The organism is Blastococcus sp. SYSU DS0828, assembly GCF_054050975.1.
In genome coordinates, this window is sequence record NZ_JBJHAK010000016.1 from 1 (window position 1) to 93,742 (window position 93,742).

Here is a 93,742-nt window from a genome sequence, read left to right on the forward strand (position 1 = left end):
CCCGCCGCCCCCCCCGCCCCCCCCCCCCCCCCCCCCCCCCCCCCCCCGCCCGCCCCCCCCCCCCCCCCCCCCCCCCCCCCCCGCCCCCCCCCCCCCCCCCCCCCCCCCCCCCCCCCCCCCCCCCGACGATCAGGTCACCTGATCACCGATGAGGGCGAGGGTGGCGGCGGGTCCGGTGCAGCCCCGGCCCGGTCGACCGTCATGATCGGACCCCGTGACACGTGACGGGGGACCCCCACCCGGGGACGCCCGGCGCGGGCCCCGGCGCGGGGGAGTGGCACGGGCAGCGACGCTCCTGATCTCCCTCACCGCCGTCAGCCAGCTCCTCGGGTTCGTCCGGGACGCCGTCATCGCCGCCGTCTTCGGTGCCGGCGCGGCGCTCGACGCCTACCTCGTCGCCCAGGGCGTCATGAACCTGGTGCTCGCGCTGGTCGCCGGCGCGCTGGCGCGGGCAGTGGTGCCCCCCGTCGCCCGTGCGGTGGCCGCGGACGACGGCCCGCGGGCCGATCGCACGGTGCGCACGGTGCTGACCCTCGGCACGCTGGTGCTCGTCGCCGGTTCGGTGCTGATGTTCCTGGCCGCCGAGCAGGTGGTCGCGGTGCTGGCCCCCGGCTTCGACGAGGCGACAGCAGCGCTGACCGTCGAGCTCACCCGCATCGTGCTCATCGCCGCCGTCTTCATCGCCGCCACGGACATCCTCGCGGCCGCCTGCCAGGCCCACGGCCGCTTCTTCGCCTCCGGGCTGCAGGGCGTCCCCTTCAACCTCGTCATGATCGGCGCGGCGCTCTGGGCTGGCGCGCGTTTCGGGATCGAGGCGCTCGCGGTCGGCTTCGTCGTCGGCTCCGCCGTCCGCATGCTCGTCCAGCTCCCTGCCGTCCGCGCCGCCGGCATGCGGCTGCGGCCCCGGCTGGCCCTGCGCGATCCGGACGTCCGCGAGGTGCTCCGGCTGACCCCGCCCCTGCTGGTCGGCAGCGCGGTCCTCAACGTCAACACGCTCGTGGACCGGGCCGTCGGCTCGGCGCAGGGGGAGGGCGTCATCACCGCGCTGAGCCTCGGCTTCCGCGTGATCCACCTCGTCGACGCGCTGCTCGTCGCGACGGTCGTGGCCGCGCTGTACCCGACGTTCAGCGCCGTGGGCGCACCCGACCGCCGGGCCGACCTGCGCGCCCTCGTGGACCGCACGTCACGGCTGCTCGTCGCCCTGCTGGTCCCCGTGGTCGCCGCGCTGGTCGTGCTGGCCCGGCCGGTCGTCCAGTTCCTGTACGGCCGGGGCGACTTCGACCAGGCCGCGGTGACGGCGACGGCCACCGCCGTCGCCTTCTCGGCCGCGGCGGTCCTCGGCATCGCGCTCCGGTCCACCACCGCTCGGGCCAGCCTGGCGGTCGGGGACAGCCGGACCCCCACGGTCGTCGCCGTGGCCGCCATGGTCGTCAACGTCGTCGGCGACCTCACCCTGGGGGTCGCCTTCGGCATCGCGGGCCTGGCGGCGTCGACGAGCCTGTCCCTGCTGCTGGCGGCGGCGCTCGCCGTGGCCCTCCTCGCGCGCCGGCACGCCGCTGTCACCCCGCGGGCACTGGTGGGGACGGTCGCGCGCACCTCCGCGGCGGCAGCCGCCGGGGGGCTCGCCGCCACGGCCGTGCTCGCGGGGTGGGCGGGCGAGCCGGCGGACACGCTGACCGCGGCCGGTCAGATCGTCTCGGGAGGCCTCGTCGGGGCCGCCGTCTACGCCGCCGCCCTGGCCGCGCTGCGCGGGCCGGAGCTGGGCGAGCTGCGCGACCTCGCACGCCGCCGTCTGCGGCGCCCGGTCTCCTGAGCCGCCCACCGACCTCCCCCCGTGCGGGCGAGCGGGACGGTGCGCCCACCCGCAGCCCGACCCGACCTCATAGGGTTGCGCGATGCCTTCTGCCGGTCGCGCGCTCGTGCTCACGTCGAGCCGGGACCGCGGGGCACTGGCGGCCGTCCGCGCGCTCGACCGGGCCGGCTGGCACGTCGGCGTCGGGTCGCCCGACGCGGGTGGCATGGTCGCCGCCTCCCGCTCCAGCCGGCGGACCCACCACGTACCCCGCCCGCGTGGGCACATGGACGACTTCGTGGCGGCGGTCCGGCGCGCCGTCGCCGGGGGCGGGTACGACGTCGTCTTCGGCAGCGGCGATGACTGGATGGCGGCCCTGGCGGTCAGCGCGGGATCGGTACCCGCAGTGGTCGTCCACCCGCCGGCCGAGGTCGCCCTGGCCGCGCTCGACAAGGCCGAGCTGGCGCAGCGCGCCACCGACGCGGGGCTGCCCTCCCCCCGCACGGAGCTGGCGACCCCGGCCGCGCTCGCCGGCTGGACCGGACCGGTCGTGGTGAAGTGCCGCGCCCACTGGCAGCCGGGTCTGCGGCAGCGGCTGCGCATCGAGGCGCGCCGCTACCCCGATGTCGAGCAGGCACGGCCCCGGGTCCGGCTCCTGCAGGACGCGGGCTTCGAGGCGGTGCTGCAGGAACCCGTCGACGGGGAGCTGGAGGCGCTGGTCGGGCTGCTGCACGAGGGCCGGCTCCACGGGCGCGTCCAGCAACGCGCGCTGCGGCTGTGGCCGACGCCGAGCGGGGTCACCAGCCGCGCCGTCACCGTGCCGGTCGACGAGGAGCTCGCCGCCGGTGCGACCCGGCTGCTGACCGGGCTGGGCTGGTCGGGGCTCGTGCAGCTGCAGTTCCTGCGCGACGATGACGGTGGCCTGCGGCTGATCGACCTCAACGGCCGGTTCTTCGGGTCGATGGCCCTGTCGACCGCGGCCGGGCCCAACCTCCCGGACGCCTGGGCACGGCAGGCGCTCGGGCTGCCGCTGCCGCCGCTGCCCGACGGGACCGCCGGGGTGCGCTACCTCTGGACGGCGGGCGACTTGCGGCGGGCCGCGGCCGAGCGCCGGGGTGGACTGCTCGCCGACGGCGCCTCGGTCCTGCGCTGGTTCCCGGGCGCCGTCTCCAGCGTCTGGGACGTCCGCGACCCGGGGCCGACCCTGGCCCTCGCCGCCGAGCGTGTGCGGCGGCGCCGGGTCTGATCCCGGCCCGGGCGTCAGCCGCGGCGGCGGGTCTCCGGGAAGAGCAGGTCGACGAAGCGCTCCGCGGTCGGCTGGGGCTCGTGGTTGGCCAGCCCCGGCCGTTCGTTGGCCTCGATGAACACGTAGTCGGGCCCGCCGACGTCGGGCACGAGGAAGTCGATCCCCGTCACCGGGATGTCCAGCGCCGTGGCGGCGCGCACCGCGGCATCGGCGATCTCCGGGTGCAGCCGGTCGGTGACGTCCTCGATCGTGCCCCCGGTGTGCAGGTTCGCCGTCCGCCGCACCTGGATCCGCTCGCCGTTGCGCGGGACGTCGTCCATGTCGTAGCCGGCCGCGGCGATGACCTCGACGGTGGTGTCGTCCAGCGGGATCCGTGACTCGCCACCGGTCGCCCGCTCCCGGCGGCGGCTGGTGGAGCGGACCAGGTCGGCGACGGTGCTCCGGCCGTCGCCGATGATCTCCGCGGGCCGCCGGACCGCGGCCGCGACCACCTCCCGGTCGATGACGACCACCCGCAGGTCCTGGCCGGGCACCAGCTCCTCCACGAGGACGTCGGGGCAGAACTGGGCCGCGTGGTGGACGGCGCGCTGCAGGGCGGCGTCCCCCTTGACCCCGACGGTGATGCCCTTGCCCTGCTCTCCCCGCGCGGGCTTGACGACGACGGCGTCCACCTCGCGCAGCAGGGCGGAGGCGGCCGCCAGGTCCTCCGCGGTGGCGCGGGCGCCCCGGGCCACCCGGACCCCCGCCCGCTCCATGATGCGGCGGGTGACGCGCTTGTCGTCGCAGCGGCTCATCGCGACCGCGGTGGTGAACTCCGAGAGCGACTCGCGGGTGAGCACGGTCCGGCCACCGACCGACAGCCGCATCTCGCCCCACTCGGCGTCGGTGACCTCCACCCGGATGCCCCGGCGCAGCGCCTCCTCGGCGATGATCAGCGCGTAGGGGTTCAGGTTCTCCAGGCCGGGGGGCCGGGCGGCGAACAGCGGCGTGTTGATCGGGTTCTTCCGCTTGACGCAGACCGCCGACACCCGGGTGAACCCGAGCTTGCGGTAGAGCGCGATGGCGCCGCTGTTGTCGTGCATGACGGAGAGGTCGAGGTAGGAACGGCCACGGCCGACGTAGCGCTCGGCGAGCACCCGCACCAGCGCCTCACCCGTCCCGGGCGGGGCGTCCTGGTTGTGCACGGCCAGGCACCACAGGCTGGTGCCGCCCTCGGGGTCGTCGAAGGCCAGGACGTGGTCGACCCCGGTGACCGTGCCGACGATGGCGCCCGTCCGCCGGTCCTCGGCCACCAGGTACGTGAAGCAGCGCGTGCGGTGGTTGCGCCACATGACGTCGGCGTCGCCCACGACCATGCCGTTGAGCGCGTAGATCTCGTTGATCCGGTCCATGTCCGCGCGCGAGGTCGCGGTGCGGACGAACACCCCCCGGATCAGCTCGTGCCGCGCCCGGTAGCGGTGCAGGTCCAGCCGGTAGGTGTAGCTCGGGTCGATGAACAGCTCGTCGGGTGCGAGCCCCACCAGCACGTGCGGGTCCCGGGGGTAGATGCAGATGTCGCGCTCGCCGGTCTCCTCGGCGCGCAGCGCGTCGACGATGCCCTCCAGGTCGGAGAAGGTCTGGCCGTAGACCAGCCGCCCCCACCCCATGTCGAGCACGACGTCGGACTGCATGCCCTGCAGCTGGTGCTCCGACGGCTCCCGCCACGAGTGGTCGGTCAGCGCGGGCGTGCTGGCCACCGCAGTCCGGCGTCGGTGGCCGGCGAGCCGGGGTGCCATGGTCATCTCCCTCAGACCGAGTGCGTCTGCAGCCACAGCTCCAGCAGGCCCAGCTGCCAGAGCTTATTCCCGCGCAACGGGGTCAGCTCGCCGTTCGGGTCGGCGAGCAGCTCCCGCACGTACTCGGGACGGAACAGCCCGCGGTCCCGGGCCGCATCGCTGGAGAGGGCGTCCCGCACCAGGTCCAGCACCTTGCCCTGCAGGTGGGTGATCGCGGGCACGGGGAAGTAGCCCTTGGGCCGGTCGATGACCTCCGGCGGGATGATGCGCCGTCCGATGGCCTTGAGGATGCCCTTGCCGCCGTCGGCCAGCTTCAGCTCCGGCGGGCAGAGGGCCGCGAGCTCCACGAGGTCGTGGTCGAGGAACGGCACCCGGGCCTCCAGGCCCCAGGCCATGGACATGTTGTCCACCCGCTTCACCGGGTCGTCGACGAGCATGACCTCGCTGTCCAGCCGCAGCGCGGCGTCGACGGCCGTCTCGGCCCCGGGCGCGGACATGTGCTCGCGCACGAAGGCCAGGCTCGGGTCCTGGTCGAGCGCGTACCGGCCGGAGACCACGTGCCGCATCTGCGCATGGTCGCGGTCGAAGAAGGCCTTCGCGTAGGTGCGCACCGCCTCGTCGCGGTCCACGCCGGCCAGCGGCGGGTACCAGTGGTAACCGGCGAAGACCTCGTCGGCACCCTGGCCCGACTGCACCACCCGGATCGACTGGCTGACCCGTTCCGAGAGGAGGTCGAAGGCGACGACGTCGTGGCTGACCATCGGCTCGGCCATGGCACCGATGGCGTGCCCGAGCGAGCCGGCCAGTTCGTCGGAGCCGACGCGGATGCGGTGGTGGTCGGTGGCGAAGCGCTCGGCGATGACGTCGGAGTACTGGAACTCGTCGCCCTCGCGGCCACCGACGGACTCGAAGCCGATGGAGTAGGTGGCCAGCCCGGTCTGGCCCTCCTGGGCCAGCAGGCCGACGATCAGGCTCGAGTCCAGCCCGCCGGAGAGCAGCACGCCGACCGGGATGTCCGCGACCAGGCGGCGCCGGACGGCGACCCGCAGCGCCTCCTCGATCGCGTCCTCCCAGTCGCGAGCGGACCAGTTCGCGTGCTCGGGACGGCGCTCGTAGGTGGCCTCCCAGTAGCGGTGCTCGCGGCTGGTGCCGTCGGGCTCGATGACCCGGACGGTGGCCGGCGGCAGCTTGCGCACGCCGTTGAGGATCGTCCGGGGCGCGGGGACCACGGCGTGCCAGGTCAGGTAGTGGTGCAGGGCGACCGGGTCGACGGAGGTGTCGACCTCACCGGCGCGCAGCAGGGCCGGGAGGGTCGAGGCGAACCGCAGCCGCTTGCCCGGCGTCTCGGAGAGGTACAGGGGCTTGATGCCCAGCCGGTCGCGCGCCATGACCACCCGGCCGGTGTCCCGCTCGGCGATGACGAAGGCGAACATGCCGTGCAGGTGCGAGACGACGTCGGTGCCCCAGTGGTGGTAGCCCTTGAGGATCACCTCGGTGTCGCTGTGCGAGAAGAACCGGTAGCCGTGGCCCTCGAGCTCGGCCCGCAGCTCCTGGTAGTCGTAGATGCAGCCGTTGAAGACCGCGGTCAGGCCCAGCTCGTTGTCGACCATCGGCTGGGACCCGCAGGTGGTGAGGTCGATGACCGAGAGCCGGCGGTGCCCGAAGGTGATCCGCCCGTTGCTCCAGAAGCCCTGGCCGTCCGGACCGCGGGGGACCAGGGACTCGACCATGCGGGTGACCGCTGTCGTGTCGGCCATCGAACCGTCGAACGTGATCTCGCCACTGAGGCCGCACATGCAAGATGATCTAACCCCTCTCGGCGGAAATCCGCTCGTCGAGACTCCCCCGGGCGGGGCGGTCGTGGCGCACCTCACGCGCGGTTCCACGTGGAACGACGAAGCAGGAGCCGCCGTCCCGACCGCCGCATCCTGGCTCACCTGACGGGGTCCTGGCTCACCGTCCACCGTGAGCCAGGACCCCGGACGATCAGGTCACCTGATCAACAGCGGGGCGGCGATCCCGGCGACGGTGGGCTCAACTCCACGGGACCGCGACCCGCCGCCCACCGAGGTCGTGGACGTCCACCTCGACGTCGAACACCTTCCGCAGCAGCTCCGGGGTCATCAGCTCGGCGGTGGGCCCGGCGGCGACGAGGTGGCCGTCGCGCATCGCGACGATGCGATCGGAGTAGGCCGAGGCGACGTTCACGTCGTGCACCACGAGGACGACGGTGCGGCCCAGCTCGTCGGCCATGCCCCGGAGCATCCGCATCATCTGGACGGCGTGCCGCATGTCCAGGTTGTTCAGCGGCTCGTCGAGCAGCACGTAGTCGGTGCCCTGGCACATCACCATCGCGACGTACGCGCGCTGGCGCTGCCCACCGGAGAGCTGGTCCAGGTGCCGATCGGCCAACGGGCCGAGCTCGAACCAGTCCAGCGCCTCGTCGATGCGCGCGCGGTCCTCGGCGGTCAGCCGCCCACCCGAGTGCGGGAAGCGGCCGAAGGCGACGAGCTCGCGGACGGTCAGCCGCACGGTCATCGAGTTCTCCTGGCGCAGCACCGCCAGCCGGCGGGCCAGCACCGGGCCCGGCGTCCGGGCGACGTCCATGCCGTCGACGAGCACCCGGCCGCTGTCGGGGGGCAGCAGCCGCGCCGCGACCGACAGCAGCGTCGACTTGCCCGCGCCGTTGGCGCCGATCAGCGAGGTGATGCCGCCGGCGGGGACGGTCAGCGAGACGTCGTCGACCACACGGGTGCCGCCGTAGGACTTGCAGACGCTCTCGATCTCGATCACTGGCCGTGCTCCCTCACTGACGGGGCTCCCGGACGAGGAGGGCGATGAAGACGATCCCGCCCACGAAGTTGATGACGATGCTCAGCGCCGAGTTGAAACCGAACACCCGCTCGAGCACCAGCTGGCCGCCCACCAGGGCGAGCACCGCGAGCAGCGCCGCCCCGGGCAGCACCCAGGCGTGCCGGTGGGTGCCCAGCAGCTGGCGGGCGAGGTTCGCCACGAGCAGCCCCAGGAACGTCACCGGGCCGACGAGCGCCGTGGCGACGCCCACGAGCACCGCCACCGCCAGCAGCGCCCGGTTGACCACCCGCCGGTGCTCGACGCCCAGGCCGATCGCGGTGTCACGGCCGAGCGCGACGACGTCCAGCCGGGGGAGCAGCCGCCACACCGCGACCGTGACCAGCCCGACGACCACGGCCGACAGCGTCAGCAGCCGCACGTCGACGGAGTTGAAGCTGGCGAACATCAGGTCCTGCAGCGTGAGGAACTCGTTGGGGTCGATGAGCCGGGAGACCAGCAGCGTGAGGCTGAGGAAGAGGCCGCCGAGCACCACGCCGAGCAGCACCAGGACGTACACGTCGCGCGCGGTGCGCCCGAACAGGAGGCGGTAGAGGCCCGCGCCGAAGGCGACCAGCACGACGACCTCGACCAGGAACCGCAGCCGCGGGTCGGTCGAGGTGACCGTCGAGGCGCCGAGCAGGAAGACGCCGAGGGTCTGGATCAGCACGAAGAGCCGGTCGAACCCCATGATCTCGGGGGTGAGGATCCGGTTGTTCGCGACCGTCTGGAACAGCACGGTCGACACCGCGATCGCCACCCCGACCACGACCATCGCCGCGACCCGCCGGCCGCGCATCTGCAGCGCGAAGCTCCAGGACCCGCTCACCCCGACGGTCAGGAAGGCGGCGACGGCGACGACGGCGAGCACCGCCAGCACGACCAGCGTGCGACGCCGGCGGGTCGCCTGCTGCGCCGCGGTCGGTGACCCGGTGCGGTCCAGGACGCTCACGAGACCCCCCGGCTGCGCGCCCGCAGCAGCAGCGCGATGAACAGCACCCCGCCGATGACCCCGCCGACCATGCCGACGGGGACCTCGTAGGGGTAGCGGATGATCCGGCCGAGGACGTCGCAGACCAGCACGAAGGCCGCTCCCGTCAGGGCCGTCACCGGCAGCACGCGGCGCAGGTTGTCCCCCATCGCCAGCGTGACGATGTTGGGGACGACGAGGCCCAGGAACGGGATGTTGCCCACGGTCACCACCACGATGGCGGTCACCACCGAGGCGATGGCCAGCCCGGTCGTGACCACCTTCGTGTACGAGACGCCCAGGTTGATCGCGAAGCTCTCGCCCATGCCGGCCGCGGAGAACCGGTCGGCGAAGAGGTAGGCCACCACGGTCGCGGCCAGCACCAGGTACAGCAGCTCGTAGCGGCCCGACAGCACGCCGGAGAAGTCGCCGTTCATCCAGGCGTCGATGGACTGCAGCAGGTCGAACCGGTACGCGAGGAAGGCCGCGGCGGCGCTGACCACGCCACCGAGCAGGATGCCGACGAGCGGCACCACGAGGATGTCGGTGAGCACCATGCGGCGCAGCAGCCAGACGAAGAAGAAGGTGCCGGCCAGCGAGAACACCGTCGCGATCGTCATCTTGCCGAGCAGCGAGGCGCCGCCGAACCACAGCGTGGCGACGACCAGCCCCAGCCCCACCCACTCGGTGGTGCCGGCGGTCTGCGGCGAGACGAACCGGTTGCGGGTCAGCGACATCATCACCAGGCCCGCCACCGCCGTCGCCGAGCCGGCCAGCAGGATCGCCAGCAGCCGGGGCACCCGGCTGGTGAGGAACACCCGCGCCTGCGCCTCGTCGGGGTCGAGGAGGTCCAGCGGCGTGAGGTCACTGACCCCGATGAACAGCGAGCCGAACGAGGCGGCGGCCAGCAGCAGGAGCGCCACCGCGATGTGCCACCGTTGCACGCCGCGCGGAGAGAGCGTGCCGGTCATGCTCGTCGTGTCACTCGACGCTGGTCGCGATCTCCTCGACCATCGCCTCCACCGACGGCAGCCCGTTCGGCGTGAGGTACCAGTCGGTCGAGTCGAGGTAGTAGACGGCGTCGTCCTGCCACGCCGTCGTGCTGCGGACCAGGTCGTTGTCCAGCACCTGCTCGGCCGCCTCGCCGGCCTCGCCGATGGCGGCGTCCCGGTCGATGACGTAGAGGATGTCCGGGTTGGTCTCGGCGATGAACTCGAAGGAGATCGCGTCACCGTGGGTGGCGTCGCTGACGTTCTCGTCGGCCGGGGCCACGCCCAGGACGTCGTGGATCAGCCCCCCGAACCGCGAGCCGGGGCCGTAGGCGCTGACCTCGCCGGCGGTGGTGAGGACGATCAGGCCCGTGCCCGCGCCCTCGGCCGCCTCGGCGACCTCGGCCGTCCGCGCGTCGAGCGCCTCGAGGCGCTCGGCCACCGCGTCCTCCTCGCCGAAGACCTCGGCGAGGGCGGTGGTGCGCTCGGTGAAGGACTCCAGGAAGTTCGTGTTGTCCACGCTGAGATCGATGGTCGGCGCGATCTGCTCGAGCTCGGGGTACACCGCGGCCGACCGGCCACCGACGATGATCAGGTCGGGCCCGAGGGCGTTGACGGCCTCGTAGTCGGGCTCGAACAGCGAGCCGACCTTCGCGTACTCGTCGCCCCCGTACTGGCTCAGGGACTCGGGGTAGGCGGCCTCCGGCACGCCGTCGACCTCGACGCCGAGGCTGTCCAGCGTGGCCAGGCTGCCCAGGTCGAACACCACGACCGTCTCGGGGTCGACCGGCACGGTGGTCTCGCCCTGCGCGTGGGTGACCGTGACCTCGGCGGAGCCCCCGGTCGACGCGGTCTCGGCCTCGGTGTCGTCGCCGCCGCAGGCCGACAGCGCCAGGACGGCGGAGAGGGGCAGGGCGAGGGCGGCGAGCGGCCGGGCGCTGGTACGCATGGGTCTCCGATCACGACAAAGGTCAGGCACGCCTTAGTTAGGCGGGCCTAAGGTGTCATACCGGTCCCGGATGGTCACCAGCGGGGGGGCACACGGGCCCCCGATCCCGGGGGACGGACGGCCCGGCGGGAGGATGAACCCCGTGCCGGCACCCGATCTCTCCCGCGGAGGGCTGCGGTGACGCCCGTCCTCGTCGTCGCCGCCACCGTCGTCGCCGTGGTCGTGGTCGTGCTGGGACTCGCTTCCAGCGCCGCCGGCCGGCGGATCGGCGTCCTGCACCTGGCCGGGGCGGGCCTGTTGGAGGCGCTGCTCGTGGTGCAGGCCGTGCTCGCGTTCGCACGGATGGAGAACGGCACGCCCGCCGACACCCCGACGTTCCTGGGCTACCTGTTCGGCGTGCTGCTCATCCCCGTCGCCGGCGTGCTGTGGGCACAGGCGGAGCGCACCCGCTGGGCGGGCACCGTCCTGGCGGTCGCGGCGGCCGCCGTCGCCGTCATGCTCTGGCGCCTGCTGCAGCTGTGGGAGGCCACCGGTGCGTGAGCGCGGGCTCGGCCGCCCCGCGGAGCCGGCCGCGACGGGGACCACCGCCGGACCGGCGCGCGTGCTGGTGCTGGTCTACGGGATCTTCGCCCTCGCGGCCGGGGCCCGCGCGGGGGTGCAGCTGGCCACCCGGTTCGACGAGGCTCCCCTGGCATACCTGCTGTCGGCGTTCGCGGCGGCGGTCTACGCGGTGGCCACCGTGGGCCTCGCCCGCGGGGGGCGCGGCGGCCGACGAACCGCGCTGGCCGCCATCGTCGTCGAGCTGGTCGGCGTCCTTGTCGTGGGCACCCTGTCGGTGGCCGACCCAGCGGCCTTCCCCGACGAGACGGTGTGGTCCGGCTACGGCCGGGGCTACGGCTACGTGCCGCTCGTGCTGCCCGTCCTCGGGCTGGCGCTGCTGGCGCGGCGCCGACGGCCGGCCCGGTGACCGGCGGGCCGGCTCGGAGGTCACCGCCGAGCCGGCCCGGGGAACCGCGGTCAGTCCCCGCCGCTGCGCAGCAGGCCGTAGGCGCCACGGTGGAAGAGCAGCGGACGGCGGTCGGGCGCCGCACCCAGGTCGAGCACCCGAGCGACGGCGATCGTGTGGTCGCCGCCGTCGTACTCGGCCCACAGCTCCCCGTCGATCCAGGCCACGACGTCGTCGAGCACCGGCGAGCCCTGCGGGCTGGGCGTCCACGGGACCCCGGCGAACTTGTCGGCGCTGGACCGGGCGAAGTTCTGCGAGACGGCGTCCTGCCCCTCGGCCAGCACGTTCACGCAGAACCGGCCGATCTCCCGCAGCCGGGCCCAGGTGCGCGAGGTGCGGGCCGGGGCGAGGGCAACGAGCGGCGGGTCCAGTGACAGCGAGCTGAACGACTGGCAGGTGAAGCCGATCGGCCCGTCGGGGGTGTCCGCGGTGACCACGGTGACCCCGGAGGCGAAGTGCCCGAGCACGTCCCGCATCACCCGGGGATCGACGATCCGCGGCGGCTCGGAGACCGCGTCGGCCGGCATCAGCGGGCTCCGCCGGAGCGCGGGACCGACCGGCCGCCGGCGCGGTACAGCGAGCTCGGCAGCTCGTGGCCCACGGCCTGCTCGGTGACCCGGGCAGCGTCCAGCAGCGCGTCGAGGTCCAGGCCGGTGCGCACCCCGGACTCCTCCAGCATGTAGACCAGCTCCTCGGTCGCGATGTTGCCGCTGGCGCCCGGGGCGAACGGGCAGCCGCCCAGCCCGCCGACCGACGCGTCCAGCTGGGTGACCCCGGCCTGCACGGCGGCCAGCGCGTTGGCCTGGCCGGTACCCCGGGTGTCGTGGAAGTGCACGCCGACGGGGACGCCCGGGCAGGCCCGGCGGACCGCGTCGAGGAGGGTGACCACCCGCAGCGGCGTCGTCGTCCCGATGGTGTCACCGAGGCAGAGCTGGTCGGCGCCGGCGGTGACGGCGGCGCGGGCGACGTCGACGGTGCGGGCCACCGGGGTGCGGCCGTCGAACGGGCAGTCCCAGGCGGTGGCGATGATGACCTCGAGCGAGCCACCGGCGCCATGGGCCAGCGCGGCGATCTCGCCCACCGCGGCGACGGCCTCGGCGGTGCCGCGCCCGGCGTTGGCGCGGCTGTGGCCGTCGGAGGCCGAGACGACGTACTCGAGGTCGGCGACGCCGGCGTCCACCGCCCGGACGGCACCGCGCGGGTTGGCGACCAGGGCCGACCAGTGCACCCCCGGCCACCTCGCCAGCTCGGCGGCGACCTGATCGGCGTCGGCGAGCGCGGGCACGGCCTTCGGGGACACGAACGACGTCGCCTCGATCCGGCGGACGCCGGTGGCGACCAGCGCCTCCAGCATCGCCAGCTTGCCGGCCAGCGGCACGGGTGCCTCCAGCTGCAGCCCGTCGCGCATACCCACCTCGCGGACGTCGACCGAGCTGGGCAGCACCAGGTCGAACTCGTTCATCTGCGTCTCCTCGGCACCGGCAACGTTGCTCCCCCCGCATCCTCCCCCTCCGCCCTGTCGTTCCCCCGATCAGGCGTCTCGGAACGGCGACAGGCGGCCCGGCCAGCGAACCGTCGTCCCCGTCGCGCAAGATGGAGGTGGCACTGGAGGTGTGCAGTGGGCGAGGTGGCGGACGCGCTGCCCCCGGCGGATCGGCGGAGTGTCTTCGCCAACGCGCCGATGGGGATCGCCTTGACGACCCCTGGCGGCCTCCTCGTCGACGTCAACCCCGCACTCGCGGAGATGGTCGGCCGCTCCGCCGAGGAGCTGCACGGGCGCTCGGTGATGGACCTGGTCCACCCCGACGCCGTCGCGGCTGCCCAGGAGGCGCACGGCGTCCTCACCGCCGAGCCCGGCCGACCGATGCGGCACGAGACCCGGCTCACCCGGGCCGACGGCTCGCACATCCCGGTGCAGATCACCGCGTCCTGGGTGCCCGAGACGCCCGACGGGCAGGCGGCGCACCTGGTGCTGATCGTGGAAGACATCACCGAGCGCAAGGCGCTCGAGGCACAGCTGGTGCACCGCTCTCTGCACGACCCCCTCACCGGCCTGCCCAACCGGCTGCTCTTCCAGGACCGGCTGCGGCACGCGCTCGACCGGGGCCGTCGCGAGAAGACCCCCACCTGCGTGCTGATCATCGACCTCGACGGCTTCAAGGCGATCAACGACGAGCTCGGCCACCCGATGGGTGACCTGGTCCTCGTCTCCTTCGCCGACCGGCTCCGCTCGGTCCTGCGGGCCAGCGACACCGCGGCCCGCCTGGGCGGGGACGAGTTCAGCATCGTCTGCGAGAACACCGAGCGCCGCGACGCCGAGGCCCTGGCCGACCGGCTGCGCACCACGGTCACCGAGCCGCTCGACCTCGACGGCACCCGGGTGCCCGTGGGGATCAGCATCGGCATCGGCACGGCCAGGGGCGGCGAGGAGCCGGAAGAGGTCTACGAGCGGGTCGTGCGGGCCGCCGACGACGACATGTACGCCGACAAGGCGCGCCGCCGCCGGGCCGGCCGCCGCCGCTGACCTGCGTCCGGCCGCCGGACGTGCAGGACGGCGGGGCCCTTGCCGGGCCCCGCCGTCCGCGTCGGGGGGTGCTGGATCAGTCGGAGGTGCAGGCGGCGCCGTTGAGGGTGAACAGCCAGGGCTCGCTGACCGGCGAACCGTTCAGGTGCCCGATGAACCCGAGGCTGATCTGCTTCCCAGGCCTGATCAGCCGGTTCCAGCGCAGATCCGCGACCTCGACGGCGGCACCCTGCTGGGTGGCCGTGCCGCCCAGCACGTTCCGGATCGTCTCCCGCTCGTGGAAGGCCCACTCCAGCTCCCAGCCCTCGATGGGCACCGAGCCGGTGTTCCTGATCCGGATGCGGGTGTTGAAGTCGTCGTGCCGCGTGCCGTGGGCGGTGTAGGAGACGTGGCACGTCGGGGCGGCGACCGGCGGATCGGCCAGTGCGATGAGCTCACGGGCCTGCTCCGGGAACCACTGCCCGGCAGCGGGGTCGGCGACCTGGTCGGCCGGGTGGGGAACCGCCGAGCCGCGGTAGCAGGCGCCGTCGGACTCACCGGGCACCTTGATCCACAGGTAGGCGTCGATCAGCGGGTTCCCGGTGTCGGTGGTCGGGGTCAGGCCCAGACCGCGGCCCGGCGGGTTGCACCAGTCCAGCGGACTGGGGAAGTCGGCCGGCGGGGTCCAGCTGCCCTGCCCGTTGCGGCTGGTGTCGATGACGAAGTGCGCCTGCTCGGCCGGGTTCCGGGTCATGCCCGTGTCGGCGTACGCCTGGTCGTAGGCGGCGTCGCTGAGGCCCCAGGTGGAGAGGTCGGCCGGGTCCGCCGGGTAGTACTGGCTGGCGCACCAGGCCGGCTCCCACCAGCTGCCCAGGGAGAGGTTGATGCAGTCGGAGACCCAGGTGCCGTACTTCTGGAGCCGCTCGGTGGCGACGTAGTTGGAGGCGTTCAGGAAGAAGCCGTCGGCGTCGGCCACCCCGGCCTTGATCAGCCGGTCGGTGATCTCGCCGACGCCCAGCCAGCCGCTGTGCGTGCCGTCGAGGTAGACCGCCGTCGCCGGCAGCGCGCCGAGCGCGTCGACGGCGTAGTTGAGCATCTCGAACCGCTCCGCCGCGGCCGTCTCGGCATCGACCTCCTCGGGCTGGCACCACTCCTGCGTGCCCTCCAGCGTGGTGTAGTGCGGGATGATGCCGAGGCCGTCGGGCTCGAGGATCACCGTGGCCTCCGCAGCCCCGATCCCGGCGGCGAAGCCGTCGATCCAGGACTTGTACTCCGCGACGCCCCTGGCGCCGCCGGCCGAGTACTGGGCGCAGTCCCGGAAGGGGACGTTGTAGGCCACGAGCACGGGCACCGCATCCGCGCTCTGCGCCGCGCCGACCACCTCGGCGACGGCCGCCGACACCTCCGCGGGGGTGCCCTTGGTGAACCAGTCGGCCGACGGGAAGCTGCCCAGCAACTGGGCGTCGGCCCGGGCCTGGCCGACGAGCCCCTGGGCGGCCTCCAGCGTCGTGCTCTCCGGATTGACGAAGATCTCGGTGCCGGGCTCCAGTACGTCCTCGGCGGCCGCTGTGCCCATGCCGGCGCCGACCAGCGAGAGAGTGGCGGCCGCCACCGTCGCCGCGGCGCGCCTCGTCCTCGAGGCAGCAGTCATCTCGTGTCCCCTCCGTGCGGTGGCCGGAACGTCCGATCCGGGCTCCCGGGACGCCGGCTGTGACGTGCACCACCGTGGGAGCGCTCTCACCGTGGGCCTCCGGAGCCCCGGTGTCAAGACTCCGGATCGGCGGCCGCGGGCACGCCGCGCGGGACACGCCGGAGGCCAGCGCGTGGCGAGTCGCCGAGCGGCCGGCCTCCCGGCGGGGAGGTCGGCTCACCCGGCCGTCCGCCGCGGGGCGGACCAGCCGCTGGGGATCAGCTGCGGGGAGGCTCAGCCCAGGGCGCGGCCCACCGCGACGGCGCGGGTGTCGGGCGCCGCCACCCGGGCGGCGTCGGCCTCCTGGTCGCCCAGCTCGGTCTGCGAACGGCGCTCCGCCTCCACCCGCGCGGTGTAGCTGGCCACCTCGTTGGCGATCCGCTGCTCGTCCCAGCCCAGCACGTCGGCGACCGCACGGGCGACCGGTTCGGCGCACACCACACCGCGGTGGGCGGTCTCGATGGAGATGCGCGTCCGGCGGGCCAGCAGGTCGTCCAGGTGCAGCGCCGCCTCGTGCCCGGCGGCCCACACCATCTCGACCATGAGGTACTCCTCGGCTCCGGGCACCGGGTCCAGCAGCTCGGGTCGGCCGTCGGCCAGCGCGAGCACGTCCGGGGTCAGCGACCCGAACCGCTTCAGCAGGTGTTCGGCGCGGAACCGGGGGATGTCCCACCGCCGGGAGAGGCCGTCGAGGGAGTTGAGCATCGCGGCGTAGCCCTCGGCACCCACCAGCGGGATGTTCTCCGTGACGCTCGGGGGCACCGTCCGGCTCACGTCCACCGCCACGGCGTCCACCGCGTCCGCGGCCATCGGGCGGTACGTCGTGTACTTGCCGCCGGCCACCGCGATCACGCCGGGCATGGGGCGGGCGACGGCGTGCTCGCGGGAGAGCTGGCTGGTCGACTCGCTCTCGCCCGAGAGCAACGGGCGCAGGCCGGCGTAGACGCCGGTGATGTCGTCGTGGGTGATCGGCACCGACAGAACCTCGTTGACCCGCTCGAGGATGTAGTCGATGTCGGCCTTGCTGGCCGCCGGGTGCGCCTTGTCCAGCGCCCAGTCGGTGTCGGTCGTCCCGATGATCCAGTGGCTGCCCCAGGGGATCACGAACAGCACCGACTTCTCCGTGCGCAGGATCAGCCCGGTCTCCCCGTTGATCCGGTCGCGGGGGACGACCACGTGCACGCCCTTGCTGGCCCGCACGTGGAACCGCCCGCGCCCGCCGACCAGCGTCTGGATGTCGTCGGTCCACACACCGGTGGCGTTGACCACCACCTCGCTCCTGACGTCGACCTCCCGGCCGGTCTCCACGTCCCGCACCCGGGCCCCCACGACCCGGCCGCCGGCGTGGGCGAAGGAGACCACCTCGGCGGAGTTCAGCACGGTGGCCCCGTACGCCGCCGCGGTGCGGGCCACGGTGAGCGTGTGCCGGGCGTCGTCGGCCTGGGCGTCGAAGTAGCGGATGGCGCCGACGAGGTAGTCCGGCTTGAGCGCCGGGAACAGCCGCCGGGCGCCGGTGCGGGTGAGGTGCTTCTGCGCCGGCATCGGGTCGGCGAGCGCGCCGAGCCGGGCCAGCCCGTCGTAGAGGGTCAGCCCCGCCGCGACGTAGGGCCGCTCCCAGTGGTGGGTCAGCGGGTACAGGAAGGGCACCGGCCGGACCAGGTGCGGGGCGAGCCGGTTGACCGACAGGTCACGCTCGTGCAGCGCCTCCCGGACCAGGCCGAAGTCGAGCTGTTCCAGGTAGCGCAGACCCCCGTGGAACAGCTTCGAGGAGCGGGAGGAGGTGCCGCTGGCGAAGTCGCGGGCCTCGACCAGGGCCGTGCGCAGACCGCGGGTGGCGGCGTCCAGCGCCACCCCGGCCCCGGTCACCCCGCCGCCGACGACGAGGACCTCGAAGCCCTCCTCCGCGAGCTCGGCCCAGGCCTGGGCGCGCTGCTCCGGCCCGAGCGGGCGTACTGCCGTCATCTGCACTCCCCGGGGGATGCCCGCCCACCGGACGGGAACGCGCTGGGAGGTGCCCGGGCACCGGTGCACCTCCGTGTCACTGCTCTCCGCCGCGGGCAGGCGTCCTCCGCCACCCCCGGCTACCGGCCACGGTAGGTCGACCCCGGACGCCCGTCGACGTGCGGCGTCCTACATCGTCGCACCGGAAGAGGGAACGACAGCGTCCCGGATGCCCTACCGTCGGGCGCCATGCCGGGCACCGTGCAGTCCATCGAGCGGGCCGCGGCGATCCTGCAGGTGATCGCCGGGGCGCGGAACGCACTCGGGGTCACCGAGATCGCCGAGACCGTCGGGCTGGCCAAGACCACCACCCACGGCCTGCTGCGCACGTTGCTGCACGTGGGGTTCGTGGCGCAGGACCGGGCGACCGGCCGGTACAGCATCGGCCCGGGCCTGCTGCGGCTGGGGAGTTCCCTGGACGTCAACGAGCTCCGCGCGCGCGCATCGAACTGGGCCGACGCACTCGCCGCCCGCAGCGGGCACACGGTGCGGCTGGCCACGCTCGCCGGCGAGGACGAGGTGGTCGTCGTCCACCACGTCTTCCGGCCCGACGACTCGGCCCAGGTGCTCGAGGTGGGGGTCGCGCTGCCCGCGCGGACGACGGGACTGGGCAAGGTCCTCCTGGCGCACGCGCTCGAGCCCCGGCCGGCGCGGACCGCCACCGGGAACCGCGCCGCCGGGCTGGCCGAGGTGCGGACCCGCGGCTGGGCGGCCGACCGGGGGGAGCACGAGCCCGGCCGCGGGTGCATCGCCGCCCCCGTCCGGGGGCCCGGCGGGCCGGTCGTGGCCGCGCTGGGCGTGAACGGCCCCGTGACCTCGTTGTTCGACGGCCGTGGCGCGCCCCGGAGCCTGCTCCTCGGCATGGTCACCGATGCGGCCACCGCCGTCTCCCGGGAGCTGGGGTACGGCGGTGCCTGACCGGTACGTCCTCGCCGTGGACCAGGGGACGACGTCGACCCGCTCCCTGGTCTTCGACCGCGGTGGGCGCATGGTCGCCGTCCGGCAGCGGGAGCACCGGCAGTACTTCCCCCGCCCGGGATGGGTCGAGCACGACCCGATGGAGATCTGGGCGAACACCCGGTGGACCGCTGACCAGGTGCTGGCCGACGTCGGTGGTGCGGGCACCGTGGTCGCCCTCGGCATCGCCAACCAGCGGGAGACCACCGTCGTCTGGGACCGGGCCACCGGCCGGCCCGTGCTGCGGGCCCTGGTCTGGCAGGACACCCGGACGGCGGACCTGGTCGCCGAGCTCGGCGCGCGCCCGGAGGCACCGCTGGTGCCCGAGCGCAGCGGCATGGCGATCGCCGGCTACTTCTCCGGGCCGCGGCTGCGCTGGATCCTCGAGCACGTGCCCCGCGCCCGGGAACGGGCGGAGCGCGGGGAGCTGCTGTTCGGGACGATGGAGACCTGGCTCATCTGGAACCTCACCGGCGGGCCGGACGGTGGCCTGCACGTCACCGACGTGACCAATGCCAGCCGCACCCTGCTGATGGACGTCCGCGCCTGCCGCTGGGACCCGGACCTGCTGGACTTCTTCGGCATCCCCGCCCCGATGCTCCCGGAGATCCGGCCCTCGGTCGGCGTGCTCGGCCCGGCGACCGCGCTCGCGCAGCCGTTGCCCATCGCCGGGGCGCTCGGCGACCAGCAGGCGGCGCTGTTCGGGCAGGCGTGCTTCGCGCCGGGGGAGGCCAAGTGCACCTACGGCACCGGGAGCTTCCTGCTGCAGAACACCGGCACGGAACTGGTGCGCACGCGCTCGGGCTCGATCAGCACGGTGGCGTACCAGCTGGCCGGGGAGCCGCCCCGGTACGCGCTGGAGGGATCGGTGGCCGTCGCCGGCGCGCTGGTGCAGTGGCTGCGCGACGGGCTCGGGCTGATCGGCACCGCGCCGGAGGTCGAGACGCTGGCCCGCACGGTGGAGGACAACGGCGGCTGCTACGTCGTCCCCGCGTTCTCCGGCCTGCTGGCCCCGCACTGGCGGGGCGAGGCCCGCGGGCTGGTGGCCGGGCTGACCTCCTACGTCACCAAGGGGCACCTGGCCCGGGCGGTGCTGGAGGCCACCGGCTGGCAGACCCGGGACGTGATCCAGGCGATGGCGGCCGACTCGGGGCTGTCGCTGCCGGCGCTGCGGGTGGACGGCGGGATGACCACCAACAACCTGCTGATGCAGTTCATCGCCGACGTGCTGGACACCCCGGTGGTGCGCCCGATGGTCGGGGAGACCGTGTCGCTCGGTGCCGCGTACGCCGCGGGTCTGGCGGTCGGGGTCTGGTCCGACGTCGCCGCGCTGCGCCGCAACTGGCACCGCGCGGCGCAGTGGACGCCGTCGCCCGGGCGGGCGCAGGCGCTGACCGCGGAGTACCCGCGCTGGGAGCGCGCGGTGCAGCTCAGCATCGCGTGGGGCGCGCCGTGATCGTCACCGTCCGATGATGTCGAACCGCGACTGTTGTCCAGGTCACAGGAGCCCTCCTACGGTCCGCAGAACGGGCTCGGCGGTGGTGACCACCGCCGCGTCCCCGACATCCACGGTCCGCTGTACGGCGGGCCCGCCTCGAGGAGCGCCTACACGTGGACACCCTCGGTCTCTGGACCGTCTTCGGGAGTGAAGTACTCGGCACCGGCATCCTGTTGCTGCTCGGCGTCGGGGTGGTCGCCAACGTCGCCCTGCCCAAGACGTTCGGCAACGGCGGCGGCTGGATCGTCATCATCTTCGGCTGGGGGCTCGCCGTCTTCGCCGGCGTCTTCGCCGGAGCGAGCTCCGGTGCCCACATCAACCCGGCCGTCACCGTCGGCCTGCTGGTCAGCGGGACCGACACGTACGCCATCGGCGTCCCCGTCACCGTCGCCACCACGTTCACCTACTTCGCCGGGCAGCTGGTCGGGGCCTTCCTCGGCGCGGTCGTGGCCTACCTGGCGTACTACGGGCACTACAACGACCCCGAGGCCGCCGGCACCCAGCTGGGCACCTTCGCGACCGGGCCGGCCACCGGCACGGTCAAGGACAACGTGATCAGCGAGATGGTGGGCACGTTCGTGCTGGTCTACATCATCCTGCGGTTCGGGGACACGCCCACCCAGCTCGGCCCGCTGGCCGTCGCCCTGCTGGTCGTCGGCATCGGCGCCTCCCTCGGCGGCCCCACCGGCTACGCCATCAACCCCGCCCGCGACCTCGGGCCCCGCATCGCCCACGCCGTCCTGCCGATCCGGGGCAAGGGGGACAGCAACTGGGGGTACGCCTGGGTCCCGATCGTCGGCCCGCTCCTCGGTGCCGTCCTCGCCGGCGGCCTGTCGCACGTCCCGCTCTGACCACTTCCGATCGAGAGGAACTCCCCATGCCGCAGTACGTCGTAGCCATCGACCAGGGCACCACCAGCACCCGCTGCATGATCTTCGACCACGACGGCGCGGTGGTGTCGGTCGGGCAGAAGGAGCACCAGCAGATCTTCCCGCGGGCCGGGTGGGTCGAGCACGACGCGCTGGAGATCTGGCGGAACACCCGCGAGGTGGTCGGGCAGGCGATAGCGCGCAGCGACGCGGGCGCCTCCGACATCGTCGCCATCGGGATCACCAACCAGCGCGAGACCGCCGTCGTCTGGGACCGGGCGACCGGGCAGCCGGTCTACAACGCCATCGTCTGGCAGGACACCCGCACGACGAAGATCATCGACGAGCTCGGCGCGCTCGGCGGCGGCGCCGACCGGTACAAGGACAAGGTCGGGCTGCCGCTGGCCACCTACTTCGCCGGCCCGAAGGTGCGCTGGATCCTCGACAACGTCGACGGCGCCCGGGAGCGGGCCGAGCGCGGCGAGCTGCTGATGGGCACCATCGACTCCTGGCTGATCTGGAACATGACCGGCGGGGCCGACGGCGGCCAGCACCTCACGGACGTCTCCAACGCCTCGCGCACGATGCTCATGGACTACCGGACGCTCGCCTGGGACGAGTCCATCGCCGAGGAGATGGGCATCCCGACGTCCATGCTCCCGGAGATCCGCTCCAACTCCGAGGAGTACGGCAGGGGCCGCAAGGCCGGCTTCCTGGGCGGCGTGCCGATCGCCGGCTCGCTCGGCGACCAGCAGGCGGCGACCTTCGGCCAGGTCTGCTTCGAGCGCGGGATGGCCAAGAACACCTACGGCACCGGCAACTTCATGCTGCTCAACACCGGGGAGGAGGCCGTCCCCTCGGAGAACGGCCTGCTCACCACGCTGTGCTACCAGCTCGGCGACGCCAAGCCGGTGTACGCCCTGGAGGGGTCGATCGCCGTGACCGGCTCGCTGGTGCAGTGGGTCCGGGACAACCTGGGCATGATCAAGAGCGCCCCGGAGATCGAGGACCTGGCCCGCTCGGTCGACGACAACGGCGGGGCGTACTTCGTCCCGGCGTTCTCCGGGCTGTTCGCGCCGCACTGGCGCGCCGACGCCCGCGGCGCCGTCGTCGGGCTCACCCGGTACGTCAACAAGGGGCACCTGGCCCGGGCCGTGCTGGAGGCGACCGCCTACCAGACCCGCGAGGTGCTGGACGCGATGAACGCCGACTCCGGCGTCGACCTGACCGAGCTGCGGGTCGACGGCGGCATGGTCGGCAACGAGCTGCTCATGCAGTTCCAGGCCGACCTGCTCGACGTCCCGGTGATCCGGCCGAAGATCGCCGAGACCACCGCGCTGGGCGCCGCCTACGCCGCCGGCCTGGCCGTCGGCTTCTGGTCCGACCTCGACGAGCTGACCGCCAAGTGGGCCGAGGACAAGCGCTGGGAGCCGCAGATGCCTGCCGAGGAGCGGGAGCGCAACTACCGCAACTGGCAGAAGGCGGTGACCAAGTCGCTGGACTGGGTCGACGAGGACGTCAGCTGAAGAAGGACCCCGTCCTCCTCACCCCTCGCAGGCTCGGGGCGAGCCTCCGGACGGGGCCGAGGGGGACGGGCCTCTCAGTAGGTTGTGCGCCTGACTAGTCGGCCGTACTGTCTAGCACGTGACGGAGGACCGCTGGCCCGGGGAGTGGATGCGCGGCGTGCTCTCGCTGTGCGTGCTCCGCGTGGTGGCCGACGGCCCGACGTACGGCTACGCGATCGCCGCCCGGCTGGCCGAGGCCGGCCTCGGTTCGGTGAAGGGCGGCACGCTGTACCCGATCCTGACCCGGCTGGAGACCGAGGGGCTGGTCTCCTCGTCCTGGGAGGCCGGCGACGGCGGGCCGGGCCGCAAGTTCTTCACCCTGACCACCGCCGGCGAGCAGGCGCTGCGCGAGCGCGCCGACCAGTGGCGCACGTTCACCGAGCGGGCCGCCGGCCTGCTCTCGTCCCCGTCCGTCCCCGCCTGAGGAGCTCACCATGGGGAAGGTCCTGAACAGCAGCGAGCAGGCCTGGCACGACGCCCTCCTGCTGCGCCTGCGGATGCGCGACGTCCCCGGTGCCCGGATCGGCGAGGTGCTCGCGGAGGTGCAGAGCCACGTCGCCGAGACCGGGGAGCACCCGCGGGAGGCGTTCGGCCCGGCCACGGAGTACGCCGACCGGGTCGCCGACGTGCTCGGGGCCGCCCCCAGCCGCGGCTGGCGGGACACGCTGCGGGGGCTGACCTGGCGGGACCTGGGAACGGCGGCGTCCATCGGGCTGGCCTGCTTCCTCCTCGCCGACTCCCTGTGGGCCCTCGGTGCCGGGGAGACCTCCGTGCTCGACCTGCCCGCGTGGGCCGTGTGCGTGGTCGCCGCGCTCGTGCTCGCCGCCTGCGTCGCCCGGATCGTCCGCACCGTCCGGCACGACGCCTCCGGGGACAAGGTCGTCGACCCGCGGACCGGTGCCGAGATGGTGCCGCTCCCGCGGTGGGCGGGCGTCGTCCTGTTCGGCCTCCCGTTCCTGATGCTCGCCGCCATGGCCGTGGGCGGGTTGCTCGCCCGCTGACCGCGGCGGAGGCGTCAGCTGCCGAGCGCGGTGGCCACGACGGCGCGCGCCTCCTCCTGCACCTGCGCGAGGTGCTCCGGCCCGCGGAAGGACTCGGCGTAGATCTTGTAGACGTCCTCGGTCCCCGAGGGGCGGGCGGCGAACCAAGCGTTCTCCGTGGTCACCTTCAGCCCGCCGATCGGGGCGTCGTTGCCGGGGGCGCGGGTGAGCTTCGCGGTGATCGGCTCCCCGGCCAGCTCGGTGGCGGCGACGTCCTCGGGGGAGAGCTTGCCCAGCGCCGCCTTCTCCGCGCGGGTCGCCGGCGCGTCGATCCGGGCGTAGGCGGACTCGCCGAAGTGGTCGGTGAGCTGCTTGTGCAGCTTCGAGGGGGACCGGCCCGTCACGGCCTGGATCTCGGCGGCCAGCAGCGCGAGCAGGATGCCGTCCTTGTCCGTCGTCCAGACACCGCCGTCCCGGCGCAGGAACGAGGCGCCGGCGGACTCCTCGCCACCGAAGCCGACCGACCCGTCCAGCAGCCCCGGCACGAACCACTTGAAGCCGACCGGGACCTCGACCAGCTTTCGGTCCAGGTCGGCGACGACCCGGTCGATCAGCGAGCTGGACACCAGCGTCTTGCCGACGGCGACGTCCTTGGCCCACCCGGGCCGGTGGCTGAGCAGGTAGGCGATCGCGACGGCGAGGAAGTGGTTGGGGTTCATCAGCCCGGCGTCGGGGGTGACGATGCCGTGCCGGTCGGCGTCGGCGTCGTTGCCGGTGGCGATCTGGAACTCGTTCCGGCGGTCGACCAGCGAGGCCATCGCCGCGGGGGAGGAGCAGTCCATCCGGATCTTGCCGTCCCAGTCCAGCGTCATGAACCGCCACGTCGGGTCGACCAGCGGGTTGACCACGGTGAGGTCGAGCCGGTGGCGCTCGGCGATGGCCGCCCAGTAGTCGACGCTGGCACCACCGAGGGGGTCGGCGCCGATGCGCACGCCCGCGTCGCGGATCGCGTCGAGGTCGATGACCTGCGGCAGGTCGTCGACGTAGGTGCCCAGGAAGTCGTAGGCCTGCGCCGTCCCGCGCGCCTGCTCCACCGGTACCCGGCGGACGCCGGAGAGCCCGGCCCGCAGCAGGTCGTTGGCCCGCCCGGCGATCCACCCCGTGGCGTCGGTGTCGGCGGGCCCGCCGGAGGGCGGGTTGTACTTGAAGCCGCCGTCGCGCGGCGGGTTGTGCGACGGGGTGACGACGATGCCGTCCGCGAGCCCCGTCCGCTTCCCCTGGTTGGCCCGCAGGATCGCGTGGCTGATCGACGGGGTGGGGGTGTAGCGCTCGCCGGCGTCGACCAGGACGGTGACGTCGTTGGCCACCAGGACCTCCAGCGCCGTCGCCCAGGCCGGCTCGGAGAGCGCGTGGGTGTCCCGGCCGAGGAAGAGCGGCCCGTCGTACCGCTGTTCGGCGCGGTACTCGCAGATGGCCTGCGTCGTGGCGAGGATGTGCGCCTCGTTGAACGCCGCGTCGAACGCCGAGCCGCGGTGGCCCGAGGTGCCGAACGCGACCTGCTGCGTCGGCTCGGCCGGGTCCGGCTCGACGGTGTAGTACGCGCTGACCAGCGAGGCGACGTCGATCAGGTCGGCGGGCTGGGCGGGCTGTCCGGCGCGGGCGTCGCTCATGTGGCTGATCTTGGCCTGCGCGACGGGTCCGCGCGAGATGTGCGCGCCGGCCCGGGCCGGTGCTCCGACCCGGGCCGGTGCGCGGTTCCTGCCCCGGTCAGCTCGACCGGCGCGGCTCGCCGCGGTAGGTGCCGAACTGCCAGACGTTGCCCTCGGGGTCGCGGATGGTGACGTCCCGGGAGCCGTAGTCAGTGGTGTAGGGGGCCCGCACGATCTCCGCCCCGGCGGCGACGGCCCGCGCGTGCACGGCGTCCGGGTCGTCCGTGACGACGTAGCAGCCGGTCGCCTCCACCGGCCACTGGCCACCGTCGTCCCGGACGGAGCCGAGCATGACCCCGCCGCCCTCGGGCCAGTCGAGCTGGGCGTGGTCGACCCGGTCGGCCTCGCCGTACACCACGGTCTCCTCGAAGCCGAGGACGTCCACGAGGAAGCGGATGAGCCCGCGGGCGTCCCGGGCCCGGAACGCCGGCCACACCACGGGGGCCGGCGCCGTCTGCTGCTGGTCGGTCTGCTGCGTCGTCGTCATGGCGACGACAGTGCCGTGGCGAGCGCGGCGGTGTCTTGAACGTATCCGAACTCCGCCGCCAGCCAGCGGGTGGGCGGCAGCCCGGAGAAGGCCCGCCACTCCCGGGTCAGGTGCGCCTGGTCGCTGAAGCCGGCGGCGACGGCGAGCCCGGCAAGATCGGGCGGCAGGCCGCGGGAGACCCGCCCCGCGAGCGCACGGCGGGCCCGGTCGAAGCGCACGACCCGGGCTGCCTCCTTGGGTCCCAGCCCCGTCTCGGCGCGGAACCGCTGCTCGAGGTGCCGGGTGGACCAGCCGACCCGGGCGGCCAGCTGGGACACCCGCAGCCGCCCCCCGGCCGCCGTCGTCAGCCGCCAGGCCTCCGCGACCTCCGCCGGGACGCCGTCGACGTCCCGGAGTCGGCGCAGCAGCGCCGCGTCCAGCGCGGCGAACCGTGCGGGCCACCCCGCGGCGGTCCGCAGCCCGTCCACCAGCTCGGTGCCGGCCGGGCCCAGCAGGTCGGTCAGCGGCACGTCCAGCGACGCCAGCTCGCCGGCGGGCAGGCCCAGCAGGGCGCGCGCCCCCAGCGGCGTGAGCGAGAGCTGGATGCCGGCCTGCCGACCGGGGTGCACGATCCGCGCCGGACGGGTGTGCAGGCCGCCGACGAGCGCGTCGAACCGACCGGGGGACTGGGCGGGGTCGGGGTGGGCGGCCATCTCCAGCGGGTCGTCCAGGGTGAGGACGACGGTCAGCCAGGGGGAGGGCAGGCCCAGGTGCTCGCCGGGCGGGAACCCCTCGTGCCGGTAGCCCAGGGCCGCCGCGACGTACCGGCGCAGCGCCGGGTGCGGGCGGTGCACCACCGACTCCTGCCGCACCCGACCAGCATCGCAGCGACGAGGGCGTGGCTCCAGGGCGTTGCGGACACCGGCAGGCCGAACCCGCGCAGGGCGGCGGTCCGGGGCGCCGAGGCGGCCTCAGTAGCCGGCGGTGGAGGCGATCCCGAAGAGGACGAACAGGGCGAAGAACCCGACCCCGATCCAGCCGAGCACGATGCCGGCCGTCGCCATGCCGCCACCGGCCTCGCCGCGCTCCTGGATCTGCCGCTTGGCCGTGTAGCCGAAGACCAGTGCCAGGATGCTGCCGATCCAGTACAGCCAGAGGATCCCCAGCACCATCGAGGCGATGGCCATGCCGTTGGTGCGCTGGGGCAGCGCGTAGGGATAGCCGTACGGCGGACTGTAGGGCGGGTAGCCGGGGCCGTGCGGTGGCGGCGGGCCCTGGTAAACGCCGGCCTGGGGGTAGCCGCCGTAGGGGGCCTGCGCCTGTCCCCAGGTGGCGGGGCCGGGGGCGCCGTACGGGTCGCCGGCGCCCGGCTGGTGCGGACCTGGGTACGTCATCGACTCACTCCTGGTGGCTGCGCGCCGGCCGGGGGCTCCGGTCCCGAGGCGTCGGCGTCATCCTGACGCGCCGCGGCGGTGGTGCCGACGCGGCGCGCGGTCCAGGCCACCCCGATGAGGCAGGGACGGGCGAGGCGTGCCACCGCCATGTCGTCGCCGGGCGAGCGCCGCGCCCGTGCACATCAAGGACGCGATACGGCGGCTGAACTGGCCTTTTCTGTCGTACCCGCGGCCTAGCCTGGGTGCAACGACGAGGTCGCGGACCGGGAGGAGGGCACGGTGTCCGAGCTGCTGTCCGCCCTCGACGAGCTGGCCGCCACCGATCTCGCCGAGTTCTCCGACGACGGTCTGCTCGACCTCGTCGGCAGCCTGGTGGCCGCGACGAACCGCATGGCGGCCGCGCTGACCACGGCGGTCCGTGCGGCCGACCGCCGGGAGGCCTACCGCCGTGACGGCGCCGTCTCCATGAAGGCCTGGCTGCGGGGCAGCTGCCGCATGGCGCCCGAGCAGGCCACCGCGACGGTCTCCACCGGCCGGCGGCTCGAGCAGCTCCCGGAAACAGCGGCGGCCTTCGCCGCCGGGGCGATCAGTGCCGCGCACGCTCGGGTCATCACGAAGGCCATGACGCCCGGCCGGATCGCCAAGGCCGCCGAGATCGGTATCGACCTCGGCGAGACCGACGGCATCCTGGCCGACCTGGCCCGGGCCACAGCCCCGCACGAGACCGCGCGGGGCGTGAAGGAGTGGGTCGCCGGAGTGGACCCCGACGGGACCTTGGACGACGCCGCCGACGTGCGCCGCCGGTTCACCATGGCGTCCGGGCTCGACGGCCGGGTGCACCTGCGCGGTGACCTCGATGCCGTCGGCGGCGAGTACCTGCACACCGCGCTCGCCGCTCTCATGAACGGCGACCGCCCTGCCGGTGACCTCCGGTCCCACGCCGAGCGGCAGGCCGACGCGCTGGTCGCGCTGGCTCGCGGGGCTCTCGACGGCGGCTCGCTCCCCGACGTCCGCGGGGAGCGGCCACACGTGCGCGTGACGATCGACTGGTTCGCCCTGTGCGCCGCGCGCGGCGCTCCCGGTGTCGCTGGTGGTTCCTTGGGCTGGTCCGGTCCCATCAACCCCGAGACGGCACGCCGGCTGGCCTGCGACGCCAGTATCGCCCGCGTCATCACCGGCCCGGACGGGCTGCCCCTGGACGTCGGCCGAGCGCAGCGGACTTCATCCGCGGCGATCCGCCGGGCCATCGAGGTTCGCGACGCGCACTGCGTCTTCGCCGGCTGCGATGCACCGCCGGAGTGGTGCGACGTCCACCACGTCGTGCACTGGGCACACGGCGGGCCGACGAGCTGCGACAACGGCGCCCTGCTCTGCGAGCGGCACCACACGTCCTGCCACGAGGGCGGGTTCACGATTCGACGAGATCCCGGCACCGGCCGCTGGCGCACCTACCGGCCCGACGGCACGGAGATCCTGAGCCGCGCCGGCCCGTGACCGCTGCGGCGACGCCGCTCGGCTCACACCCCGCGCGGGGCGTACATGATCACCGCGACGCCGACGAGGCAGATCAGTGCGCCGGCGACGTCGTACCGGTCCGGCCGGAAGCCGTCGACGACCATGCCCCAGGCCAGCGAGCCGGCCACGAAGACCCCGCCGTAGGCGGCGAGGATCCGGCCGAAGTTCGCGTCCGGCTGGAGCGTGGCGGCGAACCCGTACAGCCCGAGCGCGATGACACCGGCACCGATCCAGGCCCAGCCGCGGTGTTCCCGGACCCCCTGCCACACCAACCAGGCACCGCCGATCTCGGCGACGGCCGCGAGGGCGAAGAGGACCAGGGACCGGGCGACGGTCACTCGACGGCCGCCAGGAACCGGCGGAGGGTCTCGAGGAACACCTCGGGCTGCTCCGAGTGCACCCAGTGGCCGGCGTTCTTGATCCGCACGAGCCGGGTGGACGGGAAGAGCGCGTCCATGTGCGGCCGGTCCTCGGGGAGCACGTAGTGGGAGTTCGCCCCCGCGATCCACAGCACCGGCCCGTCGAACACGGCACCGGGCGGGGGATCGGGGAAGCCGCGCAGCTCGCCGAGGTCTCGCTCGAGCAACTCCAGGTTCAGCCGCCACTGCCAGCCGTCCCCCGACTCCTCCCGGCCGAGGCTCTGCAGCAGGAAGCTGCGCACCATCCGGCTGGGCACGGCGGTGCGGAGGGCGGCGTCGGCGTCCGAACGGGACTCCAGCGCACCCAGGTCGATCGCCCGCATCGCGGCGATGAAGGCCGCGAACGGCGAGGCCTCCTCGTCGGGGTCCTCGGTCCGCCCGCCCTGCAGCGGGTACTCGACCGGGGCGATGTCGACGACCACGAGTGCGCGCAGCAGCTCCGGCCGGCGCAGCGCCAGCTGCATCGCGACCTTGCCGCCCATGGAGTGACCGACGAGGGTGGCCGGCTCGCCGAAGGACTCCAGCTCGGCGGCGACCATCTCGGCCATGTCCACGTAGTCGACACGCTCGGTCCACGGCGAGTGACCGTGGTTGGGCAGGTCGAGCAGGGTCACCCGGTGGTCGTCGGCCAGCCCCCTGGCGATCGTCGTCCAGTTCTTCCCCTGGCCGAAGAGCCCGTGCACGAAGACGACGCGCGGTCCGGCCTCGCCCAGCGTCCGGGCGGCGAGGGCCTCCTCGGGGTTCAACGTCACCCGGCGATTCCACCAGACGCCCGGCGCCGCGCCCCGCTCAGTCCAGCACCACCTCCGTCTCGCCGGTGTCGCCGTCCAGCGCGAGGCACCCGCCGTCGACGTGGCGGGGTCGCCATCCGGGGACGACACGTCCACGACGATCCGACGGCGGCGCGCTCGGCTCCTGCGGGGCGGCGTCGCTTCCCGCCTCTACCGTGCCGGGAGGTCCACGAGGGGGAGCAGATGCCAGGACGACGCCGGAGCGCGACCGGCACTCGACGGTCGACGGGGACCACGAGGAAGGCCGCGCCACGGAAGCCGGCAGCGCGGAAGCCCACGCCGAAGAAGGCCGCGCCCGAGCTGCCCAGCGCGGGCCCGGGGGAGAGGGTGTGGGTGCTGGCCGTGCCGTTCCGCGCGCCCGCGCCGGGAGCGGTCTGGCACCCGGGCCTGCAGGCGCACGTGTGGGTGGGCCGGTCACTGCCGCCCGAGCTCGCGCCCTACGACCCGCCGCCCTACAGCCTCGAGCGCTTCCTCGAGGACGAGCTCAACGAGGCGCCCCGCCCCCTTCCCGAGGCCCGGCCGCTCACGCCACGGGACCAGCAGTGCGACGGCGCCGACGTGGTGGCGGCCCATGCGGCCGCCGGGGGCAGGGTCTTCCTCCTCGGTGACGATCCCGGCGTCGGCAAGACCGGAACCGCGATCCTGGCGGTCAAGGCGATCGCCGAGCAGCGCGACGTCCGCACCGTGCTGGTCATCGCCGACCGGCCGGCCGCCATCACCATCCCGCACTGGGCGCGCTCGATCGCCGGCTTCGGCGACGGTGGCCTGCGCTGGTGCGTGACCACCTGGGACCGGCTGGGCAAGGTGGCGAAGCTGCGCTTCGACGTCGTCGTCGCCGACGAGGCGCACATGGTGCGGCACACGACGACGCAGCGGTGGAAGCACTGGAAGGCCGTCTCCGGCGCCGCGCGGGTCAAGGACACCCCGTACGTCCTGGCCGCGACCGCGACGCCGGCGCACACCCCCCTGGAGCTGCCCTACCTGGCCCCGGAGTTCGCCGCCCGGAACGAGGAGTCGATCAAGGACTGGGCCGACCTGCCGAAGGCGCTCGAGCGGCACACGTTCCACGTGGAACGTGGCCGCTACGGCTGGCAGTGGACCGAGGACGCCGACGAGCGCCGGGCCGACCTCGCCCGGTTGCAGTCCTGGCTCGCCGACGCCGATCCACCGGCGACGCTGCATCGCCCGGCCCCGTGGGGACCGGTGTCGGTGACGGGGACGCCGGTGCTGCTCAGCCCGGCCGAGCGGGCGCAGTACGAGGCCGAGTGGTCGGAGTTCCGCGCGGAGATGCAACTGGCCCGGCGCGGCCGGCAGTCCGCCCGCGGTCGCGCGGCCCTGCTGCGGTTCCGGCAGAAGGCCGGGCTGATCCGCGTGCAGGCGACGGTCGACTGGATCAAGGCGCAGGTGGAGGCGGAGCGGCAGGTCGCGGTCTCGGTCGAGTTCGTGGAGACGGCGGCCGATCCGATCCGCGAGGCGCTGCTGGACGCCGGCATCCCGGTGGCCGGCATCTACGGGCGCGACCGCTTCGACGTCGAGGCCGAGCGGCTGCGGTTCCAGCGCGGCGACGCGGCGGTGTGCGTCTTCACGGTGACCGCGTCGATCAGCCTGCACGCCGGTGAGCTGCTGCCCGACGGGTCGACGGCGTCGGAGGCGCCCCGCGTGGGGCTGTTCCACCAGCCGCGGTTCTCCGGCATCCAGGCCCGGCAGGTGACCGGCCGGACGCACCGGGACGGGAAGACCTCGCCGTGGCGGGTGGCGTTCGCCGCGGACACGGTGGAGGAGCAGGTGGCCCGGGTGATGGTGGAGCGGCTGGCGGTCAGCGGCTCCACCGCCGGGGCGGACACCTCGGCCCTGCGGGAGATCGCCGAGCTGCTCGACGCCGACTGGCTGCCCAGCACCGCCCTCACCGAGGCCTGAGCTCCACCGGGCTCAGGCTCCCGGCGTGGCCTGCAGGTCGTCGCGAGGCGTCACCAGGTCGGCCCGGACGGGATGGTCGCCGACGCCCGTCTCGGTCCAGGAGACCTCCACGACCTGCCCCGCGCGAAGGGAGCCACGGGCGCTGGGATGCAGCGCTCCCACCTCGACCCAGCAGTGGCCGGGGAGGTCCGGCGACTCGACGAGGCCGCCCCCCTCGTCGCCGTCCCACCGGACGACCGTGCCCACGCTCGTTCCGCTCTGCACCATCCGCCCAGCGTGGCGGGCGACCGACGAGCGGGCAAGGGACCACCACCAACCCGATCCGGCAGACCCCGACGCACCGCGCGGGCGGGCTCCGTGGCGGCTGCGCTCATCGCGACGCGGCCGGCTCGAGCTCCAGGTGCGGACCCGCGCCGACGACCGCCACGCGGTCGCCGTCGACGGCCAGCGCGGTGCCGTCCGCCAGCCCGAACACGCGGTGCCCCAGGTCGCGCGCCGCTTCCCGGAGGGCCTCCTCCGACGCGTTCGGGAAGTACGGCGAGCCCAGGTGCGGCACGACCAGGACGTCGACCAGGCCGAGGCCCACGGTGTCCTCCGGTCGCGGCTGCTCCGACTGGCTCAGCGCGAGGTGCGGCCCGAGCACCATGCTGCCGGCGCTGATCCCGATCAGCAGCCGCTCACCGAGCAGATCGGGCAGCCGGTCGGCCAGGCCCGAGCGGCGCAGCCACCGCAGCAGGTGCGTGGTGTCCCCACCGGTGAGCACCAGGACGTCGGCCGCCTCCAGTCGCGGCTCCCACACCTCGGCCTCCAGCGCCGAGACGTCGACGATGTCGACCTCGGCGAACCCGGCGCGCTGCAGGTTCACGAAGTCGGCGATCAGCCAGCCCTTGTCGCCCGCGATGACGTTGGCCGCCGTGGGGACGACGGCGGCCCGCAGCCCGCTCAGCGGGCGTCCGGCCAGCTCCTCCGTCGCCGCGACCAGCGTCGGGTCGCAGAGGCCGGCGGAGGTGAGCAGCAGCCTCATGCCGGGCAGAGCCAGTCGTCCGACGACGGCGCCACGGCTCCCTCCAGCGGCGGGAAGTGCGTGCGGAAGGTGAACGCCTCGGGGGTCGGGCCGTGCGCTCGCAGGTGCCGGATGCGCGCCTCCGCGTCGTCGGTGGTCGGCAGGGTGCCCGCCGGGATCCACCACAGCGCGGTCGTCGCCTCGGCGGCGCGGTAGAACCACTCCCGGCGCCGCCGCATGATCTGCACGTGCCGCCCGCCGAAGACGTAGGCGGCCAGCGACTCGACGTCCCGCCAGACGGTGAGGTTCACGATCACGCCGTGGCTGCCGGCGGCGTCCCAGCCGAACGCCTGCACCGAGGTGGCGTTGCCGTCCTCGGTCTGCAGCCGCCAGACGAAGCCGGGCGCCCGGTCGGCCTCGGCGTTGACCTCGTCCAGGGCGGCCATGAAATCGGCCAGCACGGGGCTGTCGAGCGGGGCGAGCAGGCGGGAGACGTTGACCTGGGCGAGGTGGTGGTCCACGGGCCGACCGTAGGGCACCCGCCCGTCCGTCGACGAGGTCGGCGGTGACGGCCCCCGGCCCGCTGCGCTAGGTTCGAGCCCGTACGTGGCACGGGGTGTCCCGCCCGGGACTGAGAACACACCCGTCGAACCTGCTCCAGTTCACACTGGCGAAGGGATGTCACCGGCATGTCCGATGCTGTGGAAGTCGTCGACCTGCGCGCCGCCCGCGCGGCGCTGCGCGAGAACGCACCGCTCGTCCACTGCCTGACCAACACGGTGGTGCAGACGCTCACCGCCAATGCCCTGCTGGCCGTCGGCGCGGCGCCGGCGATGGTCGACGCCCCGGAGGAGGCCGAGGACTTCGCCGCCGTCGCCTCCGCCGTCCTGGTCAACGTGGGCACCGTGCACCAGCGCACCGCCGCGGCGATGCGGCTGGCCGCCCGCTCGGCCGGCGCGGCGGGCACCCCCTGGGTGCTCGACCCGGTGGCCGTGGGTCCGCTGGCCTACCGCACGGCGCTCGCCGGCGAGCTGGTCGAGCTCTCGCCGGCCGTGGTGCGCGGCAACGCCTCGGAGGTCATGGCGCTGGCCGGCGCCGGCGCCGGCGGCCGCGGGGTCGACAGCACCGCCGGCGCCGATGACGCGGCGACCGCCGCCGCACAGCTCGCGGCACGCACCGGGGGTGTGGTGGCCGTCAGCGGCGCGGTGGACCTGATCACCGACGGCGCGCGGACCATCCGGGTGGGCGGCGGCTCACCGCTGCTGACCCGCACCACGGGTGCCGGGTGCGCGCTCGGCGCCCTGGTGGCGGCCTACGTCGCCGCCACCGGCGACGCCCTGACCGGTGCGGTGGCAGGGCACGCGCACGTCGCGCTCGCCGCGGAGCGGGCCGCCGAGACCGCCACGGGGCCCGGCACGTTCGCGCCCGCCTGGCTCGACGCCCTGGACGCCGTCGGCCCCGACGACCTCGCGGGCGCGGACGTGCGGAGCGACTGATGCGACCGCCGTTCGACCCGACGCTCTACCTGGTCACCGACACGGAGCTGTGCCGGCCACGGTCGGTGGCCGACGTGGTCCGCGCGGCGGTGGCCGGTGGGGTCACCGCCGTCCAGGTGCGCGACAAGCACGCCTCCCGCCGGGACCTGCTGGCGCTGACCCGCTCGGTGCAGGCCGCGCTCGCCGACCGGCCGGACGTGGCCGTGCTGGTGAACGACGCCCTCGACGTCGCCCTGCTGGCCGGCGCCTCCGGCGTGCACATCGGGCAGGAGGACCTGCCGGCGGCCGAGGTGCGGGCGGCGCTCGGACCCGACCGGTTGCTCGGCCTCTCCGTGGAGAGCACCGCCGACCTGACCGCCGCCCTGCGGCTGCCGCCGGGCACCGTCGACCACGTGGGCCTGAGCCCGGTGTGGGCGACGCCGACGAAGCCGGAGGCGGGCCCCGGGCTGGGCCTCGACGCGGTGCGGGAGCTGACGGGCGCGGCGCACGCGGGCGGGTTGCCGGCCGTGGCGATCGGCGGCATCGACGCCGCCCGGGCCGCCGCCGTGGCCGCCACCGGGGTGGACGGCGTCTGCGTGGTCTCCGCGGTCTGCGCCGCCCCCGACCCACGCGCTGCGGCCGCGGCGCTCCGTGCCGAGCTCGCCCCGGTGGGTGCGCGATGACGCCCACGGCGCTCACCGTGGCTGGCAGCGACCCCAGCGGCGGAGCGGGCATCCAGGCCGACCTGAAGACCTTCAGCGCGCTCGGCGCGTACGGCACGGCGGTGCTCACCGCGCTCACGGCGCAGAACACCCGGGGAGTCACCGGGGTCCACCCGGTGCCAGCCGACTTCGTGGCCCAGCAGCTGCACACCCTGCTCGACGACGTCGACGTGCACGCCACCAAGCTCGGCATGCTGGGCAGCGCCGACGTGGTGCGGGCGGTGGCGGGCGTGCTGGCCGAGCGGCGCCCCGGCCCGGTCGTCTGCGACCCGGTGATGGTGGCGACCAGCGGGCACCGGCTCATCGACGACGACGCGGTGGCCGCCGTCCGCACCGAGCTGCTGCCGCTCGCGGACCTGATCACCCCGAACGTGCCCGAAGCCGCCGCGCTGCTCGACGGCGAGCCGGCCACCGACGTGGACGGGCTGCACGAGCAGGCGCGGGCACTGCTCGACCTCGGGCCCGGCGCGGTGCTGCTGAAGGGCGGCCACCTCGGCGGCCCCGACAGCGTCGACGTGCTGGCCACGTCCGCCGGGACGACGGAGACCCGCCGCCCCCGGGTGAGCACGACGGCGACGCACGGGACCGGCTGCACCCTCTCGTCGGCGTTGACCGCGCTGGCGGCCCGCGCCGGTGCGCCCCCGGACTGGGCAGCCCTGGTGGAGCCCGCCCGCGACTACCTGCAGCGGGCCCTGGCCGGGGGCGGCGCGCTGGGGATCGGGTCCGGCCACGGCCCGGTGCACCACTTCGCCGGGATCTGGCCCGCGTGAGGGGGTTCGGCGACCGGGCCTGGGCGGCGACCGCCGACCTCCGCCGGGCGATCGACGAGCTGCCCTTCCTCGCCGAGCTGGCCGCCGGCACCCTGGCACCCGAGGCGTTCCGCCACTACCTGGAGCAGGACACCCTGTACCTGGGCGGCTACGCCCGCGCGCTGGCGCTGCTGGCGGCCCGCGCCCCGGACCCGGAGGCGGCCGCGTTCTGGGCCGGCTCGGCGCAGAACTGCGCGGTCGTGGAGACGCAGCTGCACGCCGACCTGCTCGGCTCGGAGCTGCTGGGGCAGGCCGGCGCCCCGCCGGAGCCGTCGCCGACCTGCCTGGCGTACACCTCCTACCTCGTGGCGACGGCGGCGACCGCGCCGTACCCGGTCGCCGCCGCGGCCGTCCTGCCCTGCTACTGGGTGTACGCCGACGTCGGCGCCCGGCTGGCCCCCGCCGCGCGGGCCGCCGCCGACCACCCGTACCGCCGGTGGGTGGCCACCTACGACGTCGCCCCGTTCCAGGTGGCCGCGGCCGCCGCCCGACGGCTGACCGACGCCGCGGCGCGCACCGCGCCCGACCAGGAGGCCGCCATGCTCACCGCGTTCGCCATCGCCACCCGGTACGAGCTGGAGTTCTGGCGCGCGGCCCACGCCGGCGAGGCGTGGGCCGTCGCGATCTGACCGGCGTCAGCCCCGGGAGGCGCCGTCCCCGTCCGACGAGATCGGCACGGTGGTCACGCCCTGCGCCGCCGAGCCGCTGAGCCGGCGCAGCAGCGCTGCCACGTCGATGCCGGTGAGGTCACCGGACAGCTGCAGCCCCTGGGCGACGTTCGCCGCGACCGACTTCCCCAGCGAGCCCGCCCCGTCGGAGGAGATGACGGTCATCTTGTCCACGCTGGACAGCGGGGCGGCCGCCGCACCCACGACCTCGGGCAGCACCTTGACCAGCATCTCCAGGATCGCCGCCTCGCCGTACTTGGCGAAGGCGTCGGAGCGCGCATCGAGCGCCTCGGCCTCGGCCTGACCGCGGGCGAGGATCGCGGCCGCCTCGGCGGCGCCCTCGCGCTCGACCGCGTCGGCGATCGCCTGGCGGCGCTGCTTCTCGGCCTCACCGCGCTTGGCGCCCTCGATCGCTTCCGCCTCGGCGAGCGCCGAGCGCCGCGCCCGCTCGCCCTCCCCGGAGAGCCGGGCCTGCTCGGCGGCGGCCTGGGCGGCGGCGATGGTGGCCTGGCGCTCCGCCTCGGCGGTGAGGATGGCGGAGTTCTTGCGCCCCTCGGCCTCCTGCTCGACCCGGTAGCGCTCGGCGTCGGCCGGGCGGCGGACCTGGGTGTCGAGCTGGCGCTCGGTCAGCGCCGCCGTCCGCTCGGCGACCTTCTCCTGCTCCATGAGGACCGCCTGGTCCTGCGCGGCCTGCGCCAGCGGCCCGGCGGCCGCCGCGCGGGCCTTCGCGGCGTCGGTCTCGGCGGTGATCTCCGCCTGCTTGAGCGCCAGCTGGCGCTGGGCGATCGCGATCGCCTCGTCGGCCAGCAACTGCTCCTGCTGCGCGGCCTGCCGGGCGCGCGCCTCGGCGATGCTCGCCTCCTTGAGCACCCGGGCGGCCTCCGGGCGGCCCAGGTCGGCCAGGTAGGACCCCTCCGCCTGGATGTCCTGCAGCTGGAAGGTGTCCAGCACGAGACCCTGGCCGGTGAGCGAGGACTCGGCCTCCTCGGCGACGGCGGAGGCGAAGGCGGCCCGGTCGCGGATGATCTCCTCGATGGTCAGCCGGCCGACGATCGAGCGCAGCGCACCGGCGAGCACCTCCGACGTGAAGGTGTCGATGCCCTCCTGCTGGTTGAGGAAGCGCTGGGCGGCCGCGCGGATCGAGCTCTCGGTGCCGCCGACCTTCACGATGGCGACGCCCTCGAGGTCGCACTTCACGCCCTGCTTGCTGACCGCACCGCGGATACCGACCGGGATCCGGCGGCTGGAGAGGTCCATCGTGTGCAGCTTCTGCACGACCGGGAGCACGAAGACGCTCGCGCCCATCACGACCTTCTGGCCGGACTGGTCGCGGGAGACGACGCCGCTGGTGTCGGTGACCTGGCGACCCTGGCGCCCGGTGACGATGAACGCCTGGTTGGGGCCGGCCACCTTGATCCGGGACAGCACCAGCAGGACGAGCAGGATGATCAGGGCGACGATGCCGCCGATCGCGTAGAGCAGCGTCACGGGTGGGTGCCTCCGGGCTCGGTGAGGGGATCCGTCGCGGTGGAGACGACCTGGACGGCGGTCTCGCTGAGTGCCTCGACGACGTAGACGGGGGTGCCGGCCGGCAGCGAGGTGTCGCTGCGGGCAGAGAACTTGAGGGGCTGGCCGGCCAGCGCCAGCCGGACCTCGCCGAAGCCGCCGGCGGGGACGGCCGAGACGACGACGCCCTGCGCCCCGGCGAGGTGGTGGCGGGTCAGCGTCTCCTGCGTCGGCATGTCGCGCAGCGCCCGGGACAGGCGCACCGCGCCCCAGGCCAGGGGCAGGGCGACCACCAGCCCGGCCACGGCGGCGAGCAGGGCGGTGACGCCGGTCGGGAGCCCGGCGGGCAGCAGCGCGGTCGCGGCGGCGCCGCCGAAACCGATGCCGCCCAGCAGTGCGGCGATGGCCGGGACCGAGAAGGGACCGTCGACATCGCCGCCGAGGTCGCCGATCTCCCCCACGACCGTCGCCAGCAGCAGCACGACGAGGCCGAGCGCGCCGACGACGAGGAACGTCACCGTCGTCGTGTCCACCCAGCTCCCTCCGCGTGTCGTCGTCGGGGAGCCTGGCAGTTCCGTGACCGCCCGGGCAAGGAAGTCGCTCGCCCGGGGGAGCCCGGCGACCCCCGCCTGCGCGGGGCGGGCGATCATCGGGGGCATGAGGCGGGAGGCGAGCATCCTGCACCTGGACCTGGACGCCTTCTTCGCCGCCGTCGAACAGCGCGACAAGCCCTCGCTGCGCGGCCGGCCGGTCGTGGTCGGTGGCGTCGGCGGTCGCGGCGTCGTCGCCACCGCCTCCTACGAGGCCCGGGCGTACGGGGCGCGGTCGGCGATGTCCACCGCGGAGGCGCGCCGGCGGTGCCCTCCGGGGACGGCGTTCCTCGGTGGCCGGTTCCCCGCCTACCGCCGCACCTCCGACGTCGTCATGGACCTGCTCCGCGAGCTCTCCCCGTTGGTGGAACCCGTCTCGATCGACGAGGCGTACGTCGACCTCGCCGCCGGGCCCGGGCACGACCTCTCCGTTTCCGGCGTGACGGAACTAGCCAGGGGGCTCAAGGAGCGCATCGCCGTTGCCACGGGGGGCGTCACCGGGTCGGTCGGCGTGGGCAGCTCGAAGCTGATGGCGAAGATCGGCTCGGACCTGCAGAAGCCCGACGGCCTCGTCGTCGTCCCGCCGGGCGGCGAGCTCGACCTCCTGCACCCGCTGCCGGTCACGCGGCTCGGTGGCGTCGGCCCGGCGACGGCGGAGCGGCTGCACCAGGTCGGCGTGCGCACGGTCGGCGACCTGGCCGCCAAGTCGCTGCCCGACCTCGTGGCGCTCGCCGGCCGCGCCCACGGCGCCGGCTTGCACGCCCTGGCCCGCGCCGAGGACGACCGCGCCGTCGTCCCCGACCGGGGGGTGAAATCGGTGTCGCACGAGGAGACGTTCGAGCGCGACCTCACCGACCTCGCCGTGCTGAATCGGGAGATCGACTCGATGGCGGCGCGGGTCGGCAGCCGGTTGCGCGCCTCGGCGCACTCCGGCCGCACCGTGACCCTCAAGCTGCGCCGGTACGATTTCACCACGATCACCCGGTCCCAGACCCTGGCCCAGCCCACCGACGACGCCCGGCTGATCGCCGCCACGGCCCGCCGCCTGCTCACCGAGGCGGGGACCGGTGGGGGCCTGCGCCTGCTCGGGGTGGGTGTGTCGGGGCTGTCCCTCTACGCGCAGGGCGACCTGTTCGCGACCGAGGACGACGCGCCCGACGAGGCCGCGGCGCCCGAGCCGGAGGCGGCCGCGGAGCCGGAGCTGCCGGTCGAGAAGCGCTGGTGGCCGGGGCAGGACGTGCGGCACGAGGAGCTGGGGGCCGGCTGGGTGTGGGGCCGCGGGCTGGGCCGGGTGACGGTGCGGTTCGAGGGCCCGTTGACGCCGCCGGGCCCGGTGCGCACGCTGGCCGCCGACGACCCGGCACTGCACCCCGCCGAGCCACCCGACTGGAGGGCACCCGGCTGACCGCGACGGGCGGCGCGCTCCGGGTGCGGCCGGCGCCCGTGTAGAACGGCTCCATGACCGGTCGTCCCGAACCCAGCGCCTGGACCCGCATGACCCAGGAGGACCCCGAGCACTCCGCCGCGTACGTCCAGCGGTTCCGCACCCTCGCGGAGCAGGGGATGGACCTGGTGGGGGAGGCGCGGCTCGTGGACGCGATGCTGCCGCGCGGATCGCGGGTCCTGGACGCAGGCTGCGGCCCCGGACGGGTCGGCGCCCACCTGCACGAGGTTGGACACCAGGTGGTGGGCGTCGACGTCGACCCGGTGCTGATCGCCGCGGCCGAGGAGGACCACCCGGGTCCGCGGTGGCTGGTCGGCGACCTCGCCGAGCTGGACCTCCCCGCGCAGCAGGGCATCGACGAGCCCTTCGACGCCATCGTGAGCGCCGGGAACGTGATGGCGTTCCTCGCGCCGTCCACCCGCGGCGCGGTGCTGCGCCGGCTGCGCGCCCACATCGCGCCGGACGGCCGGGCCGTCATCGGCTTCGGCGCGGGCCGCGGCTACGCGTTCGACGACTTCCTCGCCGACGCCCGTGCGGCGGGTTGGGAGCCGGACCTGCTGCTCTCCACGTGGGACCTGCGGCCGTTCACCCCCGACTCCGACTTCCTGGTGGCGGTGCTGCGCCCCGCCTGAGCAGCCGCCCGGGCGCCGTCGTGCCGCTCGTCCCACGGGTCGGACGGTGTCAGCGGGGCAGCCACCGCGGCCGGGTGCTCGGCGGCAGCAGCGCTCCCGCCGTCCACGGAGGACGCCCCGGCGGGGCGACGACCGTGACGGGCCCGGCCGGCGACGGCAGCTCGACCAACCATGGCCCGGGATCGATCGGGGGTCCCGGCCGCTCGTCCCCGGGGCGGGCGTCCAGCAGCCAGTGGGCCGTCGCGGCGAGCGAGAGGTCCGCGCACCAGCCGCCGCCCTCGGTGCGCTGGCGGCCGAGCAGCCCCAGGACGGCGGCTGCGGCCAGGTGGCCGGTCGCGTGGTCGAGCGCCTGCACCGGCAGCGCGCCCGGCACGTCGCCCTCGCCGTATGCCGTCGCGATGCCGGTCGCCGCCTGGACCAGCGAGTCGAAGCCCCGGCGGCTCCCCCACGGGCCGCGCGTGCCCCACGCCGACAGCCGGGCCACGACGAGGTGCGGGTGCCGCTCGGCCAGTGACCCGGGATCGAGGCCGTGGCCGTCGAGCGCCCCCGGCCGGTAGCCCTGGACGACGACGTCGGCTCCGGCGACCAGTTCCTCCACCCGGGTGCGGTCGTGCCGGTCGGCCAGGTCGAGCAGCACGTGCCGCTTCCCCGCGCCGGTGTCGCGCAGCAGACCGAGGTCGTCGGGCGCCTGCGGGGAGTCGACCCGCAGGACGTCGGCTCCGTGCGCCGCGAGCGCCCGGGTGGCCACCGGGCCGGCGATGACCCGCGTCAGGTCGAGCACGCGCATCCCGCGCAGCGCGACGCAGCGCCCCGGATGCTCGGCGACGTGGGTCACCGCGACGAGGGGCTGCTCGCGCACCGCCGCCGCCTGGGGGTGCGCCGCCCAGACGGCTTCGCTGCGGACGGCCGCCGCCGCCCCACCTGCCTCGACCACCGCCGTCTCCAGCTCCTCGGCACGCCACCGGAGCGCGGCGGACGCCACGTCCTCACCCAGCACCGCCGTCGCGGCAGCGCGGTGCTGCGGGTAGTTGCCGTGGAGCCGGACCCAGCCGTCGGCGGTCCGCCAGAAGCGGGACAGCGGGGCGAACCCGCCGCCGGCTGGTTTCCCGTGAAACCTCACGTGCCGTTCGCCGGCGAAGGATGCGGCCACGTGCCCCGCGTCGAGGTGGAGCGGTCGTTCCGCCACCTCGCCGACGTCACGGGCGGCGAGCAGCTGCGCGGCGACCGCACCGATCGCGAGCCCCGGGACGTCCAGGCGGCCGGCCAGCCCCGTGCGTGCGCGCACCAGTGGAACGCCGACGTCCCATGCGGCGCCGATCGCCGTCCCCACCTCGTCGACCAGCCGGGCCGCGCCCGGCGGGAGGGTCACCCGGGCCCACCGGGCCCGCGGGACGGCGCCCCACCCGCTGGTGGTGCCAGCGGGATACCGAGCGCGATCGTCAGCTCCAGCACCGTCTGCGGGTCCTCCAGGCCGCGCCCGTAGAGCTGACGTAGCTGCGTCATCCGGTAGCGGACCGTCTGCGGGTGCACGAACAGCGCCGCGGCGACCTGGTCGCGCCGGCCGTGGTGCAGCAGCCAGCAGCGCAGCGTCTCGGTGAGCTTCTCCCGGGCGGCCTCGCCCACCGCCTCCAGCGGGGCCAGGACCCGGGCCCGCAGATCCGCCAGCGCCTCCTCGTCGGCGCGCAGCAGCAGCTCGGCCAGCCGGGCATCGGTGTCCAGGGGTCCGTCCTCCGCCCCGGCCATGCCCAGCCGCAGGGCACGCACCGCGCGGCCGTAGGACGCCTGCGCGCTCCACCACGGGCGCGCCGGCCCGACCACGGCCCGGCGGCCCGCCAGGCCGCGCAGCAGGGCGCCGCGTCGGGCGCCGTCGGCGTCCGGCACGAGCAGCACCGCGGTCTCCCCGGCCGGGTCCAGCCCGGGCAGGTCCTCGGCCGCGACGAGGGTGCGCGGATCGAGGGAGACCATCGCGCCGCGGACCCGCCCCTCGGGGAGCAGCGCGACGGTCAGCGTGCGCGGCGGCGTCCAGTCGGCCCGCTGCGCCAGCTCGGTGAGCTCCGTGTGCGGACTGCCGGTCAGCAGCCCGCGCGCCAGCCGCTCGAGCAGGCGCTGGCGCGCGCGCCCGCTGGAGGCCAGCTCGTCGGCGTGCCCGGCGACGCTCGCCGCGGAGAGCCGGTCGATGTAGGCGAACACCAGCTCGGCGAACCGGGCGAGCGACTCGGGGTCCATTCCCGTGCGGACGGCGGTGGCGCTCATGTCCCGCCATGACACCCGCGCACCCACCCGGTAGGCGGCCAGCAGCGCGTCCATCGAGCGGCCGCTGCGCGCCTCACCGCGGCCCAGGGCGTACGCGGCCTCGACGACCGGGCCCCCGGGGGTGCCGGCGTCCACGTTGCCCCCGGCGGCGGCGACCTGCAGGAAGCCCCGCAACGCCATCTCGACGGCGGCGGAGATCTTGCGACCCATCGGGCCGGCGAACGCGTCCGCGTAGCTGGGGACGCCCACGATGATCTCCTCCACCGCCCGCTCGGCGACAGCCGTCAGCTCGGCGCGCATCGCCTCCGCGACGGTCTCCGGGAACGGTGCCGGGTCCGGGGACATCGGGTCTCCTTTGTTCAGCCGGAACAGAAGCTACCGCTGGATTCACATCCGGAGCACAGGTATCTGGTGCTCGGACTGGGAAAGCTGAGTACATGACAGCAACCGCCCCTCGCCCCGCTGCGGCTCGCCCGCCGACGCGGAGCGCGCTGCGCGACCGGGTGTTCAGGCTCGCCGAGCTGGTGACCACCCCGCTGCTGCCGGTCGACTACCTCGACCTGTTCGACCCGCTCCGCTCGGGTGCGGCTCTGCGCGGTCGGATCGAGGCCGTGCAGCGGGAGACCCGGGACGCGGCGAGCATCGTGATCCGCCCCGGCCGCGACTGGCTGCCGCACACGCCCGGCCAGTACGTCCGCATCGGCGTCGACATCGACGGGGTCCGCCAGTGGCGCGCCTACTCGATCACCTCGGTCCTCGGCCGGGCCGACGGCTGCTTCACCATCACGGTGAAGGCCATCCCCGACGGCAAGGTCAGCAACTACCTGGTGCACCGCGTGCAGCCGGGCACGATCGTCCAGCTCGACCAGGCCACCGGGGAGTTCTGCCTGCCCGAGCAGGTGCCGGCCAAGGCGCTGTTCGTCACCGCCGGGTCCGGCATCACGCCGGTCATGGGCATCCTGCGCAACCACGCCGACTCCCTGGCCGACACCGTGCTGGTCCACTCGGCGCCCACCGCCGACGACGTCGTCTTCGGCGACGAGCTGCGGCAGATGGCCGCCGAGGGCCGGATCCGGCTCATCGAGCAGCACACCGACAGCGCCGGCATGCTCGACGCGCGGTCGATCGCCGAACTGGTGCCCGACCTGCACGAGCGCGCCACCTGGGCCTGCGGCCCCGTCGGCATGCTGGAGGCGCTGGAGGAGCACTGGGCCTCGGTCGGCATCGCCGACCGGCTCTACACCGAGCGCTTCCGCCCGCGGATCGCCGTCACCGGCGAGGGCGGCACCGTCACCTTCACCAGGAACGGCGCGAGCGTCGAGGCCGACGGCGCGACCCCCATCCTCGACGCCGCCGAGGAGGCCGGCGTCCTCATGCCGAGCGGCTGCCGGATGGGCATCTGCTACGGCTGCGTGCTCCCCCTGCGCGAGGGCGCGGTCCGCGACCTGCGCAACGGGGAGATCACCACCGCGGAGGACGTCGGCGACGGCGTTCTCGTCCAGACCTGCATCAGCGCCCCCGCCGGCGCCTGCGCCATCGACCACTGATCCAGCCGAACCGAGGAGCCGGACACATGACCGTTCTGCAGAAGAAGCCCGAGAACCCGATCGCCCACCTGACCGCCGAGGACATCGAGCTCATCGGCAAGGAGCTCGACACCATCCGGCAGGAGGTGCGCGACAGCCTCGGCGAGGACGACGCGAAGTACATCCGCACGGTCATCGACGTGCAGCGCAAGCTCGAGCTGGGCAGCCGCGCCGTGTTGCTGTTCTCCAAGTTCCCCCCGGCGTGGGTGCTCGGCACCGCCGGCCTCTCGATCGCCAAGATCCTCGAGAACATGGAGATCGGGCACAACATCCTGCACGGCCAGTGGGACTGGATGCGCGACCCGAAGATCCACTCCACGACGTGGGAGTGGGACATGGCCAGCCCGGCCGCGCAGTGGAAGCACTCGCACAACGAGCTGCACCACACGTACACGAACGTCGTCGGCAAGGACAACGACCTCGGCTACGGCATCATGCGCGTCGACGAGGACCAGAAGTGGCACCCGTTGTACCTGGCGCAGCCGCTGTGGAACTTCATCAACGCCTGCTTCTTCGAGTACGGGATCGCCGCGTACGACCTGGAGCTGGGCAAGAACCTGGCAACCAAGAAGCGGCGCAACGACCCGAAGTTCCGGGCTGCCGCCAAGCAGGTGCTGAAGAAGATCCGCAACCAGGCCGCCAAGGACTACGTCGTCCACCCGCTGCTGTCGGGCCCGTCGTTCCTGCCGACGCTGGCCGCGAACTTCACCGCCAACGTCGTGCGGAACCTGTGGTCGCACTCGGTCATCATGTGCGGCCACTTCCCCGAGGGCGTCGAAACCTTCGAGAAGACCTCGATCGAGGGGGAGACCCGCGGCGAGTGGTACCTCCGCCAGATGCTGGGCTCGGCGAACATCTCCGGCAGCAAGGCCATGCACATCATGACCGGGAACCTGTCGCACCAGGTGGAGCACCACCTGTTCCCCGACCTCCCGAGCAACCGGTACGCCGAGATCGCCCCGCGGGTGAAGGAGATCTTCGACCGCTACGACCTGACCTACCACTCCGCCCCGCTGTACAAGCAGGTCGCGAGCGCGTGGCACAAGGTCATCCGGCTCTCGCTGCCCAACGGCTGGCTCGCCGAGACGACGCCGAAGAACGCCCCGGCGCAGCTGGCCAAGCTGTACAAGATGACCACCGGCGGGCCCAAGGTCCGCCGCGAGCTGATGCGCGCCGCCGCCTGAGAAAGGACCCCGCCCACCTCACCCTTCGCTCGCTCAGGGTGGGCCTCGGGGCAGGGCCGTGAACGGGAGAGGCCCAGGACCGTCGTGGTCCTGGGCCTCTCGCGTGCAACGCCCCCCGGCGCTCAGGGCATCAGCCCTGGCCGGGGAAGTTCAGCGACCACAGCAACGTCGGGTCGCTGATCGGCACCTCCCACACCGGGCCGTCGAGATCGGGGTCGACGACCTCCCCGCGGCCGAGGAATGCCGCGACCTGCCCCTGGGCCTGCATCGCGGCCACCGGGAACCGCGCGACGTCCAGCAGGAAGCCGTGCGGGTTGAGCGCGGCGGTGGTGGCCTCGTCGTTGCGGAAGAGGCTCGTCCGCGACCACAGGTCACCGGCGTCGACCAGCGTGTAGGACGTCGGGTTCGGCACCGTCTGGTCACCGAACGCGACCTGGACCAGCACCCGGTCGTGCCGGATCAGCGGCGCGAACGTCTCCGGGCTGCCGGGTCGGGTCAGCCACGTCGCCTTGGCCAGGTAGTCCTGGATGGCCAGGGCACCGGGCGCGGTCGCGGTCACCGGGCCCTCACCGCGCAGCGGCAGCTGCTCCTCGAAGAACCAGCGGCTGGCGTCGGGGCTGTTGGGCGCCAGACCCGCGGCCTGGAGCGCCTGGAAGGTGAGCGGCCGGAAGGCCGGCGAGAGGCGCGAGATCTCGCTGATCGGGCCCCCGGGCACGTTGAGCACCGAGCGGGCAATCGCCCGGTCGGCGCCGGCGAGCATGGTGCCGTAGATGCCACCGAAGCTCTGCCCGAAGTAGGTGACCCGCGCGCCGGACAGGTCGCCGCGCCGGTCGCCGTCGACGTCCGTTCCGCCCAGCGAGCGGACCAGCGTCATGATGTCGGCCGCGGTCTGGCGGAGCGCGTCCCGGGACGAGACCGCACCGGCCGCGCCCGTGGCCGAGGAGCCCTCGGTGCTGCCGAAGAGCCCGTCACCGTCCTGGTCGACGCCCCGGCCGTAGCTCGGGAACGTCCGGGTCTCGCCCGCTGCCGTGGTGATCTGCCAGGTGCTCTCCGGGCCGTACCCGTGCCCGACCACGTTGGTCCCGATGGTCGCGATGCCGCTGCGGGCGTTGGTGAGGGCGGCGAGGAACACGCTGGTCGTCGAGCCGGTGAAGCCGTGCCCGAAGACTGCGGTAGGCCAGCCGCCGTCCGGCGCGGGGCCGGGCGGGAGGACGGCGACGAAGGGCAGGCGGTCGGCCTCGACCGGCGCCGGACCGTCGTCCCGGGTCGGCGTCTGGGTGATGGTGCCGTCGGGGGTGAGCCAGGACGGTGCCTGGTAGGAACCGAACACCAGCGTGCTGCCGGCGGGCAGGAGGTTGATCGGCTGGACGCTCGGCCCGGCCGGGGTGCCCCCCGGCGTGCCGGGAGCCGGCCGGTCGGGGACGAAGGTGACCGTCGAGCCCGTCACCGGGACGACGCCGTCGATCTCCAGCCCGGGGCGCGCGATCCCGAGCTCGCGCAGCGCGCGGTTCGACTGGATCTGCCGGTTCAGGTCGAGCAGTCCGTCGGTGGCGCTCAGCGTCGTGAAGGTCTCGGTGGTGGCCGAGTTCGCCGGCCCGGCCTGCACGTCGATGCGGTACGTGGTGCCCGGTGCGAGCTGCTCCACGGGGTGGGCGTACAGCGTGTTGGTGGCCGGGTCCCAGACGACGCGGTCGACGCCGGTGCGCCACCCGCCGCGCTCCTGCCGCACGGTGATCCGCTCGGCGACCTGGGCCGGGTCGACCGGGGCGCTGAAGCGGACGGCGATGCGCGGGTCGAGGTCGAAGCCGTCGAGCTGGTTGAGCCGCTCGACGAGACCGCAGGTGACGACGGTGCCGCAGTTCTCCGTCGGCAGGGCGACCCGCAGGCCGGTGAGCTGCTGCCGGTCGGGAACGGTCAGGTCGTTCGTGGGGAAGACCGATACCGGCTGGGCCGGTGCGGGGGCGGCGAGCGCGGGGGAGGCGGTGGCCGTGACGGTCACCGCCGCAGCCAGGGCGCTGATGACCGACGCGGTCGTCCGGCGCCAGGGATGTGAGGACAACGGGTCTCCTATGCCTGAGGGGACCTCTTCCTAACCCACTGGTGACACGGGCCACAATGGTTGCCGGCTGCATCGGTGCAGACCGTGGCGCTGCGCTGCGCGGATGGGTTCGTGCACGGTGCTCGCAGCCCATCACGGGGGCTACCAGCACGGATTGCCGAGCACGACCGGACCCCGTGCCCCCCAGATGCCGCGGGGCCCGGGACCGACCGGTCCCGGGCCCCGCCCAGCCGTACAGCCGGGCGGCTCAGTTCGCCATGTCCACGAAGCGGCTGTAGTGGCCCTGGAAGGCGACCGTGACGTTGGCGGTCGGGCCGTTGCGGTGCTTGACCAGCATGATGTCGGCCTCGCCGGCCCGCGGGGACTCCTTCTCGTACATGTCCTCGCGGTGGATCATCATCACCATGTCGGCGTCCTGCTCGATCGAGCCGGACTCGCGGAGGTCCGAGAGCATCGGCTTCTTGTCCTGGCGCTGCTCCGACCCACGGTTCAGCTGCGACATCGCGATCACCGGGACCTCGAGCTCCTTGGCCAGCAGCTTGAGCGCACGGGAGAACTCCGAGACCTCCTGCTGGCGGCTCTCGACGCGCTTGCCCGACGTCATCAGCTGCAGGTAGTCGATGACCACGAGCTTGAGGTCGTTGCGCTGCTTGAGCCGCCGCGCCTTCGCCCGGATCTCCATCATCGTCATGTTCGGCGAGTCGTCGATGTAGAGCGGGGCGTCGGCGACCTCCCCCATCCGGCGCGCGAGCTTGGCCCAGTCCTCGTCGGAGAGGGAGCCGGCGCGCATGTGGTGCAGCGGCACCTTCGCCTCCGCCGACAGCAGACGCATGGTGATCTCGTGCTTGCTCATCTCCAGCGAGAAGATGACCGCGGGCAGCCCGTGCTTCACCGTCGCCGACCGGGCGATGTCCAGCCCCAGGGTCGACTTGCCCACGCCGGGACGGGCCGCGATGACGACCATCTGGCCCGCCTGCAGGCCGTTGGTCAGCTCGTCGAGGTCGCGGATGCCCGTGGGCACACCGCGGGCCGTGCCGCCGCGGGAGGCGATGGCGTCCAGCTCGTCCATCGTCGGCTGGAGGACGTCCTCGAGGCGCGAGTAGTCCTCGCTCATGCGTTTCTCGGTGACGTCGTAGATCTCCTGCTGGGCCCGGTCGACGATGTCGTCGACGTCGCCCTTCCCACCGGCTGCGCCGTAGCCCAGCTGGACGACCCGGGTACCGGCCTCCACCAGCCGTCGCAGCACCGCCTGCTCGGCGACGATCGCGGCGTAGTAGCCGGCGTTGGCCGCCGTCGGCGTGGACTGGATGAGCGTGTGCAGGTAGACCGCGCCGCCCATCTTCGACAGCTGGTCGGTGCGGTTGAGCTCCGCGGCCACGGTGATCGCGTCGGCCGGCTCACCCCGCCCGTACAGGTCGAGGATGCAGTCGAAGATCACCTGGTGCGCCGGCCGGTAGAAGTCGTTGCCGTGCAGCACCTCCACGACGTCTGCGATCGCGTCCTTGCTCAGCAGCATGCCGCCGAGCACCGACTGCTCCGCCGCGACGTCCTGCGGCGGCTGCCGGTCGTACGCCGGCGCTGTCGCGGACGGTCGGCTGAACTCGTCGGCCACCGCCACGGGGGTACCTCCATCTCCTTGCGGGCGCGCCCGCATCACCACCACGCGCAGGGGAAGTACGCGAGCTCGGCGGACGGCGCCATGCCGAACACGTGTTCGGCTCCTGCCTACCGGAGGGGACTGACAGTCACGTCCGCTCGGTGGCCGGAGAGGACGTTAGGAAGCAGCGCGGACCACGTCCACCACCGGTGTGCACACCGATCTGCACAACTTGTGGACAAGTCGGTGGACGGACGCATGTCGACATGTGGAGGAGTACGGGGACAGCCGCTCCGCGCCGGCGGTCATCCGCCAGCTGACCTGCAGGGACGCTGCCCACCGGGTGTGGACGGAGAAAACCCAGGAAGAAAATCCGAGGTGTCGTACCAGGAGCCACACCGGTGCACCGGTCCCCTCCGCGAGGTCGGCCGGCCACCTTCCGGACGTGGCGTCGTGACCGGCCGGCCACCTCGTGGACGGCGCGCGATGACCGCCCCAGCGCCCCCGTGGCGGGCTCCGGCTGATCCCCGCCCCCCGGGCACCCTGCCCCGGTCGGACGGCGCGAGAGCGGTCCTCAGGGCACCCGGCGGGCCGGCCACGCCGAGCAGGGGGGTCCGGCAGGGGCACGGCGGAGGCGTCAGGGGACCAGGCCCCGCAGACGCCACGAGGGGCGCCGGACCTGCGTCCGACGCCCCTCGTGGGCGGTGCCTTCGTCCGATGGCTCACCCCGAGCGAGCACGGGGAGAGCGTGGACGGGGCGCCCCTCTGCCCGGTCCCGTCGCGAGCGGCGGGCGGCAGAGGGGCCTCGATCAGCTGGCGACGACCTCGATGGTCAGCTGAGCGTTGACCTCCGGGTGCACCCGCACGGTGACGGTGTGCTGGCCCGTGGTCTTGATGCTGCTGGGCAGCTCGATCCGGCGACGGTCGAGCTCCGGGCCACCGGCGGCGGTCACGGCAGCGGCGACGTCGGCGGTGGTGACCCGGCCGAACAGCCGGCCACCGTCACCGGCGCGCGCCGGCACCTGGACGGTCAGCCCGGACAGGCGACCGGCCACGGCCTGCGCCTCCTCGAGCGACCGGACGTCGCGGGTGGCACGCGCCCGGCGCAGCGACTCGACCTGCTTCTCCGCACCCCGGGTGGCGACGATGGCCAGCCCGCGGGGCAGGAGGTAGTTGCGGCCGTAGCCGCCCTTGACCTCGACGGTGTCGCCGGAGGACCCGAGACCGGTGACCTCCTGCGTGAGGATCAGCTTCATCGTGCTCATGATCAGCGCGCCGTCGAGGTGTAGGGCAGCAGGGCCATCTCACGGCTGTTCTTCACGGCCGTGGCGACGTCCCGCTGGTGCTGGCTGCAGTTGCCGCTGACGCGGCGGGCACGGATCTTGCCGCGGTCGGAGATGAACTTCCGCAGCAGGGTCGTGTCCTTGTAGTCGATGTAGGTCGCCTTGTCCTTGCAGAACTGGCAGACCTTCTTCTTGGGCTTGCGAACAGGGGGCTTGGGCACTGATATCTCCAGTGAGGGAAGTGCGTGGGTGACCTGGGGTGGCCCTCCTGCAGGGGCCCACGCCGAGCGGAGCGAGGCGTGGGGGGCAGGAGGGTCCTCTTAGAAGGGCGGCTCGTCCGACGGCCCGGCGGGCGTCGACCACGGGTCGCTCGCCCCGCCGCCACCGCCGAAACCACCACCGCCGCCACCGCCGCCGCCGCTGAAGCCGCCGCCGCCCTCACCGCGCGAGGCGCGGGTGACCTTGGCGGTGGCGTAGCGCAGGGAGGGGCCGATCTCGTCGACCTCGAGTTCGACGACGGTGCGCTTCTCGCCTTCCTTCGTCTCGAACGAGCGCTGCTTGAGGCGACCGCTGACGATGACCCGCGATCCACGGGTCAGCGACTCGGCCACGTTCTCCGCGGCCTGCCGCCACACGTTGCAGCGGAGGAACAGCGCCTCGCCGTCCTTCCACTCCTGCGACTGGCGGTCGAAGGTCCGCGGCGTCGAGGCCACGGTGAAGTTGGCGACGGCAGCGCCCGACGGCGTGAAGCGCAGCTCCGGATCGGCGGTGAGGTTGCCGATGACGGTGATGACGGTCTCGCCGGCCATGGTCAGTGGACCTCGGGCCGCATCAGCTTCGTGCGCAGGACCGACTCGTTGAGGTTCAGCTGCCGGTCGAGCTCGGCCACCGCGGCCGGCTCGGCCTGGATGTCCACGACCGCGTAGATGCCCTCGACGTGCTTCTTGATCTCGTAGGCCATGCGGCGACGGCCCCAGATCTCGGTCTTGACGGTGCCACCGGAGTTGGTGACGACGGTCAGGAACCGGTCGAGCGAGGGAGCGATCGTGCGCTCCTCCAGGTCGGGGTCGAGAATGACCATCAGTTCGTAGTGACGCACGGAGAACCCCACCTCCTCTGGTCTTCGCGGCTGCAGGGAATCTGCAGCAGGAGGGTCGTACACGCGTCGCGCGCCCCGGCAGGAGCCGGAACGCGCGCACCCAGGCTACCAGCGGCGGAGCAGGGCGGGCCAGGCGCTGTCCACAGGTGGGGGACCCCGTCCCTCCCCACCCCCTCGCGAGCTCGGGGCGGCCCCGGCGGGCCGAGCGACGAAGGCGACCCGTTGTCATGTTCTGCTAGCTCCACGTCGAGGCGACACCACGACCGGCGGATCACCCCGGTCACGGCCTCGACGATGACGTGACGTGCGCGATACGGGTGAACCCGCATCCCGTCGAGAAACCGGAGATCAGCATGGCCGTGCACCCCATCGGCGTACACGTGGGCACCGGAGCGGACGACGCACCCGTCCCCGGCCCGCTGGCCCGGGCGGCGGAGGTCGGCGCCGACGCGGTGCAGGTCTTCCTCGCCGATCCCCAGGGGTGGAAGGCGCCACCTCCCCGCCCCGATGCCGCGCAGCTGCGCGAGTCCGGCCTCGCGCTGTTCGTCCACGCCCCCTACGTGCTCAACGTGGCGACGACGAACAACCGCATCCGCATCCCCAGCCGGACGCTGCTGGGCAAGCACGCCCAGGCCGCGGCGGAGGTGGGCGCGCGCGGCCTCGTGGTCCACGGCGGGCACGTGCTGGCCGGCGACGACCCGGCTGTGGGCGTCGACAACTGGCGCAAGACGTTCGCCCGTCAGGCCGAGCAGGGCGGCTTCCCCGTGCCCGTGCTGATCGAGAACACCGCCGGGGGCGGCAACGCGATGGCCCGCGACCTGGACGCGCTCGGCCGGCTGTGGGAGGCCGTCGGCGAGTACGGGGCCGGCTTCGTCCTGGACACCTGCCACGGCTGGGCCGCCGGCTGGGACCTCGGCGCGGCCGTCGACGCCGTCCGCGCGGTGACGGGCCGGATCGACCTGGTCCACCTGAACAACAGCCGGGACGCCGCGGGCTCCGGACGCGACCGCCACGCGCCGCTCGACGGCGGGGAGATCTCCCGCGAGGTGCTGGTGGAGGTGGCGCGCGCTGCCGACTGCCCGGTGATCCTGGAGACCCCGGGCGACGCTGCGGCGCACGCGGCCGAAATCGGGCTGCTACGCGACGCGCTGGGCTGACCGGCGCAGCACGAACCGGTCGGGAGCGTGCTCCAGCGGCCCACCGGCCGGGTCGTCCACTCCGGGCCAGCTGGTGCGCACGACGTCCCGGTCCGGATCCAGCACGTCCCGCACGACCAGCGCCATGAGGACGACGACGGCCGCGTCGCGGACGGTCACCGCGAGGAGGAACCACTCGACGTCGATCCCCCGGTTCTCCGTGCCCAGGTACCAGAGCAGCCGGGGCACCCAGAGCAGCGCCTCGGTGGCCTGCCAGGCCAGCAGCGAGCGCCATCGGGGCCGGGCGAGCACGGCCAGGGGGAGCAGCCACAGGGAGTACTGCGGGCTCCACACCTTGTTGGTGAGCAGGAAGACCGCGACCAGCAGGAAGGCGATCTGGGCGACCCGCGGTCGCACTGGCGCGGCCAAGGTCAGCCATGCGACGGCCGCGAGCCCGGCCAGCAGCGCCACCGCGACGGCAGCGTTGAGCACCGTCGGGGTCTGCCCCTCGGCCAGCGGGCCGTCGAGCAGCTGGTCGCCGGCGACGTGCAGCGCCAGGTTCCACAGGGAGTCGGGATCGGCCGGCCGCGCGCTGTTCAGCCGGAAGAAGCGCGACCAGTTCTCCGGCGCCAGCACCGCGATCGGCACGTTGACCACCGCCCAGGCGAGCACGGCAGCCACCGCGGTGCGCAGCCATACCCGCAGCCGCCCCGACCGCAGGCAGAGCAGGAAGAGGACTGCCAACAGGAAGGCCGGGTAGAGCTTGGCGGCGGCACCCAGGCCGAGGAGGACGCCGGCGAGCACCGGGCGGCACCGGGCCCAGGCCCACATCCCCAGAGTGGCCAGCGCCACCGCGAACAGGTCCCAGTTGGTGAAGGCATGCACCACCAGCAGCGGGGACAGCCCGATCATCGCCGCATCCCACGGCCGGCGGCCGGCCAGCGCCAGAGTGGCCCGCACCACGAGCAGGGCACACGCGGTCAGCAGCAGACAGGTGACCACGTAGTAGCTCTGCACCGGGGGGACGGCGGGCAGCAGCCCGGACGCCGCCGCGGCCCGGTCGTAGCCGGCGGCGACGGTGGCGGCCAGCGCCATGAACCCACCGGTGAGCACGGGGTACTCGACGGCGGAGTCCAGGTAGGGCAGGGCGCCGTCGCCGAGCCCGTGCAGCCCGAACAGCGGCACCGTGTCCGAGTAGCAGAAGTGCGTGTACTGGACGGAGCCCGACCAGTCGCCGTCGGCGCACGGTGCCTGCTTCACCCAGGCCACGGCCAGCGCGAGCGTGGCGAACAGCAGGCACACGCGCAGCGGCGTCCAGAAGAGCGCACGGCCGGTGAGGGCGAAGCGGCCCCACGGGCCCCCGACGGCTTCGCTGGCCTGCCGGACCACCGGATCGGTCCAGGAGGGCACCACGCGATCCGGCGCTGACCCGCGCGGAGTTCCACGTGGAACGAGCACGGGCCCGTCCGCGGTGGCGGACGGGCCCGTGGGCGTGCTGCGCATGGCAGCAGTGTGCGTGATCGGTCAGTCGACCGGCGGCGGGACGACGGGGCCGGGCGTGCCTTCCCCGGTGCCGCCGGTCCCGCCGGTTCCCCCGGTTCCCCCGGTGCCGCCCGTTCCCCCGGTTCCCCCCGTGCCCCCGGTCCCGCCGGTCCCGCCCGTGCCGCCGGTTCCCCCGGTGCCGTCCGTGTCACCGGTGCCGTCCGTGCCACCGGTGCCGTCCGTGCCACCGGTGCCGTCCGTGCCACCGGTGCCGTCCGTGCCACCGGTGTCGCCGGTACTCGGCGTCGTGGTGGCCGGGGCGCTCGAGGTCGGTGCGCTCGGGGTCGACGTGGACGGCGGGGCCGCAGGGGTGTCCACCGGCGCGGGCGCCTCGGTCGTCGGCTCGGGAACGCCCTGACCGGTGTCGCCGGTGATGAGCGGCCGGTCGGGCAGGTCCTCCTCCGGGGTGCCGGCGTGCACCGCGTCCATGTAGTCCTGCCAGATGGCACCGGGCAGCCCCGCGCCGTAGATGATCTGGCCCTGGGTCGTCCGGATCGGCTCGCGGTACTCGGTGCCCATCCAGACCGCGGTGGAGACCGAGGGGGTGTAGCCGACCATCCAGGCGTCGGAGTTGTCCTCGCGGTTCAGCCCCTGCGTACCGGTCTTGCTGGCCACCTCCCGGCCACCGTCGAGCGACCGGCGGGAGTAGGAGGCGACGTCCTTCAGCGCGACGGTCACGTCGTTGACGACGTCGGCCGGCAGCACCTGCTCGCCGGGCGGTGGGGCGTTCTCCAGGAGCACGGTCCCCTCGCTGTCGGTGACCCGGGAGACGAAGTGCGCGTCCCGGAAGACGCCACCCGCCGCCAGCGTGGCGAAGCCCTGGGCCTGGTCGATCGGGCGCATCTCGTACTCGCCGATGCCGATAGAGGAGCCGGTCAGCCCGTCGGCGTTGGCCAGCGTCGTGTAGCCCTCGAGGTTGCCGCTCTCCCAGGTCTCGGGGAGGCCCGTGGCCGCGCGGATCGTCTCCCGAACGTTCTCCGGGCCGACCTCGTACGCCAGGCCGTAGAACGTGGTGTTCAGCGACCGGGTGATCGCCTCGGTGAGCGTGCAGGCCGCGCAGCTGGTGCCGCCGGAGTTGGTGACCGGCTGGCCCGGGCGGTCGGGGAAGGTCTGCGGCGAGCTGCCGTCGCGTCGCGCCCGGATGCCGATGCCCTGCTCCAGCGCCGTGGCCAGGACGTAGGGCTTCACCGACGAACCGGGCTGCCGCACGGCCTGCGCGAAGTCGGTCCCGACGCCGTTCTCGCCGCCGTAGTAGGCGATCACCCCACCGGTGCGGGGATCGATGGACACCAGGGCCGACCGGAGGTTGTCCGGCTGACCGTCCAGCGCCGCCCGCGCACTCGCGACGGCGGCATCCTGCGCCGGCTTGCTGATCGTGGTCGTGATCTGCAGACCGCCGGCGTTGATCTCCTGCTCGTCGTAACCGCGCGCCTGGAGCTCCCGCCGCACCTCCTTGACGATGTGGCCCTCCGGGCCCTCCGGGGTGCCGAGCGGGGAGTCGCCCCGGGGCAGCACCTCGGGGTAGACCGAGGCCGCCCGCTCCTCGGCCGTCAGCCAGCCCTCCTCGACCATCGCGTCGAGCACCAGGCCCCAGCGCTTCTGCGCGCCCTCGGGGTTCGTCTCGGGGTCGTTGCCGGAGGGGCTGCGGATCAGGACGGCGAGCACGGCGCCCTGCTGCGGGGTCAGCTCGGCCGCCGAGACGCCGAAGTAGGTGTTCGCCGCGGCCTCGATGCCGTAGGCGCCGCGGCCGTAGTAGATGGTGTTGAGGTAGTTCTCGAGGATCTGCTCCTTCGAGAAGTTGTTGTCCAGCTTGATCGCCAGGAACAGCTCCTGGAACTTGCGGCTGAACGTCTGGTCGGACGTCAGGAAGGCGTTCTTCACGTACTGCTGGGTGATCGTCGAGCCACCCTGCGTGGAGCCCCCGGTGAGGTTGTTCCACGCCGCGCGGACGATGCCGGTGAAGGAGATACCCGGGTCGGTGTAGAAGCTCCGGTTCTCCGCGGCGAGCACGGCGCGCTGAGCGGGCTCGGAGATCTGGTCCAGCGGCACGTTGGTGCGGTTCTCGTCACCCAGCCGCGCCATCTCCGTGACACCGTCGGCGTAGTGGATGACCGTGGTCTGCTTGGTGGAGACCGAGTCGGGGCTCGGCACCTCGGTGCTGGCATAGACCACACCGACGAAGACGCAGAGCAGCGCGAGCAGCCCACCCATCACCGCGGCGGTGATCTTCAGCCGGCGATTGCGGCGCTGCTTCGTGCTTCGGGACGCCTTGCCCTTGGCGGCCGGGCGGCCCGGGGGGCGTCCCGAGCCACCGCGCGAGGCCCCGGTCGCGCCGCGCGAGGAGCCGGCCCCGCCGCGCGAGGAGCCGGTGCCGCCACGCGACGCGGGAGGACGTCTTCCCGCGGGCGGTCGGCCGGAACCGCCACCCCCGCCGGTGCTGCGGGTACGGGCGGCCGGCGGCCGGCGCACCGAGCCGGCCCGCGGTGCGACGGGCGAGGTCTCGTCGTGGCTGGGCACGAGCGCACCCCTTCCTGGACTGTGGTGGGCGACGCCGGGCACCTGCCCGGACGCAGCGGTTCGTCTTCAGCTGTGGCAGCGGAGCAGGCCCGCCGCGTTGCGGGCCAGGTGGAGCACGTGGGACGGGGGTCCTGCCGACCGGCCCGTCACTGCTCGGGTGCCGCCCGGCGCCGGCCGCGGCGGGGCCGTCGGCCCGGCTCGGGCTCAGCTCCGAGGACGTACGAGCAGTCCAGGTGGTTCCAGCCGCAGCCGCGGCACACCTCGACCCGGTACACCGAGAACTCGTCCTGGGCGGCGTCCATGCGGGCGAGCTCGACCTCGGTCTTGGCCTGGCCGGCCACCGGCCCGAGGTGCTCGCCGTACACGTAGTTCACCAGGGTGAGACGTTCCCGTCGGCACACCGGGCAGGCGGTGTCGGTCGGCTCTCCGTGGTACTTGGCCGCCCGCGAGAGGTACGGACTGGCGTCGCACACCTCGAACAACCCGGTACGGCCCGCATGTACTCCCGCGAGGACGGCTCGCCGCTGCAGCGAGTAGTCCACGACGGAACGACGTCCGGGCACGGCGGCCAATGTACGCACCGGCCCCGCGTCCGTGGGACTGCCGAACACGGGTCTCACCTCGGGTCTCACCTCGGGTGACACACGCGCCCCACGGCTCCGGGGTGGAGCAGCAGGAACGCCCGATGTATCGTGCCGATACATCGACTGAAGGCGCGACCGGGGAGGGCGACGTGCTCGAGTTCGCCATCCTCGGCCTGCTGCACCAGGCCCCGATGCACGGGTACGAGCTGCGCAAGCAGCTCGCCGCGGTGCTCGGCGGGCTGCGCAGCATCTCCTACGGCTCGCTGTACCCCGCGCTGCGGCGGATGCAGGCGGCCGGGCTGATCTCCACCGACGAGCCCACGCCGCGTGCCCTGCTGCCGGCCGACGCACCGCCGCTGACCGGCCGGCGCGGGAAGGTGGTCTACACGATCACCGCGGAAGGCAAGGAGCGCTTCCACGAGCTGGTCAGCCAGACCGGCCCGGAGGCCTACGACGACGGTGGTCTCTTCGGCGTCCGCCTGGCCTTCTTCCGCCACACGGCGCGCGACGTCCGGCTGCGGATCCTCGAAGGCCGCCGGCGCACCGTGGAGCGGCAGCGGGAAGGGTTGCGGGCCTCGTTGGCCCGGACCCGCGAACGGCTCGACCGCTACACGCTCGAACTGCAGCGCCACGGTCTGGAGTCGGTGGACAGAGAGGTCCGCTGGCTCTCCGAGCTCATCGACAGCGAACGGGCGGAATCCGGCGACCGGCCGGGTCACCACTCGGGCGAGGACGACGGGCCGGCCGCTGCGGAGCACGTCCCGACCTAGCAACGGTCACTGCACCACCCAGCACCTATCGGCGGGCCAGCCCGCCTAGACAGCAACGGACCACACCTGGTCCGCGCCCAGGGGACCACCACGGTCCAGGAGTAAGGAGAGTCATGGGGTCAGTCAAGGTCGCCATCGTCGGCGTCGGTAACTGCGCCGCCTCGCTGGTGCAGGGCGTGCACTACTACCGCGACGCCGACGAGACCACGTCCGTCCCGGGCCTGATGCACGTCCGTTTCGGTGAGTACCACGTCTCCGACATCGAGTTCGTGGCCGCGTTCGACGTCGACGCCAAGAAGGTCGGCCGCGACCTCTCCGAGGCCATCGTCGCCAGCGAGAACAACACGATCAAGATCTGCGACGTCCCGCCGCTGGGCGTGACCGTGCAGCGCGGGACCACCCTCGACGGGCTCGGCAAGTACTACCGCGAGATGGTCGAGGAGTCCGACGAGCAGCCGGTCGACGTCGTCGCCGCCCTGCGCGAGTCCGGCGCGGACGTGCTCGTCTGCTACCTCCCCGTCGGGTCGCAGCAGGCCGCCGAGTTCTACGCGCAGGCCGCGCTCGACGCCGGCGTCGCGTTCGTCAACGCCCTGCCGGTGTTCATCGCCGGCACGAAGGAGTGGGCGGACAAGTTCACCGCCGCCGGTGTGCCGATCGTCGGCGACGACATCAAGAGCCAGGTCGGCGCCACCATCACCCACCGGGTGCTCGCCAAGCTCTTCGAGGACCGCGGCGTGCAGCTGGACCGCACGATGCAGCTCAACGTCGGCGGCAACATGGACTTCAAGAACATGCTCGAGCGCGAGCGACTGGAGTCCAAGAAGATCTCCAAGACCCAGGCCGTCACCAGCCAGGTCGACCGGGACATGGGCGTGGGCAACGTGCACATCGGCCCGTCGGACCACGTGCCGTGGCTGAGCGACCGCAAGTGGGCCTACGTCCGCCTCGAGGGCCGCGCGTTCGGCGACGTCCCGCTGAACCTGGAGTACAAGCTCGAGGTCTGGGACTCCCCGAACTCGGCCGGCATCATCATCGACGCCGTCCGCGCCGCGAAGATCGCCAAGGACCGCGGCATCGGCGGCCCGATCCTGTCGGCGTCCTCCTACTTCATGAAGAGCCCGCCGGTGCAGTACAGCGACAGCGAGGCCCGGGACGCCGTCGAGGCCTTCATCCGCGGCGACGTCGCGTAAGGACCTCCCTGCCCCCCACCGCTCGCTCCGCTCACGGCGGGGCCCTGCAGGGAGGCCGTTCCATACGGTCACCGGGCCCGCATCCCTCCGGGGATGCGGGCCCTGTCGAGTTTCCTGCCGGGGGGATGGGTGGCCCCCCTGCAGGGACCCGCCGCGAGGCTGCGAGTGGCGGGGGCGGGGCGGTCCCTTCACTACGCTTCCGTCATGCCTGCCCGCCCCCGCCTCGTCCCCCGAGCGAGCGCGGCGGGACTGGCACTCCTGATCCTCGCCGGGTGCACGACCGAGCCGCGGCAGGCCGGTGAGCCGGTCACCGAGGAGGACGCCGCCGTGCTGGCGGAGCTGCTGCACCGCAACCACGAGGAGGGCGGCGCGGATTTCGTCGTGACGGTGCCGTTCTCCGATGACGCGGTGCTCACGCTGACCGGCCAGATCGACTTCCAGCGCGCGGTCGGCCAGGTGCAGGCGGTGACCGAGGTCGACAGCGAGGACCGGGACACCCGCACCCTCTTCTTCGACCGCGACCACCTCTGGTCCGGTGACGTGCCGGGGCTGACCGAGGCGCTCGCCGCCGACGGCGCGCCGGCCGCGACCTACCTGCGCCGGCCCCTGTCGACGGAGCAGGCGGAACCGCCGCTGCTCGACGTGGTCATCCGGGTGCTGCAGAACCTCTCCGCGGAGCGCCCCGACGAGCCCGAGGACTTCCTGACCGGCCCGTACCAGTGGCACGGGGAGCAGGCGATCGACGGCCGGCCGACCACGGTGTACCGGCTCCGGGACGAGCGCACCGTCGCGGTCGACGACTCCGACCGGACGCTCGTTCAGTACCGGACGCCGCTGGCCGACGGCAGCATGGAGGTGACCGTCACGCTCGCGGAGCACGGGACCCGCCGGCTGGCGCTGCCCACGGCGGGGGAGACGGCAGCCGCGGCGGACCACCCGGAGATCGCCGAGGCGTTCGGCATCTGACCGGGCCGGCCGGGGCGGGGATCGTCACCGCCGGAAGACAGCGGGAAGGGGCGGCCTCTTCCCCAGACCGCCCCTTCCCGGGTCCCTTCCTACCAGACGGCGGCTGATCGCGCTGCCGGTGCGTGGCAGGTGGGGCGTCAGTTGACGGTGGGATCCGGCGTCGCCGACGAGAGCACCGCGAGGCGACCGGTCTGCCGTCCCACCACCCGGCGCCAGAGCTGCGGGCCCGAGAGGTCGCTGAGCACGTCACCGGGCCGGCTCGGGACGCAGGCCCACGCTCCCTCGGCGATCTCGTCGGCCAGCTGACCGGGTGACCAGCCCGCATAGCCGGCGAAGACCCGCAGCCCGCGCAGCCGGCCGACGAGCTCCTCGGGGTCGGTGTCGAGGTCGACGAGGTGCACGTCACCCGCCACGGGACGCAGGGCGGGCGCCACCACGTCGGCGGCCGCGGTCGCCAGGCACAGCGCCGTGTCGGTCTCGCACGGCCCGCCCACGTGGAAGACCCCGGGGGCGACGGCGAGATCGCACCAGCCCGGCAGCACGTCGCGGATCTCCACCTGGCTGGGCTGCCCCAGGACGACACCGAGCGTGCCGGTGTCGGAGTGGTCGAGGACGTAGACGACCGAGCCGGCGAACGTGGGTTCGGTCAACGCCGGCATCGCCACCAGGAGGGCGCCCGCCCGGACGTCGTCCAGGCAGCCGACCGACAGCTGGGGGACCGCAGCGGCACGACGGCGACCGGTCGCGGGCCGCGAGGGCGGACCGGACTCGGGCTCGGGCGGGGGAGGCACCGGCGACATCCTCCCCAGTGTGCCCCACCTCGACGCCGACGGTCGCTTCCCGGCCGCGCGGATGGCAGGGGACCGGCCGGCCCCCGCTTGCCTGCGAGGGGCGGGGAGCAGGCGGCCCCGTCCAGAGGCTCGCCGCGAGCTGCGAGCAGGGAGGAGGACGGCGGCCCCCTGCAGGGTCCCGCCGCGAGCCTCCGAGGGGCGGGGAGCAGGCGGCCCCGTCCAGAGGCTCGCCGCGAGCCTGCGAGCGGGGAGGGGGACGGCGGCCCCCTGCAGGGTCCCGCCGCGAGCCTGCGAGGGGCGGGGGGCAAGGGGTCCTTTCACTAGGGTGGCCGGGTGGCGGAGGCGGGGACGACCGTGCGGGGCGTCCTGGCGCGCCGGGACTTCCGGAGACTCCTGGGCACACGGTTGCTCTCGCAGTTCGGGGACGGCGTCTTCCAGGCCGCCCTCGCCGGCACGGTGCTGTTCAACCCCCAGCGCGCCGCCGACCCAGTCGACATCGCCGCCGGCTTCGCCGTCCTCCTGCTGCCGTACTCCTTCGTCGGGCCGTTCGCCGGCGTCTGGCTGGACCGCTGGAGCCGGCGCCAGGTCCTCCTCCTCGCCAACGTGCTGCGGGCGGGCCTCGTGGCGGTGGTGGCCGCGCTGGTGGTCGCCGGCGTCCAGGGAACGGGCTTCTACGTGGCCGGGCTCGCCGTCTTCTCGGTCAACCGGTTCGTGCTCGCGGCGCTCTCGGCCGGGCTCCCGCACACGGTCGACGACACGTCGCTGGTTCCGGCCAACGCCCTCTCGACGACGTCGGGCGCCGTGGCCACGGTGGTCGGGGGCGGGGCGGCCCTCGTCCTCCTCCAGCTGACCGGCTCCGACGACGCCGGGTACGCCACGGTGGCCCTGTCGGCGGCCCTGCCCTACCTCGCGGCAGCGACCGTCGTCGCCGGCTTCCGGCGGGGGTACCTGGGGCCCGACCACATGGCGCGTTCGGCCCGGCTGTCCGCGGCGCAGGTGCTGGCCGGCATGGTCGCCGGCGCCCGGCACGCCTGGCGGCACCGCCCGGCCGCCGCCGCGCTCACCGCGATCGGCCTGCACCGCGTCTGGTTCGGCCTGCTGACGCTGATGGCCCTGCTGCTCTACCGGAACACCTTCGTCGGCGAGACCGGCGCCTTCCCCGGCGGCCTGGTGGGGCTCGGGCAGGTCGTCGCCGCGATCGCCGTGGGCACGCTCACCGCCGCAGCCGTGACGCCGTCCGCCGTGCGGCGCATCGGCAAGCACCGGTGGATCGGGCTCCTGCTGACCGTCGGCGGAGCACTCCAGGTCGGCCTGGGCCTGCTGGTGCAGCCCCCGGCCGCCGTGGCGGCCGGGTTCGTCCTGGGCCTCCTGGGTCAGGGGGTGAAGATCTGCGTCGACACGACGCTGCAGGAGTCGATCGACGACGACCACCGGGGACGGGTCTTCTCCGTCTACGACACCGTGTTCAACGTCAGCTACGTCGCCGCGCTGCTGGCGGGGGCGTTCACCCTCCCGGCGTCCGGCGTCTCGCCTCCGCTGCTCGGCGTCATCGGCGCGGGCTACGTCGCCACCGCCCTGCTGCACGCGCGCATGGTCCGGCGCTGACCCGCCCGTCGCTCAGAGCTCGGGCACGCACGGTCCCCGGCCGAGCGCGGCCAGGCCGGTGCGGTCCCCGTCGGCGAACTCGGCCACCGCGCGCCGGGCCTCGGGGTACATGAGTTCCCGGTCGTCGTCCACGTGGGAGAGCCCCACCAGGTGCCCCAGCTCGTGCAGCACCACCGACCGGACGGCGGCGGCGCCCCCCGGTTCGGCCAGCAGGCGCGGTGCCTGGCCGGCGTCCAGGCTCACGGTGCCGGTGACGTACACCCGGGGTCCGTCGCCGAGGGAGACCGCGGTGCTCCCGGCGGCTCCGACCACGTCGCCGGCGAGGGTCGGGTCCTCTGCCTCGGTCTGCCAGCCGATCAGCACCGGCGCCCAGCGGTCCCCGTAGCGATCGGGCTGGAAGGGCGCCCGCTGCCCGCCCATCGGCTCGTCGGTGTAGCCGTCGAAGACGAACCGCAGACCGGTGACCTCGCTGATCCCGGTGACGGCGTCGTGCACCAGCTCCTCGGTGCCCGGCGGCGCTGCGGCCGGGCGCAGGACGTAGTGGATCTCGCGGCAGGGGTCGTAGGCGACCGGCGTCACCCCGTCCTCCTGCAGCGCCGCGTAGGCGTGCGCCCCGCCCGCTGCCGGCGGTGCCGGCGGACTACCCAACGGCGTCGTGGCCCCGGATGACGTAGGGCGGTCGGTCGGCCGCGCGGGGACGGCGGGGGCGGCCGTCCCCGGCGCGGGGAGGCCGTCCGCCGCCCAGGGCCACGCCGGAGGATCGGTCAGGGCGATCCCCGTCGCCACGGCGACGGCGACGAACGGCACGGCCCACCGGCCCCGGCGTCGCCGGCGGGGCGCCGGAGGGGGCGCGGGGGCCGGGCCGGCCAGCTCGTCGAGGACCCACTGCGGCGTCCGGCCGGTCGCGGAGGCCGGCAGCCGGGCGTCGTCGTCGGGGTGCTCGGGGTGCACACCGCTCATGTCGGCACCGTCGCGACCCTCCTGGAGCCGGCCCGCCCAGTCCGGGGGGTCAGCGCTGGCGTGCGGCCCACCACGCCCGGAGGGCCTCCTCGGCCTCCTCGCGGTCCAACGGCCCCCGCTCGAGCCGCAGGTCCTTGAGGAAGCGCCAGGCCGCCCCCACCTCGGGACCCGGCCCCAGGCCGAGGAGCTCCATGATGGCGTTGCCGTCGAGGTCGGGACGTACCCGCGCCAGGTCCTCCTGCGCGGCCAGTTCGGCGATCCGCTGCTCCAGCGAGTCGTAGGTCGCCGACAGCGCCGCGGCCCGCCGCTTGTTGCGGGTGGTCGAGTCCGACCGCACGAGCTTGTGCAGCCGGGGCAGGAGCTCTCCGGCGTCGGTGACGTACCGGCGGACGGCCGAGTCGGTCCACTGGCCGCCGCCGTACCCGTGGAAGCGCAGGTGCAGGAAGGTGAGCCGGGCGACGGCCTCGACGACGTCCTTGGGGTAGCGGAGCGCGGTCAGCCGCTTGCGGACCAGCTTGGCGCCGACCACTTCGTGGTGGTGGAAGGAGACCCGGCCGCGGTCCTCGTGCCGGCGGGTGGCCGGCTTGCCGATGTCGTGCAGCAGGGCGGCCAGCCGCAGCACCAGGTCGGGGGACTCGTGCGCCTCGTCGGCGAGCTCCAGGGCGATCGCCTGGTCCAGGACGGTCAGCGAGTGGGTGTAGACGTCCTTGTGCTGGTGGTGCTCGTCGATCTCCATCCGCAGGGCGGAGAGCTCCGGCAGGACGACGTCGGCCAGGCCCGCGGCGACGAACAGCTCCAGGGCGGCGCGCGGGGCGTCCTGCAGCAGCGTCTTGGAGAGCTCGGCCTGCACGCGCTCGGGGGTGATCCGGGCGAGCTCGCCGGCCAGCGAGGTCATCGCCGCGACGACCTCCTCGTCGGGGGCCAGCCCCAGCTGGGCCACGAACCGGACGGCCCGCAGCATGCGCAACGGGTCGTCGGCGAACGACTCGGTGGCGGCGCCGGGCGTGCGCAGCCGCTTCGCCAGCAGGTCACCCAGGCCGCCGAAGGGATCGGTCACCGTCCGGTCCGGGCCGAGCGAGACGGCCATCGCGTTCACCGTGAAGTCCCGCCGCGCCAGGTCGTCGGTGAGCGAGTTCCCCCAGGCGACCTCCGGGTTGCGTGACGTCCGGTCGTACCGGTCCGCGCGGTAGGTGGTGATCTCCACCCGGACCCCGCCGATGTCGGCGCCCACGGTCCCGAAGGCGATGCCGGTGTTCCACGTGGAACGGGCCCACCCGCGCAGCAGCTCGAGGATCTGTTCCGGACGCGCGTCGGTGGTGACGTCGAGATCACCCTGGCCCGCACCGACCTCACCGGCGCTGCCGGTACCAGCGGCCAGCAGGGCGTCGCGCACCGAGCCGCCGACCAGGTGCGCCTCGAAGCCGGCGGCGGCGAAGCGCTGCCCGAGCTCGATGAGCACGGGGGAGAGGTCCACGAGGGTGCGGACGGTCTCCTGGACGGCCGGGGGCACCGGTTCGGGCTCGGGGCGGCTCGGCGGGGTGGCGGACACGACGAGCCAGCGTAGTGCGGGCCCGGAAACGCCCCAGCCGGCTCCGCGCGGTCGACCGATGATCGTGGCCCCGCTGCAGGGTCCCGCCGCGAGCTCGCGAGCGGTGGGGGGCAGCGTGGTCCTTCTGCTCGCTGCGATGCTCCCGGAGCTGTCGTCGGACGCGCGCTACCCTCCTGACATGGCTGGGACGGGCGGGCGAGGACGCCCGGGCCGCCGGCTGCGCCGGGTCGACGAGACCTCCGCCGGGGGCCTGGTGGTGGCCGACGACGGCGTGACCGGGCCCCGTGCCGCCCTGATCGGCCGCACCGACCGCCGTGGCCGCCTCCTCTGGTCGCTGCCCAAGGGGCACATCGAGGCAGGGGAGACCCCCGAGGACACCGCCGTCCGCGAGGTCGCCGAGGAGACCGGCATCATCGGCGAGGTCGTCGCGCCGCTGGGGATCATCGACTTCTGGTTCGTCGCCGAGGGCCGCCGGGTGCACAAGACGGTGCACCACTTCCTCCTGCGCGCGGTCGGCGGCGCCCTCTCCGACGCCGACGTCGAGGTCACCGAGGTCGCCTGGGTCCCGTTGGAGGAGCTCAGCACCCGGCTGGCCTACGCCGACGAGCGTGCCCTGGTCGAGCGCGCCCCCGGACTCCTGGCCGACAGCGCGTGACCCGGCCGGCTGCCACCCGCGCCGGTGGCCGCCCCGCCGTCGCTCCCGCCCGGCCGGGTGCCGTCCGGCGTGCGGCCGCGCTCGCCCCGCTGCTGTCGGGCGCGCTCGTGCTCGGCGCCCCCCTCCTCGCGCCGGCGACCGGCCTGCCCCCGGCAGTGGCAGCACCGGCCCCCAGCGCCCCGGACGAGGCCGCGTCCGCCGACCGGCCCGTCCGCATCGACGTCGCCCGCTTCGAGCCCCGCACGGTGACCCCGGGCGCGCTGATCACCCTCAGCGGCACGTTGACCAACACCGGGGCGGAACCGATCACCGGGCTGACCGCGCGACTGCAGCGCGGCGACGTCCGCACCGACCGGCCCGAGCTCTCGGAAGCGGTCAGCGATCCCGACCCTGCGACCACCGTGCAGCCGGCGTTCACCCCGCTGCCGGGCGAGCTCGCCCCCGGGAGCAGCGTGGAGTTCAGCTACACGCTCGACTCCGCCGAGCTCCGGCTGGACCAGGACGGCGTCTACCCCGTCCTGTTCAACGTCAACGGCACCGTCGACGACGACCAGGAGCGCCGGGTCGGCGAGCTGTCGACCTTCCTCGTCCAGCAGCCCGTCGTGCCCTCCTCGCGGACCACGGTGGCCTGGCTGTGGCCCCTGTCCGAGCCCAGCCACCGCGACGCCTCCGGGGACTTCGTCGACGACGGGCTCGCCGAGGCCGTGGGCACCGGCGGTCGGCTGGACCGCGCCCTGACCGTGATCGAGCGGCTGCCCGGCGGCCCGCCCGCCACCGAGCCCGCCGCGCCCCTGCCGGTCACCCTCGCGCTCGACCCCGCCCTCGTGGAGGAGCTGGCGCTCATGGCCGACGGTCCCTACGCCGTCGACGGAGTGGCCGGCACCGGCACCGACGCGGCCCGGTCGTTCCTCGAACGGCTGCGCGCGGTGGTGGCCACCCGCCCGGTCGTGGCGCTGCCCTACGGCGACGTCGACGCCGACGGGCTGCAGGCCGCCGGGCTCCCGATGGTCGTCACCCGCAGCCTGCCGGGCACCTCGGAGGGCACCGCGCAGGACCCTCCCGGCCCACCGCCGGTGTCCGAGAACCCCGCCGTCGACGGGGGCGCGCCGCCCGCGGAGCCGGCCGAGGCATCCGACACCGGCGCGGGGACGGCGATCCTCACCGACGTCCTGGACGTCACGCCGATCACCGACCTGGCCTGGGCCCCCGACGGGTCCTACGCCCCCGCCACGCTGGACACGCTGCGCGCCGGCGGGATCGACCAGGTGGTGCTGGGCAGCGGCGCGCTCACCGACGGGGACTCCGCGGTCGGTCTGGACGGATCGGACGCGATCGCCCGCAGCTCGGTGCCGTTCGGCGCGGGGGCGCTGGACGTGCTGGTCGCCGACCCCACGCTGAGCGCCGTGGTCGGCACCGCCGAGGTGACGCAGGGCGGTCCCCGCATCGCCGAGCAGCGCTACCTGGCGGAGCTGGCCGCGCTCAACCTGCAGGCCCCACCGGGGAGCGAGCAGACGGTGCTCGTCGCCCCGCCGCGCGATCTCGATGCCGGTGTCGAGGGTGCCGGCGCGATGATCTCCGACACCGCCGGCCTGCCCTGGCTGCAGGCGGGCAGCGTGGCCGCGATCGGCGACGCACCGGCAGCCGACGCCGGCACGCTCACCGCACCGAGCACGGACACCGCCCTCGACCCGGCCGGGATGGCGGTCCTCGCCGAGGCCGTGGCCGCCCGGGAAGAACTCGCCGAGGCGATCCCCGGGAACGCCGACCTGGCCCTGCGGTCCTACGACGCCGGCATCGCTCGTGCCGCCTCGGTGCTCCGCCGCGACGACCCCGAGGAGTTCGTGGCCGCCGCCGCCGACGCGCGAGGCACGCTCGGCGGCGTGATGGAGCGCGTCACCGTCGTCGCCCCGGCCGACGGCACCTACAGCCTCGCCTCCAGCGACGCGCCGCTGGTCCTGACCGTGGACAACCCACTGCCGTTCCCGGTCGACGTCAGGCTGCACGTGGAGCCGCCGGCCAGCGGCGGTCTGGCCATCGGGGACATCGGCGTGCAGACCCTGGCGCCCGAGCAGCGCACGACCCTGCAGGTGCCCACCGAGCTGCGCCGGTCCGGCGGCTTCACCGTCACCGCGCAGGTGACGACGCCGTCCGGGAGCCCGTTGGGCGACCCGGTGGAGATGCAGGTCAAGAGCACCGCCTACGGCCCGATCTCCCTGTCCATCACCATCGGTGCCGCCGCACTCCTCGGCCTGCTGTTCCTGCGGCGCCTCGTGCGCTTCGTGCTCCGGCGGCGCCGGGGCGCCGTTCCGGGTGACGGCGGCGCCGGACCCGGGTCCCCGGGGCTGTCCGCCGCCCCCACGCGGAGCCCGGTGTGAGCGAGCGACCCGGCTCCCCGGGGAACCCCCCCGACGCCGTGGACGGCGCGCAGGGCGGCGACCGCCCCCGCGCGCTCCCGCTGCCCCCGCCGTCGGCACCCGCCCGGCCGGCACCGGGCCGCCGCAGCTGGGGCTCTCCCGCACCGCTGCCACCGGCCCCCTACCTGGCGACCCCGCCGAGCGACGCGGTCTTCGCCGCGCCGCCCACCACCGACGGCGGCCCCGCGGAGGCCGTCGTGGACGGCGCGGCCCGGCCGCCGTCGCCACCCCGGTTGCCACCCGTCCCGCCCGCCCGGCCGGGACGACCGGCCACGCCCGTGCCGCCGCTGCCGCCGCTGCGGCACCGCTGGGTGCCGGCAGCGGACGACACCCAGGTCTTCCCCATGCCGGTGCTGCCGCCGGTACCGCGCGCCGAGCAGGAGACCGACGAGGACGTCGAGCGGCGCGAGGGCGCGCCCGGCGCCAGCGGCGGCATCCTGCGGGCGGCCGGCACGATGGCGGTCGCGACGCTGGTCTCCCGGATCACCGGTCTGCTGCGCACGATGGTGCTCGCCGCCGCCCTGGGCGTCGGGTTGTTCGCCGACGCCTACAACACCGTCAACACGCTGCCCAACATCGTCTACGAGCTGCTCCTCGGCGGCGTCCTCACCTCGGTGATCGTCCCGCTGCTGGTGCACGCGCAGGAACGCGACCGGGACGACGGTGTCGCCTACGCACAGCGACTGGCCACCATCGCCCTGACCGGCCTGCTGGTCATGACCGCGCTCGCCATGCTCGCCGCACCGCTGCTGACCTCGTTGCTGGGCCTCGACGAGAACCCGGCGCAGTACCGCGTGGCCAACTGGCTGGCCCGGATGCTGCTGATCGAGATCGTCTTCTACGGGCTCGGCGCGTTCGCCCAGGCGATCCTCAACTCGCGGGGCGTCTTCGGGCCACCCGCCTGGGCGCCGGTGCTCAACAACCTCGTGGTGATCGCCACGGGTCTGGTGTTCCTCGCGGCGGCCGGCCCCGGCGAGCTCGAGCCGGCCACCATCGCCCCCGGGCTGGTGTGGCTCCTCGGCATCGGCACGGTGCTCGGCATCGCGGTGCAGGCCGTCGTGCTCGTCCCGCTGCTGCGCAAGGCCGGCATCCCGCTCCGGCCCCGGTGGGGGCTGCGGGAGACGGGCCTGCGCGAGGCCGGGACCCTGGGCCTGTGGGTCATCGGCTACGTGGCCGTGAGCCAGATCGGCGTCGTGGTGGCGCTGCGGATCGCCAACGCGGCGCAGCGCGCGGGCGGCCTGGGCTCCACCGCGTTCCAGTACGCCAGCCTCCTCTTCCAGATGCCCTACGGGATCATCGGTGTCGCGCTGCTCACCGCGCTGGTGCCCCGGATGAGCCGGGCCGCCGCGCGTCGGGACGTGCCGGGTGTGGTCGAGGACCTCTCGCTCGGCACCCGCCTCTCGGCCCTGGGTCTCCTGCCGGTCACCGCCGTCCTCACCGTGCTCGGCCCGCCGCTGGGCGTGCTCGCCTTCGCCCGCGGCAACACGTCGGTGGACGAGGCGCAGGCCATCGGCACCGCGCTCGCCGTCGGCGCCTTCGGGCTGCTGCCGATGGCGGTCACGCTCCTGCAGCTGCGGGTCTTCTACGCCATGAAGGACGCCCGCACCCCCACGCTCATCCAGATCGGCATGGTGGCCGTCCGGGTGCCGCTGCTCGTGCTGGTTCCCGTGGTGGTCGAGCCGGAGCTCGTCGTGGCCGGGCTGATGCTCGTCACGAGCCTCACCTACGTCGCCGGGTGGGTCATCGGCGACCTCGCGCTGCGCCGCCGGTTCGGCGGGCTGCGCACCCGCGAGACCTTCACCCCCCTCGCCCGGATCGCCGCCGTCTCGCTCGTGGCCGGTCTCGTCGGCGGTCTTGTCCGGATCGTGACCGGCGACCTGGGCGAACGCTCCATGGCAGGCTCGCTCGTCGAAGTCGTCCTCGGTACCGTGGTCGTCGGCGGCGTCGCACTGGTCGGTCTGGTGGTGGCCCGCGTTCCGGAGCTCCGGGAGCCCCTGGCTGCGGTCAGGGCCCGGCTGGGACGCAGGTGACCGAGGGCCGGCCGCTGGGGCCGACCGTGCCGGAGCGTCCGCCTCGGCGGCCGGAGCAGCACAGGGAGTCGACAGTGTCGATGGCGTCCACGACCACCGGCCTGCCCGAGCGTTACCGGCCCCTCGACCAGATCGGTCCGGACGAGACCACCCCCACCGGCGTCATCCAGAGCTGGCGCGCCAAGGACCGGGTCCTCAACCGCGACGTCGCCGTCCGGGTGCACGTGCCGGCCGGCCCCGCCGCCCACGCCTGGATCACCCGCGCGCTCACCGCGGGTGGGCTGGCCACCCCGGCGCTGGCGATGGTCTACGACGCTTCCGAGGGCAGCGGCGACCCGCAGGCACCGGGGGGCGCGGCGTACGTCGTCAACGAGTGGATCGACGGCGAGACCCTCGCCGACCGGTTGCGCTCGGGGCCGATGCCGGAGCGGGAGGTGCGGCTGGTCCTCCGCCGGCTCGCCGAGGGCGTGGCCGAGGCGCACCGGGTCGGGCTGGCGGTCGGCGGCCTGACGCTGGAGAACGTCGTCCTCCGGCCCAACGGGCTGGTCGGGCTGCGGGCCGTGCCGGCGGCCTCGGGCACCGTCCAGGGCGACATCACCGCGCTCGGCGAGCTGCTGGAGGCCTGCCTCACCGGCATCGGCCCCGGCGCTCGGCCGGCGTCCGGCCCGTCCGACCTGGTGGCGCTCGCCCGCCGGGCGCGCTCGACCGAACCGGGCCAGGGGATGTCCAGCGTCGCCGCCATGGCCGCGCTGCTCGCCGAGCGGCCCCGCACCGGACCCAACCAGGCGCTGGCGTCGTACCGCGGCGAGGACGCCGACGGTGGACGGCGCCGCCGCTCGCGGGACCGCCGCGGCGACAACGCGGCGCCGGTGCGGCTGGAGCCCGGCACCCTGCCCCCCGTGCCCCCGGTGCGCCCGACCGGCGAGGACGAGCCGGTGCCGGCGGTCAACCCGAGCCGGGACACCATCGTGGCCGGCCGAGCACTGCCTCCCGCCCCGTCGGCCGGTGACGACGAGCCCTTCGGGGTGCTGGAGCCGGACGTGATGTCGGACCAGGACCCGTACGCCGACCCGGTCGACCTCGACGACGACGAGGACGACGCCCGCAAGCACCGGCTGGTCGTCGTGGGCCTGCCGCTGCTCGCCCTGCTGGTGGTCATCGCCCTGGCGTGGTGGTTCGGGTCGAGCGTCCTGTCGGTGACCGACTCGGTGGAGTCCGAGATCGACGGGACCACGCCCCCGGCCAGCAGCGCCCCTGTCGCGGACGGCGGTGCGGAGGGCGACGACCCGGGGAGCGCACCCGGCCCGGTGGCCACCATCGCCGCCGCCCAGGTGTTCGACCCCTTCGGCGACGGCGAGCCGGAGAACGACCGCGCGGTCCCGCTGTCGTACGACGGCGACCCCGCCACCACCTGGTCCACCCTCAACTACCGCGGCTCCCCGGCGTTCGGGAACCTCAAGCCCGGCGTCGGCGTCCTCTACGACCTCGGGGGCGCCGAGGACCTCTCCGGCGTCACCATCCAGACGGCACTGCCCGGTGCCACCGTCGAGGTCCGCACCGCGGAGACGGCCGGGGCCGCTCTCGACGACTTCGCCGTGGCTGCGAACGGCACCCTGGAGCAGACCACCGACCTCGCGTTCGACGACCCGGTGACCGCCCGCTACGTGCTCGTGTGGCTCACCGGCCTGGTCGACAGCCCGGACGGCTTCTCCGCACAGCTGGCCGAGGTGGAGATCCGCACCGCCGGCTGAGGACGGACGCCGTCCCCCACCCCACCGGGGCACGGGACGGGCCCGCCCGGGAATGGCCCCCCTAGGATCGTCGTTGTGGCGACCGTGAGCGCGAGCACCGAGAACCAGCCGACGCCGGGCCCCGCCGTGACCACCGGCGAGATCGAGCAGCCGGTCATCCCCCCGGCCGAGCACGACGGCATCCGCGACCTGATCATCATCGGGTCCGGGCCCGCCGGCTACACCGCGGCCACCTACGCCGCCCGGGCGAACCTGCACCCCCTGGTGTTCGAGGGCTCGCAGTTCGGCGGCGCCCTCATGACCACCACCGAGGTCGAGAACTTCCCCGGCTTCCCCGAGGGCATCCAGGGCCCCCAGCTGATGGACGACATGCGCACCCAGGCCGAGCGCTTCGGCGCGGAGCTCGTGCCGTCGGACGTGACCGAGGTCGACCTCACCGCCGAGCCGAAGATCGTGAAGGTCGGCGACCAGGTGCACCGGGCCCACGCGGTCATCGTGGCCACCGGGTCGAAGTACCGGTACCTGGGCCTGGACAACGAGCAGCGGCTGCTCGGCCGCGGCGTCTCGGCCTGCGCCACCTGCGACGGGTTCTTCTTCCGCGACCAGGACATCGTGGTCGTCGGCGGCGGCGACTCGGCGATGGAGGAGGCCACCTTCCTCACCCGGTTCGCCAAGAGCGTCACCGTGGTCCACCGCCGCGAGGAGCTGCGCGCCTCGAAGATCATGCAGAAGCGGGCGCAGGACAACGAGAAGATCCGCTGGGCCCTCGGCAAGCAGGTCACCGACGTCCTGGGCGAGAGCACCGTCTCCGCCGTCCAGCTGACCGACCTCGCCACCGGGGACACCGAGACGATGCCGGTGACCGGCATGTTCCTCGCCATCGGGCACGACCCGCGCAGCGAGCTGTTCGTCGGCCAGCTGAAGCTCGACGACGAGGGCTACATCCAGGTGGACCACCCGACCACCCGCACCAACATCGACGGCGTCTTCGCCTGCGGCGACGTCGTCGACCACATCTACCGCCAGGCGATCACGTCGGCCGGCACGGGTGCCGCCGCCGCCATCGACGCCGAGCGGTGGCTCGCCGAGACCTTCGACGAGCGCTGACCGCGGGCCTGCCGGGCAACGGCCGGATCCGGGCATAACCGACCCGTCCGGCCGGTTGTCCGGGCAGGCACACCTCGTCAGCGCATGCAACGAGCCAGTCGACCGAGAGGGAGAACGACCATGGCAGGCAACACCGTGACGGTGACCGACTCCAGCTTCGCCACCGATGTGCTGGGCAGCGACAAGCCCGTGCTCGTCGACTTCTGGGCGGAGTGGTGCGGCCCGTGCAAGATGGTCGCCCCCGTGCTGGAGGAGATCGCCGCCGAGCACGGCGACAAGCTCACCATCGCGAAGCTGAACATCGACGAGAACCCGCAGATCGCCCGCGACTACCAGGTCATGTCGATCCCGACCATGACGGTCTTCCAGGGCGGCAAGCCGGTCAAGAGCATCATCGGCGCCAAGCCCAAGGGCGCCATCCTGAGCGACCTCGCCGACTACCTGTAGAAGGGCCACCCTTCCCCCCACGCCTCGCACGCTCGGCGCGGGACCCTGAAGGGCGGCCGTTCCAGCACGTCACCGGGCCCACCCGTCCCTCCGGACGGGTGGGCCTGCGTCGTACGGGGGGAGGCTGGTCCGCCCCCGGTGCGCCGTCCCCGGCGGGAGGGACCACAATCGGTCACACCATGGGAACCGACAGCCGCATGCAGCCTCTGGGGCGGGGGGACCGCGGGCCGGCCGTCGCCGACGTGCACGCCGCCCTCCGCAGCCTGGGCCTCCTCCCCGCTGCCGAGAACGGGAACGAACCGGGTCTGGAGTCGGCGGAGTACGACGCCGACACCGAGCTGGCCGTCCGCCACTTCCAGCAGGTCCGCGGCCTCTCGGTCGACGGGCGGGTCGGGGAGGAGACCTACCGGGCCCTCACCGAGGCCCGCTGGTCGCTGGGTGACCGGCTGCTGCGCTACGACCCGGAACGGCCGATGCGCGGCGACGACGTGACGAACCTGCAGGAACGCCTGCTGGAGCTCGGCTACGACGCCGGCCGGGCCGACGGCATCCTCGGCCCGGAGACCGAGGTCGGCCTGCGCGCCTTCCAGCGCGACTACGGGCTGACCTCGGACGGCACCTGCGGCCCGGCGACGCTGCGCGCCCTGCGCCAGCTGGGACGCAAGGTGACCGGTGGCCGTCCCCAGCTGCTGCGGCAGAGCGCCTCCTTCGTGGAGAGCGGCCCGCACCTGATCGGACGCCGGATCGTCGTCGACGCCGGCCACGGCGGTCCGGACACCGGCTTCACCGTGGGCGAGACGACCGAGGCGGACCTGGCCTTCGACCTGGCGTCCCGGATCGAGGGCGGGCTGGCCGCCGCCGGCGCCACCGTGTACCTCACCCGCGGCCGCGAGCAGAACCCGACGCCCGCCGAACGCACCGCCTTCGCCAACGACGCCCGGGCCGACCTCTTCATCGCCCTGCACCTGGATGCACACCCGTCCGAGCACGCCCGGGGGGTCGCCGCCTACTACTACGGCACCGGATCGGGTGCCTCGTCCACGGTGGGGGAGCAGTTCGCCAACCTGGCCCGCCGCGAGGTCGTCGCCCGCACCGGGATGCTCGACCTCGGCTCGCACCCCAAGACGTGGGAGCTGCTGCGGATGACGCGCATGCCGGCGGTCCGGCTGGACTGCGGCTACCTCTCCCACCCGGTCGACCGGCAGCTGCTGCTCGACGCGCGGGTGCGCAGCTCCATCGCCCACGGCGTCCTGGCCGCTGTGCAGCGGCTCTACCTCCCGGCCGAGTCCGACCCACCGACCGGCACCTTCGTCCTCCCCGAGAAGGCGTAGCCGGCCACTCGCCCCCAGGCCCCGGCCGGGCCCGAACGGTCCACCTGGCACCGGTGGTCCCACCAGGCGTCCATCCGCCCGCGCCTACACTCCTGAGGTGGCCACCATCCCGCCCGGCACGCCTGCCGGTTCCGGACAGCAGGGGGCGCACCTGGGTGCGCACCCCCATCCCGCGCCGCGTCATCCGCGGCTCGACCCGCTGGCCGACCGCTACGCAGCCCGCACCCACGGGATGAAGAGCTCGGAGATCCGGGCGCTCTTCTCCGTGGTCAGCCGGCCCGAGGTGGTCTCCCTGGCCGGTGGCATGCCTGCCGTCACCGCGCTCCCGCTGGACGCGGTGGGCTCGATGATCGGGGACCTGGTCTCGGGCATGGGCGCGCAGACGCTCCAGTACGGCTCGGGTCAGGGCGACCCGCGGCTGCGGGAGCGGATCTGCGACGTCATGGCGCTCGAGGGCATCACCGACGCCTCGCCGAGCGAGGTCGTGGTCACGGTCGGCTCGCAGCAGGGGCTGGACCTGGTCACCCGCGTCTTCGTCGACCCCGGTGACGTGATCCTCGCCGAGGCGCCGTCCTACGTCGGCGCGCTCGGCGTCTTCCAGTCCGCCCAGGCCCGGGTGCGGCACGTCGCCATGGACGACGACGGGCTGATCCCGGAGGCGCTGGAGCAGGCCCTGGCCGCGTGCCGCGCCGACGGCGACCGGGTGAAGTTCCTCTACACCGTGCCGAACTTCCACAACCCGGCCGGCGTGACCCTCTCCGAGCCGCGCCGCGAGGAGATCATGGCGATCGCCGAGCGCTGGGACCTGCTGATCATCGAGGACAACCCCTACGGCCTGCTGGGCTTCGACCGCGAGCCGATGCGGGCACTGCGCGCCCGGGACGCCCACCGGGTGATCTACCTGGGCTCCTTCTCCAAGACGTTCTCCCCGGGCCTGCGGGTGGGCTGGGTGCTCGCGCCGCTGGCCGTCCGGGAGAAGCTCGTGCTGGCCACCGAGGCGCAGGTGCTCTGCCCGCCGTCGCTCACCCAGTACGCCGTCGCCCGGTACCTGGACACCCAGCCCTGGCGCGAGCAGATCAAGCTGTTCACCGAGCTCTACCGGGAGCGCCGCGACGCCACGCTGGAGTCCCTGCAGGCGCTCATGCCGGCGGGCACCACCTGGACCCGCCCCGACGGCGGCTTCTACGTGTGGCTCAAGCTGCCCGCCGGGCTGGACGCGAAGCTCATGCAGCCCCGCGCCGTCGGCGCGCACGTCGCCTACGTCCCGGGCATCGGCTTCTACGCCGACGGCAGCGGCCAGGAGTACATGCGCCTGTCGTACTGCTACCCCGAGCCGGATCAGATCCGGGAGGGGGTCCGCCGGCTGTCCCGCGTCGTCGAGGCGGAACTGGACCTGCACTCCACCTTCGACAAGGTCGACACCGGCACCTTCCGGGCGATTCGGCCGGGCTCCGGCCACGACGCCGAGTCGATGGTGGGGCCGGCGAACAGCGACACGTACGAGGACGGCCGATGAGCGAGACCGCGCCCGCCGCAGTGCCCGCCGCGCCCGAGGAGCGACACCCGCTGCGGGCCGTCGTCCTCGCCGGCGGGCTCACCTTCGAACGCGAGGTCAGCCTCTCCTCCGGCACCCAGGTGGTCGAGGAGCTCACCCGCGCCGGCCTGGACGCCGAGCTGCGCGACGCCGATGCCGAGCTGCTGCCCGGCCTGGCCGCGGCCCCGGCCGACGCGGTCTTCATCGCGCTGCACGGCGCCACCGGCGAGGACGGTGCCCTCCGTGCGGTCCTCGACCTGGCCGGGGTGCCGTACGTGGGGTCGCCCGCGGCCGCGTGCCGGCTGGCCTGGGACAAGCCGGCCGCGAAGTCCGTGGTCCGCACCGCCGGGCTGACCACGCCGGACTGGGTGGCGCTCCCGCACAGCACCTTCCGCGAACTGGGTGCCGGTGCGGTGCTGGACCTGATGGTGGCCCGGCTGGGGCTGCCCCTGATGGTCAAGCCGGCGTCGGGCGGCTCGGCCCTGGGCGTGCAGAAGATCAGCCGGGTCGAGGACCTCCCGGCCGCGATGGTCAGCTGCTTCGCCTACGGCGACACCGTGATGGTGGAGCGCTACGTCGAGGGGGTCGAGGTCGCGCTCGCCGTCGTCGACCTGGGCGACGGGCCGGTCGCGCTGCCGGCCGTCGAGATCGAGCCCGAATCCGGGGTCTTCGACTACGCGTCCCGCTACTCACCGGGGCTCACCGAGTACCACGCGCCCGCCCGCATCCCGGAGGAGGCGGCGGCCCGCGCCGCCGAGGTCGCCGTCCGGGTGCACGAGGTGCTGGGGCTGGCCGACCTCTCCCGGACCGACGCGATCGTGACCCCCGACGGCGAGGTGCACTTCCTCGAGGTGAACGTCTCCCCGGGGCTGACCGAGACCTCCATGTTCCCCATGGCGGTCGAGGCGGCCGGCTACGACCTGGGCGCGGTGCTGGCCCGCCTGCTCGCCCGGTGCGCGGAGAACCCGCGCTGAACGTGGCGCAGCCGACAGAGGCCGCCTTCCGTCAGTGACGGAAGGCGGCCTCTGTCGTTACCGGTGGTGGATCAGGCGTCGGGACGACGCCCGGTGATGTCCGGCGCCATGACGCCGATGATCCGCTGCAGGTCGTCCACCGAACCGAACTCGACGACGATCTTGCCCTTCGACCGGCCGATCTGGATCTTCACCTTGGTCTCGAACATGTCCGACAGCCGGGAGCCCAGCTCCTCCACCCCGGGTGCGGAGATCCGCCGGGTGCGTCGCTTGGCCGCGGGCTCCTCGGCGGCCGCCAGCGCGACGGCCTCCTCGGTGGCCCGCACCGAGAGGCCCTCGGCGACGATCCGGGTGGCCAGCGCGTCCTGGCCCACCGGATCCTGCAGTCCGAGCAGCGCGCGGGCGTGCCCGGCGGAGATGACGCCGGCGGCGACCCGGGTCTGCACCTTCACCGGCAGCTTCATCAGCCGGATGGTGTTGGTGACCTGCGAGCGGCTGCGCCCGATCCGCTGCGCGAGCTCCTCGTGCGTGGCCCCGAACTCCTCCAGCAGCTGCTGGTAGGCGGCGGCCTCCTCCAGCGGGTTCAGCTGGACCCGGTGGATGTTCTCGAGCAGCGCGTCGCGCAGCATCGCGTCGTCGGTGGTGTCGCGCACGATCGCCGGCACGGTGCCGAGACCGGCCGCCCGCGCGGCGCGCAGCCGCCGCTCGCCCATGATGAGCTCGTAGCGCCCACCGTCGGACTCGCGCACGACGATCGGCTGGAGGAGCCCGAACTCCCTGACGCTGTGGGTCAGCTCCTCCAGGGCCTCGTCGTCGAAGACCTGCCGCGGCTGCTTCGGGTTCGGCACGACGTCCTCGACCCCGACCTCGCGCAGCTGCGCACCCGGGACGCCCACCGCGTCGGTCTCCGCGGCCGGGGACGGCGCCGGGGAGGGCACCAGGCTGACCGGCGCACGCGACGGCTCGGTCGCCTCCGCGACCGGCGAGGCGCCGTCCGGCCCGGTCCCGGAGCGCGGAGCCGACTGCTCGTCCCGCTCCGTGCCCGGCGCCGGGGTGGTGGGCGCGACCGGGGGAGGCGTGGGCGCCGGCCCGGTCGGGATGAGCGCCGCCAGCCCGCGTCCGAGGCCGCCTCGCTTCGTCATGACAGCTCCTCGCTGGCAGGGGTGGTCACTGGGAGTCCTGGCCGCCGAACGGCACCGACGTCTCCCCGAAGGCGAGCGCGCCGACCGGGGTGGCCCCGTTGCTTCCGGTGGACGCATCGAGGGGCTCGAGGGCCACCCCGCGCTGGGCCAGCTCGCGGGCGGCCTCCACGTAGCTGGTCGAGCCGCGCGAGCCCGGGTCGTAGGTCAGCACCGACTGCCCGTAGCCCGGCGCCTCGGAGACCCGCACGTTGCGGGGGATCACGGCGTTCAGCACGAGGTCCCCGAAGTGGTTGCGGACCTCGTCGGCGACCTGGTCGGCGAGCTTCGTCCGCCCGTCGTACATGGTGAGCAGGATGGTCCGCACCGCGATCCCCGGGTTGAGGTGCTGGCGGACCAGGTCGATGTTGTTGAGCAGCTGCCCCAACCCCTCCAGCGCGTAGTACTCGCACTGGATGGGGATGAGCACCTCGTCGCCGGCCACCAGCGCGTTCAACGTCAGCAGGCCGAGCGAGGGCGGGCAGTCGATGAGCACGTAGTGCGGGCGCCGTTCCCGCGGCAGCGCCGCCACGTACGCCTCGATGGCCCGGCGCAGCCGGTGCTCCCGGGCGACGACGGAGACCAGCTCGATCTCGGCGCCGGCCAGGTCGATGGTCGCCGGCACGCAGAGCAGGTTCGGGCTGGCGGTCGTCGGGTGCACCACCTCGGAGAGGGTGCTGTCACCGACGAGGGCGTCGTAGATCGACGGCGTGCCGACCGTGTGCTCGACGCCGAGGGCCGTGCTCGCGTTGCCCTGCGGGTCGAGGTCGATCACCAGGGTGCGCAGCCCGTAGAGGGCGAGCGCGACGCCGAGGTTCACCGTCGACGTCGTCTTCCCGACCCCACCCTTCTGGTTCGCGATCGTGATGACCCGGATGCGCCCGGGCGCCGGGAAGGGCTCCTGCTCGGCGGCGTGCAGGACACGCGTGGCACGCAGGGCCTCCATGGCGATGGGGCTGTCGAAGTCCGCGAGCCCACCGGAGGACGACGCGGTCGACGACTGGTCAGCGGCGAGGCTGCTGCGCAGCCGCTCGCCCGGGTCGGTCATCGCAGGTCCTTCCTCTGGCGCCGTTTCACGTGGAACGGATCGGGGTAGCAGTGCCTGTTCCACGTGGAACAGGACGCGGGAGCGCCGTCCGGCAGCCTCACCGGTCTCCCCGCGTCATGACCACCACGGTAGTGGCAGCGTCTCCCAGGGATGCACCGACGGCACGCGGTTCGATGTCGCGCATGCCGGCGGCGTGGAGTTCGGGCAGGAAGGCCGGCAGCTCGGCCAGCGCGCGGGCGCCGACCAGGGCCACCAGCTGGGTGCCTGGCCGGAGCAGGCCGCGGCACCAGCCGACGAGCCGGGGGAGTGGGGCGACCGCCCGTGCGGTGACCACGTCGACCCGGCCGACGGCGGTCACCACCGACCGGTCCTCGGCCCGTCCGCGCACCACGCGCCAGGTGGCGGACGGACCCGCGAGGTCGGCGACCGCCTCCTCCAGGAACTCGACCCGCCGGGCCATCGGCTCGACCAGGGTGAGGGCGATGTCCGGGCGGGCCAGCCCGAGCGGGATGCCGGGGAGGCCCGCGCCGCTGCCGACGTCGACCACCCGGGCGTCCCGGGGGACGGCCTCGGCCACTGCCGCGCTGTTGAGGACGTGCCGCTCCCACAGCCGCGGTACCTCGCGGGGGCCGATCAGGCCGCGCGTCACCCCATCGGAGGCCAGCTTGGCCACGTACCGCTGCGCCGCGGGCAGGGCGTCGCCGAAGACGGCGACGGCCGCCGGCGGCGCGGGCACCTCGGGGGCGGCCGGGGCGTCGGGCCCGGGACCTCCGTCGCTCACCTGTCGGGCAGGACCACGACGCGGCGGCGGGGCTCCTCGCCCTCCGACTCGCTGTGCACGCCGGCCACCGAGGCGATGACGTCGTGCACGACCTTGCGCTCGAAGGGGTTCATCGGGCTGAGCCGCTCCGGCTGGCCGCTGGCGGAGACCCGGCGCGCGGTCTCGCCGGCCAGCGAGGTGAGGTCCGCCCGGCGCTTGGACCGGTAGCCACCCACGTCGAGCATCAGCCGGCTGCGCACACCCGTGGACTGGGCGACGGCGAGGCGGGTGAGCTCCTGGAGCGCCTCCAGCGTGGCGCCGTCGGGACCGATCAGGTCGTCCAGCCGGCCGCCGACGATCGCGACCGACGCCCGGTCCCCTTCCACGTCGAGGTCGATGTCGCCGTCCACGTCGAGGATGTCGAGGAGCCGCTCGAGGTAGTCCCCGGCGACGTCGCCCTCGCGGACCAGCAGGTCGTCAGCGGTCCCACCGGCCCCACCCGTCTCGGCGGTCTCGACGTCGACGGGCTCCACGACGGCGTCGTCGCTGGCGGCGTCCGCGTCGGGCAGAGCGGGCGGGTTGTCTGTCACGGGCTGCTGCGGAGCACTCACGGGTGTTCCTCCCAGTTCGGTGCGGCGGCCGGGTGGCCCCGGTGGACTGTGTGCCGGGCGGGCCGGCTGGAAAGCGGTCGGGCGAGGGTCAGCGACGCTTCCGCTTCCCGCGGTTGGCCGGCCCCTGGCCCGCTCCGGAGCGGGAGTTCCGGCCGGCGCCGGACCCCGCGCTGCGCGAGCCGGTGGACCCGGTGGCCGTGGACCCGGTGGCCGTGGACCCGTTCCCCGTGGACCCGTTCCCCGTGGACCCGTTCCCCGTGGACCCGTTCCCCGTGGACCCGTCGGACGTCGGGTCGTCGCCGACGCGACCGTCGCCGTCCACGGTGCTCGACGGCGCGGCCGTGGTGGAGGCGGGGCGCCCCTGCTTGGGTCGCACCGGCTTCGCGCCCGGCTTCGGGGCGAGCGTCTTCGGGTCGACGGCCGGCTTGTCCGCATCCGCCTTCGCCTTCCCGGCGTCGGAGCCGGGCGGCGGCAGCTTGCGGAGGATGAAGAACTGCTGGCCCATCGTCCACAGGTTGTTCGTCATCCAGTAGATGAGGACACCGATGGGGAAGATGAAGCCGGAGACGAAGAGGCTCAGCGGCACGCCGTAGAGCATCAGCTTCTGCACCATCGCTGCCTGACCCTCGACGGGGCCCGAGCGCGCCATGATCTGCTTCTGCGTGAAGTACGTCGTGAAGCACATCACGACGATCAGCGCGAAGGCGACGATCCGGATGGTGGTGTAGCTGGCGATGTCCAGGATCGCCTGCTCCTTGGCGCCGCTCATGTTGAACGACGCGGAGATCGGCGCACCGAAGAGCTTGGCGCGTGCCGCCTGGTCGGTGAGCTCGTCGGTCCACGAGTAGAGGCCCTGCTTGTCCGGGGCCAGCCGGCGCAGGACGTGGAACAGCGACAGGAAGACCGGGATCTGCGGCAGGATCGGCAGGCACCCGGCCAGCGGGTTGACCCCGCGCTCCTTGAACAGCTTCTGCTGCGCCTGGGCCATGCCCTGGCGGTCGCTGCCGTACTGCTTGCGCAGCTTCGCCATCTCCGGCTGCAGCTCCTGCATCGCCCGCTGCGACTTCACCTGCTTGACGAACAGCGGGAAGAGGATCAGCCGGATGGTGACGACCAGGAAGACGATCGCCAGGACCCAGCTGAGCCCGGAGAGACCGGACTCGGCGGGCGGGTCGCCGAAGATCCAGTTCCAGAGCGAGTGCCACCGGGCCATGACCCAGGAGATGGCGGTGTACAGCCAGTCAAGCAACGGAGGACTCCTCCTGCGGGGTCCGGCACGCGGCCGGCGGGGTGGCCTCGCGGCCGGGGTCATCGGACGGCGCGCCGGGAGGACGTGCCGCTGTGCTGGACGAGCGGGCACCCGTCCCGGTTCCACGCGCCGGCGGGACGAGATCCACGCCGCCCGGGTGCCACGGCGCGCACTTGGCCAGCCGGACCAGCGCCAGCCAGCTGCCGCGAGCCGCTCCGTGCGTGCCGACCGCCTCGGCGGCGTACGCGCTGCAGGTCGGGTGGAACCGGCAGCGCGGCGGCAGCGCCGGGCTGATCGCCCGGGAGTAGAAGCCGACGGCACGCAGCAGCAGCCGCGCGACGGCGGAGCGCCGCGGGCTCGCCCCGGCCGGCGCGCTCATCGCCGGGAGGCCCGGTCGCCGAGGAGGCGGTCCAGGCCCGAGGCCAGGTCCCGGTGCAGCACCGCCGAGTCGGCGTCGGCTGCTTCGGGGCGGGCGCGGACCACCAGGTCCGCACCGGCGGGCAGGCGGTCGAGCTCGGCTCGCACGACCGCACGCAGGCGACGGGTCACCCGGTGTCGGACCACCGAGTTGCCCACGCTCTTCCCCACCACGAAACCGGCCCGCGCGGCCGGCGGCGACGCGGGGTCGCCGGCCGGCTGCTCGGGCCGTTCGGGGAGGTAGTGCAGCACCATGGTCGGCCGCCCGGCGCGCCGGCCGGATCGGACGACCGCGCTGAACTCCGGGCGCCGGCGCAGGCGTGCCTGCGCAGGCAGCACGTCAGGCGGAGAGCTTCTCGCGGCCCTTGCGCCGACGGGTGGCGAGGATCGCCCGGCCCGCGCGGGTCCGCATCCGCAGCCGGAAGCCGTGGGTCTTGGACCGGCGGCGGTTGTTCGGCTGGAAGGTGCGCTTGCTCACGAGGTACTCCCACTACACGACATCGGCGGTGCGCTCCCGTCGGTGGACGGACGCGCGCAGGGCGTCGGAGCGGCACGGTGACCGTCCCCGGAGCCCTGGAAGCTGGCACTGCGGACCGGCGCACCCAGGCCCGACCGCGCAGACTGGCGTGGCCGGGACACGGGCAGACCCGTCCACAGACTCCGGCCAGCATAGCCGAGGACCGGCGGGTGCCGGTGACCGACCGCCCATGGTGGCCCGAGCGGCCCGGGCGGAAGTCCGCGGCGCGCCGGGGAGCTCCCCCCGGGCCCGACACGCTCGCGCCGCGGGGAACCGGCGGTTCCGGCCCCGCAGCGTTGCCGGGCTGTGGACGGGGCTGTTAGCGTCGCCGTCGCTCCGCGTCGGGCGTCAGGGTCACGACGCGCGGGCCGACCCCGTCGGTCGACCGACCGCCGAGCCACTCCTCCAGCCGTCCGATCCGGGCCGTGACCAGCGAATATGCTGCACCGGCCGTCGTCCCGTGCGGAGCCGGCGCAGCACCTCTGCCGGCCGTGCACAGCCTGTGGACACCGATGTGGACCACAAGCGTTCGGATGTCCACAACCGGGGCACCCCACCGGTGGACGGTCCGCGGTTCGCGGAGGCCAGGTGCGGCCGGGACGGACGCAACCGGGGACGGCCGCGGGGTGGACAGCAGGGGAGGACGAGACGGCATGGCCGATGCCACGCTGGACCTGGCGACGGTCTGGGACCAGATCCGGGAGCGACTGGCGACCAGCCTCTCCCCGCAGCAGAACGCGATGCTGAACCTGACGCGACCCGTCGGGCTGTTCGAGGACACCGCCGTCCTGGAGGCCCCGAACGAATTCACCCAGACGGTGCTCGAGTCCCGCATGCGCCGGGTGCTCGCCGAGGCGCTGTCCCAGACCTACGGCCGCGACATCCGCGTCGCCGTCCAGGTGGAGGACTCCCCGGCTCCTCCGCCGCCCGCCGAGCCCGAGCCGACCCGGCGACCGTGGTCGGCCGTGGAGGCGCAACGGGCCGAGGAGGACCAGGCGACCCGCGACCGTGCCGACGACGGGCGCAGCGCGTTCGGCGTGCGGACCGACGTCGTCGGCACCGCCGCCCCCTGGGACCGGTCCGCATCCGCCGACCGGTCGGCCACCCCCGAGTTCCCCGAGGTCCGCGAGCTCCACCCGGCCGACGGCCCGCAGCGTCCGCCGGCCGACCGTGGCGCTCCGGAGGACTGGAGCACCACGACGTGGGGCCCGACCGGGCCCGCCCCCGACTCCGGCAGCCGGGACTGGGGCGGCGAGGACGAGCGGACCGCCGACGTGCTCCCCTTCGACGTCGACGCACCAGCGGGGGAGCCCCGCCGTTCCGGTGGCGGCTCGGCAGCCCGCCCCCGGCGCGCCGAGTCGGGCCGACCGGGCGGGCTGGATCCCGGCCTCAACCCGAAGTACGTCTTCGACTCCTTCGTCATCGGGAACAGCAACCGCTTCGCGCACGCCGCCGCGGTCGCCGTCGCCGAGGCCCCCGCCCGGGCGTACAACCCGCTGTTCATCTACGGCGAGTCGGGGCTGGGCAAGACCCACCTGCTGCACGCCATCGGCCACTACGCCGCCCGGATGTTCCCCAACGTCCGCGTCCGGTACGTGAGCACCGAGGAGTTCACCAACGAGTTCATCAACCTGGTGCACTCCGGCCGGGCCGAGGAGTTCCGGCGCCGCTTCCGGGACATCGACTTCCTGCTGATCGACGACATCCAGTTCCTCGAGCGGGCCGAGCGCACGCAGGAGGAGTTCTTCCACACCTTCAACACGCTGCACAACGCCAGCAAGCAGATCGTGATCACCTCCGACCGGCCGCCGAAGAAGCTGACCACGCTGGAGGACCGGCTGCGCACCCGCTTCGAGTGGGGGCTGATCACCGACGTCCAGGCGCCGGACCTCGAGACCCGCATCGCGATCCTCCGCAAGAAGGCGTGGGGCGAGCGGCTCCAGGTGCCCGACCAGGTGCTGGAGTTCATCGCCAGCAAGGTGCAGACCAACATCCGCGAGCTCGAGGGCGCGCTCATCCGGGTCACCGCGTTCGCCTCGCTGAACAAGCAGCAGGTCGACCTGCCGCTGGCCGAGCTTGTGCTCAAGGACCTGATCAGCGACGAGCAGGGCCCGCAGATCACCGCGGCGATCATCATGGCCGCCACGGCGGAGTACTTCTCGGTGACGATGGAGGAGCTGCAGGGCACCAACCGCAGCCGCACGCTGGTCAACGCCCGGCAGATCGCGATGTACCTCTGCCGCGAGCTGACCGAGCTGTCCCTGCCGCGCATCGGTGCCTCGTTCGGCGGCAAGGACCACACCACGGTCATGCACGCCGTCAAGAAGATCACCAACCTGATGAGCGAGCGGCGGGCCACCTACACCCAGGTCACCGAGCTCACCGCCCGCATCAAGAGCCGCGCCCGGCAGTAAGAGGACCCCTCCCTCTCCCCACTCGCTCGCTCGTGGCGAGCCTTGGGAGGGGCCGGCCGGACCGCACCGCGCCCACAACCGGCTCCCCGGAGCACTCCGCGCCCGCCAGCCGCTCGCCGGTTGCGCGCGGTCCGTCCACCTCGGGGGCCCCTCACGCGCCCGCTCGTGGCCTTCCCCGGCTCACCTGGCGGGGGTCCTGGCTCACCTGGTGGGGTCCTGGCTCACCACCGATCGTGAGCCAGGACCCAGAACGATCAGGTCACCTGATCAACATCGCGGAGGCCTGGTCCGGGGACGCCGGCGGTGACGGCGCGCGGCCGGAACGGTCACCGTCCGGACAGCTACCGGCCACCGTCCCGTGGTGGTCGACAAGTGGTTGTCCACACCTGTGTGGATCCCTGGGGACGACGGATCCGCAGGTTCTGGGCGCGATGACCCGCGCAAGGGCGCCGGAGGACGTCGACTCGTCGAGAAGTTGTCCCCAGGAATGTGCACAGACTGGGGGAAACCGCGACGACGTCGTTCCCCGCCGTCACGGGACGCCGCCGCCGGCACCCGGTCCCGCCGGCTCCGCCCGCTCAGCGAGCGCCTGACCTGGGAGAACACCGTGCCGGGCGACGCCGGGCTCACTCCGCCAGGGACGCCCACCGCACGCCACGCACAGGACCTGGGGACGGACCGGGGAGACGCAGGGGACAGCAGGTGGACCGCCGCGGGTCACGGTGCACAACCGTCGATCTGTCCACGTGTCGACAACAGGAGGACGCCGACCACCCACAGTCGGCCAACACCCCCGATCGGCCGCTGACCTGCGGGAAGGGCCTCGATCCCCAGCTTCCACACCAGTGATGACGAGGATGAAGGAGTTATCCCGGAAAATTCTCGAACCACACTCTGGGTGGGGACGCTGCGCTGCGAGGCTCCCCGGAGCGCAGCGGCAGGATCCGGATCAGCAGCCCATCGAGGGACCGGGGTTTCCCCACCGGGGGCTGCAACAGGCACGATGAGCACCGCAGCGGAGCCCTGGCCTCGCAGCAGTACGAACGACGAGCTCCGTGCCCGCGCCGTCCGCCCTCCCGGTGGCCGCAGGGCCGGACCGAACATGGGTGGGTCGAGAGATGAAGTTCCGGGTGGCACGTGAGGTGCTCGCCGACGCCGTCGCCTGGACGGCGCGCAGCCTGCCGCCGCGGCCGTCGGTACCGGTGCTGGCGGGCATCCTGCTCGAGGCCGAGGGGAACCAGCTGTCGGTCTCCGGCTTCGACTACGAGGTGTCGGCCCGCTCCGAGGTCGACGTGCAGACCAGTGAGAGCGGCCGCGTCCTCGTCCCGGGGCGGCTGCTCGCCGAGATCACCCGCGCGCTGCCCCCGCACCCGGTCGAGATCAGCGCCGAGGGCCCGCGCCTGGCGATCACCTGCAGCAACGCCCGGTTCAGCCTGCCGACGCTGCCGGTCGAGGACTACCCGTCCCTGCCCTCCATGCCCTCGGCCGCCGGGAACGTCGACAGCGACGTCTTCGCCGAGGCCGTCGCCCAGGTCGCGGTCGCAGCCGGGCGGGACGACACGCTGCCGATGCTCACCGGTGTCCGGCTGGAGATCGACGACGACCAGATCACCCTCGCCGCCACCGACCGCTACCGCCTCGCCGTGCGCGAGTTCGCCTGGCGCCCGCAGACCTCCGGGCTCTCGGCCGCGGTGCTGGTCCCGGCGCGCACGCTCGCCGAGGCGGCCAAGACGCTGACCAGCGGCCCGGAGATCACGCTCTCGCTGTCCTCGGGCAGCTCGGGCGAGGGCATCCTCGGCCTCTCGGGCAAGGACCGGCAGACCACCACCCGGCTGCTCGACGCCGAGTTCGTGAAGTACCGCGCGATCATGCCCAACGAGTCGCTGGCCAACGCCACCCTGCCGGTGGGCCTGTTCACCGACGCAGCGAAGCGGGTGGCCCTGGTCGCCGAGCGGGGGACGCCGCTGCGCTGCGAGTTCACGCCGGGGCAGGTCACCCTGCGGGCCGGGGGCAGCGACGACGAGGGGCAGGCGGAGGAGCGCTGCGACGTCGAGTTCGACGGCGAGCCGCTGACCATCGGGTTCAACCCGACGTTCCTGCTCGACGGGCTGGCCGCCGTGCACACCGAGCGCGCGCGGATGGACTTCACCAGCCCGCTGAAGCCGGCCGTGCTGTCCGGCGTCGAGGAGCCGGCGGCCGACGACGACAAGCCGGCGCCGGTCGAGCGTCCCGGGAGCTACCGGTACCTGATCATGCCGGTGCGGCTGCCGGGCTGAGCCACTTCCGCCCCGGGGCCCCTGCGCGGGCCCCGGGGTCGGCCGCCGGGCGGGAGCCGCCCGGCACGAGCACGATGGATCGCGACCACGACGGCGAAGAGAGGCGGGACCGTGCAGCTGGGGCTGATCGGGCTGGGCAAGATGGGCGGCAACATGGCCGAGCGGCTGCGCCGCGCCGGGCACGAGGTCGTGGGATACGACCGTGCTCCCGGCAAGCGCGACGTCGACAGCCTGCCCGCACTGGTGGAGGCGCTCACAACGCCTCGCGTGGTGTGGGTGATGGTGCCCGCGGGTGAGCCGACGAAGGCGACGATCAAGGAGCTGAGCGAGCTGCTCAGCCCCGGCGACGTCGTGATCGACGGCGGAAACTCGAAGTACACCGACGACCAGGTGCACGACGTCATGATGCGCGAGAAGGGCATCGGCTACATCGACGCCGGCGTCTCCGGTGGCGTCTGGGGCCTGGAGAACGGCTACGCGCTGATGGTCGGTGGCACCAAGGAGGACGTCGCCAAGGCGCAGCCGATCTTCGACGCGCTCAAGCCGCCGGCACCGCACGACGAGTCCGGGCAGGAAATGCCCGGCGCCGGGTTCGTGCACGCCGGCCCGGTGGGCGCCGGCCACTTCAGCAAGATGGTCCACAACGGCATCGAGTACGCGCTGATGCAGGCCTACGGCGAGGGCTACGAGCTGCTGGCCGCCGTCGACCTCGTCGAGGACGTCCCGGGCGTCATCGCGTCCTGGACGCAGGGCACCGTCATCCGCTCCTGGCTGCTGGACCTGCTGGTCCGCGCGCTGGAGGAGGACCCGGCGCTCGAGGAGATCAGCGGCTACGCCGAGGACTCCGGCGAGGGTCGCTGGACCGTCGAGCAGGCGATCGAGAACGCCGTCCCCGTGCCGACGATCGCGGCTTCGCTGTTCGCCCGCTTCTCCTCCCGCCAGGAGGACTCGCCGACCATGAAGGCGGTCGCCGCGCTGCGCAACCAGTTCGGCGGGCACTCGGTGCGCGCCGTCCAGGCGCAGGAGGCCGAGCGGCCCGCGTGACCGGGGAGGGCCTGAGGTGTACCTGAGGCACCTGCAGGTCGGCTCCTTCCGCAGCTGGGACCGGGTGGACCTGGCCCTGGGGCCGGGGCCGACCGTGTTCGTCGGGCGCAACGGCGAGGGCAAGACCAACCTCGTCGAGGCGGTCGGCTACCTGGCGACCATGAGCAGCCACCGGGTCTCCGGTGACGCTCCGCTGGTCCGTCACGGAGCGGCCCAGGCGGTGGTCCGCGCGGCGCTGCGCCGCGGTGACCGGGAGCTGCTCGTCGAGATCGAGATCAACCCCGGCAAGGCCAACCGGGTGCGGGTGAACCGGGCCGCCCTGCCCCGCCCCCGCGAGGTGCTGGGCCTGGTGCGCACGGTGCTGTTCGCGCCCGAGGACCTCTTGCTGATCCGTGGCGACCCCACCGAGCGGCGTCGCTTCCTCGACGAGCTGCTCGCCACCCGGACGCCCCGCCTGGCCGGCGTGCGCAGCGACTACGAGCGCGTGCTCAAGCAGCGCAACGCACTGCTGAAGACCGCCCGCCTGGCGCGCGGCAAGGCGATGGAGACCCTCGACGTCTGGGACGGGCACCTCACCGACCTCGGCGGTCAGCTGCTGGCCGCCCGCCTACGGCTGGTCGCCGAGCTGGCGCCGCACGTCGCCGAGTCCTACGCCGGCGTCGCCGGGGACGGCGCCGCGACCGCGGGCCTGGGCTACAGCTCGACGGTGCCGCTGGCCGGGGACGGCGCCGCCCTGCGGGCCGACGACGAGCTGCCCTCCGGGGCGGAGCTCACCGAGGCGATGCGGGCGCGGGTCGCCGAGCGCCGCGGCGACGAGCTCGACCGCGGCATGACGCTGGTGGGGCCGCACCGCGATGACCTGGTGATCCACCTCGGCCCCGCCCCCGCGAAGGGCTTCGCCAGCCACGGGGAGAGCTGGTCGCTGGCCCTGGCGCTCAAGCTGGCCACCTTCGCCCTGCTCCGGAGCGAGGGCGAGGACCCCATCCTGATCCTCGACGACGTGTTCGCCACGCTCGACGCCGAGCGGCGGGCGGCCCTCGCCCAGGTCGCACGGTCGGCCGAGCAGACGCTGATCACCGCGGCCGTCGTCGACGACGTGCCCACGGAGCTGCGCGGCACCCGGGTCGAGGTGGGCGGTGGCCTGGCGCTCGTGGTGAAGGACGCCGTCCCGGCCGGTGAGGGAGGAGCCCGGTGAGCGAGGACCGGCCGGCGCGGCCCAGCGACATCGCGCGAGCCGCGCTCGAGGCGGCGCGGGCCGCCTCGGCGGCCCGGCCGCGGCCCACCCGTCGCCGGATCGCCGGCCCGCGCCGCACCTGGACCGGGCCGCGCCCGGGCGCCGACGACCCCCAGCCGCTCGGCAACCTGGTCGACGCCCTGGTCAACCAGCAGGACTGGTCGGCCCGGACGAAGGTGGGCTCGGTGTTCGGCCGGTGGGACGCGATCGTCGGCCCCGACATCGCCGCGCACTGCCGGCCGCAGACCCTCAGCGAGGGCGAGCTGCTGGTCGTCGCCGAGTCCACGGCGTGGGCCACGCAGCTGCGGCTGCTGGCGCCGTCCATCCTCGGCAAGCTGCGCGCGCAGGTGGGCGGGGACGTCGTGACCCGGTTGCGCGTTGTCGGACCGACGGCTCCCAGCTGGAAGAAGGGTCCGCGCTCGGTGCGCGGCCGGGGGCCGCGCGACACCTACGGATGAGGCGCCCGCCCGGCGGGCCGGCGCCGGGGAGGACGATGCAGGTATGAGCACCCCCCGCGACGGTGACCGGGACGGCTTCGACGACGGCGACGGCCGCGGCTGGCGCGAGCCGCCGCACCTCGGCGGCGGCGGGGCCGGGGACGAGGACCGTCCCAACTTCGCCGACCGGCGGAGGACGCCCCGCGACGAGCCGCCGGCCAACCAGCCCTGGCAGCCCCCGGGGTGGGACCTGCCCGCAGCGGAGCCCGAGCGTCCGGCTCCGTCCCGGGAGGACGTGCCGCCGGCGGGCTACCCGCCACCGCAGGGCCCGCAGTACCCGCAGGCGCAGCCCCCGCAGGAGCAGCACCCCCAGCAGCAGTTCCCGCCCCAGGAGTTCCCGCCACCGGAGCAGCCGGCGCGACGGGGGCTGTTCGGCCGCCGCCGGCGCACGCCGGGCGCCGTCGAGCAGGTGTTCCGCTACGAGGGCGACCTGGTGGGCGCCCAGGGATGGGCGCTGCAGAACGGCTGGACGGTGTCCGACGGCACCGCTCCGGAGGACGCCCCCCTCGCCGACCTGATCGCCAGCGCTCCCGTGCGCGCCACCAAGGACCACCGGGCGGGGAACGTGCTGCGCGGCCGGGCGGGCACGCTCGAGCTGGTCGCGTTCGACGTCGTCTACGCGTCGGGCCGCTACCTCGTGCCGGAGTACGCGGTCACCGCCGTCCCGATGCTGGGCAGCGTGCCGGGCTTCCGGCTGAGCCCGGCCCGCTTCTGGCGGCACCGGACCGGCGGCCTCGTGCCGATGCCCAGCGGCGACGAGGCCTTCGACGCCCGCTGGCTGCTGCTGGCCGCCGAGGACGACCCGCGGCTGCGCCGCCTGGCCCAGGACCCGGCCGTGCACGCGCTGCTGCTCGGCAGCGACGACGGCGACGAGTTCTGGTCGGCTGCGGGGCACGTGGCGGCGGTCCGGCCCGACGGGCACCGGCCGCAGTTGCTGGAGCACCACACGCGGCTGCTGACGGCGATCACCGCCGGCCTCACCGCCGGCGCCTGACGGCGTCGCCCGCGGTGACAGCTCCGGCGGACGGCCCTGCCCCGGCCGCGCGGCTGGCCGACCTGCTGCCGCTCCTGCGCCCGCACCGCCGCCAGCTCCTGCTGGCCGCCGGGCTGTCGCTGGTCGGCGCGGCCGCTGCGCTCGCCCAGCCGGCTCTCGTGGCGCGGGTCATCGACGTGGTGGGTGCCGGCGACCCGCTGCTCCCCGCGGTCGGGCTGCTCGTGGTCGTGCTGGTGGCCGCGTCGGCCCTCTCGGCGGTGCAGCAGTTCGTCCTGCAGCGCACGGCCGAGGGGTTCGTGCTCACCACCCGGCTGACCCTGGTCGACCGGTTGCTGCGGCTCCCCGTGGCGGAGTACGACCGCCGCCGCACCGGCGACCTGATGTCCCGGGTGGGCTCGGACACCACGCTGCTGCGCGCCACCGTGACCGCCGGCGTGGTCGAGGTCGCCGGCTCGGTGGTCGTCGGGGTGGGCGCCCTGGTGGCCATGGCCGTGGTCGACGTCTGGCTGCTGCTCGTCACGGTGCTGGCCGTCGCCGTCGGTGCGGTCGCCGCCGTCCTCGCCTCCCGCGGCGTGCGCCGGCTGTCGCAGCGCGCCCAGGAGGAGGTCGGGGCGATGACGTCGGCGGTCGAGCGGGCGCTGTCGGCGGTCCGCACCATCCGGGCCAGCGGGGCCACGACGCGGGAGGTCGCGGCCGTGGGCGCCAGTGCCCGCCGCGCCTACGCGGCCGGCGTGCAGGTGGCCCGGCTGGAGGCGCTGGTCTCGCCGGCCGGCTCGATCGCCGTCCAGGGGGCCTTCCTGGCGGTGCTCGGCGTCGGCGGCTACCGGGTGGCGAGCGGCTCGATCACCGTGGCGTCCCTGGTCGCCTTCATCCTGTACCTGTTCCTGCTGGTCATGCCCCTGGGTCAGGCGATCAGCGCGTGGACCCAGCTGCAGACCGGCCTGGGCGCGCTCGCCCGGATCCAGGAGGTGCTCGCCCTCGCGCCGGAGGACGACGAGCGCCCGCAGCGCACCGGGTCGGGATCAGTGGCGCCGGTCGCCGGCGCACCGCTGCTGGAGCTCGACGGCGTCTCGTTCGCCTACCCCGACGGCACCCCCGTGCTGCACGGGGTGTCCCTCCAGGTCCCCGCCGGCAGCCGGGTCGCGCTGGTCGGCCCGTCGGGTGCGGGCAAGTCGACGGTCCTGGCGCTGATCGAGGGCTTCTACCCGCTCTCCGGCGGGGCGATCCGGTGGGCGGGCACCGACGTCCGGGACCTGCCCCGGGCGGCCCTGCGCGCCCGGCTCGGCTACGTGGAGCAGGAGGCGCCGGTCCTGGCGGGGTCGGTGCGCGACAACCTGCTGCTCACCCGGCCCGACGCGACCGATCCCGAGCTGTGGGCGGTGCTCGCCGACGTGGGCCTGACCGAGGTGGTGCGCCGGTCCCCGCGCGGCCTGGACGTGCTGGTCGGCGACGAGGGCGTGCTGCTCTCCGGGGGTGAGCGGCAGCGCCTGGCCATCGCCCGCTCCCTGCTCGCCCGGCCGGAGCTGCTGCTGCTCGACGAGCCGACGGCGAGCCTGGACGCGCGGAACGAGGGCCTGCTGCGCACGACGCTGGCGGCGGCGTCGGCGGGCCGGGCGCTGCTCGTCGTCGCCCACCGGCTGTCCACCGTTCTCGACAGCGACCAGATCGTGGTGCTCGACGAGGGCCGGGTGGTCGCCCGCGGCACCCACGACGAGCTGGTCGGCACGAGCCCGCTCTACCGGGAGCTCGCCGCCGCCCAGCTGCTCGTCTGAGTCCGCTGATGATCAGGTCACCTGATCGTCAGGGGTCCTGGGGCCCCGGCGCCGCTGCGCCCGGACCCCGCGCGGGGAGCCGGGGCGGCGCGTCGGCCCGTCCCCGGCGGCGCGCGG

85 protein-coding genes and 1 riboswitch are annotated in these 93,742 nt (G+C 74.2%); of the genes, 42 read left to right on the forward strand and 43 right to left on the reverse strand.

From position 1 onward, the window contains the following. Positions 1-274 precede the first annotated feature (274 nt). Positions 275-1,813 (forward strand): murein biosynthesis integral membrane protein MurJ, encoded by a 1,539-nt coding sequence (gene murJ / locus ACI79Q_RS13430; protein WP_456614837.1) that lies wholly within the window; start codon positions 275-277, stop codon positions 1,811-1,813. 82 nt (positions 1,814-1,895) lie between these two features. Further along, positions 1,896-3,038, forward strand: coding sequence for an ATP-grasp domain-containing protein (locus ACI79Q_RS13435; protein WP_456600267.1), 1,143 nt, complete (start codon positions 1,896-1,898; stop codon positions 3,036-3,038). 14 nt (positions 3,039-3,052) lie between these two features. Here the strand turns inward: ACI79Q_RS13435 and ngg are convergent, their stop codons facing one another. The 6 genes from ngg to ACI79Q_RS13465 all read right to left on the reverse strand — a co-directional run bounded on the left by ngg (position 3,053) and on the right by ACI79Q_RS13465 (position 10,571). Further along, positions 3,053-4,813: an N-acetylglutaminylglutamine synthetase gene (gene ngg / locus ACI79Q_RS13440; RefSeq protein WP_456590144.1), complete on the reverse strand. Its 1,761-nt coding sequence runs from the start codon at positions 4,811-4,813 to the stop codon at positions 3,053-3,055. Between the two features lie 11 nt (positions 4,814-4,824). Next, positions 4,825-6,609 (reverse strand): N-acetylglutaminylglutamine amidotransferase, encoded by a 1,785-nt coding sequence (locus tag ACI79Q_RS13445; protein WP_456590143.1) that lies wholly within the window; start codon positions 6,607-6,609, stop codon positions 4,825-4,827. Between the two features lie 238 nt (positions 6,610-6,847). Then, entirely contained in the window at positions 6,848-7,606 is a 759-nt protein-coding gene (locus ACI79Q_RS13450; RefSeq protein WP_456589659.1) for an iron ABC transporter ATP-binding protein, read from the reverse strand. Between the two features lie 13 nt (positions 7,607-7,619). After that, positions 7,620-8,615, reverse strand: coding sequence for an iron chelate uptake ABC transporter family permease subunit (locus ACI79Q_RS13455; protein WP_456595958.1), 996 nt, complete (start codon positions 8,613-8,615; stop codon positions 7,620-7,622). Beyond that, positions 8,612-9,604 (reverse strand): ABC transporter permease, encoded by a 993-nt coding sequence (locus ACI79Q_RS13460; RefSeq protein ID WP_456589657.1) that lies wholly within the window; start codon positions 9,602-9,604, stop codon positions 8,612-8,614. Before ACI79Q_RS13460 ends, ACI79Q_RS13455 begins: the two co-directional genes overlap by 4 nt. 10 nt (positions 9,605-9,614) lie before the next feature. Then, entirely contained in the window at positions 9,615-10,571 is a 957-nt protein-coding gene (locus tag ACI79Q_RS13465) for a siderophore ABC transporter substrate-binding protein (protein WP_456614838.1), read from the reverse strand. A 177-nt stretch (positions 10,572-10,748) separates the two neighbouring features. On the opposite strand from ACI79Q_RS13465, the gene ACI79Q_RS13470 reads away from it, so the two are divergent. Then, positions 10,749-11,111: a hypothetical protein gene (locus tag ACI79Q_RS13470; RefSeq protein ID WP_456589655.1), complete on the forward strand. Its 363-nt coding sequence runs from the start codon at positions 10,749-10,751 to the stop codon at positions 11,109-11,111. Then, a complete protein-coding gene (locus ACI79Q_RS13475; RefSeq protein ID WP_456589654.1) occupies positions 11,104-11,538 on the forward strand; it encodes a hypothetical protein in 435 nt (144 codons plus the stop codon). Before ACI79Q_RS13470 ends, ACI79Q_RS13475 begins: the two co-directional genes overlap by 8 nt. A gap of 50 nt (positions 11,539-11,588) precedes the next feature. Here the strand turns inward: ACI79Q_RS13475 and ACI79Q_RS13480 are convergent, their stop codons facing one another. Further along, the gene (locus ACI79Q_RS13480) at positions 11,589-12,104 is read right to left on the reverse strand and encodes a flavin reductase family protein (RefSeq protein WP_456589653.1); all 516 of its coding nucleotides are present in this window, start codon (positions 12,102-12,104) and stop codon (positions 11,589-11,591) included. Further along, complete coding sequence (locus ACI79Q_RS13485; protein ID WP_456589652.1) at positions 12,104-13,039, reverse strand: hydroxymethylglutaryl-CoA lyase; 936 nt, start codon at positions 13,037-13,039, stop codon at positions 12,104-12,106. Before ACI79Q_RS13485 ends, ACI79Q_RS13480 begins: the two co-directional genes overlap by 1 nt. Before the next feature lie 156 nt (positions 13,040-13,195). Here ACI79Q_RS13485 and ACI79Q_RS13490 point away from each other — a divergent pair, with 156 nt between their 5' ends. Further along, positions 13,196-14,101 (forward strand): GGDEF domain-containing protein, encoded by a 906-nt coding sequence (locus tag ACI79Q_RS13490; protein WP_456589651.1) that lies wholly within the window; start codon positions 13,196-13,198, stop codon positions 14,099-14,101. Between the two features lie 76 nt (positions 14,102-14,177). Here ACI79Q_RS13490 and ACI79Q_RS13495 read toward each other — a convergent pair whose 3' ends face one another. Continuing rightward, positions 14,178-15,731 (reverse strand): glycoside hydrolase family 6 protein, encoded by a 1,554-nt coding sequence (locus ACI79Q_RS13495; RefSeq protein ID WP_456613281.1) that lies wholly within the window; start codon positions 15,729-15,731, stop codon positions 14,178-14,180. 273 nt (positions 15,732-16,004) lie between these two features. Then, entirely contained in the window at positions 16,005-17,732 is a 1,728-nt protein-coding gene (locus ACI79Q_RS13500; RefSeq protein WP_456613282.1) for a glycerol-3-phosphate dehydrogenase/oxidase, read from the reverse strand. A 228-nt stretch (positions 17,733-17,960) separates the two neighbouring features. Between ACI79Q_RS13500 and ACI79Q_RS13505 the strand changes: the two genes are divergently transcribed. The 6 genes from ACI79Q_RS13505 (at position 17,961) to ACI79Q_RS13530 (ending at position 23,661) form a co-directional block, all read left to right on the forward strand. Continuing rightward, positions 17,961-18,689, forward strand: a complete 729-nt coding sequence (locus ACI79Q_RS13505) for an IclR family transcriptional regulator (RefSeq protein ID WP_456589649.1) — start codon at positions 17,961-17,963, stop codon at positions 18,687-18,689. Next, positions 18,682-20,184 carry a glycerol kinase GlpK gene (gene glpK, locus ACI79Q_RS13510; protein WP_456589648.1) on the forward strand — a complete coding sequence of 501 codons (1,503 nt, stop codon included), beginning with the start codon at positions 18,682-18,684 and terminating at the stop codon, positions 20,182-20,184. The genes ACI79Q_RS13505 and glpK (ACI79Q_RS13510) overlap by 8 nt, the downstream gene beginning before the upstream one ends. A gap of 155 nt (positions 20,185-20,339) precedes the next feature. Continuing rightward, a complete protein-coding gene (locus ACI79Q_RS13515) occupies positions 20,340-21,077 on the forward strand; it encodes an MIP/aquaporin family protein (protein ID WP_456589647.1) in 738 nt (245 codons plus the stop codon). Between the two features lie 26 nt (positions 21,078-21,103). Beyond that, complete coding sequence (glpK, locus tag ACI79Q_RS13520; RefSeq protein WP_456595969.1) at positions 21,104-22,621, forward strand: glycerol kinase GlpK; 1,518 nt, start codon at positions 21,104-21,106, stop codon at positions 22,619-22,621. Positions 22,622-22,739: 118 nt separating this feature from the next. Then, entirely contained in the window at positions 22,740-23,084 is a 345-nt protein-coding gene (locus ACI79Q_RS13525; protein WP_456595970.1) for a PadR family transcriptional regulator, read from the forward strand. A 10-nt stretch (positions 23,085-23,094) separates the two neighbouring features. After that, positions 23,095-23,661, forward strand: coding sequence for a hypothetical protein (locus ACI79Q_RS13530; RefSeq protein ID WP_456614839.1), 567 nt, complete (start codon positions 23,095-23,097; stop codon positions 23,659-23,661). 14 nt (positions 23,662-23,675) lie between these two features. Here ACI79Q_RS13530 and pgm read toward each other — a convergent pair whose 3' ends face one another. The 4 genes from pgm to ACI79Q_RS13550 all read right to left on the reverse strand — a co-directional run bounded on the left by pgm (position 23,676) and on the right by ACI79Q_RS13550 (position 27,209). After that, on the reverse strand, positions 23,676-25,310 hold the full coding sequence (gene pgm, locus ACI79Q_RS13535; protein WP_456614840.1) for a phosphoglucomutase (alpha-D-glucose-1,6-bisphosphate-dependent): 1,635 nt from the start codon (positions 25,308-25,310) through the stop codon (positions 23,676-23,678). Positions 25,311-25,407: 97 nt separating this feature from the next. Further along, a complete protein-coding gene (locus tag ACI79Q_RS13540) occupies positions 25,408-25,836 on the reverse strand; it encodes a VOC family protein (protein WP_456614841.1) in 429 nt (142 codons plus the stop codon). Then, positions 25,833-26,687 (reverse strand): helix-turn-helix domain-containing protein, encoded by an 855-nt coding sequence (locus ACI79Q_RS13545; protein WP_456589641.1) that lies wholly within the window; start codon positions 26,685-26,687, stop codon positions 25,833-25,835. The genes ACI79Q_RS13540 and ACI79Q_RS13545 overlap by 4 nt, the downstream gene beginning before the upstream one ends. 99 nt (positions 26,688-26,786) lie before the next feature. Then, positions 26,787-27,209 carry a DUF4190 domain-containing protein gene (locus ACI79Q_RS13550; RefSeq protein WP_456600258.1) on the reverse strand — a complete coding sequence of 141 codons (423 nt, stop codon included), beginning with the start codon at positions 27,207-27,209 and terminating at the stop codon, positions 26,787-26,789. Between the two features lie 279 nt (positions 27,210-27,488). Between ACI79Q_RS13550 and ACI79Q_RS13555 the strand changes: the two genes are divergently transcribed. Next, on the forward strand, positions 27,489-28,703 hold the full coding sequence (locus tag ACI79Q_RS13555; protein ID WP_456589639.1) for a DUF222 domain-containing protein: 1,215 nt from the start codon (positions 27,489-27,491) through the stop codon (positions 28,701-28,703). A 23-nt stretch (positions 28,704-28,726) separates the two neighbouring features. Here ACI79Q_RS13555 and ACI79Q_RS13560 read toward each other — a convergent pair whose 3' ends face one another. Together ACI79Q_RS13560 and ACI79Q_RS13565 are read right to left on the reverse strand one after the other, a co-directional pair. After that, positions 28,727-29,062, reverse strand: a complete 336-nt coding sequence (locus ACI79Q_RS13560) for a YnfA family protein (protein WP_456589638.1) — start codon at positions 29,060-29,062, stop codon at positions 28,727-28,729. Further along, positions 29,059-29,895 (reverse strand): alpha/beta fold hydrolase, encoded by an 837-nt coding sequence (locus tag ACI79Q_RS13565; RefSeq protein ID WP_456589637.1) that lies wholly within the window; start codon positions 29,893-29,895, stop codon positions 29,059-29,061. The genes ACI79Q_RS13560 and ACI79Q_RS13565 overlap by 4 nt, the downstream gene beginning before the upstream one ends. Before the next feature lie 372 nt (positions 29,896-30,267). Here ACI79Q_RS13565 and ACI79Q_RS13570 point away from each other — a divergent pair, with 372 nt between their 5' ends. Next, entirely contained in the window at positions 30,268-31,851 is a 1,584-nt protein-coding gene (locus tag ACI79Q_RS13570; protein ID WP_456614842.1) for a helicase, read from the forward strand. A gap of 12 nt (positions 31,852-31,863) precedes the next feature. On the opposite strand, the gene ACI79Q_RS13575 is transcribed toward ACI79Q_RS13570, so the two are convergent. The 3 genes from ACI79Q_RS13575 to ACI79Q_RS13585 all read right to left on the reverse strand — a co-directional run bounded on the left by ACI79Q_RS13575 (position 31,864) and on the right by ACI79Q_RS13585 (position 33,375). Beyond that, positions 31,864-32,118 (reverse strand): hypothetical protein, encoded by a 255-nt coding sequence (locus tag ACI79Q_RS13575; RefSeq protein WP_456589635.1) that lies wholly within the window; start codon positions 32,116-32,118, stop codon positions 31,864-31,866. Positions 32,119-32,221: 103 nt separating this feature from the next. Beyond that, complete coding sequence (locus ACI79Q_RS13580) at positions 32,222-32,875, reverse strand: Type 1 glutamine amidotransferase-like domain-containing protein (protein ID WP_456589634.1); 654 nt, start codon at positions 32,873-32,875, stop codon at positions 32,222-32,224. Then, positions 32,872-33,375, reverse strand: coding sequence for a DUF3291 domain-containing protein (locus ACI79Q_RS13585; protein WP_456614843.1), 504 nt, complete (start codon positions 33,373-33,375; stop codon positions 32,872-32,874). Before ACI79Q_RS13585 ends, ACI79Q_RS13580 begins: the two co-directional genes overlap by 4 nt. 81 nt (positions 33,376-33,456) lie before the next feature. After that, positions 33,457-33,550, forward strand: a riboswitch (TPP riboswitch). Between ACI79Q_RS13585 and thiM the strand changes: the two genes are divergently transcribed. The 4 genes from thiM (at position 33,544) to ACI79Q_RS13605 (ending at position 36,489) form a co-directional block, all read left to right on the forward strand. After that, complete coding sequence (gene thiM / locus ACI79Q_RS13590; protein WP_456613290.1) at positions 33,544-34,350, forward strand: hydroxyethylthiazole kinase; 807 nt, start codon at positions 33,544-33,546, stop codon at positions 34,348-34,350. Its footprint overlaps the riboswitch before it by 7 nt. After that, a complete protein-coding gene (gene thiE, locus ACI79Q_RS13595; RefSeq protein ID WP_456613291.1) occupies positions 34,350-35,012 on the forward strand; it encodes a thiamine phosphate synthase in 663 nt (220 codons plus the stop codon). Before thiM ends, thiE begins: the two co-directional genes overlap by 1 nt. Beyond that, positions 35,009-35,821 carry a bifunctional hydroxymethylpyrimidine kinase/phosphomethylpyrimidine kinase gene (gene thiD / locus ACI79Q_RS13600; protein ID WP_456614844.1) on the forward strand — a complete coding sequence of 271 codons (813 nt, stop codon included), beginning with the start codon at positions 35,009-35,011 and terminating at the stop codon, positions 35,819-35,821. The genes thiE and thiD overlap by 4 nt, the downstream gene beginning before the upstream one ends. Continuing rightward, positions 35,818-36,489, forward strand: a complete 672-nt coding sequence (locus ACI79Q_RS13605) for a TenA family protein (RefSeq protein ID WP_456614845.1) — start codon at positions 35,818-35,820, stop codon at positions 36,487-36,489. The genes thiD and ACI79Q_RS13605 overlap by 4 nt, the downstream gene beginning before the upstream one ends. A 6-nt stretch (positions 36,490-36,495) precedes the next feature. On the opposite strand, the gene ACI79Q_RS13610 is transcribed toward ACI79Q_RS13605, so the two are convergent. Further along, the gene (locus ACI79Q_RS13610) at positions 36,496-38,016 is read right to left on the reverse strand and encodes a flotillin family protein (RefSeq protein ID WP_456589628.1); all 1,521 of its coding nucleotides are present in this window, start codon (positions 38,014-38,016) and stop codon (positions 36,496-36,498) included. Continuing rightward, positions 38,013-38,567 carry an NfeD family protein gene (locus tag ACI79Q_RS13615; protein WP_456589627.1) on the reverse strand — a complete coding sequence of 185 codons (555 nt, stop codon included), beginning with the start codon at positions 38,565-38,567 and terminating at the stop codon, positions 38,013-38,015. Before ACI79Q_RS13615 ends, ACI79Q_RS13610 begins: the two co-directional genes overlap by 4 nt. Before the next feature lie 124 nt (positions 38,568-38,691). Between ACI79Q_RS13615 and ACI79Q_RS13620 the strand changes: the two genes are divergently transcribed. Continuing rightward, the gene (locus ACI79Q_RS13620) at positions 38,692-40,029 is read left to right on the forward strand and encodes a DNA polymerase IV (RefSeq protein ID WP_456589626.1); all 1,338 of its coding nucleotides are present in this window, start codon (positions 38,692-38,694) and stop codon (positions 40,027-40,029) included. A gap of 53 nt (positions 40,030-40,082) precedes the next feature. Next, complete coding sequence (locus ACI79Q_RS13625) at positions 40,083-40,700, forward strand: class I SAM-dependent methyltransferase (protein WP_456589625.1); 618 nt, start codon at positions 40,083-40,085, stop codon at positions 40,698-40,700. Positions 40,701-40,749: 49 nt separating this feature from the next. Here ACI79Q_RS13625 and ACI79Q_RS13630 read toward each other — a convergent pair whose 3' ends face one another. Then, a complete protein-coding gene (locus ACI79Q_RS13630; RefSeq protein WP_456600252.1) occupies positions 40,750-42,069 on the reverse strand; it encodes a CoA transferase in 1,320 nt (439 codons plus the stop codon). Next, positions 42,066-43,298: a PucR family transcriptional regulator gene (locus ACI79Q_RS13635; RefSeq protein WP_456600251.1), complete on the reverse strand. Its 1,233-nt coding sequence runs from the start codon at positions 43,296-43,298 to the stop codon at positions 42,066-42,068. The genes ACI79Q_RS13630 and ACI79Q_RS13635 overlap by 4 nt, the downstream gene beginning before the upstream one ends. A 92-nt stretch (positions 43,299-43,390) precedes the next feature. Here ACI79Q_RS13635 and ACI79Q_RS13640 point away from each other — a divergent pair, with 92 nt between their 5' ends. After that, positions 43,391-44,500, forward strand: a complete 1,110-nt coding sequence (locus ACI79Q_RS13640) for a ferredoxin reductase (RefSeq protein ID WP_456595989.1) — start codon at positions 43,391-43,393, stop codon at positions 44,498-44,500. 26 nt (positions 44,501-44,526) lie between these two features. Next, positions 44,527-45,723: a fatty acid desaturase family protein gene (locus ACI79Q_RS13645; RefSeq protein WP_456589621.1), complete on the forward strand. Its 1,197-nt coding sequence runs from the start codon at positions 44,527-44,529 to the stop codon at positions 45,721-45,723. A gap of 130 nt (positions 45,724-45,853) precedes the next feature. Here ACI79Q_RS13645 and ACI79Q_RS13650 read toward each other — a convergent pair whose 3' ends face one another. The 6 genes from ACI79Q_RS13650 to rpsF form a co-directional block, all read right to left on the reverse strand. After that, positions 45,854-47,782, reverse strand: coding sequence for an Ig-like domain-containing protein (locus ACI79Q_RS13650; protein WP_456614846.1), 1,929 nt, complete (start codon positions 47,780-47,782; stop codon positions 45,854-45,856). A 247-nt stretch (positions 47,783-48,029) separates the two neighbouring features. Beyond that, positions 48,030-49,400, reverse strand: a complete 1,371-nt coding sequence (gene dnaB, locus ACI79Q_RS13655) for a replicative DNA helicase (RefSeq protein ID WP_456589619.1) — start codon at positions 49,398-49,400, stop codon at positions 48,030-48,032. A gap of 788 nt (positions 49,401-50,188) precedes the next feature. Further along, the gene (rplI, locus tag ACI79Q_RS13660; protein ID WP_456589618.1) at positions 50,189-50,635 is read right to left on the reverse strand and encodes a 50S ribosomal protein L9; all 447 of its coding nucleotides are present in this window, start codon (positions 50,633-50,635) and stop codon (positions 50,189-50,191) included. A gap of 11 nt (positions 50,636-50,646) precedes the next feature. Then, positions 50,647-50,883 (reverse strand): 30S ribosomal protein S18, encoded by a 237-nt coding sequence (gene rpsR, locus ACI79Q_RS13665; RefSeq protein WP_073422051.1) that lies wholly within the window; start codon positions 50,881-50,883, stop codon positions 50,647-50,649. 99 nt (positions 50,884-50,982) lie between these two features. Then, complete coding sequence (locus ACI79Q_RS13670) at positions 50,983-51,471, reverse strand: single-stranded DNA-binding protein (protein WP_456589617.1); 489 nt, start codon at positions 51,469-51,471, stop codon at positions 50,983-50,985. A 2-nt stretch (positions 51,472-51,473) separates the two neighbouring features. Next, on the reverse strand, positions 51,474-51,761 hold the full coding sequence (rpsF, locus tag ACI79Q_RS13675; protein WP_236826531.1) for a 30S ribosomal protein S6: 288 nt from the start codon (positions 51,759-51,761) through the stop codon (positions 51,474-51,476). A 353-nt stretch (positions 51,762-52,114) separates the two neighbouring features. Between rpsF and ACI79Q_RS13680 the strand changes: the two genes are divergently transcribed. Next, complete coding sequence (locus ACI79Q_RS13680) at positions 52,115-52,918, forward strand: deoxyribonuclease IV (protein WP_456613297.1); 804 nt, start codon at positions 52,115-52,117, stop codon at positions 52,916-52,918. Here ACI79Q_RS13680 and ACI79Q_RS13685 read toward each other — a convergent pair. The 3 genes from ACI79Q_RS13685 to ACI79Q_RS13695 all read right to left on the reverse strand — a co-directional run bounded on the left by ACI79Q_RS13685 (position 52,898) and on the right by ACI79Q_RS13695 (position 57,519). After that, positions 52,898-54,307, reverse strand: coding sequence for a glycosyltransferase family 87 protein (locus ACI79Q_RS13685; protein WP_456614847.1), 1,410 nt, complete (start codon positions 54,305-54,307; stop codon positions 52,898-52,900). The genes ACI79Q_RS13680 and ACI79Q_RS13685 overlap by 21 nt on opposite strands. A gap of 114 nt (positions 54,308-54,421) precedes the next feature. Continuing rightward, positions 54,422-56,956, reverse strand: coding sequence for a transglycosylase domain-containing protein (locus tag ACI79Q_RS13690; protein WP_456614848.1), 2,535 nt, complete (start codon positions 56,954-56,956; stop codon positions 54,422-54,424). A gap of 146 nt (positions 56,957-57,102) precedes the next feature. Next, entirely contained in the window at positions 57,103-57,519 is a 417-nt protein-coding gene (locus tag ACI79Q_RS13695) for a DUF5318 family protein (RefSeq protein ID WP_456589613.1), read from the reverse strand. 170 nt (positions 57,520-57,689) lie between these two features. Between ACI79Q_RS13695 and ACI79Q_RS13700 the strand changes: the two genes are divergently transcribed. The 3 genes from ACI79Q_RS13700 (at position 57,690) to ACI79Q_RS13710 (ending at position 60,466) form a co-directional block, all read left to right on the forward strand. Beyond that, entirely contained in the window at positions 57,690-58,310 is a 621-nt protein-coding gene (locus ACI79Q_RS13700) for a helix-turn-helix transcriptional regulator (RefSeq protein WP_456589612.1), read from the forward strand. A 113-nt stretch (positions 58,311-58,423) separates the two neighbouring features. Further along, positions 58,424-59,500, forward strand: coding sequence for an inositol-3-phosphate synthase (locus ACI79Q_RS13705; RefSeq protein WP_456589611.1), 1,077 nt, complete (start codon positions 58,424-58,426; stop codon positions 59,498-59,500). A gap of 204 nt (positions 59,501-59,704) precedes the next feature. Then, positions 59,705-60,466, forward strand: a complete 762-nt coding sequence (locus ACI79Q_RS13710) for a hypothetical protein (RefSeq protein WP_456595996.1) — start codon at positions 59,705-59,707, stop codon at positions 60,464-60,466. A gap of 137 nt (positions 60,467-60,603) precedes the next feature. Here the strand turns inward: ACI79Q_RS13710 and ACI79Q_RS13715 are convergent, their stop codons facing one another. Then, positions 60,604-61,257 (reverse strand): YqgE/AlgH family protein, encoded by a 654-nt coding sequence (locus ACI79Q_RS13715; protein ID WP_456589609.1) that lies wholly within the window; start codon positions 61,255-61,257, stop codon positions 60,604-60,606. Positions 61,258-61,590: 333 nt separating this feature from the next. On the opposite strand from ACI79Q_RS13715, the gene ACI79Q_RS13720 reads away from it, so the two are divergent. Continuing rightward, positions 61,591-62,862 (forward strand): MFS transporter, encoded by a 1,272-nt coding sequence (locus ACI79Q_RS13720; protein WP_456614849.1) that lies wholly within the window; start codon positions 61,591-61,593, stop codon positions 62,860-62,862. 12 nt (positions 62,863-62,874) lie between these two features. On the opposite strand, the gene ACI79Q_RS13725 is transcribed toward ACI79Q_RS13720, so the two are convergent. Beyond that, a complete protein-coding gene (locus ACI79Q_RS13725; protein WP_456614850.1) occupies positions 62,875-63,822 on the reverse strand; it encodes a matrixin family metalloprotease in 948 nt (315 codons plus the stop codon). Positions 63,823-63,871: 49 nt separating this feature from the next. Continuing rightward, the gene (locus ACI79Q_RS13730; protein WP_456614851.1) at positions 63,872-65,371 is read right to left on the reverse strand and encodes a CCA tRNA nucleotidyltransferase; all 1,500 of its coding nucleotides are present in this window, start codon (positions 65,369-65,371) and stop codon (positions 63,872-63,874) included. Positions 65,372-65,549: 178 nt separating this feature from the next. Between ACI79Q_RS13730 and ACI79Q_RS13735 the strand changes: the two genes are divergently transcribed. The 9 genes from ACI79Q_RS13735 (at position 65,550) to ACI79Q_RS13775 (ending at position 77,614) form a co-directional block, all read left to right on the forward strand. Beyond that, positions 65,550-66,026: an NUDIX hydrolase gene (locus tag ACI79Q_RS13735; protein ID WP_091930860.1), complete on the forward strand. Its 477-nt coding sequence runs from the start codon at positions 65,550-65,552 to the stop codon at positions 66,024-66,026. Beyond that, the gene (locus tag ACI79Q_RS13740) at positions 66,023-68,401 is read left to right on the forward strand and encodes a DUF6049 family protein (RefSeq protein WP_456614852.1); all 2,379 of its coding nucleotides are present in this window, start codon (positions 66,023-66,025) and stop codon (positions 68,399-68,401) included. The genes ACI79Q_RS13735 and ACI79Q_RS13740 overlap by 4 nt, the downstream gene beginning before the upstream one ends. Beyond that, positions 68,398-70,470 carry a murein biosynthesis integral membrane protein MurJ gene (gene murJ / locus ACI79Q_RS13745; RefSeq protein WP_456600287.1) on the forward strand — a complete coding sequence of 691 codons (2,073 nt, stop codon included), beginning with the start codon at positions 68,398-68,400 and terminating at the stop codon, positions 70,468-70,470. Before ACI79Q_RS13740 ends, murJ (ACI79Q_RS13745) begins: the two co-directional genes overlap by 4 nt. An 80-nt stretch (positions 70,471-70,550) precedes the next feature. Next, positions 70,551-72,221, forward strand: coding sequence for a hypothetical protein (locus ACI79Q_RS13750; RefSeq protein ID WP_456600286.1), 1,671 nt, complete (start codon positions 70,551-70,553; stop codon positions 72,219-72,221). Positions 72,222-72,296: 75 nt separating this feature from the next. Continuing rightward, a complete protein-coding gene (gene trxB / locus ACI79Q_RS13755; protein WP_456600285.1) occupies positions 72,297-73,328 on the forward strand; it encodes a thioredoxin-disulfide reductase in 1,032 nt (343 codons plus the stop codon). 120 nt (positions 73,329-73,448) lie between these two features. Further along, entirely contained in the window at positions 73,449-73,775 is a 327-nt protein-coding gene (gene trxA / locus ACI79Q_RS13760) for a thioredoxin (RefSeq protein ID WP_456563417.1), read from the forward strand. 179 nt (positions 73,776-73,954) lie between these two features. Next, the gene (locus ACI79Q_RS13765; RefSeq protein WP_456589601.1) at positions 73,955-75,106 is read left to right on the forward strand and encodes an N-acetylmuramoyl-L-alanine amidase; all 1,152 of its coding nucleotides are present in this window, start codon (positions 73,955-73,957) and stop codon (positions 75,104-75,106) included. A gap of 97 nt (positions 75,107-75,203) precedes the next feature. Beyond that, positions 75,204-76,622: an aminotransferase-like domain-containing protein gene (locus ACI79Q_RS13770; RefSeq protein ID WP_456589600.1), complete on the forward strand. Its 1,419-nt coding sequence runs from the start codon at positions 75,204-75,206 to the stop codon at positions 76,620-76,622. Then, on the forward strand, positions 76,619-77,614 hold the full coding sequence (locus tag ACI79Q_RS13775) for a D-alanine--D-alanine ligase family protein (RefSeq protein WP_456600284.1): 996 nt from the start codon (positions 76,619-76,621) through the stop codon (positions 77,612-77,614). Before ACI79Q_RS13770 ends, ACI79Q_RS13775 begins: the two co-directional genes overlap by 4 nt. Positions 77,615-77,685: 71 nt before the next feature. Here ACI79Q_RS13775 and ACI79Q_RS13780 read toward each other — a convergent pair whose 3' ends face one another. The 8 genes from ACI79Q_RS13780 to rpmH all read right to left on the reverse strand — a co-directional run bounded on the left by ACI79Q_RS13780 (position 77,686) and on the right by rpmH (position 83,355). Further along, positions 77,686-78,756, reverse strand: a complete 1,071-nt coding sequence (locus ACI79Q_RS13780; protein ID WP_456614853.1) for a ParB/RepB/Spo0J family partition protein — start codon at positions 78,754-78,756, stop codon at positions 77,686-77,688. Positions 78,757-78,781: 25 nt separating this feature from the next. Beyond that, positions 78,782-79,840 (reverse strand): ParA family protein, encoded by a 1,059-nt coding sequence (locus ACI79Q_RS13785; RefSeq protein WP_456600283.1) that lies wholly within the window; start codon positions 79,838-79,840, stop codon positions 78,782-78,784. A gap of 97 nt (positions 79,841-79,937) precedes the next feature. Continuing rightward, the gene (gene rsmG, locus ACI79Q_RS13790) at positions 79,938-80,621 is read right to left on the reverse strand and encodes a 16S rRNA (guanine(527)-N(7))-methyltransferase RsmG (protein WP_456596008.1); all 684 of its coding nucleotides are present in this window, start codon (positions 80,619-80,621) and stop codon (positions 79,938-79,940) included. Continuing rightward, positions 80,618-81,190: a Jag family protein gene (locus tag ACI79Q_RS13795; protein ID WP_456614854.1), complete on the reverse strand. Its 573-nt coding sequence runs from the start codon at positions 81,188-81,190 to the stop codon at positions 80,618-80,620. Before ACI79Q_RS13795 ends, rsmG begins: the two co-directional genes overlap by 4 nt. A 109-nt stretch (positions 81,191-81,299) precedes the next feature. Further along, positions 81,300-82,460, reverse strand: a complete 1,161-nt coding sequence (gene yidC, locus ACI79Q_RS13800) for a membrane protein insertase YidC (protein ID WP_456614855.1) — start codon at positions 82,458-82,460, stop codon at positions 81,300-81,302. Then, on the reverse strand, positions 82,453-82,839 hold the full coding sequence (gene yidD / locus ACI79Q_RS13805; RefSeq protein WP_456589593.1) for a membrane protein insertion efficiency factor YidD: 387 nt from the start codon (positions 82,837-82,839) through the stop codon (positions 82,453-82,455). The genes yidC and yidD overlap by 8 nt, the downstream gene beginning before the upstream one ends. After that, entirely contained in the window at positions 82,836-83,216 is a 381-nt protein-coding gene (rnpA, locus tag ACI79Q_RS13810) for a ribonuclease P protein component (RefSeq protein ID WP_456589592.1), read from the reverse strand. The genes yidD and rnpA overlap by 4 nt, the downstream gene beginning before the upstream one ends. 1 nt (position 83,217) lies before the next feature. Continuing rightward, entirely contained in the window at positions 83,218-83,355 is a 138-nt protein-coding gene (gene rpmH / locus ACI79Q_RS13815) for a 50S ribosomal protein L34 (protein WP_091930872.1), read from the reverse strand. Between the two features lie 692 nt (positions 83,356-84,047). On the opposite strand from rpmH, the gene dnaA reads away from it, so the two are divergent. The 7 genes from dnaA to ACI79Q_RS13850 all read left to right on the forward strand — a co-directional run bounded on the left by dnaA (position 84,048) and on the right by ACI79Q_RS13850 (position 93,625). After that, positions 84,048-85,808: a chromosomal replication initiator protein DnaA gene (gene dnaA, locus ACI79Q_RS13820; RefSeq protein ID WP_456614856.1), complete on the forward strand. Its 1,761-nt coding sequence runs from the start codon at positions 84,048-84,050 to the stop codon at positions 85,806-85,808. Between the two features lie 1,130 nt (positions 85,809-86,938). Further along, on the forward strand, positions 86,939-88,084 hold the full coding sequence (gene dnaN / locus ACI79Q_RS13825) for a DNA polymerase III subunit beta (RefSeq protein ID WP_456614857.1): 1,146 nt from the start codon (positions 86,939-86,941) through the stop codon (positions 88,082-88,084). Positions 88,085-88,195: 111 nt separating this feature from the next. Then, positions 88,196-89,128 (forward strand): phosphogluconate dehydrogenase (NAD(+)-dependent, decarboxylating), encoded by a 933-nt coding sequence (gene gnd / locus ACI79Q_RS13830; RefSeq protein ID WP_456589589.1) that lies wholly within the window; start codon positions 88,196-88,198, stop codon positions 89,126-89,128. 16 nt (positions 89,129-89,144) lie between these two features. Next, on the forward strand, positions 89,145-90,323 hold the full coding sequence (recF, locus tag ACI79Q_RS13835; protein WP_456614858.1) for a DNA replication/repair protein RecF: 1,179 nt from the start codon (positions 89,145-89,147) through the stop codon (positions 90,321-90,323). Beyond that, positions 90,320-90,820, forward strand: coding sequence for a DUF721 domain-containing protein (locus tag ACI79Q_RS13840; protein ID WP_456589587.1), 501 nt, complete (start codon positions 90,320-90,322; stop codon positions 90,818-90,820). Before recF ends, ACI79Q_RS13840 begins: the two co-directional genes overlap by 4 nt. Positions 90,821-90,863: 43 nt before the next feature. After that, positions 90,864-91,853, forward strand: coding sequence for a hypothetical protein (locus ACI79Q_RS13845; RefSeq protein ID WP_456614859.1), 990 nt, complete (start codon positions 90,864-90,866; stop codon positions 91,851-91,853). A 14-nt stretch (positions 91,854-91,867) separates the two neighbouring features. Further along, a complete protein-coding gene (locus tag ACI79Q_RS13850; protein WP_456614860.1) occupies positions 91,868-93,625 on the forward strand; it encodes an ABC transporter ATP-binding protein in 1,758 nt (585 codons plus the stop codon). The last annotated feature ends 117 nt before the right edge of the window (positions 93,626-93,742 follow it).

Excerpts from the sequence above, each read along its gene's own strand:
- ACI79Q_RS13445 (WP_456590143.1), bottom strand. The coding sequence starts at position 6,609 with ATGTGCGGCCTCAGTGGCGAGATCACGTTCGACGGTTCGATGGCCGAC.
- ACI79Q_RS13480 (WP_456589653.1), bottom strand. The coding sequence starts at position 12,104 with ATGCCGGCCGACGCGGTCTCCGAGCCGCCGCGGATCGTCGATCCCCGG.
- pgm (WP_456614840.1), bottom strand. The coding sequence starts at position 25,310 with ATGAGCGACGCCCGCGCCGGACAGCCCGCCCAGCCCGCCGACCTGATC.
- ACI79Q_RS13625 (WP_456589625.1), top strand. The coding sequence starts at position 40,083 with ATGACCGGTCGTCCCGAACCCAGCGCCTGGACCCGCATGACCCAGGAG.
- rplI (WP_456589618.1), bottom strand. The coding sequence starts at position 50,635 with ATGAAGCTGATCCTCACGCAGGAGGTCACCGGTCTCGGGTCCTCCGGC.
- ACI79Q_RS13725 (WP_456614850.1), bottom strand. The coding sequence starts at position 63,822 with ATGAGCGGTGTGCACCCCGAGCACCCCGACGACGACGCCCGGCTGCCG.
- thiM (WP_456613290.1), top strand. The coding sequence starts at position 33,544 with ATGTCCGATGCTGTGGAAGTCGTCGACCTGCGCGCCGCCCGCGCGGCG.
- ACI79Q_RS13750 (WP_456600286.1), top strand. The coding sequence starts at position 70,551 with ATGGCGTCCACGACCACCGGCCTGCCCGAGCGTTACCGGCCCCTCGAC.
- ACI79Q_RS13505 (WP_456589649.1), top strand. The coding sequence starts at position 17,961 with ATGCCGGGCACCGTGCAGTCCATCGAGCGGGCCGCGGCGATCCTGCAG.
- ACI79Q_RS13550 (WP_456600258.1), bottom strand. The coding sequence starts at position 27,209 with ATGACGTACCCAGGTCCGCACCAGCCGGGCGCCGGCGACCCGTACGGC.
- ACI79Q_RS13465 (WP_456614838.1), bottom strand. The coding sequence starts at position 10,571 with ATGCGTACCAGCGCCCGGCCGCTCGCCGCCCTCGCCCTGCCCCTCTCC.
- ACI79Q_RS13540 (WP_456614841.1), bottom strand. The coding sequence starts at position 25,836 with ATGACGACGACGCAGCAGACCGACCAGCAGCAGACGGCGCCGGCCCCC.
- ACI79Q_RS13780 (WP_456614853.1), bottom strand. The coding sequence starts at position 78,756 with ATGACGAAGCGAGGCGGCCTCGGACGCGGGCTGGCGGCGCTCATCCCG.
- thiD (WP_456614844.1), top strand. The coding sequence starts at position 35,009 with ATGACGCCCACGGCGCTCACCGTGGCTGGCAGCGACCCCAGCGGCGGA.
- ACI79Q_RS13435 (WP_456600267.1), top strand. The coding sequence starts at position 1,896 with ATGCCTTCTGCCGGTCGCGCGCTCGTGCTCACGTCGAGCCGGGACCGC.
- glpK (WP_456595969.1), top strand. The coding sequence starts at position 21,104 with ATGCCGCAGTACGTCGTAGCCATCGACCAGGGCACCACCAGCACCCGC.
- ACI79Q_RS13575 (WP_456589635.1), bottom strand. The coding sequence starts at position 32,118 with ATGGTGCAGAGCGGAACGAGCGTGGGCACGGTCGTCCGGTGGGACGGC.
- thiE (WP_456613291.1), top strand. The coding sequence starts at position 34,350 with ATGCGACCGCCGTTCGACCCGACGCTCTACCTGGTCACCGACACGGAG.
- ACI79Q_RS13765 (WP_456589601.1), top strand. The coding sequence starts at position 73,955 with ATGGGAACCGACAGCCGCATGCAGCCTCTGGGGCGGGGGGACCGCGGG.
- yidD (WP_456589593.1), bottom strand. The coding sequence starts at position 82,839 with ATGAGCGCGCCGGCCGGGGCGAGCCCGCGGCGCTCCGCCGTCGCGCGG.
- ACI79Q_RS13645 (WP_456589621.1), top strand. The coding sequence starts at position 44,527 with ATGACCGTTCTGCAGAAGAAGCCCGAGAACCCGATCGCCCACCTGACC.
- ACI79Q_RS13620 (WP_456589626.1), top strand. The coding sequence starts at position 38,692 with ATGAGGCGGGAGGCGAGCATCCTGCACCTGGACCTGGACGCCTTCTTC.
- ACI79Q_RS13845 (WP_456614859.1), top strand. The coding sequence starts at position 90,864 with ATGAGCACCCCCCGCGACGGTGACCGGGACGGCTTCGACGACGGCGAC.
- trxA (WP_456563417.1), top strand. The coding sequence starts at position 73,449 with ATGGCAGGCAACACCGTGACGGTGACCGACTCCAGCTTCGCCACCGAT.
- ACI79Q_RS13485 (WP_456589652.1), bottom strand. The coding sequence starts at position 13,039 with ATGAACGAGTTCGACCTGGTGCTGCCCAGCTCGGTCGACGTCCGCGAG.
- ACI79Q_RS13530 (WP_456614839.1), top strand. The coding sequence starts at position 23,095 with ATGGGGAAGGTCCTGAACAGCAGCGAGCAGGCCTGGCACGACGCCCTC.
- ACI79Q_RS13680 (WP_456613297.1), top strand. The coding sequence starts at position 52,115 with ATGGCCGTGCACCCCATCGGCGTACACGTGGGCACCGGAGCGGACGAC.
- ACI79Q_RS13670 (WP_456589617.1), bottom strand. The coding sequence starts at position 51,471 with ATGGCCGGCGAGACCGTCATCACCGTCATCGGCAACCTCACCGCCGAT.
- ACI79Q_RS13460 (WP_456589657.1), bottom strand. The coding sequence starts at position 9,604 with ATGACCGGCACGCTCTCTCCGCGCGGCGTGCAACGGTGGCACATCGCG.
- ACI79Q_RS13495 (WP_456613281.1), bottom strand. The coding sequence starts at position 15,731 with ATGACTGCTGCCTCGAGGACGAGGCGCGCCGCGGCGACGGTGGCGGCC.
- ACI79Q_RS13785 (WP_456600283.1), bottom strand. The coding sequence starts at position 79,840 with ATGACCGACCCGGGCGAGCGGCTGCGCAGCAGCCTCGCCGCTGACCAG.
- ACI79Q_RS13705 (WP_456589611.1), top strand. The coding sequence starts at position 58,424 with ATGGGGTCAGTCAAGGTCGCCATCGTCGGCGTCGGTAACTGCGCCGCC.
- ACI79Q_RS13640 (WP_456595989.1), top strand. The coding sequence starts at position 43,391 with ATGACAGCAACCGCCCCTCGCCCCGCTGCGGCTCGCCCGCCGACGCGG.
- ACI79Q_RS13635 (WP_456600251.1), bottom strand. The coding sequence starts at position 43,298 with ATGTCCCCGGACCCGGCACCGTTCCCGGAGACCGTCGCGGAGGCGATG.
- ACI79Q_RS13775 (WP_456600284.1), top strand. The coding sequence starts at position 76,619 with ATGAGCGAGACCGCGCCCGCCGCAGTGCCCGCCGCGCCCGAGGAGCGA.
- dnaA (WP_456614856.1), top strand. The coding sequence starts at position 84,048 with ATGGCCGATGCCACGCTGGACCTGGCGACGGTCTGGGACCAGATCCGG.
- ACI79Q_RS13580 (WP_456589634.1), bottom strand. The coding sequence starts at position 32,875 with ATGAGGCTGCTGCTCACCTCCGCCGGCCTCTGCGACCCGACGCTGGTC.
- ACI79Q_RS13735 (WP_091930860.1), top strand. The coding sequence starts at position 65,550 with ATGGCTGGGACGGGCGGGCGAGGACGCCCGGGCCGCCGGCTGCGCCGG.
- ACI79Q_RS13710 (WP_456595996.1), top strand. The coding sequence starts at position 59,705 with ATGCCTGCCCGCCCCCGCCTCGTCCCCCGAGCGAGCGCGGCGGGACTG.
- ACI79Q_RS13500 (WP_456613282.1), bottom strand. The coding sequence starts at position 17,732 with ATGACGGCAGTACGCCCGCTCGGGCCGGAGCAGCGCGCCCAGGCCTGG.
- ngg (WP_456590144.1), bottom strand. The coding sequence starts at position 4,813 with ATGGCACCCCGGCTCGCCGGCCACCGACGCCGGACTGCGGTGGCCAGC.